This is a genomic window from Streptomyces sp. NBC_01296, from assembly GCF_035984415.1.
In the GTDB taxonomy this organism is placed as follows: Bacteria; Actinomycetota; Actinomycetes; order Streptomycetales; family Streptomycetaceae; genus Streptomyces.
This window is the reverse complement of record NZ_CP130721.1, coordinates 229,503-344,845: the sequence shown is the minus strand read 5'-3', so window position 1 is coordinate 344,845 and position 115,343 is coordinate 229,503. Positions and strand designations below refer to the sequence as shown.

65 protein-coding genes and 1 pseudogene (1 of these 66 only partly in view) are annotated in these 115,343 nt (G+C 71.8%); 25 read left to right on the top strand and 41 right to left on the bottom strand.

Features of this window, described 5'->3' with window-relative positions; all coding sequences use genetic code 11:
- Window positions 1-57: 57 nt before the first annotated feature.
- Window positions 58-324: a hypothetical protein gene (locus OG299_RS41575; protein ID WP_266636479.1), complete on the top strand. Its 267-nt coding sequence runs from the start codon at window positions 58-60 to the stop codon at window positions 322-324.
- 59 nt (window positions 325-383) lie between these two features.
- On the opposite strand, the gene OG299_RS41570 is transcribed toward OG299_RS41575, so the two are convergent.
- Window positions 384-1,334: a hypothetical protein gene (locus OG299_RS41570; protein WP_327364869.1), complete on the bottom strand. Its 951-nt coding sequence runs from the start codon at window positions 1,332-1,334 to the stop codon at window positions 384-386.
- Window positions 1,331-1,669 carry a PadR family transcriptional regulator gene (locus tag OG299_RS41565; protein WP_327364868.1) on the bottom strand — a complete coding sequence of 113 codons (339 nt, stop codon included), beginning with the start codon at window positions 1,667-1,669 and terminating at the stop codon, window positions 1,331-1,333. The genes OG299_RS41570 and OG299_RS41565 overlap by 4 nt, the downstream gene beginning before the upstream one ends.
- Window positions 1,670-1,871: 202 nt before the next feature.
- Between OG299_RS41565 and OG299_RS41560 the strand changes: the two genes are divergently transcribed.
- Window positions 1,872-2,960 carry an alpha/beta hydrolase gene (locus OG299_RS41560; protein ID WP_327364867.1) on the top strand — a complete coding sequence of 363 codons (1,089 nt, stop codon included), beginning with the start codon at window positions 1,872-1,874 and terminating at the stop codon, window positions 2,958-2,960.
- A gap of 444 nt (window positions 2,961-3,404) precedes the next feature.
- On the opposite strand, the gene OG299_RS41550 is transcribed toward OG299_RS41560, so the two are convergent.
- The 4 genes from OG299_RS41550 to OG299_RS41535 all read right to left on the bottom strand — a co-directional run bounded on the left by OG299_RS41550 (window position 3,405) and on the right by OG299_RS41535 (window position 10,883).
- Window positions 3,405-4,049, bottom strand: a complete 645-nt coding sequence (locus tag OG299_RS41550) for a dihydrofolate reductase family protein (RefSeq protein ID WP_266636500.1) — start codon at window positions 4,047-4,049, stop codon at window positions 3,405-3,407.
- Between the two features lie 126 nt (window positions 4,050-4,175).
- Window positions 4,176-4,592, bottom strand: a complete 417-nt coding sequence (locus tag OG299_RS41545) for an XRE family transcriptional regulator (RefSeq protein ID WP_327364866.1) — start codon at window positions 4,590-4,592, stop codon at window positions 4,176-4,178.
- A 698-nt stretch (window positions 4,593-5,290) separates the two neighbouring features.
- Window positions 5,291-6,118: an RES domain-containing protein gene (locus OG299_RS41540; RefSeq protein ID WP_327364865.1), complete on the bottom strand. Its 828-nt coding sequence runs from the start codon at window positions 6,116-6,118 to the stop codon at window positions 5,291-5,293.
- A gap of 157 nt (window positions 6,119-6,275) precedes the next feature.
- Complete coding sequence (locus OG299_RS41535) at window positions 6,276-10,883, bottom strand: WD40 repeat domain-containing protein (RefSeq protein WP_327364864.1); 4,608 nt, start codon at window positions 10,881-10,883, stop codon at window positions 6,276-6,278.
- A gap of 20 nt (window positions 10,884-10,903) precedes the next feature.
- On the opposite strand from OG299_RS41535, the gene OG299_RS41530 reads away from it, so the two are divergent.
- Window positions 10,904-12,382, top strand: coding sequence for an esterase/lipase family protein (locus OG299_RS41530; RefSeq protein WP_327364863.1), 1,479 nt, complete (start codon window positions 10,904-10,906; stop codon window positions 12,380-12,382).
- A gap of 114 nt (window positions 12,383-12,496) precedes the next feature.
- Here OG299_RS41530 and OG299_RS41525 read toward each other — a convergent pair whose 3' ends face one another.
- Window positions 12,497-12,961, bottom strand: a complete 465-nt coding sequence (locus OG299_RS41525) for a hypothetical protein (protein ID WP_266636510.1) — start codon at window positions 12,959-12,961, stop codon at window positions 12,497-12,499.
- A gap of 60 nt (window positions 12,962-13,021) precedes the next feature.
- On the opposite strand from OG299_RS41525, the gene OG299_RS41520 reads away from it, so the two are divergent.
- The 3 genes from OG299_RS41520 to OG299_RS41510 all read left to right on the top strand — a co-directional run bounded on the left by OG299_RS41520 (window position 13,022) and on the right by OG299_RS41510 (window position 14,830).
- Window positions 13,022-13,216 carry a hypothetical protein gene (locus OG299_RS41520; RefSeq protein WP_327364862.1) on the top strand — a complete coding sequence of 65 codons (195 nt, stop codon included), beginning with the start codon at window positions 13,022-13,024 and terminating at the stop codon, window positions 13,214-13,216.
- Entirely contained in the window at window positions 13,216-13,680 is a 465-nt protein-coding gene (locus OG299_RS41515; RefSeq protein ID WP_327364861.1) for a hypothetical protein, read from the top strand. The genes OG299_RS41520 and OG299_RS41515 overlap by 1 nt, the downstream gene beginning before the upstream one ends.
- Window positions 13,681-13,918: 238 nt before the next feature.
- A complete protein-coding gene (locus OG299_RS41510) occupies window positions 13,919-14,830 on the top strand; it encodes a C40 family peptidase (RefSeq protein ID WP_327364860.1) in 912 nt (303 codons plus the stop codon).
- Between the two features lie 101 nt (window positions 14,831-14,931).
- Here the strand turns inward: OG299_RS41510 and OG299_RS41505 are convergent, their stop codons facing one another.
- Together OG299_RS41505 and gntD are read right to left on the bottom strand one after the other, a co-directional pair.
- Window positions 14,932-16,206, bottom strand: a complete 1,275-nt coding sequence (locus tag OG299_RS41505; protein WP_327364859.1) for an MFS transporter — start codon at window positions 16,204-16,206, stop codon at window positions 14,932-14,934.
- Window positions 16,207-16,273: 67 nt separating this feature from the next.
- Window positions 16,274-17,365 carry a guanitoxin biosynthesis L-enduracididine beta-hydroxylase GntD gene (gene gntD, locus OG299_RS41500; protein ID WP_266636520.1) on the bottom strand — a complete coding sequence of 364 codons (1,092 nt, stop codon included), beginning with the start codon at window positions 17,363-17,365 and terminating at the stop codon, window positions 16,274-16,276.
- Window positions 17,366-17,646: 281 nt separating this feature from the next.
- On the opposite strand from gntD, the gene OG299_RS41495 reads away from it, so the two are divergent.
- A complete protein-coding gene (locus OG299_RS41495; RefSeq protein WP_266636522.1) occupies window positions 17,647-17,769 on the top strand; it encodes a hypothetical protein in 123 nt (40 codons plus the stop codon).
- Window positions 17,770-17,839: 70 nt separating this feature from the next.
- The gene (locus tag OG299_RS41490) at window positions 17,840-18,922 is read left to right on the top strand and encodes a CgnE/CgnB domain-containing protein (RefSeq protein ID WP_266636524.1); all 1,083 of its coding nucleotides are present in this window, start codon (window positions 17,840-17,842) and stop codon (window positions 18,920-18,922) included.
- Between the two features lies 1 nt (window position 18,923).
- Here the strand turns inward: OG299_RS41490 and OG299_RS41485 are convergent, their stop codons facing one another.
- A complete protein-coding gene (locus tag OG299_RS41485; RefSeq protein WP_266636526.1) occupies window positions 18,924-19,325 on the bottom strand; it encodes an ACT domain-containing protein in 402 nt (133 codons plus the stop codon).
- On the opposite strand from OG299_RS41485, the gene OG299_RS41480 reads away from it, so the two are divergent.
- From OG299_RS41480 to OG299_RS41470, 3 genes are all read left to right on the top strand, one after another.
- A complete protein-coding gene (locus OG299_RS41480) occupies window positions 19,290-26,417 on the top strand; it encodes a non-ribosomal peptide synthetase (protein WP_327364858.1) in 7,128 nt (2,375 codons plus the stop codon). The genes OG299_RS41485 and OG299_RS41480 overlap by 36 nt on opposite strands.
- Window positions 26,414-29,710, top strand: a complete 3,297-nt coding sequence (locus OG299_RS41475; protein ID WP_327364857.1) for a non-ribosomal peptide synthetase — start codon at window positions 26,414-26,416, stop codon at window positions 29,708-29,710. Before OG299_RS41480 ends, OG299_RS41475 begins: the two co-directional genes overlap by 4 nt.
- Before the next feature lie 109 nt (window positions 29,711-29,819).
- Complete coding sequence (locus tag OG299_RS41470) at window positions 29,820-29,984, top strand: hypothetical protein (protein ID WP_327364856.1); 165 nt, start codon at window positions 29,820-29,822, stop codon at window positions 29,982-29,984.
- A 130-nt stretch (window positions 29,985-30,114) separates the two neighbouring features.
- On the opposite strand, the gene OG299_RS41465 is transcribed toward OG299_RS41470, so the two are convergent.
- A complete protein-coding gene (locus OG299_RS41465; protein ID WP_327364855.1) occupies window positions 30,115-32,529 on the bottom strand; it encodes a D-alanyl-D-alanine carboxypeptidase in 2,415 nt (804 codons plus the stop codon).
- Window positions 32,530-32,874: 345 nt separating this feature from the next.
- Between OG299_RS41465 and OG299_RS41460 the strand changes: the two genes are divergently transcribed.
- The gene (locus tag OG299_RS41460; protein WP_266636536.1) at window positions 32,875-33,939 is read left to right on the top strand and encodes a vWA domain-containing protein; all 1,065 of its coding nucleotides are present in this window, start codon (window positions 32,875-32,877) and stop codon (window positions 33,937-33,939) included.
- Between the two features lie 72 nt (window positions 33,940-34,011).
- Here OG299_RS41460 and OG299_RS41455 read toward each other — a convergent pair.
- Window positions 34,012-35,173, bottom strand: a pseudogene (locus OG299_RS41455) (RNA-guided endonuclease InsQ/TnpB family protein).
- Window positions 35,174-35,207: 34 nt separating this feature from the next.
- On the opposite strand from OG299_RS41455, the gene tnpA reads away from it, so the two are divergent.
- Complete coding sequence (gene tnpA, locus OG299_RS41450) at window positions 35,208-35,636, top strand: IS200/IS605 family transposase (protein WP_266636539.1); 429 nt, start codon at window positions 35,208-35,210, stop codon at window positions 35,634-35,636.
- Window positions 35,637-35,733: 97 nt separating this feature from the next.
- Here tnpA and OG299_RS41445 read toward each other — a convergent pair whose 3' ends face one another.
- The gene (locus OG299_RS41445; protein WP_327364854.1) at window positions 35,734-36,846 is read right to left on the bottom strand and encodes an ABC transporter substrate-binding protein; all 1,113 of its coding nucleotides are present in this window, start codon (window positions 36,844-36,846) and stop codon (window positions 35,734-35,736) included.
- A 111-nt stretch (window positions 36,847-36,957) separates the two neighbouring features.
- Window positions 36,958-38,532, bottom strand: a complete 1,575-nt coding sequence (locus tag OG299_RS41440; RefSeq protein ID WP_327364853.1) for a serine/threonine-protein kinase — start codon at window positions 38,530-38,532, stop codon at window positions 36,958-36,960.
- Between the two features lie 315 nt (window positions 38,533-38,847).
- On the opposite strand from OG299_RS41440, the gene OG299_RS41435 reads away from it, so the two are divergent.
- From OG299_RS41435 to OG299_RS41410, 6 genes are all read left to right on the top strand, one after another.
- Window positions 38,848-39,516 (top strand): DUF4097 family beta strand repeat-containing protein, encoded by a 669-nt coding sequence (locus tag OG299_RS41435; RefSeq protein ID WP_327364852.1) that lies wholly within the window; start codon window positions 38,848-38,850, stop codon window positions 39,514-39,516.
- Between the two features lie 27 nt (window positions 39,517-39,543).
- Window positions 39,544-40,524 (top strand): ATP-binding cassette domain-containing protein, encoded by a 981-nt coding sequence (locus OG299_RS41430; RefSeq protein ID WP_327364851.1) that lies wholly within the window; start codon window positions 39,544-39,546, stop codon window positions 40,522-40,524.
- Window positions 40,521-41,309, top strand: a complete 789-nt coding sequence (locus OG299_RS41425) for an ABC transporter permease (protein ID WP_327364850.1) — start codon at window positions 40,521-40,523, stop codon at window positions 41,307-41,309. The genes OG299_RS41430 and OG299_RS41425 overlap by 4 nt, the downstream gene beginning before the upstream one ends.
- Before the next feature lie 229 nt (window positions 41,310-41,538).
- Window positions 41,539-42,300 (top strand): thioesterase II family protein, encoded by a 762-nt coding sequence (locus OG299_RS41420; RefSeq protein ID WP_327364849.1) that lies wholly within the window; start codon window positions 41,539-41,541, stop codon window positions 42,298-42,300.
- 167 nt (window positions 42,301-42,467) lie between these two features.
- Window positions 42,468-43,268, top strand: coding sequence for an alpha/beta fold hydrolase (locus OG299_RS41415; protein WP_327364848.1), 801 nt, complete (start codon window positions 42,468-42,470; stop codon window positions 43,266-43,268).
- A gap of 4 nt (window positions 43,269-43,272) precedes the next feature.
- Entirely contained in the window at window positions 43,273-44,049 is a 777-nt protein-coding gene (locus OG299_RS41410; RefSeq protein ID WP_327364847.1) for a MerR family transcriptional regulator, read from the top strand.
- A gap of 156 nt (window positions 44,050-44,205) precedes the next feature.
- Here OG299_RS41410 and OG299_RS41405 read toward each other — a convergent pair whose 3' ends face one another.
- From OG299_RS41405 to OG299_RS41365, 9 genes are all read right to left on the bottom strand, one after another.
- A complete protein-coding gene (locus tag OG299_RS41405) occupies window positions 44,206-46,476 on the bottom strand; it encodes an MMPL family transporter (RefSeq protein WP_327364846.1) in 2,271 nt (756 codons plus the stop codon).
- Window positions 46,477-46,770: 294 nt separating this feature from the next.
- Window positions 46,771-49,992 (bottom strand): non-ribosomal peptide synthetase, encoded by a 3,222-nt coding sequence (locus OG299_RS41400; protein ID WP_327364845.1) that lies wholly within the window; start codon window positions 49,990-49,992, stop codon window positions 46,771-46,773.
- Between the two features lie 154 nt (window positions 49,993-50,146).
- Entirely contained in the window at window positions 50,147-53,254 is a 3,108-nt protein-coding gene (locus OG299_RS41395; RefSeq protein ID WP_327364844.1) for a type I polyketide synthase, read from the bottom strand.
- Between the two features lie 5 nt (window positions 53,255-53,259).
- On the bottom strand, window positions 53,260-59,820 hold the full coding sequence (locus tag OG299_RS41390; RefSeq protein ID WP_327364843.1) for a type I polyketide synthase: 6,561 nt from the start codon (window positions 59,818-59,820) through the stop codon (window positions 53,260-53,262).
- A 9-nt stretch (window positions 59,821-59,829) separates the two neighbouring features.
- Entirely contained in the window at window positions 59,830-65,430 is a 5,601-nt protein-coding gene (locus OG299_RS41385; RefSeq protein WP_442817624.1) for an SDR family NAD(P)-dependent oxidoreductase, read from the bottom strand.
- Window positions 65,421-68,555 (bottom strand): type I polyketide synthase, encoded by a 3,135-nt coding sequence (locus tag OG299_RS41380; protein WP_327364841.1) that lies wholly within the window; start codon window positions 68,553-68,555, stop codon window positions 65,421-65,423. Before OG299_RS41380 ends, OG299_RS41385 begins: the two co-directional genes overlap by 10 nt.
- 52 nt (window positions 68,556-68,607) lie before the next feature.
- Window positions 68,608-69,345: a thioesterase II family protein gene (locus OG299_RS41375; RefSeq protein WP_327364840.1), complete on the bottom strand. Its 738-nt coding sequence runs from the start codon at window positions 69,343-69,345 to the stop codon at window positions 68,608-68,610.
- Entirely contained in the window at window positions 69,342-70,592 is a 1,251-nt protein-coding gene (locus OG299_RS41370; RefSeq protein WP_327364839.1) for a cytochrome P450, read from the bottom strand. The genes OG299_RS41375 and OG299_RS41370 overlap by 4 nt, the downstream gene beginning before the upstream one ends.
- Complete coding sequence (locus OG299_RS41365) at window positions 70,589-70,825, bottom strand: phosphopantetheine-binding protein (RefSeq protein ID WP_327364838.1); 237 nt, start codon at window positions 70,823-70,825, stop codon at window positions 70,589-70,591. Before OG299_RS41365 ends, OG299_RS41370 begins: the two co-directional genes overlap by 4 nt.
- A gap of 452 nt (window positions 70,826-71,277) precedes the next feature.
- On the opposite strand from OG299_RS41365, the gene OG299_RS41360 reads away from it, so the two are divergent.
- On the top strand, window positions 71,278-72,732 hold the full coding sequence (locus tag OG299_RS41360) for an FAD-dependent monooxygenase (RefSeq protein WP_327365004.1): 1,455 nt from the start codon (window positions 71,278-71,280) through the stop codon (window positions 72,730-72,732).
- Window positions 72,733-72,789: 57 nt separating this feature from the next.
- Here the strand turns inward: OG299_RS41360 and OG299_RS41355 are convergent, their stop codons facing one another.
- The 12 genes from OG299_RS41355 to OG299_RS41300 form a co-directional block, all read right to left on the bottom strand.
- The gene (locus OG299_RS41355) at window positions 72,790-76,608 is read right to left on the bottom strand and encodes a non-ribosomal peptide synthetase (RefSeq protein WP_327364837.1); all 3,819 of its coding nucleotides are present in this window, start codon (window positions 76,606-76,608) and stop codon (window positions 72,790-72,792) included.
- A gap of 260 nt (window positions 76,609-76,868) precedes the next feature.
- Window positions 76,869-77,630, bottom strand: coding sequence for an ABC transporter permease (locus OG299_RS41350; protein WP_266636579.1), 762 nt, complete (start codon window positions 77,628-77,630; stop codon window positions 76,869-76,871).
- Window positions 77,627-78,586: an ATP-binding cassette domain-containing protein gene (locus OG299_RS41345; protein WP_266636581.1), complete on the bottom strand. Its 960-nt coding sequence runs from the start codon at window positions 78,584-78,586 to the stop codon at window positions 77,627-77,629. Before OG299_RS41345 ends, OG299_RS41350 begins: the two co-directional genes overlap by 4 nt.
- A gap of 113 nt (window positions 78,587-78,699) precedes the next feature.
- Complete coding sequence (locus OG299_RS41340) at window positions 78,700-79,419, bottom strand: thioesterase II family protein (RefSeq protein WP_327364836.1); 720 nt, start codon at window positions 79,417-79,419, stop codon at window positions 78,700-78,702.
- Window positions 79,420-79,500: 81 nt separating this feature from the next.
- Entirely contained in the window at window positions 79,501-83,397 is a 3,897-nt protein-coding gene (locus tag OG299_RS41335) for a non-ribosomal peptide synthetase (protein ID WP_327364835.1), read from the bottom strand.
- Window positions 83,397-91,166, bottom strand: coding sequence for a non-ribosomal peptide synthetase (locus OG299_RS41330; RefSeq protein WP_327364834.1), 7,770 nt, complete (start codon window positions 91,164-91,166; stop codon window positions 83,397-83,399). The genes OG299_RS41335 and OG299_RS41330 overlap by 1 nt, the downstream gene beginning before the upstream one ends.
- Before the next feature lie 10 nt (window positions 91,167-91,176).
- Entirely contained in the window at window positions 91,177-98,934 is a 7,758-nt protein-coding gene (locus tag OG299_RS41325) for a non-ribosomal peptide synthetase (protein WP_327364833.1), read from the bottom strand.
- 40 nt (window positions 98,935-98,974) lie between these two features.
- A complete protein-coding gene (locus OG299_RS41320) occupies window positions 98,975-100,162 on the bottom strand; it encodes an NAD(P)/FAD-dependent oxidoreductase (RefSeq protein WP_327364832.1) in 1,188 nt (395 codons plus the stop codon).
- Between the two features lie 233 nt (window positions 100,163-100,395).
- Window positions 100,396-100,626 (bottom strand): acyl carrier protein, encoded by a 231-nt coding sequence (locus OG299_RS41315; RefSeq protein ID WP_327364831.1) that lies wholly within the window; start codon window positions 100,624-100,626, stop codon window positions 100,396-100,398.
- Between the two features lie 34 nt (window positions 100,627-100,660).
- Window positions 100,661-102,244 (bottom strand): amino acid adenylation domain-containing protein, encoded by a 1,584-nt coding sequence (locus OG299_RS41310; protein WP_327364830.1) that lies wholly within the window; start codon window positions 102,242-102,244, stop codon window positions 100,661-100,663.
- A gap of 92 nt (window positions 102,245-102,336) precedes the next feature.
- Window positions 102,337-103,014, bottom strand: a complete 678-nt coding sequence (locus OG299_RS41305) for an LmbU family transcriptional regulator (protein WP_442817617.1) — start codon at window positions 103,012-103,014, stop codon at window positions 102,337-102,339.
- A 163-nt stretch (window positions 103,015-103,177) separates the two neighbouring features.
- On the bottom strand, window positions 103,178-103,393 hold the full coding sequence (locus tag OG299_RS41300) for an MbtH family protein (protein ID WP_327364829.1): 216 nt from the start codon (window positions 103,391-103,393) through the stop codon (window positions 103,178-103,180).
- Window positions 103,394-104,130: 737 nt separating this feature from the next.
- Between OG299_RS41300 and OG299_RS41295 the strand changes: the two genes are divergently transcribed.
- Window positions 104,131-104,859, top strand: coding sequence for a thioesterase II family protein (locus OG299_RS41295; protein WP_327364828.1), 729 nt, complete (start codon window positions 104,131-104,133; stop codon window positions 104,857-104,859).
- A 78-nt stretch (window positions 104,860-104,937) separates the two neighbouring features.
- Window positions 104,938-105,963, top strand: a complete 1,026-nt coding sequence (locus OG299_RS41290) for an AfsR/SARP family transcriptional regulator (protein ID WP_327364827.1) — start codon at window positions 104,938-104,940, stop codon at window positions 105,961-105,963.
- A gap of 19 nt (window positions 105,964-105,982) precedes the next feature.
- Here the strand turns inward: OG299_RS41290 and OG299_RS41285 are convergent, their stop codons facing one another.
- The 4 genes from OG299_RS41285 to OG299_RS41270 form a co-directional block, all read right to left on the bottom strand.
- Entirely contained in the window at window positions 105,983-107,212 is a 1,230-nt protein-coding gene (locus OG299_RS41285) for an acetylornithine transaminase (RefSeq protein ID WP_327364826.1), read from the bottom strand.
- Between the two features lie 70 nt (window positions 107,213-107,282).
- Window positions 107,283-108,434 (bottom strand): bifunctional glutamate N-acetyltransferase/amino-acid acetyltransferase ArgJ, encoded by a 1,152-nt coding sequence (argJ, locus tag OG299_RS41280; protein ID WP_327364825.1) that lies wholly within the window; start codon window positions 108,432-108,434, stop codon window positions 107,283-107,285.
- Window positions 108,435-108,456: 22 nt separating this feature from the next.
- Window positions 108,457-109,485, bottom strand: coding sequence for an N-acetyl-gamma-glutamyl-phosphate reductase (gene argC, locus OG299_RS41275; RefSeq protein WP_327364824.1), 1,029 nt, complete (start codon window positions 109,483-109,485; stop codon window positions 108,457-108,459).
- Window positions 109,486-109,732: 247 nt separating this feature from the next.
- Window positions 109,733-110,905: a serine hydrolase domain-containing protein gene (locus OG299_RS41270; RefSeq protein ID WP_327364823.1), complete on the bottom strand. Its 1,173-nt coding sequence runs from the start codon at window positions 110,903-110,905 to the stop codon at window positions 109,733-109,735.
- A gap of 432 nt (window positions 110,906-111,337) precedes the next feature.
- Here OG299_RS41270 and OG299_RS41265 point away from each other — a divergent pair, with 432 nt between their 5' ends.
- Complete coding sequence (locus OG299_RS41265) at window positions 111,338-111,949, top strand: LmbU family transcriptional regulator (RefSeq protein ID WP_327364822.1); 612 nt, start codon at window positions 111,338-111,340, stop codon at window positions 111,947-111,949.
- A 27-nt stretch (window positions 111,950-111,976) separates the two neighbouring features.
- Here the strand turns inward: OG299_RS41265 and OG299_RS41260 are convergent, their stop codons facing one another.
- A complete protein-coding gene (locus OG299_RS41260) occupies window positions 111,977-112,621 on the bottom strand; it encodes an FMN-binding negative transcriptional regulator (protein ID WP_327364821.1) in 645 nt (214 codons plus the stop codon).
- 316 nt (window positions 112,622-112,937) lie between these two features.
- Here OG299_RS41260 and OG299_RS41255 point away from each other — a divergent pair, with 316 nt between their 5' ends.
- Entirely contained in the window at window positions 112,938-114,293 is a 1,356-nt protein-coding gene (locus OG299_RS41255) for a lysine N(6)-hydroxylase/L-ornithine N(5)-oxygenase family protein (RefSeq protein ID WP_327364820.1), read from the top strand.
- Between the two features lie 42 nt (window positions 114,294-114,335).
- Here the strand turns inward: OG299_RS41255 and OG299_RS41250 are convergent, their stop codons facing one another.
- The gene (locus OG299_RS41250) at window positions 114,336-114,557 is read right to left on the bottom strand and encodes an MbtH family protein (RefSeq protein WP_327364819.1); all 222 of its coding nucleotides are present in this window, start codon (window positions 114,555-114,557) and stop codon (window positions 114,336-114,338) included.
- A 430-nt stretch (window positions 114,558-114,987) separates the two neighbouring features.
- On the opposite strand from OG299_RS41250, the gene argB reads away from it, so the two are divergent.
- A protein-coding gene (gene argB / locus OG299_RS41245; RefSeq protein WP_327364818.1) for an acetylglutamate kinase crosses the window boundary here: on the top strand, window positions 114,988-115,343 show its beginning. Its footprint extends 559 nt past the window's final position; the window shows 356 of its 915 coding nt (coding positions 1-356); it begins with the start codon at window positions 114,988-114,990; its stop codon lies off the right edge, out of view.

The window sequence follows — 115,343 nt, the reverse complement described above, 5'->3', positions numbered from 1 at the left end:
GCGCGATCATCCTCCGTGCGGACGAAGGCCGCGCCACCGGTCCCTAGCATGGCCCGTATGACCAGTGATACGGGGGACCACACCGGCGGACGCCGATGGCTGCGGGTTGCCATGGGTGTCGTGGCGGGAGTGCTCGCTGCGGCAGGCGTGTGCGCGATCTTTTGGTGGCTGGGCCTGAACCTGGGCGTCGGCGCGGCCTGGCTGTCCGGCAAGGCCGCGGTGAAGGTGGGCTTCTTCGTGGCCGCCGGTGGGCTCACCGCCGTGACCGTGTGGTGGCAGGGGCGCCGTGCATCGCGTTCCACGGCGCCCGAGGAGACGGGCTGAGGCCCGTGCCCGGCCCCGTGGGGCCGTGACACCCCGTCACGATGAGCCGGACCGGCGGCTCAGGTGGTGCGGCTCTGGCGGCGTTGTGCGGTGACGGCCAGGAGGGGGATCGGCATGATCAGGCAGAGCAGTACGACGTGGCTCGGCAGGGATCCCACGAGGTACGGCTGGGTGACGATCGCTTCGGCCCGGACGATCGTGAACGCGGCGACGGGAATGAGCCACCGGTAGTCGCCGGTGGCGGCCGTCACCACCCACGCGGCGGTCAACGCGGCGACTTCCAGGGCGAACAGGCCCCGCTGGAAATAGGGATCACCCGAGGTGATGTGCAGGGAGCCGGCCATGAACAGGGCACCCGCCACCGGGACGAGCCAGCCGTACGAGCGGCGGCGCAGGCTGCTCGGACGGTAGGCCGCCAGTCCTGCGCAGGTGAGGAACAGGATCCCCGAAAGCACCAGGTCATGGGCCCGTAGCGGAGCGCCCAGTCCGTAGTAGCCGACGCCCACCACGCCTTCGTCACCGAAGAGCGTCGAGCCCGCGAGCCCGGTTCCGGCCAAGAGCATCGCCGCCGAGGCCGGCAGCGCGATCCACCGTTTGCCGCGCAGCAGTGCGACCAGGCAGATCAGCGGGAGCACGCCGTAGGGAAGGAGCCGCGTCCGGGTTCCGGAGCCCTGTGTCCAGGGGAACCAGCCCACGTCGTGGAAGCCGATGGTGTAGCCGCCGGGCTCGATGCCCAGGGCCCAGTGCCACACGTCCTGCAGGTACGGCACCAGCGCCAGGGCGGCGAGGACGAGGGCGGTCAGGTGGAAGCCGTCCAGCCACCACGGCCGGGACTTGTCCTCGCAGGCGGCGCGGGCACGGGCCTGGACCCCTCCGCGAAGCAGTGCGACGACCTCGCGGGGCGGCGGCCAGGAGCGGCCCGGGTACGCCTCGGCCAGGCAGCCCAGCACCTCCTCCCCCTGCCGGGTGCGGTAGTCCTTGGGGTAGGCGGCGAGCAGCATACGGTTCATGCCTGGGCCACCCTGAAGGAAGGACGGCCGATGACGACGGCCGCCGCCTGCTGCATGCGCAGGGCCTCCTGCCGGAGCACGCCGTCGCCGTCCTCGGTGAGGCGGTAGTAGCGCCGTGCCCGGCCGTCCACGACCTCCTCGCGATCGGCTGCGACCCACCCCGACCGTTCCATCCGCTCCAGCGCCCCGTAGAGGGTGCCGACGGCGAGCTTGACCCGTCCGTCCGTGGCCTGCTCGGCGGCCTTGATCATGCCGTAGCCGTGCAAGGGGCCCTCCTGAAGGGCCGCAAGGATGAAGTACTGCGATTCCGTCAGAGACGGTGATCGTTTCGTCATGTCCGCGAGCATATATCGGCCTCCGATATATGTGGGACGGGGGCCGATCCGAGCCCGAACCGTGCGTACGGCACACCCATTTGAAACCTAAACGACATTTATTGCCTGTTTTTGCAACCTCGGGGTCGAGAAACGCATCCAAAGAGGAAGACCCACCCGTTCTGCCCGCTCGAGGGCAGCCGCACTGTTCGGAGCGAAGTTCGTGCACGTGTACCCGCAGCCGCAACCGCCCAGGCGATCCCGCAAGAAGGTGTGGATCGGCTCCGCGGTGGCCGTGGCCGTGCTCGCCGGCGCGGGCGCCGGGCTGATCCACTGGAAGACGGACTGGTTCGACGGGAACGGAGAGTCCGTCAGCTACGCGAAGCCCTCCACCGGAGCGGACAAGGACAAGCAGACCGGCGGCGGGAAGCAGGCCTCCGCGCCGAGCGCGGACCCGGACGTGTCCCTCCCCACCGGCCCGCTCACCGAGTTCAAGCAGACGGTCAAGCTGGACGACGGCACCCGCATATCCAAGGCCCGGGTGAAGGGCGCCAAGTCCGGCTTCGAGGGCAGCGTCTGGGTGTGGACGCCCAAGGAGTACGACCGCCCGGAGTACGCGAAGAGCGCCTTCCCGGTCATGATCGCGCTGCCCGGAGGCAACGGGAACGCCGACAACTACTGGGCGACCATGCCGCAGCTGGGCCTCCAGAAGGCCGTCGCCGAGGGCGCCGCCGCCGGCAAGAGCCTCCCGTTCATCCTGGTCATGCCGATCCTCAACCCGGACAACAAGTACTACTACGACGGCTCCGACATCCCCGGCCAGGCCAAGATGGGCACCTGGATCGGCGAGGACGTACCCGACCTCGCCCGGGCCAACTTCCGTACCTACAAGTCCCGCGACGGCTGGGCCTTCATGGGCAACTCCTCCGGCGCCTTCGTCGGCCTCAAGCAGCTCCTGCAGAAGCCGGACCGCTTCCGGGCCGTCATAGCCAACGGCGGCGAGATCGTCCCCGACTCCCCGCTCTGGAAGGGCCACCAGGCGGAAATGGACGCGAACAACCCCGAGAAGCTCGCCCCGAAGCTGATCAACGACAAGGGCCCCGAGGTGAACGTCCTCTTCCAGTACGGCACCAAGGAAGGCGGCCGCGACCGGATGGAGAAGTTCCAGCAGCAGTTCGGCAAGGGCCCGATCAAGGTCACGATCCACGAGATCCAGGGCGGCGACCACAACGGCTGGGACTACGTCCGGGGCATGAAGGAAGGCCCCCTGGAACAGCTCAGCAAGCTGATGAAGGGCCCGAAGCCGCAATAGGGGCAGGCGCGGAAGGCACCGGCGGGCCACTGTACGGAGACGTCACGTTGCCGAGAACACACGGGTCAGTCCGTCCGGTGGGGGGTCCGGGCCTCGGGGTGGCCTTCAGGCCGTTCAGCCATCCTTCGAGTCCCTGGCGGAGGATGGCGGTCGCGGTGGGGACGTCCGCGTCGACCGCTCGACGTCGGTCTGCAGCTTCCAGACCGTGCGCAGCGGCGCGTTGACGAGGATCTCGGCCCGGTGGCGGACGCGGGCGGCGGGGTCGACGCCGGCCCCGCGGCAGGTGAGGGACTCGGCGGTACGGGGCCGGGCAAGGCGGCTGCGCCGGCGGGTAACGCGGCGGCGCCGAGGAGCCCGAGGCAATGGGTTGCGTGACACCTTCTCACCGCCCTCGGGCGCATCGTCGGCTGCCCGGCCTTCGCCGTGGCCGCCGCGCGCCATGCCTCAGTCGGCGCTTGCGACACCGCGGTCGGGGGCGCTCATGTCCCCCGTCGCGGGCGTGCCGTCGGCGAGCCCGTAGCGCAGGTACACGGTGCCCTTCGGGCCGGCTGCCGGGGGTGCGAGGAGCGTGACGTTGGTGGGCACCGCACCATCGGCGAACACCTTCTTCCCGACGCCGAGCACGATCGGGTGCAGCCAGAGGTCGAGACGGTCGAAGAGCTTCTCGCGCAGGAGGCTCTGCACGAGGTTCAGGCTCCCGACGACCTTCACGTGCTCGTGGCGGTCACGGATCTCACGCACCGCGCCGGCGAGGTCCGGGCCGAGCTGCGTGGACCCGGCCCACGAGAGGTCGGGCCGGCCGCGCGAGGCCACGTACTTCGGGACGCGGTTGAAGAGCGTGGCGATCTCGTTGTCCTCGCCGCCCTCCTGGTGAGGCCAGTAGGCGGCGAAGATGTCGTAGGTCCGCCGGCCGAGCAGCAGGGCGTCCGTGTCTTCGTACGCGGCACCGACCTGTGCCCCGGCGACCTCGTCCAGCAGGGGCGCCTGCCAGCCGCCGAACGGGAACTCCACCGGGTCCTCGTCGGGGCCGCCGGGCGCCTGCCCGACGAGGTCGAGGGTCGCGAACATCTCGATGTGGATGAGGCCCATGGCGCACTCCCGATGAGTCGGTTGTCTCCGTCAAGAGATAGACCTGCGGATGCCCGCAGACTCATCGCCGCGCCGGAACCGGCTTCACCCGGCCCCGCGGTATGACCCGAGCCGGTACGCGTGGGGTCAGCCGCCATCCACGTAGGCTCGGGCCGCCACCATCACGTCGCGCATCCTGCCGTCGGCGATGCACTGCGCCGGCGCCTCGTCCTCGAGCTGCGGGTTCATGCCGATCATCCAGGCGCGGGCCGTGTAGAGGCTTTCGGCGTCTTGGATGAGCTGGAAGACCTGCAGGGCCGCGCGCAGTCGCTGCTCCGACTCGGGTCGGGGCGTGGTGTCGCCCGAGGCCCACTTGCCGACCTGCTTGGGATCGCTGATGTTGGCGATCCGCGCGGTCAGGCGCTGCCCCAGGTTCTCCTGGAGGAAGCGGGCGATCTCGCTGATGTGCATGCGCACGGTGGCGACATGGGCTCTTTCGGCGCTGGCAACGCTCTTGGCGACGGCAACGGCGACGGGGGGCGTGGTGGTGTCAGCAGAAGGCATGGTCAGGTCTCCCTCGTTGCCCTGACTGCGCGCCCGTCCGGTGGCGGGTCGCGTGTTCAGGCGACGGGTGTCGGGGTGTGCCCGCAGGACCTGGCTGTCGCGTACTGCCACGGGGACAGACGGAAGGGACGCTCGGTCTCGGCGAGCCGCGAACGCTTCGTGGTGTGTTCCCGACCCGCGGGGAAGCGTGTACCAGCGCGGGTGGGGTGGGGCGTGCCGACCAGCGGTCAGCGGTCGGCGCTCAGCATCGATGTATTCCGGTCCGCGGGGATCCGGCGCATGGATGACTGGGGTGACCTGAGGGTGCGGAGCCCGTGGCGGGCGGTGGTGCCGCGACGCATGGCGCGAGCCCGACGGGTAAGAACGCACTGACGGTGCAACGGATGTTGTTCATGAGATCCCCCACATGCTCCAAGTTGGGCTATGTACTGGTTAGGTTACCCATTATCACCTTCCAACTCCACCTCTTAGGCAGAATCCAGCGCGATCTCGACGGTGCGTCAACTGGCGGGTTTGAGACCGGACTTCCATCCTGACCTGCCGAATTGGGAGGGCGGCGGGCGCTGTGGGGGTGACAGGGAACGAGTTGTTTCGCTCTTTTGGACGACAGCGGCGTAGAGGCTTTCAGGTTGGTTTCAGTCCTCTTTTCAGGGGGGCAATGCGAGGGGATTGAGGGGGGTGGCGGGTTGCTCCTCCGCTCACAGCATCGTCAGGTCGTACTCCTCGGCCACCCGCCGCAGCGCCTCCGACTCGGGGAAGATCAGGCTGGTCTCCTCCTGCTTGAGCTCCACGTCGTTGAAGACGGCCCAGCACTGGCGCATCCCGAAGCGGGAGCGGTAGGCGATGCCGTGGATGAGGCGCTCCTGCTCCGAGGGGCCGGTGCGCTGGGTGATGGCCCACGCCGAGATCTGCCGGGTGATCCGGCGGTTGAAGCCCTGGATGTGCTCCGTGGTGAGCCTGTCCACGCCCTGTTCCGCCAGCTCGTCCTTGAGTTCGCGGGAGAGCGTCTCCAGGGTCCGCTCGTCGTCCACGTCGAGGAAGCGGGCCTCCTTGGGAAGCTGCAGGCGGACCAGGATGTGGCGCGTGGTCCAGTCGCGGGGGATCTTGCCGGGGGTCATGAAGGACGGCTTCGTCCACTCGTCCCCGATGACCTCCCGCATCTTGGGGTCCACACGGAAGGGTGCTAAGGCCTCTGCGAAGCACCCGTCGTGCCGGGAGGCGCAGTAGAGGATGTCGTAGCTGACCAGGCTCCAGCGGTTCCCGCCCGTCCGGAACCAGTCCTCCTGGCTGATCCTTTCGTACTTGACCGGGTTCTTGGCCTTCCCCAGGCGCCATACGCCGTGGTCGGGTGCGGGGACGAGGACGACGTCCGGCTGTACGGTGTCCCGGCTCATGCGGCCGCTCTCCTTGCTCCGGCCGCCCTCCGCGAGGCGCGGGCCGGTGTTGCTCGTGGCTCGTGCAGCGGCCGGGCCGACGGGGCGGTCCGGCCGCCGGGAGAGCCGGTCTCGTGACGGTGTGGTGCTCATGAGGGGCGCTCATGAGCGGATGGCACGCGCCCCACGGCGTATTGATCCGTGGCACATGCCGAACGATCATTTTCATGCTCGGCTGGGACCTGCGCGACCGGGTTGCGTGGGGCCATTGGGGGCGCACGAGGGAACGCAGGGGGCGCATGCGGGTTGATCAGGCTCCGCCCGCCCGGCACCGGGTGAGGTCGATCTCCACCGCGGCGGCTCCGGCGTCCCCGGCGAAGGAGAGCACGACGCGCCCGCCGGCCGCCGACGGGTGCGCGGCGAGGCTGCGTACGGGGCTCCCCACCGCGAGCAGCAGCCGGCACTGCCCGGTGGCGGCGTCCCAGAGGCGGATGGTCCCGTCGGCCGCGCCGGAGGCGACGAAGCTGCCGTGTCCCTCCGCGCTCCACAGGGCCAGGGCGTGCACGGCCGCGGTGTGGCCGGTCAGCGGCTCCCCCAGGGGGCGGCGCTCGCGCAGGTCCCACAGCCGCACCGTGCCCGTGTCTCCGCCGCTGGCCAGATGCGGCGGAAGGCCGTCCAGCGGGCCGGGGTTGACGGCGACGGCGTGCAGGAGCCCCTGGTCGCAGCGCAGGGGCCGGCCCAGCGCACCACCGCGCTCCGCGTCCCACAGCCGTACGGTGCCGTCGGAGCTGGCCGAGGCGAACCAGTCCCCGCCGCCCTCGCACGAGGCCGCCGCCACCGCCATCACCCGCAGGCCGTGACCGGTCCACTCCCGCAGCGGGGCCGGGCGGTCCAGATCCCACAGCCGGACCGTCTCGTCGTCCCCGCCGCTCAGCAGCAGGTGCCGGCCGTCGGCGGTGGTGCACGCGGCCAGGGCGCGGACCGGGAGGAAATGGCCTTCCAGGACGTCCGGCAGGGCCTGCCGGGTACCCGCGTCCCACAGACGGATGCCGTGGTCCTCGCATCCGGCCGACACCAGTACGCGACCCTCGCGGCGGTGGGCCCAGGCCAGCGCGGACGGCGGCCGGCCGGTGTCGATCCGGGCGACCTCGTCCCCCGTGACGATGTCCCGGACCTCGATGTCGGGGCGGTCGCCGGTGAGCGCGAACCAGGTCGGAAGACGGGGGTCCCCCGGCTCCGGCAGCAGCAGCGCCCCGCCCGTCGGCGCCGGCTCGGCCGGCGTACGGGAGGCGGTCAGCGCCCGCTCCAGGACCTCCCGGTTCCACAGGCGCAGCGTGCCGTCGCAGGAGGCCGACGCGAGGATCCCGGAATCCGGCGAGGCGACGGGGCTGAGCGCGGTCACCGCGGCGGTGTGCCCGCTGAGCAGCCCCGGCGGCTCCTCGGCGGCGGTGTCCCACCGGGAGACGTCCCATACGGCGATGCGGCTGCCCGTCCCGGCCGCGAGGAGGTGGCGTTCGCCCAGGACGAGGCCGGCCAGGCTGCCCACCGGCCCACCGGCGCCGGTGAGAGTCGCGAGCGGTCCGCCGGGGCCCCAGACGGTGACGCTCCCGTCCGCGTGGCCGGCCGCGACCGTCCCCGGCCGCGTGGTCGGAGCGAGGACGCGTACGTCGGCCGGGAACTCGAACCGCGCCACCTCCGTCTCGGCCGCCGTGTCCCGGAACACCAGGAACGCACCGTCGGCGATCGCCAGCAACGGCCGGCCGGGCGTCTCCTCCACCGCCGCCAGCGCGGTGGTCGCCGTACGCGGGGTGTCCCCCGGCAGGGTCAGCAGGGCCAGCGGGCCCATCCGCTCGTTCCACCGGACCACCACCCCGTCCCCGTTGACGCAGAGCACCGCGAGCTCGTGCCCGCTGTCGCGGTACGCGCACACATCGGCGATCCACATCCCGCCGGGCCGGTGGATCTGGTCGACGAGGTGGCCGGTCGCCGGGTCCCAGAGGCGGACGGTGCCGTCCGTACTGCCGGACACGAGCAGCGGCGACTGCGCGGGGCGCGGCGCGAGGAGCAGGTGCCGTACGGATCCCACGTGGGCGCCGATCCGTCCGCGGACCGCCGTTCCCTCGACCGCGTCGATCAGTTCGATGCCGCCGTCGTCGTCGCCCGCCGCGAGGGCGGGGCGGCCGTCGGGTGCCGGCAGCGCCGTCAGGGAGCGCACGGTGGCGTCGAAGGTGGCCAGGACGTTCACGGGCGGCGTCCACCGGGACCACAGCACCGCCAGCGGACCCGCCGCCTCTTCGGGGGTGCGCGGGCGCGGCAGGCCGGGATGGCGCAGCGCCGTGTACGCCAGGTGCAGGCTGGCCAGGCGCGAGGGGTGGTCCTCCCGGTCCGCCCGGTGCAGGTACGGCTCGACCGCGGCCCACGCCTCCAGCCAGAGCCGGCCTTCCTGCCCCCGGCCCGGGCCCAGCAGCCCGCGGATCGGGCTGCCGGTCAGCCAGGGCAGCACGTCGGCCGGCACGTGCGCGTCGTCCAGGACCCCGCCCAGGCGGGCGTGGCGCGCGAGGTACCGCCGTACGTACGGGTGCGGGGCGGTGCCGGCGGCGCGGCCGCCGGTGTGCGGCGCGGCCAGATCGGCGAGCGCCCGCGCGATGGAGGCGTGCACGGCGGCATCGTCGTCCCTGTATTTGTCCTCGTCGTACTCGTCCTCGTCGTACTCGTCCTCGTACGCGTGCCCCGTCGCGCCGGTCCCCGTCACCTCATCAGCCCCGCCGACACCGCCGGCCTCATCAGGCTCATCGGCAGGCTCATCCTGACCATCCGTCATTCCCATCCCCCCACGAGATGCCGCGCCGCCCGCAGGCCAGGCGCGCAGGACAGCGGCCAGCCGTTCGTGCGCCGGCCGGTACACCCGCTGGTCCTCTTCCACGTCACGGGTGAGATACCCAGCCAGGCGGCCTTCCAGCAGCACCCGGATCTCGGCATCGGCATCCGGGAGTGCCTCCCCGCGGACGGCGGACGCAACAGCGGGCCACACCTCACCCCAGGCGATGCCGCGCCCCTGCGCGAACGCCGTCGCGCGCAGCAGCGCCAGCGCCTCGTCCGCCCCCAGGCCGTCCTCCGCCGACCTCGCCAGATCGTCCTTCAGCAGTCCCGTCGTGCCCTCGCCCAGCCGCGCGAGCCAGTCGGGGTCGGCCGACAGCAGCGGCCCCTCGGTGCGCAGTTGGTGCGCCGCCACGCGGGCGTCGAGGAAGGACCGCCCCACCGCCTCGGCCACCGTCCGCGAGACCCCGGTCAGGTCGTGTCCCGCCCAGTTGGGCTCCCCGTCCAAGAGGGCCCGTATGTACCCCTCGACGTCCTTGCCCATGTCCTCGTCGTCGGTGCGCAGCACGGCCGCCCCGGGGAACGCGTCCCGCAGCCGGCCCAGCAGTTCCCGGCCCCCGCCGTCCGGGACGAGGCGGTCGGCGCCGTCGCTGCTGCGGACGGCGACGACCAGCCGTACCCCGCGCCGTACGGGCGGCGACGGCGCGGCGCCGGACAGGTGTCCGGCCAGCGGTACCAGGACCTGGTGCACCACCGCCGCCGGGTCGGTCGCCTCGTCCAGGGCGTCGACGACGACCGTCACCATGGGGCCGGGCGAGGCGAGGAACTTCCGCAGTCCCGACTGCCAGCGGCTCAGCGGGTCCCTGCCCGAGGGGTCCGCCGCGGCCCCGAGCTTCTTCGCGATGACCGCCAACAGCCCCAGTGGCTCCCGGTTGTGCGCGGTGACCGCGATGGTCACGGAGCCCTCGGCAGGGACGGTGTCCTGCGGGCAGTGGCCGACGGCGGCCGCGAACAGGGTCGACGTCCTGAACGTCGCGTCGCTCAAGGTCACCGCGCGGCCCAGGATCGCCGATTTCCCGCTCGCGGTGATGCCCGTGACGACGAGGACGCCCGGCCCGCCGCCCAGGAAGGAGACCACCGCGACGTTCAGGCGCTTGCGGCCCGAGAAGTACCAGCCGGTGTCGTCGGCGCCGGTGCGGCCGCTGGCCTTCTCCAGCCAGTAGCCCAGGTCCTCCAGGGTCGCCGCCACCTCTTGCCGGCTCTCCTCCACCGCGGCCTGCTCCGGCCGGTGGCCCGGGTTCGGCAGCGCGGCGGTCGCCACGTGCAGCTTGCCGCCCATCAGCGGGCGGCAGTCGAGGGACAGGCTCCGGCCGAGCTCCGCGCCGACCGCCTGCGCCGCCTGGTACAGGGCCCGGCTGAACTCGTCCATCGTCAGGTACGGGCGGGTGATCCCGCCGGCCGTGCGCAGCCACTCGTGGGCCCGGCGCAGGACGAGCGCGAACTCCCCGCCCATCACCTGCATCTTGGGCGCCGCGGTGGTCAGGACGTTCAGCGTGGCGCGCGTGGTGCGCGCGGTGTCCAGGCTCCGTGAGAGCTCCAGCAGCTCCCCTGCCATGTCGGCGGACTCGCACATGTTCACGATCACCAGGACGTCGCGGGCGTGCGAGTCGAGTGCGGCGATCGCGATCTCCGTCGTACGCAGCCCCGTCGCCAGGAGCCGATGGGTGTCGGTGTCCCGCAGGACCGCGAAGTGCTTGGCCGCGCCCGAGGTGAGGCCGTGGCCCGACACGTACAGCACCACGGGGACGTCCGGCTCCGCCTCCCGGATCCTCGACGTCTCCAGGAAGCGCTCCACGTCATGACGGCTGGTCACCGGCTCGCCGGGAGCCACCTTCACGAAGCCGGGCCCGGCGGGCGGCGGCCGCTCCCACCAGAGGGACACCGCGTCGAGCTGGGCGCCGAGGGCCTGCCGCAGGGCCTCGCTCCCGTCCTCCATGGGCAGGACGTACAGGGTGCCGGCGGGCGGCGCTGCCGCCGTCTGCGGCAGCTCGGTTCCCTCCACGGCCTCGGCTAAGCCGATCTCGCCCCGCTCCCCGTCCACGGTCCCTATTCTTCACTGCCATGAACGAGCACACGCACCAGCGCCGGGACCGCACCGCCGAGTTACCCGACCACGTCACCCAGGACGCAGTGGTCGTCGTACCGGGGATCATGGGCAGCGCCCTGCGCGACACGACCACAGGCAAGGACGTCTGGGGCCTCGGCGGCGTCTCTTGGCTGCTGAAGGCCTGGACCACGCCCTCCGGCCTGAAGTCCCTGGCCATGACCGAGGACGAGCTGGCGGGCAAGACCGGCCGCATCAAGGCGACCGGCCTGCTGAAGCACTCGGCCTGGACCCCGTACCTCGCCGGCAGCGAGCCGTACACCGACCTGGTCGACACGATCCGCACCAGCGTCGCCGACGCCGCCGCGATCCTGGAGTTCGCCTACGACTGGCGCCTGCCCGTCGCCACCAACGGCCGTCTCCTGGCCGACGCCGCGCGCCTGCACCTGACCGACTGGCGCCGCCACCCCGCCCACACCCAGGCCCGCCGGCACCGCGCCGACCAGCGGGAGGGACGGCTCGTCTTCGTCGCCCACTCCATGGGCGGGCTCGTGACCCGCGCGGCCCTCGACCCCGGCTACGACGGCGACCTCCAGGCCGACACCCGGGGCGTCATCACCCTCGGCACGCCCTTCCAGGGCTCGGTCAAGGCGGCCGTCATCCTCGCCACCGGCCGGGGGACGCCCGTACGGCTGCCGCACCGCAAACTCCGGGCCATCTGCGCCACGATGCCGGGCCTGCACGACCTGCTGCCGCAGTACCGGAGCCTGCGCGCGGGGGACGGCGTACGCCACCTCACGCCGAGCGACGTCGCGGCCCTCGGCGGCGACGCGGAACTGACGCGCAACGCGGCCCGCTTCCACCACGGCCAGAAGGACATCACCCTGCCCGGCCACCGGTCCGTCGTCGGCGTCAACCAGCCCACCTGGCAGAACCTGACGATCACCAACGGCACGGTCGAGGCACATCTCGACGGCGCCCGGCAGAACTCCGACGGCACCTTCATCCTCGACCGGCACGACCGCGTCCGGTACTTCCAGGTGTACGGCGACGGCACCGTCTACAAGGAATCGGCGATCCTCACCGACATCGTCACCCACCTGCCGCTCCAGCACGGCGACGTCGCCAAGGCGCAGACCGCCCTCGAGGCCGTCACCGAGATCGTCCGCGACGACATCAACCCGGGCCCGCCCCAGGGCGAGGCCGGCTGCGGCCTGAGCGCCCCCGACCTGGTCGAGGCGGGCCGGCCCTGGAAGCTCCACCTCAGCGACGTCGACACCCTTTCGGGCCTGACCTGCCACCTCACGGACCTCGAGAACCCCACCCGCCCGACACCACTTGTCCTGACCTGGGAGGACGGCGTGGCCACCGCGACGGCAACCGCCCCGGCCCCGGGCCTGTACCGCATCGACGTCCGCACCCCGGACGGCTGCGACATCACCCAGCTGGCCATGGCCGCCGACCCGGACGAGCCCCTGGCGGAGGCGGAGGACTGACAAGTCGTCGACTTGCATGCCGGCAGACCCTGAGGCCCGGTCTGGTGGAGTCCGTGTTCCGGGGCGGCAGCCACAGTGACGGGCGCTGTGGAGCAGGCCGCGCGCCGACTCCTCTCACGGCAGGTCGGTACGTCCCAGCCACGCCGGTTTCACCGGCACGCCATCCTCGTCGCGCTCCACCGCCGCCGCCGCTGACGGCGGCGGCGGGGACTCCGGCGTCGGTATCGGCGTCGGTGTCGGTGTCGTGGCCGACCGCGCCTCAGCCGCGACCGGCTCATCGCTGACCCGTTGCGCTGGTGCAGGGCGGTCGGTGTCGTCCAAGAGTTCGGCAGCGGAGAAGCGGGTGGCGTGGGACTGCCACGCGCCGTCGACAACCAGCAGAAATCCATCACCGTCGCGAAAGAGGCGGCGGCGCTTGGGGCTCCTGGGGTGCTCCGGCGTGTAGGCACGCGCCCGCCGCTCCAGCTCTGCCAGAGCCGTCTCACGCCCACCCTCCACGTGCGCCATCACGTAGGCCTCGGTGTGTTTGTGCTCACCCAAGCCGACCGTTGTCTCCAGGATCAGTCCCCATGTCGCCATGGCCGACTCCCTTCCCTGTCCATCGAGCAGTAAGCAAAGCGGCAGATGTGATGTGATGCGTTGCTGCCGGCCTTCCAGGCTGAGGTCTACCAGGCCTCCGTGGTCACCTCGGTGGCCCCGGACAGCGACATCAAATCGAGCCGGCACACCAGCTCGCTCCAGAACGTCAGTCCGGAGAGCCGCGAACACGTCGCCACCACGAACCACGGCGAGCAGCCCATCCGCACCGTCCGACCGCATCCGAATTGGTACTGATGGAAAACTCCCCCTCCTCCGCCGCGTCTCACGACACCATGCAGGAGCGCCCGGTAAGGCCCGGCACGGTAATCGCGTCACTGCTCGTCCCGATCACGGCCGCATTCGGCGTGCTCAGTTCCTACTACGTCCAGGTGATCCACGAGGATTGGGTCGATCGGCAGCAGGCAGCATGCCGGCACATGCCCTTTCCGAAGATGGAACACGTCGCCGCGTGGTCGGGGCCGATCCTCGGCATATCGGCCGTGGTCGTATGTGTACTGCTCGCCAGGCGAGTCCGCCGGCGCTACGGCATCCGGCTCTGGGAGACGTGGCCGGGGCTCGTGGCCTTCATCTGTGTGTGGATCAACGTGCTGGCCATTCTGCTGGAGCTGTTCATGTTGTGGGCCGCCTACACCCCCGACGGGTCGGGGTCGGTCCTGGGCGACTGCGAACCACCCACAGGGCTGGTGTCTTCGGACTGACGGGGTGCTTCGGTACTGCTCACGAGCATTGCCGTCGGCGGTGGGCGCCGAGACGGTACTGCCCCCGCGTCCTGCCGCCTGCGGTCCGGGCCCCGTGGGGCTCGTGCCGCGGCGGGGAAACCGCTTGCAGCAATTTTCGCTCGCGGGCTATCTGCACCGGCATCGCACTGCTTGAATGGCCGCCGCCAACTGCCCCTGATATCAAGCTACTTGTGGCACACGAGCCCAGGACACCGCCATGCCTACGCGCGTCAGCCTCCCACCGCGGCGATCCCTCCCCGCCCTGCGCTTCGCCGCGCTCCTCGCCATGCTGGCCTCCGTCGTCGTCTTCTCCTCCGGCGCCCCGCAGGCCCGCGCGGCCCCGGCCTGCGCCGTCCTGTCCGCCGGGGCCGCCCCGCAGGCCAACTCGGCGGTGAACGCCGCCTGCGGCCTGATCGGGACCCCGTACTCCTGGGGCGGCGGCCACGGTGGGCAGCCGGGCCCCACGTACGGGATCTGCGACCCGTCCAACGGCGCCCCGAACGACTGCCACGTCCGCGGGCTGGACTGCTCCGGAATGGTCCGCCACGCCTACTACCTCGCGGTGGGCAGCGACGTCATCAACGGAGTGACCAGAACCCAGTGGACCTCCTCCAGGGCGGTCGCCAGGTTCTACCGCAGCGACGGCACCGCACCCCTGCTCCCCGGCGATCTGGTCTTCTTCGGGAACACGCCCTCGACCATCCATCACGTGGCGATCTACCTGGGCCAGGGCCAGATTGCCGAGGCGCCGTACTCCGGCGGCCGCGTCCAGGTCTCCGCGCTCTCCTCGCACGGTGACTACTACGGGGCCATCCGCCTCTACGGCCCGGGAGGGGGATCCCCCGCGCCCGGCGGCGGCCGGTACTGGGTGGACACCTTCGCGAACGCCTCGGTCTACGGTTCGCCGACCGGCACGTCGAGCACGGGCACGCTCTACAAGGGGACGAACTACGTGTTCTGCAAGGCCTGGGGGCGCGAGGTGCGCAGCGGGAGCAGCTTCAACCACTGGTGGCTGAAGACCGACCCGGACGTCGGTCCGGCCGGGCAGTGGGTGTCCGCGTACTACCTGTCCCGGTGGGGCAACGACGTAGCCAAGGACAACAACGGCGCCGTCATCCGCGACTGCTGAACGACCGTGATGCGCGGCCGGCCCGACGGATGGTCATCCGTCGGGCCGGCCGCACCAACCTGCAGTGCCTGAAGGAGCGCCGCAGGTTCAGCGCTGTGGTGTCATGCCACGGCTCCGGGCTGCCCGACGGGCTGCGCAACGGGTTCGGCGGCCTTCTCCGTTGCGTCGGCCGGGGCCGCCGTGAGCGTTGCGCGGGCGGAGAGGAGCGCGGGGCCGCACAGTGCGAGCGCCAGGAAGATGCCGCCGCCGGCGATCACGAAGACAAGCCGGGCGTGGCTGTCGGGGCTGAGCAGGCTGCCGGCCAGGTAACCGGCCGTGCTGCCGAAGAAGGCGGCGGAGGACAGCGTGCCGCCCACCCGGCCCAGCACCTCGGCGGGCACGGCCTTCTGCAGCAGCGTCTCCTCGCCGACGTTGGCCACGCCGTTGCCCAGGCCCGCGATCAACTGCATGGCGATCGCGGCGAGCAGCACCGGCGCGGCGGCCGTCAGCAGCAGGCCCAGGCCGGTGAAGAACCAGCCCGCCAGCAGCACCCACACCGGCGAGCGGCTCTCGGCGGTGCGGACCAGCCACAGCGAGGCGGCGACCATGGCCACGCCGAACGACGCGGACAGGATGCCGAATCCGGCCTCGCCCGCATCCAGGGTGTGCTCGGCGAGGAAGACCAGCGCCAGGTTGTCGAGCGAGCCGAAGAACAGGCCGAGCAGGAGCAGCAGCACGATGGCCCGGGACACCCGGTGGTGCCGTACGAACTTCAGCCCCTCGACGGTGTCGCCCAGCAGGGTCCGCCGCTGGCCGGTGCGCAGCGGCTCCAGCGCCGGGATGCGGGTCAGCAGCAGGGCGGAGAGCACGAAGCTGCCCGCGTTGACGGCCAGCGCGCCGTACTCGCCGCCCCATGCGGAGAACACGCCGCCGAGGACCGGGCCGAGCGCGGCCTGGAGGTTGAAGGCGGTGCCCATCCACGCGTTGGCGGGCATCAGGTCCTTCTCGTCGACCAGGCGCGGCACCACCGTGCGTCCCGCAGCGGAGAAGACGGTGGACGCCGCGGCGGCCACCGCGACCAGCGGCACCAGGACGGCGAGCCCGGGCCGTGCCAGTACGACGACCCCGAAAACCAAGGCCTGGACCAGCTCGGCGGCGATCAGCAGGCGCCGCACGCCCATCCGGTCCGCGAGCGCCCCGGCGAGCGGTCCGAAGAACCGCGGCACGGACTCGGCCAGGAGGATCAGCGACACACCGGTTCCGGCGTGGTCACCGCGGCTGACCAGCAGGACGAGCGCCACCATGGCTGCGCCGTCGCCGACGAGCGAGACCGCGCGCGCCAGCCAGAACCGGCGGAACAGCCGGTGGCGTCGGATCAGATTGGGTTCTGCGGCCAAGGCCTTGAATCCTTTCAAGGGGAAAACGGTCGGTCCGCGCGCGGCGTGAAGCGCCTGCGGCAGTGGGTCAGACCACGGCCCGGCCGTGGTCGCCGAGCCGGGACCCGGCGCTGCGCCGCAGATCGGCCGTGAGGTTGATGCGCTTGAGCCAGCGGTCGGTGCCGTCGTAGCGGGGGGTGAACGGCCGGCGGCCGTGCACCGCACGCTTGTTGTCGATGACGAACAGGTCGCCGCGGCCGATCACCACGTCGGTCAGCTTCGCCTCGATCGCGGCGAGCAGTGCGTCCTGCGCCTCCGCGGCCTGCGGGTCGAGCGGGTTGGTGTGCATGAACGGCGGGTCCACGCGCAGCCACGGGGCCGCGGGGTCGCCCTCCAGCAGGGCGATCGGCTCGGGCCGGTTCGCCATGGTGTCGATGCGTCGGAACGGCTCGGCTCCGGCGGCCTCCGCCGCGTCGGCGGCGCCGGTGGCCACGTTGAAGGTCTTGGAGTGCGACTCGTCCGGAAGGATCGCGAAGCGCTTCTCGAAGAGGAGGGCGCGGTGCTCATCGCTGAGCTCGATGTCCGCCATGGCCGCGAAGGTCGTGGGCACCGCGTCGTGGTTGCGCAGGCCCATCAGGATCATCCAGTCCGCGCGGTGCGGGTGGAAGGCGTCCTCGGTGTGCCAGTCGAGCATGGCGGTCGATCCCGAGCCGAGCTGGCTCAGCTCGTGCCCGGGCACCGGGTACAGGTCGAGGAGCAGTCGGCCGCGCTGCTGGCTGCTGAACGAGAAGGGCTCCCCGAGCAGGGAGCCGACCAGGCTCAGCACCGCGTCCGCGTGCCGCAGTTCGGGGCGGTCGGGGCGCTCCTGGTAGCTCTTCGGGGTGGGGCCCAGCGCGTTCTCGTCTATGAGCAGCCCGCTGATCAGGAAGCCCGCGTGCGGGCCCCCGGCCAGGCGGAACTCGGTCATCAGCCGCCGCAGCGAACGCGGCAGCTCGTGGGCCATCAGGGCGGCGAGCTGGAGGGATCGCCGGGCGTCCAGCGAGGCCGAGGCCCGTGCGTACTCGTGGGCGAGTGCGGCCACACTGTGGCGCTCGTCGGGCAAGAGTTCGATGCGCGGGACCCCCTGTCCCGGCTGTGACGTCGCGGTCGGTGCGTTGGCGGCCGGTGCGATGGTCTGCATGGTGGCTCCCTTCCTCAGGAGACGTGAGGTTCCCGCAACCTCTCAGGATCCACTCGAATGACGCTCAAGGACCTCGCCCCGCCACTTCGCCCCGACCACCCTTCCATCCCGGCGACGGGATCTGCACGCCGTCTCCATCGACTCTCAAGCGGTTCTGTAGCCAAGCGGGTTGTTCTGTTGTCGGGAAAGGCCGAGGCCCCGAGCGGCACCGGCCCCGACCACGCCGGACCCCCGCAACCCCGCGGATCCGGAGCTCCACCGGAACACGACGAGGAGTCGAAGTGACCCAGAACAAGATGGACCAGCAGTCCGTTCAGGCCAACAACAAGCCGGTGGCCGAGAAGAAGCCGTCGATCAGCTCCCGCATCAGCAAGTACGGGAAGTACGACCGCCTCGAGGGCTGAGTTTGAGTCGTGGTCCGGGGTGTGAGTGAACGGCACTCACACCCCGGCACGCCTTTACTGGGAGGTTTCCGTGAGCACCGCACAGCCCGTACCGATCAGCCCGGAGCAGTTCCGCAAGGTGTTCGGGGGTGACCTCGCGGACGTCTTCCTCCTGGTCACGTCGCCGGGCGTGCGCAGCGCGCTCACCGTCGAGACCAGCACCGTCCCGGTACAGGAGTTCACCTGGACCGGCCCCGACTCCCGCGCGGGCCTCATCGCCGAGATGGCCGCCATCCGCGCCTCCGGCCGCCGCGCGTCCGTCCTGTGGATCGCCGACGACGAGTTCGTCCACTTCGACGACGAAGACCTCGTGGGCATGGCCATGGGCGCCTTCTCCAGCTTCTCGGTGCCCTTCTCCGAGGAGAGCCTGCGCAACAACATCCGCGTCGTCACCGACGTCGACTACGAGCGCGAGCTCGGCATCGAGGAGGAGTTCCTGACCCTCCTCGACCAGGCCGACGACATGCTCTTCCTCGGCCGCGAGTTCGGCACCGAGGCCGTCTTCCAGCACCAGCTCTCCGAGCACTGGTTCTCGCTGCACGGCCCGCTCCTGCCCGGCCAGCAGGTCGTCCTGCCCACCGGTGAGCTCAGCTCGCTGGTCAACGCCTCGGGCGAGTTCGAGCTCCACACCCACTTCACGCTGGACGGCGAGGTCACCCTCCAGGGCGCGCCCATCGTCCACCGCGGCGGTCACGAGACCAGCCTCGCCGAGACCGAGCAGGTCTACCGCGACCTCGCCTCCATGGCGGACCAGCCGGCGATCATCACGCTGGCCGCGGGCCGCATCACCGCGGTCCGCCCGGCCGTCGCCGGACGCACCGAGTTCGCCACCAACCTCGAGAAGCTGCTGGCCAAGGACGACCGCTACGCCAAGCTGCACGAGATCGGCTTCGGCACCAACACCAGCTGCTCCCCGCTGCTCCCCAGCAACTACTTCGCCAACGAGCGGCACCCCGGTGTGCACCTGGGCCTGGGCCTGGGCACGTTCACGCAGTTCCACATCGACCTGATGAGCACCGCCATCGACGTGCTGATGCGCGGCGTGGACGGCCGCGACGTGGAGCTGTTCCCCGCCCTCGGCGTGGCGCCGGCGCGGATTCTCACCGGCGTCTGAGTCAGTCCGACGACAGCGTGTGCCCGGCCGCTTCCAGTGCGGTCCGGGCCCGCTCGTACTCCCCGGCCGGTACGAGTACGAGGTCCGCGTCGAACGTCGACGCGGCGAACACGCCTATCCCGGCCCCGGCCAGCGGCACCAGCACGCTCGCCAGCATGCCGGGCAGGTCCAGGGAGTGTGCGCCGGTGCCGTACAGCCCGCGATAAGGACCGCTCGCGCCCGAGGCGCCCGCCAGCCGTTCGGCGCACACCACGGTGAGCCCGTCCCGCGCCCGGGTGACCGAGGACCACGGGCGGTCGGGCAGCGGGGGAACGGGGACGTCCGCCGGAAGGCGGTGCACCCACAACTGATCAGGGAGGACGTAGAAGTGCTGCGCAACGATGGTGACGGAGAGCTCGGCCATGGGGACGACCCTAAGGCGTCGGCCGCGGAGGCCGAGTTCTGGCTCCCCCGCCTGAACGGCGCCTGCCGCGCATCCCTGCTGGAGCCCGCGGGCGCGACCGTCGCCGCACCGCCCGGCCGGGTGGCCCCCGAAGCCGCCGCCGCGCTGCACGCGATGACCGGCGGCGCCCCCGAAGGCCTGCTGCTGCTCACCGTCGCCGCCGCCCGGATCGCCCTGGCCCGGCTCACCGGGTCCACCGGGTCCGGTGCGCCGGGACGGGTGCCGGTCCTCGTACCGGCCCTCGGCACACCGTCCGACGGGGCCGGGTTCGCGCTGCTGGCCCCGCTGGACCCCGCCGCGCCCGCCACCGACTTCCTCGAGGCCCTGCACGCCGAGCTGGAGCAGGCCTCCGCCCACCCCTGGCGGGACCGGGACGCGCTCAGCGCCCGGCTGGACGCCGTCACCCCCGGCACCGGCTCCGCCCTGGCGCAGCTCGCCGTCGTCTGCCCGGCCCTGTACGGGGAGCGCACGCCGGCCCCCCGGGCCGCCCTGGTCCTGCGCGCCGAACCGGCCCCGGACGGCGCGCTGTCGGTCACCGCCCACGGCACCGCCGCCCTCACCGCGGCCCTGCCCCGCTGTGTGGCCGCCGTACTCGAGGCCCTCGCCGCCGACCCGCGCCGGACCCCGGCGGAGGCGGACGTGCTCGGCGCCGCCCAGCGCGCCGAACTCCTCGCCCTGTGCGAGCTGCCCGTCCCCGCCGCCTTCGAGGCCGTCACCCTCACCGCCCTGTTCGAGGAGTCCGCCCGGCGCACCCCCGACTCCGTCGCCGTCACCGGCGAGGGCCGCACCCTGACCTACCGGCAGCTCGCCGCCGAGGCCGCTCATGGCGCCGCCGCGCTCACCGCACGGCACGGCATCGGCCCCGGCGACGCCGTCTGCGTCATGGCTCCGCGCGGCGCCGACCTCGTCACCGCCTTCCTCGCCGTCCTGCGCACCGGCGCGGCCGTCGTCCCCCTCGAACACCGCCACCCCGCCGCCCGCGTGGCCCTGCTGGCCCGGTTGAGCGGCGCCCGCCTGGTGCTGCGCGCCGAGGGGTACGGCCCCGCCGACGAGGAGCTGCCCGTCCCGGTGGCGGGCCTGACCTCCCTGCTCGCCGCGGCGCCGGCCGACGCGGCCGCCCTCGACGCCGCCGAGCCCGGGGCCCCGGCCATGGTCCTGTTCACCTCCGGATCCACCGGCACCCCCCGCCCGGTCGCCGTTTACCACGACCAGCTGTCCCACAAGATGCTGACCGGGAGCCGCGCGCTCGGCATCGACGCCGCGACCCGTACCGCCCTGCTCTCCTCGATCACCTCCGACGCCACCGCCTTCCAGGTCTTCGCCACGCTGCTCGCGGGCGGCACCCTCGTCGCCGTCGGCGACCCCGACCGGCTCGACCCGCACGCGCTGTGGCAGCGGGTGCGCGACGGCGAGGTCAACCTCGTCAACTGCGTGCCCGGACTGCTCTCCGTCCTGCTGCGCGCCCTGCCCGAGGACGGCGAACTCCCTCTGCGCCACCTGCTGCTGGGCGGCGACACCATCGCCCGCGGGCTGCTGCCGCGTACCGCCGGGCGGCTGCGCATCGCCACCTTCGCCAATCTGTACGGGCCCAGCGAGGCCACCGTCGAAGCCACCATGTTCATCCGGGACGGCGCGCTCGCCCAGCGGCTGGACCGGGTGCCGGTCGGCCGCCCCTCGCCCGGCTACGGCGTGTTCGTGGTCACCCCCTCCGGTGAACTCGCCCCGCCCGGCGTGCCGGGCGAGATCCACGTGGCCGGACCCGGCGTCGCCCCCGGCTACCGCGGGGATGCCGAGGCCACCGCCGCCCGCTTCGTGCGCTCCCCGCACGCCGGGGACGCCCGTGTCTTCCGTACGGGTGACCAGGGCAGCTGGAACGCCGACGGCGAACTGGAGTTCCTCGGCCGCGCGGACGGCCAGGTTCAGGTCTTCGGCACCCGGGTGGAGACCGGCGAGGTCGAACAGGCCGTGGTCCGGCACCCGGAGGTGGTCGAGGCCGTGGTCGTGCCCCGCACCGCCGCCGACGACACCGTGACCCTGCACGCCTGGTACGTGGCCCGCCCGCAGGTGCCGGGGGACGCCCCGCTCGCCCCCGACGCCCTCGGTGCATGGCTGCGCGCGCAGCTGCCCTCCCCGATGGTCCCGGCCGGCCTGCACCGGCTCGAGACGCTGCCGCTCACCGTCCACGGCAAGGTGGACCGGGCCGCGCTGCTCGCGCTCCCCACCGCTGCGCAGGGCCCCGGATGGCAGCCCGCCGACGCCCTGGAGCAGCTCGTCCACGACGCCTGGGCCGAGGTGCTGGGCCACCCGCCGCACTCCGCCGACGAGGACTTCTTCAAGGCCGAGGGCCACAGCCTGGCCGCCGTCCAGCTCGTCGCCGCGCTCTGCGAGGGCACCGGACGCTCCGACGCGGCCCGCGTCCACGACGTGCTCGACCTGCGCACCCCGGGCGCGCTGGCCGCCGTACTGCGCGAACGCGGGGCCGTGCCCCGGGACCCCGCTGCGCACGCCGCGGCCGAGGCCGCCGCGCGCGAACCCCGGTCCGGGAACACCTTCCCCGCCTCCAACGCCCAGCGCCGGATGTGGCTGCTGGACCGGCTGGACGAGTCGCCCGTCCCCCCGTACACGATGGTCGAGGCCTACCGGCTCGACGGCCCCGTGGACGAGGACCGGCTCGCCGCCGGCGTCGACGCACTGGTGGCCCGGCACGAATCCCTGCGGACCGTCCTGCGCCAGACGCCCGGGGGCCTGACCCAGGTGATCCTCGACCCGCCCACCGCAGTCCTCGTCACCGAGCGGGACACCACCGTCGACGAGGCCTTCGCACGGGCCTGCCACCACCGCTTCGACCTCGCCGAGGGCCCGCTGGCCAAGGTCTCCTGGCTGCCCGACCCCCGGACCGGGAACGGGCCGGAAACGGGCGGCGTGCTGCTGTTCACCGTGCACCACGCGATCTGCGACGGCTGGTCCTTCGGCCTGCTGATGCGCGAGCTCGTGCGCCATCTGGGCGGCCTGGCCGCCCCGCAGGAGCCGGCGCCCACGTACACCGAGCACACCGACCGGCTCGCCACCCGGCTCGCGGGACCGGCGGGCGCGGAGCACCGCGCGTACTGGCAGCAGCGCCTCGCCGCCCTGCCCGAACCGCTGGAACTGCCCGCCGACCGGCGCCGCCCCGCCGCCCGCAGCGCCGTCGGCGGCACCGTACGCCTCACCCTCGACCCGGAACTCACCCGCGCCCTGGCGGAGCTGTGCCGCGCGAACGCGGCCACCCCCTTCATGGGCTTCACCGCGGCGCTGCGCGTCCTGCTGTGGCGGCTGTGCGCGCAGCCGGACGTACTGCTGGGCACCGTGGTCGCGGGCCGGCCCGACCGGCGGTCCGCCGAGACGGTCGGGCTGTTCGCCAACACCGTGGTCCTGCGCACCCCGGTGGACCCCGCCGGCTCCTTCCGCGAGCTGCTGGCCGCCGTACGCACCACCGCGCAGGAGGCCATGACCCACCAGGAGTACCCGTTCGAGCAGCTCGTCGAGGACCTCGCGCTGCCGCGCGACCCCAGCCGCAACCCCGTCTTCGACGTCCTCGTCGAGACCGTCCTCGACGACGGCGCCGCCCCCGGCGGCACCGGCCCGGCCGTGCGCCACCTCGACCTCGAACAGCCGGTCAGCGACTTCGACCTGGCGTTCAGCTTCCTCGACGCCCGGGCCGGGGCCCCGGGCGAGCTGTGGGTCGGCTACACCGACGACCTCTTCGACCGGGACAGCGCACGCCGCATGGGCGAGCGGCTGGTCCACCTGCTCGCCGGACTGCTGGCCGGCCCCGACGCCCCGCTGCCCGGGATCCCGGTCCTGCCCGCCGCCGAACGGCGCTTCCTGCTCGACGAGGCCAACGACACCGCCGCCCCCTTCCCCGAGCACCGGACCCTCCTGGACCTGGTCGAGGAGCAGACGGCCGCCGGCCCCGACCGGCCCGCCGTGGTGCACGGCACCACCGTCCTCAGCTTCGCCGAGCTCGACGCCCGCGCCGAGGCCGTCGCCGCCCGGCTGCGGGCGGCCTGCGCCGCGGGCCCCGGAACGCTGGTGGCCGTGGTCACCGAGCGGACCGAGTGGATGGTCGTGAGCGCGCTCGCCGTCCTGAAGACCGGCGCCGCCTTCGTCCCGCTGGACCCCGAACAGCCCGGCGACCGGCTCGCGTTCGCCCTCGCCGACAGCGGGGCGCTCGCCGTGCTCGCCGACGGCCCGTACCACGCCAAGACCACCGCCCTGACCGGTCTGCCCGTCCTCGACCCGCGCGCTCCCGCGGAGCCCGGCGCCGCCCTTGCCCCGCTGCCGCCCGCGCACCGGGCGGGGCCGCACGACCTCGCGTACGTCATCTACACCTCGGGCTCCACCGGCCGCCCCAAGGGCGTCATGATCGAGCACCGCGGCATCGTCAACACCGTCCACTACCGGGCCGGCTACTACGGGTTCGGAGCGGACGCGGCCGTGCTCCAAGTGCCGCCGCTGCACTTCGACAGCGGGGTCAACGACATCTTCTCCGCCCTGATCGCCGGCACCCGGGTGGTGGTCCTCGGCAAGGACCGCCTCCTCGACGTCGAGCACGTGGCCGAGGAGATCGGCCGCAACGCGGTCACCCACATCATGCTGGTCCCCAGCCTCTACCAGCTGATGCTGGAACGCTGCGCACCCCGGCTCACCTCCGTCCGCCAGATCGTCCTGGTCGGCGAGAGGCTCCCCGAGGCCCTCGCCGCCCGGCACGCCGAACTGCTCCCCGACACCGTCCTCTACAACGAGTACGGGCCCACCGAGGACAGCGTGTGGACCACCGTCCACCGGATCACCGACCCGGGCGCGGACGTCCTGATCGGCCACCCCATCGCCAACAAGACGGTCGACGTCGTCGACGCCCACGGCGACCTCGCCCCCATCGGCGTCCCCGGCGAGCTGTGCATATCCGGCGCGGGCCTGGCCCGCGGCTACCTCGGCAACCCGGAACTGACCGCCGACCGGTTCGTCCCGCACCCGCTGCGCCCCGACCGGCTCATGTACCGCACCGGCGACCGCGCCGCCCGCCGGCCCGACGGCAACCTGCTCTACCTCGGCCGCATCGACGACCAGGTCAAGATCCGCGGCCAGCGGGTCGAGCCCGGCGAGGTGGCGGCCGTCCTCGCCGAGCACCCGGAGGTACGGCGCTGCGCCGTCATCGCCGTGCCCGACGAGCGCGGCGAACTCGGCCTCGTCGCCTACGTGGTGGGCGCCGCCGCCCCGCACACCCTGCGGGCCCACCTCACCGAGCTGCTCCCGGCGGCGATGGTCCCCCGTACGTACGTCGCGATCGACGAGCTGCCGCTGAACCCCAACGGCAAGCTCGACCGCCGCGCGCTGCCCGCCCCGCCCCGCGAGGAGCCGCTCCCGTGCGCGGAGCTGAACCCCACCGAGGAGCGCGTGGCCAAGATCTGGGCGGACGTGCTCGGGTCCCCGGTCACCGACCCCGAGGCCGATCTGTTCTCCCTCGGCGGCCACAGCCTGACCGCCGCCCGCCTCGCCGCGGCCCTGCAGGAGGAGTTCGGCGTCCGGGTACCGCTCGTCACCGTCTTCCAGCAGCAGACCGTACGGGCCCTCGCGGCCGTGCTCGAGCAGCCGGACGGCATCCCGCTCGGCGCCCCGGCCGCCCCGGCCGCCGTGCCCCTGCTCGCGCCCGCCCCCGACGGCGCCGTCCTGCCGCTCTCCCGCGCCCAGCGCCGGATCTGGATGGCCGCCCGGACCAGCCGCAACCCCGTCGCCCTCAACATCAGCGACGCGGTACGGGCCGGCCGGACGCTCGACCCCGGCGTGCTGCGGGCGGCCGTGACCGCCCTCGCCGACCGGCACGAGGCGCTGCGCACCCGGGTGGCCGCCGTCGACGGCACCGTCCGGCAGATCGTCATGGACCGCCTCCCCGACGGGCCGCCGCTGTCCGTCGTGCACATCGAGGGCACCGACGAGGCGCTCACCGAGGCGGTGGACGCCGCCCACGGCACCCCGTTCGCCCTGGCCGACGGCCCGCTGTTCGCCGTGCGGCTGGTGACCGGCCACCCCGGCGGCGACATCCTGGTGATCACCGCCCACCACATCGTGTACGACGGCGACAGCGCCGCCGTGGTGGCCCGCGACCTGCTGGCCGCGTACGACGCCCTCGCCGCGGGACGCGAACCGTGGGACGGCCGCCCCGCCCACCCGTACCGCGCCTGGGTGGCCGAGGAGGCCGCCTGGCTGGAGGGCCCCGATGCCGCCCGCCAGCGCGCGTACTGGACCCGTACCCTCGCCGGGCCGCTCCCCCGCCTCGACCTGCCGGACGCCGGCCCCCGCGAGGACGCCGGACGCCAGGGCGCGGGACTCGTCCGCCGTGCCCTGCCCTCCGCCGTGCTGCACGCTGCTGCCGGCTCCGGGGGCGCCACCCCGTTCACCGCCCTGCTCACCGCCTGGGCGCAGGTGCTGCACCGCCGTTCCGGCAGCGCCGAGGTGGTCATCGGCTGCCCGGCCGGCACCCGCGACCGTGCGGAGACCGCCGAGACCGTCGGCTGCTTCGTCAACGCCCTGCCGGTGCGACTCGCCCCCGGTGAGGCCGACAGCCCGGCCGAGCTGCTGATCCAGGTGCGCGACCGGCTGGCCGAGGCGTACGACAACGCCCGCTTCCCCTTCGACACCATGGCCGTGGAGATCGCGGAGCGGCCCGCGCGCGGCCGCCGGCTCGTCTTCGACGCCGGACTGAGCTGGGAGACGCCCGAACGCTTCGAGGGCGGGCCCGAGTTCCTGCCCGCGGCGCCCTCGCAGATCCCGCTCACCGACGACCTGCGGATCTACGCGAACGAGCGCGACGACCAGGTCCTGCTCGAACTCGCCTACGACCGGGCACTGTTCCCCGAGGCCACCGCCGAGGGACTGCTCGACGAGGTGGTGGACCTCCTGCGCTGCCACCCGTCCTGGTCCACCGCCGCCGCGGACCGGCCGGCGCAGCCCCACCCGGCCGCCTGCCCTGCCGAAACCGACCGACCGCACACCGCAGGGAGCGCACGGCCATGACCACAGCACCTTTGTCCCGCCCCGACGAGGCGGGAGCAGCGGTGACCACCGTGGCCAGCTGGCAGCAGACCCTGGCCGCGCTCAACGACACGGCCGCGCCCGTCCCGCGGGGCCCGGTGGCGCAGCTGCTCGCCGAGCGCGCCCGCCCGGTCGCGGACCGGCCCGCCGTGCTGGCCCGCGACCGGAACCTCACCCACGGGGAACTGCACGGCCTCGCCGAGGCGCTCGCGGTACGGCTGCGCGAGCGCGGGGCGGGGCCGGGCGTCCTGGTCCGGGTCTGCCTGCCCCGCTCCGCCGAGCTGGTCGTCGCCGTGCTCGCGGTGCTGCGCGCCGGAGCCGCGTACGTACCGCTGGACCCGGACCATCCGGCCGAGCGGCTCGCCCAGCTCGTCGACAGCGCCCCCGCGCCGATCACCCTGACCAGTGCCCGGCTCGCCCACCTGTTCCCCGCACCGGGTGTGCTGGAGGTCGACCTGGACGCGCCGGGCGCCGTCGGCCCGGCCGTACCGGAGCCGGGCGGGCCGCAGCCGGGCCCGGCCGACCTCGCGTACGTCATCCACACCTCGGGCTCCACCGGCCGCCCCAAGGGGGTGGCCATCGAACAGCACTCCCTGGCCAATCTGCTGGAGGCCGCCGCCGTCCCCTTCGGCCTCGCCCCGGGCCGGCGCGTGCTCCAGTTCGCCAGCCCCGCGTTCGACGTCTCGGTGTGGGAGATCCTCGCGACCCTGTGGGCCGGGGCGGCCGTCGTCGTCTTCGACGAGCCCGTCGCCTCCGCCGAGATCCTGGCCGCACTGGTCCGCGAACGGCGCGCCGACACCGTGTTCCTGCTCGCCGCGCTGCTGGCCCAGCTGGACCCGGCCGCCTTCCCGGGCGTACGGACGGTCGTCACCGGCGGCGAGTCCTTCAGCCAGGCGCTGGTGGACCGCTGGGCCCCGGGCCGCGACCTCATCTACGTCTACGGGCCCACCGAGGCCACCGTGTTCCAGTCCTGGCACCGGTGCCTGCCCGGCGCCCCCGGGGAGCCGGCGACCATCGGCCGCCCCATGGCCAACCTGCGCTACTCGGTGCGCGACGGCTCCGGCGTGCCGGTCGGCCCCGGCGTCGACGGCGAGCTGTGGATCGGCGGCGCCGGCGTGGGCCGGGGCTACCTGGGCCTGCCCGACGCGGGCGCCCCACGCTTCGTACGCGACCCCGACGACCCCCGCCCCGGGGCCCGGCTCTACCGCACCGGCGACCTGGCCCGCCACCGCGCGGACGGCACCCTGGACTTCCGCGGGCGCGCCGACCGGCAGCTGAAGATCCGCGGCTTCCGCATCGAGCCCGGCGAGGTGGAGGTGGCGCTCACCGCTCTGCCGGGCGTCGCGGCCGCCGCCGTGGTCGTGCCCGAGGGGACGGCGCAGCCGCTGCTCGCCGGGTACGTGGTCACCGACGGGCCGCTGCCCGCCGACTGGCGGGCCAGGCTGGCCGAGCGGCTGCCGTACTACATGGTCCCGGCAGCGGTGATCCCGCTGGACCGTATGCCGAGCACTCCCAACGGGAAGATAGACCGCCGCAACCTCTCCGCCCGCCCCCTCCCCACGGCGGCTCCGGCGCTCCCGGCCGATCCGGCCCCCGAAGACTCCGCCGGGCTCGTGCCCTGCGCGGATGCCGGTGGGGCGGCCGACTCCGTCCGTGCCGTGGTGCGGGATCTGTTCTCCGAGGCGTTCGGCCGACCGGTCCCGGACCAGGGCGACTTCTTCCTGCTCGGGGGCAACAGCCTCAAGGCCGCCGCGCTGGCTGTGGAGGCGGCGCAACGGCTGTCCGTACCGGTCCGCGTCCGCGACGTGTTCGAATGCCCCTGCGTCACCGACCTCGCCGACCGGCTGGCGACACGCGTCGCCTCCGCGACGGCCGAGGCGGAAGCGGAAGCGGAGACCGGGGCCGAGGGCGAGGCCGAGGCCGGGGCCCCGGCCGGGGACACCGACGGGTCGCGGGGCGTCAGCGGGGCCCAGCGGTGGCTGTGGCTGGAGAACCGGACCCGGGGTGCCGGGGCGCGCGAGAGCGCCGCGTACCACGTGCCGATGCTGCTGGAGTGCCACGGCGACGCCGATCCCGAGGCACTGGGCGCCGCGTTCGCCCGCCTCCAGGAGCTCCATCCGCAGCTGCGCACCGTCTTCCACGAGGAGTGGGGGGAGCCGGTGCCCGGCCCCGCGCCCGAGCGCGCCCGCCTGGCGGTCCTGGACCTGCCCGACGAGGCCGCCCGCGCGGCCGCCGTACAGGAGTGGGCCCATGCACCGTTCGACCTCGCCCAGGGGCCGCTGGTACGGGCCGCGCTGCTGCGCCGCCCCGGCGGCCGGGACCGGCTGCTGGTCGTCCTGCACCACATCGTCGGCGACCAGACCTCCCTCGAGATCATCGCCCGGGCCCTGGCCGGGACCGGCCCGGACCCGGCTCCGGGGCTGCCCGGCCGTGCTGCGCACGAGCCGCCCTCCGGGGACGAACTCCCGTACTGGCGCAGCCGGTTGAGCCCACCGCCGGCTCCGCTCCCGCTGCCCGTCGACCATCCGCGCACCGGCCCGGCGGGCCGGGCCACCGCGGTCGCGACCGCGCACCTCGGCGCCGCCGAACTCGAGGCGCTGGAGGAGCTCGCACGCAGCCGCCGTACGGGGCTGTTCCCCGTGCTGGCCGCCGCCGTCACCGCCACGCTGCACGACGCGACCGGCGCCGGCGACATCAGCCTCGGCACGGCCGTCAGCCGCCGCCCCGCCCTCGGGCCCGGCTCGGCGGACGCGGTGGGCTGCATGGTCAACACCGTGGTCCTGCGGACCGCCGTACGGGGCGGATCGCCCTGCGTCGCACTGGTCGACGACCTCGCGGACCAGGCGGTCGGCGCGATGGACCACGGCGGGCTGCCCTTCAGCGAGCTGGTGCGCACCCTGGAACCGCCGCGGAACCCGGGCCGCAACCCGTTCTTCGACGTGTGGGTGACCCTGTGGGACGAGATCGACACCGGGCCGGGCCCGCTCCGGCTCGTCGGCGGCCCCATCCCGCTGGTCGAGGGCCTGTTCGACCTCTCGTTCCAGTTCTCGCGTGGCTCGAGCGGCTTGAAACTGCTTCTCCAGTACGACTGCACACTCTACGAACCGGGCACGGCACAGGGACTGGCCGAAAGGGCCGCCCACGCCGCGCGCCGGCTGTCGACGGCCGGCCCGCAGACGCTGGTCGGCTCGCTCACGCCCCGGGCGCAGGCCCCGCAGGCCCCCACCGGCCGTCCGGCGTTCGAGGGGTTCTCCTGGGGGGCCACCCGGCCCTGAACGCTGCGCTCCACCGGCCACGCCGACGCCCGGCGCGGCCGCCGTTTCCGCCCGCATCGCCTTCGCGCGGGGCCGTATCGGCTCCGCACCGACCGGAAAGCAGGACCACATGGCCGAGTACACCCTCCCGAACGACACCGCTTCCGCCGCCGACTCCGCCGCTCCCGCGGCCACCCCGGCGCCGCGCCGCCGCTTCACCGTCCAGCGCGGCGGCTGCGGCTGCGAGGGCAAGCCGTCCCCCACCGCCCAGCAGAAGCCCACGGAGAACAGCTGAGTTTTGAACAAGGGCCCGCACCGCCGTCGGTTCGAAGGCTGCGGTCGTTGTGCCGCCGCAGCCTCCTGAACCACGCCGAGGGTGCACCGGACGATGGCCGGCCGCCGTCACCCGCGCCGGAGCGACCGTTCTAGAGCCGGCGGGTGACCCGGGCGGCGAAGGAGGGTTCGGCCAGGTCGGTCCCGACGGCCACGGGCACGCTCTTCGCGCCCTCCCCGTCGCCGGCCGTCAGGACGCCGACCTCGGTTCCCGCCTTCGCGGCGTGCGGGACCTTGGACGCCCCCGGCCGCAGGGTGAGCTTCAGCTGCTGGCCCGGTACGCCGATCACGTTCAGGTCCTTCGTGGCCACCAGTGGGGTACGGCCGCCGAGACCGTCGTCCACGTGGCCGACCGCCTGGCCCTTGCGGACCACCGGAGCCGAGTTGAGCGCCTGCCGTACCGCCTCGATGATCTTCTTGCTGTTGGCCAGGACGAGCTTCAGGCTGTTCGCCCCGTCGGGGTCCGGGCCGTCCACGTGCTGGTCCATGAGCGTGCCGAGGATCAGCGGGGTCTCGTCGCCGACCGACTTGTACGCCGCCCACATCAGGGTGCCGCCCGCGGGGGTGCTGGAGCCGGTCTTGATGCCGCGGATGCTGAGGCCGTTGACCGAGAGCAGGGTGTTGTTGTTGGTGAGCGTCGTGGACAGCCCCTTGATCTCGGCGCTCGGCAGCGCGACCACCGCGCGGAACGCCTCGTCCTTCATCACGGCCTCCGCCAGCTTCAGCTGGTCGGCGGACGTGCTGACGGTTGCCGCGTCCAGACCACTGGGGTCCGTGTACGTGGTGTTCTCCATGCCGAGTTCCTTGGCGGCGGCGTTCATCTTCGCTACGAACGCCGCCTCGGAGTCGCTGCCGGAGTCCCAGCGCGCCAGCAGCCGGGCCACGTTGTTGCCCGACGGGATCATGAGCATCTTCAGCATGTCCTGCTGGCTGAACTTCGTACCGGCGACGAGGCCCTCGATCCGGGACTCGTGATCCGAGGTGCCGTCCGCGACGGTCTTCTCGTCGACCTCGATCTGGGCACCGGACTCGCCCTTGCGGAGCGGGTGTCCCTTGAGGACCACGTAGGCCGTCATCACCTTGGCGACGCTCGCCGTGGGGACCGGCTTCTGCTCGCCGAACGTGCCGATGTCGCCGGAACCGGGCACGCGTACGGCGCCCTGGCCCTTCGCGGGCCACGGTACGGAGAACTGCCCGTCGAGGGTGTGTGCCTGCTCGGCCGCGACGAGCTGCGGGGCGGGCAGCGGGCGCAGCAGCTGCGCGCCGGTGGCCGCGCCGGCCAGGAGCAGCAGGATCGGGGTCCAGATCTTCACGCGCCGGACGGCGGTGCGGCGCGGGGTCTCGGGCGCGGGTGCGGTGTTGGTGAGCTCGGCGAGCAGATCCAGCGGGGGCTGCGGGGGCAGCGGGACCTTGCGGGTGGGCTCGACGAAATCCACGGGGGCCGTGGCCGGGGCCGGGGCGGAGGCCGGAGCCGTGGCCGGGGTCCGGGCCGGGGCGGGGGCCGGGGTCCGGGCCGGGGCCGGGGTCCGGTTCTGCGGTACGGCTTGCGGCCAAGGGGCCTTCTCCGCCGGGGCGTCCAGGTCCTTCAGGGCCACGAACTGGCTGGTCCGCTCCGCATCGGCCTCGCCGTCCCGAGCCCAGGACGGCACCGGCCGGGACTCCCGGCCCGCCTCGTCCGCCGGACCGGCCTCTGCGGGCTCCTCGGCCGCCCCGGCCTCCTCGTCAGGCGCGCCCTCGTCCTGGCCCCCCGCACCAACACCCCCGTCGCCGGCCTCCGTCTCGGGCCCGGGTACGACCCCGTCGCCGACCTCCGCGTCGGGCTCCGCCTCCGTGTCGGGCCGTGCTTCGGCCTCGGGAGCGGTCTCGCCGGCCTCGGGCTCGTCCTCGGACCCGTCTTCGGCCTCCGCGCCGGCCTCCGGCTCAGCCCCCGCCTCGGATCCCGCGTCAGCGTCCGCCTCAGCCCCCGCCTCGGGCTCCACGTCAGCCTCGGGCTCGGCCCCCGCCTCAGGTCCCGCCTCAGCGTCCGCCTCAGCCCCCGCCTCCGCATCGGCCCCCGCCTCGGGTCCCGCGTCAGCATCCAGCTCCGCTTCCGCCTCTGGCTCCACGTCAGCCTCCGGGTCCACGTCAGCATCCAGCTCGGCTGCCGACTCCGGGTCCACGTCAGCCCCCGGCACGGCCCCCGACTCGGGTCCCGCGTCAGCCTCCGGCTCGGCCCCCGCCTCAGGCTTTGGCTCCGCGTCAGCGTCCGGCTTGGTCGGCGCCTTGGGCTTCGGGTGGGCTTCTGGCTTCGCCGCGGGGGCGGCCGGGGCGTCCTCCTCGGGCTCGGTCTCCGTGGCGCCGGCCTCGGCCTCGGCCCCGGCAGGGGTTTCGGCCTCTGCGGGCTCCGGGGTGTCCGGGCCGCCGGCGCCGGGGGGCGTGTCCTGCGTACCGGGATCCGCGACCGGGACCTCGGTCCCTTCCGCCTCCGGAGTCTCCGGGGAACCGCCCGCCACCGCTACCGCCTTCATTCCTGCCCCGCCTTGCCACTCACCCCGGGCGGCAGCCGCCCGGTTCTTGCCGATACCGTCGGGCGAGGCCCCGTGGGAGCCTCGCCGATCGGCTAGATGTACGCCGCGCCCCGTCCGTTCCCGGAGCCGGATCCTGTGACCGTCCGGTCATACTCGGGCACCGGCGCCCCGTACAGCCGCATCACCTCGGGCAGGACGAGCACCCCGCAGATCACCTGTGGCACCCCAGGCCGCCCGCCGGGCCGGGCCGGAACCTCCTCCCCTGATCGTCCGTCAGGCTCCGTTGTCAGTGCCTCCTCCTAGTGTGGAGACATCACTCGGGGAGCTCGGAGAAGGAGCAGAATCATGTCCACCAACAAGATCCAGCACAAGGTGAACCACGTCGCGCTGGTAGTGGACTGTTCCGGTTCCATGCATCAACACCAGAGTCAACTCATCCGTGTCGTGGACGAGTTCGTGGCGGGGTTGAAGGCCGAGTCGGACAGTCTCGGTCACGAGACCCGGATCAGCCTCTACTCCTTCGACCACAAGGTGGAGAACCTGGTCTGGGACATGGACGTGAAGCACCTGCCGTCCATGCGGGGTCTCTACAAGGTCAAAAACGGCGCTACCGCCCTCATCGAGGCCTCTCTGAAGTCGCTGGACGACCTGGGTCACATCTGGGAGGAGTACGGCGAGCACAGTTTCCTCCAGATCGTGGTGACGGACGGCGAGGAGAACGCCTCCGGCGGCGACAGGCGGCACGACGGCGACATGACCATCCTCGGCCCCTGGCTCGACAAGATCGCGGCGAAGATGGGTGCGCTTCCGGGGCACTGGACTTCCGCGATCCTCGTTCCGAACTCCCTGGCGAAGCGGACCGCCCAGAACTACGGCTTCCCGGCCGGAAACATCGCCATCTGGGATGCGGATTCGCAGGAGGGCGTCGAGGAGGCGATCGGTACCGTGCGCGCCGCCGCCACCAGCTTCCTCCGCGGCCGCGAGAAGGGCGTGCGCGGTACGAAGAACCTGTTCGCCGTCGGCCAGGACATCTCGGTCGACGAGGTGCGGGCGAACCTCGAACCGGTGCCGGCCGACAAGTACCGGCTCCTGAAGGTCGACACGGAGGTCGAGATCCGGTCGTTCGTCGATTCGCACCCGGGCGTGACGTACGAACGCGGGTCGTGCTACTACCAGCTGGGCACCCGGGTGCAGGTCCAGCCCGACAAGGAAGTCATCGTGGTCGAGAAGGACACCGACCGCGCATACACGGGCGACGCGGCACGCAGTCTTCTGTTCGGCACGGGCATCCAGGGGACCGTCTCCGTGAAGGCGGGGCGCAATCCCAAGCTCGAGGTATACGTGCAGAGCCGTTCGGTGAACCGGAAGCTCAAGCCGAAGACGCGTCTGCTCATCATGCTGTCAACTTGACCCGGCCGTAAACGACCGGGCTTGGAGGTAGAGGCCGACTGGCTGCCGGGTTGTCTCCTCCGTCCAGACCACCTATGAGGTGGCTGGGACGCGTGACTCACGCCCCGCGGTCCACGCAGCTTCGCCTTTGCGGTCGATGTTGTGGGACGCGTTGTCGTCCGCGTTCAGCACGATCCCGCAGGACCGGCAGGCGAACGTTGCCTGGTCGACTCGGTTTTTCCGGTCGATGTGGCCGCACTCGGAGCACTGCTGGCTGGTGTACGCCGGGTCGACGTTCACCAGCGGCACCCCGGCCCGCAGCGCCTTGTAGGCGATGAACCGGCCGAGCTGGTGGAAGCTCCACGAGTGCAGTGGTGCCCGCTGGTCCTTGCGGAGCCGTACCCGGTCGCGGATGCCCGTGAGGTCTTCCAGGGCAATACCGCGGCCGGTGCGTTCAGCGGCGGAGACGATCTTCTTCGAGATGACGTGATTGATGTTCGCCGCGTGCCGGGCCTCTTTGCGGCTGCGGTGCTTGAGCCGGCGTTTGGCAGACTTGGTGCCTTTGGCCTGGAGCTTGCGGCGTAGTTCGAGCTGCCGGTTGCGGTGCCGGTTCAGGCCGCGCCCGGCGGCCCGGTAGCCGGTGGATGTGGTGGCGATGTTGACGATGCCGAGGTCCACACCGATAAACCCGGACGGATTCTCGTTGACCTGGGCCTCGGGGACCTCGCACACGGCGATCAGGTAGAACGCGCCGTCGCGTTCGATCAGGTCCGACTCGCCATTGCGGTACTCGCGAAGCGTCTTGAGTGCGCCTGCGGAGCAGGTAAAGCGGACGCTTTTGAGCCGTCCCGCTGCGGTCCAGATACTGACGGTCCGCGCGTCGTACTGCCACGACAGACACCGGTCGTCATACGGCTGAGCCGAATCCGGACGGAACGTGACCGGCTTCGACTCCGCTTTGACCCTGCGCTTCGATCCGGGCCTGCCGAGATTCCCCGCCCGGATGTTTCGCCTTCAACGTGGTGTAAGCGTCGCGGGTCTTCTTGATCACGTGCTGGGCAGCCTGCGCCCCAAGACCGGAAGCTTTCAGCTCCGCGTAGGTGTGCTTCCGCAGTTCGTACTCACGCGGCACGCCGTGCTCGAACGCCACGGCGGACACCCAGTTGGCCCGTTCGTTGACCACGCGCAGGGTCGCACCGATGGCCGTTGCCTGTAAGGCATCCGGCATCAGCTTCACCTGCACGACGATCTTCATGCGGACATCGCGGACATCCTACTACCATTGATCTATGTCCCCACGCTGGGAGCCAAATCCCAATATTCGCAGGGGCCGTACGGTCACCTACACCCTCCACGCCCACTTGGTCTTCACACCCAAGTACCGGCGTGGACCCTTCACCGACGAGATCCTTCGACGCTGTGAAGAAGTCATGCGGTCCGTCTGCGCCGACTTCGAAACCGAGCTGGTCGAGTTCAACGGCGAACGCGACCACGTGCACCTGCTGGTGCACTACCCGCCGAAAGTCTCCATCTCCAAACTGGTCGGCTCCCTCAAGGGCGTCTCCGCCCGCAGGCTCCGCCAGGAGCACCCCGAACACATCCGCAAGTACCTGTGGGGAGCACACTTCTGGTCACCCTCATACTTCGCAGCTTCCTGCGGCGGAGCGCCCCTGTCCGTCATCAAGGAGTACATCGAGCAGCAGAAACGTCCGATGTAACCTGCACGTCAGAGCAATCCAGAGAAGCGATTCCTCCCGGGCCTGAAGGCCCGGGGTTTCCTCGTTAGATCCCGCTGAAACCGACGAGCCCGCTCTCTCAGCCGGTGTGCAGGATCCGGAAGCGATCGGGTTGCGCCGGGTCGCGATCGACGACTTGGACCGGCGTCCAAGCCCATTGCCACACGCTGATGCCCGGCGTGCGGGAGAACCGGATCTGCCCGCGGGTGCCTTCGACTGCGACGCGCGGCCAGGATTCGGCGGTGCCCGCCCGGTCCGCGCCGTTGGAACGCAGCACCTCGGCGAGGACGGTGACCGTGTCGTAGCCCTCGAAGGCGACGAAGGAGGGTGCTTCGCCCAGCCGCTCACGCAGGGCCGTCCCCACGCGTGCGCCGAGTGGGCCGAGGCGCTCGGGCAGGTAGCGCAAGAACGGGATGGCGGCGCCCTCCGCGCCCAGCAGCGTCGCCCACTCGGTGAACTCCGGCTGACCGGCCGGAGCACCGATCAGGATCTCGGCGAGGCGCGGGTCCTGGCGGACGTGCTTGACGATCGGCACGGCCGGCTCCGGGTGGCCGACCAGAAGGAGGAGGGCTGTCGCGCGGTGGTCGACGAGTTCGTCGCAGACCGCGGCGGGGGTGAGCGCGCTCATGTCGAGTTCGACGACGGTGCCGCCGCGCGGAGCGAGGTGGTCCCGCAGAATGCGGGCCCCGGATGCCCAATAGACACTCGGCTGGGCTGCGACGGCGATACGACGGTGGCCCGCGCCGAGGAGGAAGTCGGCGTAGATCTGCCAGCCGTGGGACTGCGCCGGGGCGAGGCGCGCGACCCATTGCGTCGGCCGGTCGGTGAGCGCGTCGAGGACCGCCGACGAGCAGAGGAACGGCAGGCCGAGGGCGTCGGCCCTGGCAGCAGCGGCGCGGGCGACGACGCTGTGGTACTCCCCCGCCAAGGCGGCCACGCCCAGGCGGGCCAGTTCGTCCACGGCCGCCGCGGCCCTCTGCGGATCGGCCGCGGTGTCCCGGACCACCAGCTCGAGAGGTCGCCCGAGGATCCCGCCGGCGGCATTGACTTCGCGGACGGCCAGCTCGAGTCCGGCGAGCAGGTGGTGGCCCGCCTCGACCCAGCCGGGCCGGGTCAGCGGAACGAGAGCGCCGATCCGGACGGCTGCTCCGTCGGTCCGGTCCGCTCCGGGCGGCGATGGTGGCGTCTTCATGCGTGGGTCTCCCGAGTGGTGAGATGACTACGTGGCGGCCCAAGGGCTCAGGTCGTTCCCGGCGGCGTCAGCTGACCTCGTGGCGTGTTGCCTCCTGCACGGCTGCAGCCGTCAGGCTGCCGGGTGCCAGACCGTCATGTCGGCCGACACGAAGTTGGGTACGCCCTTCACCTGCACGGTCGACTTGATCTGGATCACGAACAGCGCGATGTCCCCCGACGAGTTCCTGATGCAGATCTCGCTGCCGAGCGCCACCGCGGCCAGCGGAACGCTTCGGGAGCCGTTCGCCGTGAGGGCCCGGCACTCGTCGAGGGAGCCGCGCGGCTCGCCGTACAGCAGGGTCATCACGCTCGAGTCGCTCTCCAGCGCGCAGCCGCGCTCCGCGCAGTTGAGGCGGATGTCGCCTTCGCGGTCCTCGCGCCGGACCGGGTCTTTGAGGCTGAGGGAGTTCGTGTCGTCCAGCATCAGCGTGGTGTAGGGAACGGGCTTCGGCGGCAGAGGAGTGCTTGCGGATCCGGAGGCGGCCGGCCCTGACGGTGTCCGGTGGGCTGCCGCGGCCGAGCCCCGCGAGTCGGCCGAGTTCGCCGCCGCCCGGTCGCGCAATCTGTCCGTCGCGTCCATGACCGTCCAGGCCAGCCCTGTCAGCACGAGGGCCCCTGCTGTCACCGCCGCGGCCGCGATCAGCGCGGTACGCCGCCTGCGCGGCCGCCGTTCCTGCGGCTGCGGCTCGGTCGGCGCCGGCCGGCGGACCAGCGGCGGGGTGTGCACCTGGGTCGGGTCCGGGACCGGCGCCGGAATCAGCACCTCCGGCCCCATGACCTCCCGCCAGACGGCCGGGCCGCCGCCCCCGTCGGCGTCCCCGCCCAGCCGCTGCCGGCACCACGCGACGATCTCCGCCGGGGTGGCCCGCTCCTCCGGATCCGCAGCAAGGCACCGGGCGATCAGCGGGCGCAGCGCCTCCGGCAGCCGGGACAGATCGGGGTCGGAGTGCACGATCCGGAACAGCACGCTCACGGCGGGGCCGTCTCCGTACAGCGGCTCGCCCAGCGCCGCGAACGCCGCCGTCTGGCCCAGGGCGAAGACGTCGGTGGCGGCCGTGACCTCGCCCGCCGACGCCTGTTCGGGGGCCATGTACTGGGGCGTGCCGATGGCCGTGCCCGTGGCGGTGTGTGCGGTGGTGCCGGACGCCAGTGAAATGCCGAAGTCGATGACACGGGGCCCGTCGGCGGCCAGGAGCACGTTCGACGGCTTCAGGTCCCGGTGCACGATGCCCGCACCGTGAATGGCCTGGAGGGCTTCGGCCACCCCCGCCACCAGCCACAGCAGCGCGGGCACCGGCAGCGGTCCGCGCCGGGCGACGGCCTCCGCGAGCGAGGGCCCGGGCACGTAGAGGGTGGCGAGCCAGGGCGGCACCCCGTCCGCCTCGGCATCGATCAGCTCGGCGGTGTACGCCCCGCGGACCCGCCTGGCCGCTTCCACCTCCCGGCGGAACCGCCGCCGGAACGCCGGGTCCTCGGACAGCTCCGGCCGTACCACCTTGATCGCGACGGGGCGGCCGCCCCGGGTGTACGAGAGGTAGACCCGGCCCATGCCGCCCGCACCGAGCCGGGCCACGAGGCGGTAGCCGGCCACCGACGGCGGATCGTCCGCCTGCAGCGGCTGGAACACCTCGGTCGCATTGTTCATCGGTTCCCCCCGATCCCCTGATCAACCGATGAGTTGATCCACATCACCCTAAGCGCCGACGCCGCGTTGTCCGGCACCGTCCGCACTGGTCCGTGGTGTCTCCAAGTATCGCGTTCACGTTCAGTCCATTGCAACGAATCCCTAGCGGTCGTTGCGTTAGGCTCAAGAACATTGCAACGATTTCCAGCTCTTCACCTGCAGTAATACCAATTTCGCGCAACGAACTTGTTGCCAACTCCGTGAATGCAACGTAGCTTTTCCATCATCAGAAACAGCGGGCCGACAGAGTGCACGCTGAACCAGAAGGAGAGCACCATGCAGAAGTTCGACACCCCCGCCGGCCGCTCCACCGTCGTCGACATCCCCGCCGGACGCATCCGGTTCATCGCCGCCGACCGGGACAACACCGCCGTCGAGATCCTGCCCGCCGACGCCTCCAAGAGCCGTGACGTGAAGGCCGCCGAGGAGACCACCGTCACCTACACAGACGGCGTCCTGCGCATCGAAGCCGCACCGGCCAAGAACCGGGTAATCGGCTCTTCCGGATCCATCGAACTGACCATCCAGCTGCCTGCCGGCTCGCGTGTCGAGGCGAAGGCTGCCAGCGCCGAGTTCCGTTGCGTCGGACGCCTCGGCGACGTCTCCTTCGAGGGCGCGCAGGCCACGGTCGAAATCGACGAGGCTGCGAGCGCCCGTCTGACCCTGATGTCGGGTGATGTCTCGGTCGGCCGCCTGGGCGGGGACGCGCAGATCAGCACGCAGAAGGGCGACCTCCACATCGCCGAGGCCGTGCGCGGCACGGTCACGCTGCGCACCGAGCACGGCGAGATCACGGTCGGCGCCGCCCGCGGCGTCTCCGCTTCCCTGGACGCCGGCACCAGCTACGGCCGGATCCACAACTCGCTCCAGAACAGCGAAGGCGTCGCCGGCCTGAACATCCACGCCAGCACCAACTACGGCAACATCACCGCCCGCAGCCTCTAACCCGCAGCGTCAAAGGGAGGATCCATCATGACCGGCTTGGCCATCGCGGCGAACGGGCTGCGCAAGTCCTACGGCGACAAGAGCGTGCTGGACGGCATCGACCTGAACGTTCCGGAGGGGACGATCTTCTCCCTCCTCGGGCCGAACGGCGCCGGGAAGACCACCGCCGTCAAGATCCTCTCCACCCTCATCACCCCGGACGCCGGTGAGATCCGCGTCGGCGGCCACGACCTGGCCGCCGATCCGCAGGCCGTACGGGCCGCGATCGGTGTCACCGGGCAGTTCTCCGCCGTCGACGGCCTGATCACCGGCGAGGAGAACATGCTCCTCATGGCCGACCTCCACCACCTCTCCAAGAGCGAGGGGCGGCGGGTCTCCGCCGAACTGCTCGAGCGCTTCGACCTGGTCGAGGCCGCCAAAAAGCCCGCAGCCAGCTACTCCGGCGGCATGAAGCGGCGCCTCGACATCGCCATGACCCTGGTCGGCAACCCGCGCATCATCTTCCTCGACGAACCCACCACCGGACTCGACCCGCGCTCCCGCCACAACATGTGGCAGATCATCCGCGAACTCGTCACCGGCGGCGTCACCGTCTTCCTCACCACCCAATACCTGGAAGAGGCCGACCAGCTCGCCGACCGCATCGCCGTCCTCAACAACGGCAAGATCGCAGCCGAAGGCACCGCGGAAGAGCTCAAGCGACTCATCCCCGGCGGACACGTGAAGCTGCGGTTCTCCGACCCGGCCGCCTACCAGGCCGCCGCCGCCGTGCTGGGCGAGGTCGCCCGTGACGACGAGGCGCTGGCGCTGCAGATCCCCAGCGACGGCAGCCAGCGTCAGCTGCGGTCCATCCTGGACCGGTTGGACTCGGCCGGTATCGAGGCGGACGAGCTGACCGTGCACACCCCCGACCTGGACGATGTCTTCTTCGCCCTGACCGGCACCACCATCCCCAGCCAGCCCAGCCAGCCCAGCCAGCCCAGCCAGTCCGAGGAGACCGTCCGATGAGCTCTTTCTCCCTCGCCGTGCGCGACTCCTCCACGATGCTGCGCCGCAATCTCCTGCACGCGCGCCGCTACCCCTCGCTGACGCTGAACCTGCTGCTCACGCCGGTCATGCTCCTGCTCCTCTTCGTCTACATCTTCGGCGGCGCCATGAGCGGAGGCATCAGCGGCGGCGGAGACCGCTCCGCCTACATCGCCTACATCGTCCCCGGCATCCTGCTCATGACCATCGGCAGCACCGTCATCGGCGCCGCGGTATCCGTCTCCACCGACATGTCCGAGGGCATCATCGCCCGCTTCCGGAGCATGGCCATCCACCGCGGATCCGTCCTCATCGGGCACGTCATCGGCGGTGTCCTGCAATCCCTCGCCAGCGTCGTCCTCGTCGGCATCGTCGGCATCGCCATCGGCTTCCGCTCCCACGACGCCACGGCCCTGGAGTGGCTGGCGGCGTTCGGGCTCCTCGCGCTCTTCGCCCTCGCACTCACCTGGATCGCCATCGGCATGGGCATGGCCAGCCCGAACGCCGAGGCGGCCAGCAACAGCGCGATGCCGCTGATCCTCCTCCCCCTCATCTCCAGCGCGTTCACCCCGATCGACTCGATGCCGGGCTGGTTCCAGCCGATCGCCGAGTACCAGCCGTTCACCCCGGTCATCGAGACCCTCCGCGGCCTGCTGCTGGGCACCGAGATCGGCAACAACGGCTGGCTCGCCCTCGGCTGGTCCATCGCCCTCATCGCACTCGACTACCGCTGGTCCAGCGCATCCTTCAACCGCGACCCCAAGTAGCGGCTGTACGGGTTCTCCAGCGGACTGCGAGCGCCCTTCGAGGGCGGGGCGTGAAGCTCAGGTCAGAGCTCCGATACGGACGGGCGCGAGCCCTCGCGGGGCATCGAACCGCCCGCCGGCGCCCCATCCCCCGAGGGGACCGGCGGGCTTTCGCTCTGCCTGCTGCCGGTCCGGTCGGTGTGATCAGCGGGCGCAGTGTTGCCGGCACAGACGAAGGGACACACCGACGATGAACAGCACGTGGTTCCGGCGCTTCACCACGACCACGGCGAACGGGCCACGACTCTTCTGCTTCCCGCACGCGGGGGGCTCCGCGACGGCGTACGTGCAGCTGGCGCGCGCGCTGTCCGCGGACGTCGACGTGGTGTCTGTGCAGTACCCGGGGCGCCAGGACCGGTACCAAGAGGAGCCGTTCACGGCCGTGGCCCCGCTCGTCGAGGCAGTGGCCGAGGAGCTGGCCCAGGAACTGGCCGCGGACCCCGGACGGCCGTACGCCCTGTTCGGACACAGCATGGGCGCGCTCGTCGCGTTCGAGACGGCCCGGCTGCTCGTCGCCCGGGGCGAACTGCCCATGCCCCAGCGGCTGTTCCTCTCCGGCCGGGGCGCGCCGCGGCCCGGCACCAGTGCCCAGTACGAGTTCTACGACGACGCCGACGTGCTGGCCGAGCTGCGCAGGCTGGGCGGCACCGATCAGTCGATGCTGGAGAACCCCGAGGTCCTGGAGCACGTACTGCCGGCGCTGCGGGCCGACTACCGGGCCCTCGCCGCGTACGACTGGCACGGGGGAGAGCCCCTCCCCGCCCCGATCACCACCCTGATCGGGGACAGCGACCCGATGGTGACGGTCCAGGAGGCCGCGACGTGGCAGGAGCAGACCCGCGGTGAGTTCGACCTGAAGGTCTTCCCCGGCGGCCACTTCTACCTCGTCGACCAGATCGACCAGGTCACTGCGGCCGTCACCGAGGGGCTGCTCGCCGGCGCCGCTTCCTGACCCGTGCTTCCCGGCCGGCCGTCGCCGTGCCCGGGAATGGCGAAGACCTCCGGTGTGGTGTCCTGACACCACCACACCGGAGGTCTTCGTGTTCCCCCGCGATGCCCGGAGTGCGGCTCAATATGGCAGGTTGACCTTGACCCTGGGTCAGGGTGGACGCTGATGGCATGACCAATTCCACTTGCTCGTCCTGGACCGGCATGGTCCCTGTCGACGACACGGCCCTGGCCGTCTCCGACACGCGCGGCCCCGGCCGTCCCCTCGTCTATCTGAACGGCTCGTATGCCGACTCCCGGCCCTGGCGGCCCGTGATCGCCGAACTCGACTCCGGCTGGCGGCACATCACGTACGACGAGCGGGCCCGCGGCCGGTCAAAGCAGTCGGCGGACTACTCCTTCGAGGCGTGCGTCCGGGACCTCGATGCCGTTCTCGATGCGACCGGGGTGGAGCGGCCGCTGCTCGTCGGCTGGTCCTACGGTGCGGCCCTCGCGGCGCACTGGGCCGACCGGAATCCCGACCGCGCCCTGGGGGTCGTGGCCGTGGACGGCGGCATTCCGTACGGGCTGACCGGCGAGGAGGGCCGCGAGCGGATCCGGCGCCTGTTCCGCCGGATGCGGTGGCTGCTGCCGCTGGTGCGCCCGCTGGGCATGGCCGCGCGGATGACCGCCGACCAGCATGCCGACATCAACATCGAGGCCAACGAGGTCAACGCCGCCATCGGGCCGGTCCTCGACCGCCTGACCTGTCCGGTGCGGTACGTCCTCGCCACGGGTGGCAGCCTCGGCGGGGGCCAGGAGGAGATGGAGAAGATGCGGGCCGCGCTCGATCCGGTGCTCGCCCGGAACCCGAACGTCAAGGTGAGCGCGAAGGTCGCGAGCAACCACTCCAAGGTTCTGGCCAAGGACTTCCGGGCCATCGCCGCTGCCGTACGCGAGACCGCGGCCGCCCACGACCAGAGGGCCCGCTGAGCCGATGGTGTACGGACTCACGATCGGTCAGGCGGCCGCGTTCGCCGGAGTCACGGTCAAGACCGTGCGCCACTACCACCGGCTCGGCCTGGTGGACGAACCGGAGCGCGACAGCTCCGGATATCGCCGGTACGGATCGTCCGACATGCTGCGGCTGGTCCAGGCCCGGACGCTCGCCGACGCGGGCGTGCCGCTGGCCGAGGTCGGGGATCTGCTCGACGCCGATCCCGAGCAGTTCGCCTCCGCCCTGGACGACGTCGAGCGGCGGCTCACCGATCGGATCGAGGAGCTGATCGCGCGGCGCGCGGTGCTGCACCGGCTGGCCGCCGGCGACCGGCTCCTGCTGCCCGAGCGCGCGTGCGTGGCCCTGGACCGGTTCGCGGAGCTCGGCTTCGGTGCCGACTACGTGGCCATCCAGCAGGAGGCCCTGATTCTGGCCCGTGCCCTGGTGCCGGAGGTCTTCGACAGCTTCCTGGGCCAGCTCGAGCGCCAGCTCGGCGACCCCCAGTACGTCGAGCTGATGAAGCTCTGCCAGGACGCCGAATCGTGGGATCCGGACGATCCGCGGCTGGACGAGATCGCGGCCGCCCTGGCCGCCAAGGTGCTGGCCAGCCGCGAACTGCTGTCGATGCCGGCCGAGTTCAGGGCCAGGCCCGACGCCGCCACCCGATACGGGCTCATCAACCACCACCGGGAAGACCAGGCGCCGGCGGCTGCCCGGCTGAGCGAGCTGCTCGACGCGAACCTCCGCGCAGCGGGCGTCGACGTCCCGCATCAGTAGTGGCCTGCGGGGCGGCCGCCGGCGGCTCGGCCCGAAGACGAGGGCCGGCCCGGTGGCTGGTGCCACCGGGCCGGCGGGGGTGCGGCTCCCTGACGGTCCGGACGGGGGCCGGTCCGCCCCGGGAGTCCGCTGTACGTGTCCCCTTGCGGGGATCGGCTAGGAGACGCGGTCCGCGAGCTCGCGCTCACGGACCGGGACCGAGCGGGCCACGATGTGGTTGAGCTTCTCGCCCTCCACGTCGACGTTCGGCAGGAGTGCGTCGAGCCAGCGGGGCAGCCACCAGGCGGCCTTGCCGAGCAGGGCGAACAGGGCCGGCACGATCGCCATGCGGACGACGAAGGCGTCGAAGAGGATGGCCGTCGCCAGCCCGAAGCCGATCATCTGGATCATGTCGTTGGCGTCCAGGATGAAGCCGGAGAACACGCTGATCATGATGGCCGCCGCGGCGGTGACGACGCGGCCGCTGTAGCGGAAGCCGGTGGCCACGGCCTCGTCCGGGCCTGCGCCGTGGACGTAGGCCTCGCGCATGCGGGAGACCAGGAAGACCTCGTAGTCCATGGCCAGGCCGAAGACGATGCCGATCATGAAGATCGGCATGGTGCTCATGATCGGACCGGTCTGGTCGATGCCGAGGACGTCCTTCAGCCAGCCCCACTGGAAGACCGCGACGACGGCGCCGAGGGCCGCGCTGACCGACAGGAGGAAGCCGAGGGCCGCCTTCAGCGGGACGAGCAGCGAGCGGAAGACCAGGACCAGCAGGACGAAGGCCAGGCCGACGACCAGGCCGAGGTAGGGCACGAACGCGTCGTCCAGCGTCTTCGAGAAGTCGATGAGCATCGCGGTCTGACCGGTGATCAGCACCTCGGCGGAGGTCTGCTCCTCCAGGCCGCCCGCGAGGGCGCGGAGGTTGTGGACGAGGTCCTCGGTCTTCTTGTCGGCCGGACCGGTGGTCGGAACGACGTTGAGGATGGCGGTGTCGCCGGCCTCGTTGGCGACGGCCGGGGAGACCGAGGCCACCCCGTCCACCTTGGCGAGGGCCTTGCCGACGGTGTCGCCGGCGGCCTTGGCGTCCTTGGCGCTGACCGTGACCATCAGCGGGCCGTTGAAGCCGGCGCCGAAGGACTCGGACAGCATGTCGTACGCCTTGCGCTGGGTGGTCTCCGTCGACATGGTGCCCTCGCCCGGCAGGCCGAGCTCCAGGCTGGCGGCGGGCACCGCGAGCGCACCCAGGCTCACGACGCCGACGAGCAGGACGGCGACGGGGTTGCGGAGCACGTAGCCGGCCCAGCGGGAGCCGAGGTTCGGCTTGTTCGGGTCCTTCTTCGCGGCGCGCGCGGCGGCCTTTGCGGCTCGCTTGGCGGACACGCGCTGCTTGCGGGCCGACAGCTGCCCGCTCCAGAACAGGTGGCGCTCGCGGCGGGGCAGCACCTTGAACGGGGCGAAGCCGAGCAGCGCGGGAACCAGCGTCAGCGCGATGAGGACGGCGACGGCGACCGTGCCGGAGGCGGCCAGGCCCATCTTGGTGAGCAGCGGGACGTTCACGACGGACAGGCCGGCCAGCGCGATGATGACCGTGAGGCCGGCGAAGACGACGGCCGAGCCGGCCGTGCCGACGGCGCGTCCGGCGGCCTCCTCGCGGTCGCGGCCCTCCGCCATCTCCGAGCGGTAGCGGGAGACGATGAACAGCGCGTAGTCGATGCCGACGGCGAGGCCGAGCATCATCGCCAGGGTCGAGGTGGTGGCGGAGAGCCCGAAGGTGCTGCCGAGCGCGGTGATGCCGGAGATGCCGATGGAGACGCCGATGGTGGCGGTCAGGAGCGGCATGCCGGCCGCGATCATCGAGCCGAAGGTCAGCAGCAGGACTATGGCGGAGACCAGGATGCCGATGCCTTCGCCGGAACCGCCCATCTCGGCCTTGATCTTGACGGCGTCACCGCCGGCCTCGACGGTCAGTCCGCCGGTCCGGGCCTTCTCGGTGATCTCGTCGAAGGCGTCGTGGGCCTCGTCGCTCACCTCGGGGCCGGGGACCTTGTAGGTCACCACGGCGTAGGCGGTGGTGCCGTCCTTGCTGATGGTGTCGGCCTGGTAGGGGTCGGTCGCGCCGATGACCTCGGGGGCCTTGGACAGGTTCCCGAGCAGCTCGGTGACGCCGGCCTTGGGGCCGTTGTCGGAGATCTTGGCGCCCTGGGGGGCGCGGATGACGACCCGGGCGCTGGCGCCGGTGGCGCTGGCCGCGGGGAACTTCTCCTTGAGCAGGTCGAACGCCTTCTGCGACTCGGTGCCCGGCATGGAGAAGGTGTCGGCGGGGGGCGGGGGTGCGGAGGACGCCGCGACTCCGACGCCGCCGAAGATCAGCACCCACAGGACGACCAGCAGCCATCGGCGCCGGAAGGCCAGGCGGCCGAGTTTGTAAAGGAAGGTGGCCACGGCGAGTGGACTCCCATCGGATCGGCAGAGCAACAGTCAGGACTCAAGGACAATAACAAACCGCTCGTGCGGTTTTCTTAACGGCGATGGTTTTGCGCCACCCCACCGGCTTCAGCCACGGAACGCCGTGCGGAACCACTCACACGGTTCGATCCAGCACGAGCTGAGAACCCGTCGGAAGTTCACCGGAGGCCGGTGGCGGCCCGCTCGAGCCCCGCTCGAAGGCAGGCAGCACGAACGCCCGCGGCCCCCTGATGGTCAGGGGGCCGCGGGCGCTTCGGCGTGACGGTGCGGTCAGAGAACGGCGCCTTCCCTCGTCCTCCTGCGCAGAGTCGGCCGGCTGGACTGGGCGAGGTCCTTCCACATGTCCGACAGACCGGTGATGGTGCGCGCCGCGAACAGCCTGCGGATCGACACCTCCTGGTTCAGCTCCGCCCGGATCAGGCCGACCAGCCTGATCGCCCGCAGCGAGTTGCCACCGAGGTCGAAGAAGTCCTCGTCGATGCCCACCCGGTCCAGCTCGAGCACGTCGGCGAACGCCGCGGCCAGAACCCGCTCGGTCTCGTTGCGCGGTGCGCGGTACTTCGCGTCGAACTCGGGCTCCGGCAGCGACGCCCGGTCCACCGTCCCGTTGACCGTCACCGGCAGGCGTTCCAGCACCGTGAACACCGACGGCACCATGGACTCCGGCAGCCACCCCGCGGCGAACCGGCGCAGCTCCTCGCCCGAAACGGCCTGGCCGCGGACCGGGACCACGTAGGCCACCAGCCGCTGCTGCCCGGAACCGTCCTCCTTGACGACCACGACCGACTGTGCAAGGCCGCTGTGCTCGGACAGCACCTCTTCGACCTCGGCCAACTCGACTCGAACGCCACGTACATCGACCTGGGCGTCGGCCCGGGCCACGTACTCGAGCCGGCCGCCGGTGCCCCAGCGCACCCGGTCCCCGGTCCGGTACATGAGCCCGCCGGCCGGACCGAACGGGCAGGGAACGAACCGCTCCGCGGTCGGCCCGGGCTGCCCGGCGTACCCACGGGCCACGCCGGGGCCCGCCACGTACAGCTCTCCGGTCACGCCGACGGGGACCGGCGCCAGCCCCGGACCCAGCACGTAGAGGGCGGTGTTGTCCATCGGGCGGCCGACCGCGGACGCGAGGCGCACCGGTTCGTCGGCAGCCAGGCGCTGGCACGCGGCGAAGACGGTCGTTTCCGTCAGCCCGTGGCCGGTGACGATCGTCAGCTCGGGGCAGGCCTCGCGGACCCGGCGCAGCGCGGCCGTGGACACGCGGTCGCCACCGGTCCACACCTCGCGCAGCCCGGCGAAGCTCTCGGGGCGTTCTGCCGCGATCGCCGAGAACAGGCTCGCGGGCAGCCACACCGTGGAGATCTCGTGCGCCGCCCGCACAGCGGTCAGCGCGTCGATGTCGAGCTCTCCCGCGGGAGCCACGACCACGCGGCCGCCGTTCAGCAGGGGCACCCACAGTTCGAGGGCGAGCGCGTCGGCGGTGTGCGGCGCGTGCCACAGCACGGTGCCGTGGCCGGCCTCCTTGCAGTGGCGGTCCTTGACGAACCGCTCCATGTTCCGGTGCGTCACGGCGACTGCGGTGGCCGCGCCGGTCGTTGCGGAGCCGTGCATCACGGCCAGCAGGCCGTCCTGGTGCGAGGGGGCCGCAGCCTCCGGCGCACCGTCGTTCTCGTCGGCGGCGCTGTCCGGGGGGATGTCGTCGAAGACGACCGCCGGAACGTCCAGGCCGGACGAGACTGCTCCGGCGGTCGCCGCATCGGTCAGCAGGGCGCGCGCCGAAGAGCCGGCGACCTGCGACGTGATCTGCTCCGCCGGGAGCGCCGGGTCGATCGGCAGGTAGGCTCCGCCCGCCTTCACCACGCCCAGCAGGGCGACGGCGAGGTCCACCGATCGGGGCATCGCCACGGCGACGACCGTCTCAGGGCCGACGTCGCGGCGTCGCAGCGCCTCGGCCAGACGGCTCGAGCGCTCGTCCAGCTCCCGGTACGAGACCTCCGAGTCGCCGGACAGCATCGCGACGGCGTACGGGTCCCGCTCCACCTGCCGGGCGAACAGCTCCGGAACCGTCAGCCCCGGCAGCGGCGCGTCCGTGTCGTTCGGTGCGGTCAGGACGCCGTCGCGCTCGACACCGCTGACCACGTCCAGCGCGCCGATCGGCTGCGTACCGGCGGCCACCACGGCACGGATGTGCGCGATCAGCTCCTCGCCGAGGAAGCGCAGCTCGGCGCGGTGGTACAGGCTCGCGGGGGCGTCGAGCCGGATGTAGAGGTCGCTGTCGGCGCTGCCGTCGGTGTAGACGCCGATCGACAGTTCCTCGAAGGTGCCGGTCGTCGCGCCGGAGTAGCGCGCCGGGCTGTCGCCGAAGTGGAGCTGCTCCACGAACTCGACGACGTTCATGACGGCGCCGAAACTGCCGCGGCCGCTCAGGACGGTTCCGCTCGCGCGCTGGATGTCCGAGTAGTGGCAGGCGGTGTGGCCGAAGAGCTCGTACGTCTCGTCGACCATCGCGTCGGCGATCTCGGCGAAGGTCGCGCCGAGCGGAACGGCCACGCGCACCGGCACCACGTTCACGGCCAGGCCGGGCGTCCTGCTCGCCACGCCGACGCGGTTGCCCACGGCCAGCGAGAGGAGGAACTCCGGACGGTCGCAGCGGTGCCGGAAGAACACCGCCGCGGCCGCGGTGAGCATCTGCGACATCCACACGCCCATGGACGTCGCGGTCTCGGTCCACACGTCGGCCTCGGCGCGCGGAACGGTCAGCGTCCGGCTCACCATGCCGATGGTTTCGGCCACCTCCGACCAGCGGTCGGCGCTGCTCATCGGCTGGGAGAGCGCGGCCCGCAGCGAGTCGGACAGGGCGACCCGCGGAACCTGCGCGGGCGCCGGCGCATCCTTCAGGTAGTCGCGCCAGAACTCCGTGTCCTCGGTGAACTTCTGGGAGGCGAGGTACTCCGTCGCCTCGGCCGCGAAGGACTCGGCGTCCCACGGGTGCGCCAGCTCCGGTACGTCCTCGCCCCGCAGCAACGCCGTGTAGACCTCGGCGAGGCGCTTCGAGAGCAGGCCGCCCGCGCCGAACCCGTCCGAGATGAGGTGGTGGTAGGCGATCACCAGGAGGGAGCGGGCCTCGGCGAGCTTGACCACGCCCAGTCGGAACAGCAGGTCCTTCGACAGGTCGAAGGGCTGGCGCACCATGTCCGCCAGCGCTTCGCGCGCCGCCTGCTCGGGATCGGCCGCGGCACTGAGGTCCAGGAAGAACGGCCGCCAGTCCCCCAGTTCCCGGGGTACGAGGCGCAGTCCGCTGCCGTCGTCGACGAAGTTGACGCGCAGCACCTCCGCCTCGCCCATCACGTGCAGGAATGCGGATTCGATGACGGCCGTGTCCAGCTCACCGTCCACATCCCACATGGTCAGCGCATGGTTCGGCGTGTCGGGAGCCATTTCCTGCGCCCGCCACATGCCTTTATGCGCAGACGACGCACCGAACGAACGCACACAGATCAACCCCTCAGCAAAAACAGGCCCGGGAATCGGAGACCTTCACAGATCACCCCCACCTTCAGGGAAGTGGGTCAGCCGTTCAAGACAACTTGGTGCCGGCCGGGACGAACCGCTGTGGAGCTTGCGGTGTCCCGCCGGCGGGACATTCCTACGCGGCCATCGAGGACGTGACGTGCTCGGCGATCCGCCTCGGTGACGGGAACTTCAGGACCAGGTTCGCCCTCAGCTTGAGTCCGGTCGATGCGGTCAGGCGCTTGCTCAGCTCCACCGACAGCAGCGAGTCGAACCCGATCTCCTTGAACTCCTGGTCGGGGTCGAGCGACGCGCTGGAGGGGTGTCCGAGCACGACGGCGACCTTCTCGAGGACGTGCTCGAGCACGAGTGCCTTCGCGTCGTCGTCGGAGAGGGCGGCGAGCCGGTCCGGCAGGGGCACGAGCTGGTCGTCGCCTGCCGGAGCATCGGTCGAGGGCACCTCCGCCGCCACCGCCGTCTGCGAGGAGTTCAGCCAGTACCGCTGCCGCTGGAACGCGTACGTCGGGAGGTCCACCCGCTCGCGCGTCCCGAACAGGGCGTCCCAGTCCACCGATCCGCCCCGGACGTGGAGCTGGGCCAGCGAGCCGACCACGGCCTCCACCTCGTCCCGGTCCCGCCGCGAGGAGGACAGGACCAGCGCATCGTCCACGTCCTCGACGATCTCCTGCACCGGGACGGTCAGGACGGGGTGCGGGCTCATCTCGACGAACACCCGGAAACCGTCCTCGGCCAGCCGCTGGACGGAGGTTTCGAAGAGGACCTTCTCGCGCAGGTTGTCGTACCAGTAGCCGGCGTCCAGCCGTGCGGTGTCGATGACCTCGCCGTGGAGGGTCGAGTAGAAGGGCAGCGTCGACGTCTTCGGGCTCACGTCGGACAGCGGGCCGATCACCTGCTCGCGGACCCGGGTCACGTGGTGGGAGTGCGAGGCGTAGTCGACCGAGATCCTCCGGGCCTGGGCGCCGTCGGCCTTCATCTTCTCGACGAACTCGTCGAGCGCGTCCGGCTCCCCGGACACCACGACCGAGCGGGGTCCGTTGACGACGGCGATGCTCAGCTGGTCGCCCCACGGAGCGAGACGTTCCGCCACGACCTCCGCGGACTCCGCGACCGATGCCATCCCGCCGTGACCGATCAGGTCCAGCAGGGCCAGGCTGCGGAGCGCCACGATCTTGGTGGCGTCCCTCAGCGACAGCGCACCGCAGACGTAGGCGGCGGCGATCTCGCCCTGGCTGTGTCCGACCACCGCGGCCGGTTCCACACCCCAGGAGCGCCACAGGCCGGCCAGGGACACCATCACCGAGAACAGCGCCGGCTGGACCACGTCCACCCGGTCCAGCGACGGCGCCCCCTCCACCCCGCGCACCACGTCGAGCAGCGACCAGTCCACCCACTCGGACAGTGCGGCCGCGCAGGCGTCGAGGCTCTGTGCGAACACCGGGAAGGTGTCGTACAGCCGGCGGCCCATGCCGACCCACTGCGACCCCTGCCCGGGGAACATGAAGGCGACACCGCCGAGTTTCCCGGCCGCGCCGCGCACCACCGCGGGGGACTCCGCGCCCTCGCCCAGCGCCGTCAGCGCGCTCAGGAGCTCGTCGCGACCGCCGCCCAGCACGACCGCACGGTGGTCGAACCGCGACCGGCTCGACAGCAGCGACGCGCCGATGCCGGCGACGTCCGCCTGCGGATCCGCAGCGAGGAAGTCGCGCAGCCTGCCCGCCTGGCCCTGCACGGCGGCCGCGCTCTTGGCCGACACCACCCAGGGCACCAGCCCGCCGACGACGCCCGGGACCGGAGCCCGCTCGTCCGCCTGCTCCTGCTGCGGAGCCTCTTCCAGGATCACGTGCGCGTTGGTGCCGCTGACGCCGAACGAGGACACCCCGGCCCGGCGCGGACCGTCCGCCCGGGTCCACTCACGGCCCTCGGCCAGCAGTTCGACCCCGCCGGAGGACCAGTCGACGTGCCGCGAGGGCGCGTCCACGTGCAGGGTCTTCGGCAGGTACCCGTGGCGCATGGCCATCACGGCCTTGATGACCCCGCCGACCCCGGCGGCGGCCTGGGCGTGACCCATGTTCGACTTCAGGGATCCCAGGAAGAGCGGCCTGCCCTCGGCCCGGTCCTTCCCGTAGGTCGCCAGCAGGGCGTCCGCCTCGATGGGATCGCCCAGCTTGGTTCCGGTGCCGTGGGCTTCGACGAGGTCCACCTCGGAGGACTTGACCCCCGCGTTCGCCAGTGCCCGCCGGATCACCTTCTCCTGGGCGCGGCCGTTGGGAGCGGTCAGCCCGTTGCTGGCCCCGTCCTGGTTCACCGCGGAACCGCGGACGACGGCGAGCACCGGGTGGCCGTTGCGGCGGGCGTCGGACAGCCGCTCCAGGAGCAGCACGCCCACGCCCTCGGCCCAGCCGGTCCCGTCGGCCCCGTCCGCGAAGGCCTTGCACCGGCCGTCGGCCGACAGTGCGCCCTGGCGGGCGAACTCCACGAAGGCCGCGGGCGTCGACATCACCAGCGCCCCGCCGGCCAGCGCGAGCGAGCACTCCCCCGCACGCAGTGACTGCACCGCCATGTGCAGGGCCACCAGCGAGGACGAGCACGCCGTGTCCAGGGACACGGCCGGCCCGGTCAGCCCCAGCTCGTACGCCACCCGGCCGGACGCGACGCTCAGCGAGCTGCCGTACAGCAGGTAGCCCTCCAGCTCGCTCTGGCCCGCCTCCAGGAAACGCCACCCGTACTCGGTGGAGCTCACCCCGGAGAAGACGCCGACCTCCGCCCCGCGCACGTCGGCGGGGACGATGCCGGCGCGCTCGAAGGCCTCCCACGACGTCTCCAGCAGCAGGCGCTGCTGCGGATCGGTCGCCAGCACCTCGCGCGGGCTGATGCCGAAGAAGTCCGCGTCGAAGCCGGCGACGTCCGCCAGGAACCCTCCCTGGCGTACGTATGCGCTGCCGACGGTGTCGGGGTCCGGGTCGTACACGTCCCGCCACCCGCGGTCCGTCGGGAACGCGTCCACGACGTCCCGGCCGCTGCGGATCACGTCCCACAGCTCCTCGGGCGACGAGACGCCTCCCGGGTAGCGGCAGGCCATGGACACCACGGCGATCGGCTCGCCACGGCCGGCCTTCAGGGAGTCGTTCTCCTGGCGCAGGCGGTCGCGCTCCTCCAGCAGCGCGCGGAGCGCCCGCTGGACCCGGTCCCCGCCCTCCGCCGTCTGATCCGCGGAGTTGGTCATGTCACTTACCTCTTCTCATCCAGAGCCAGGTCGAGCAGCGCGTCCAGGTCCAATTCCGACAGTTCGTCCGCAGCGGTGTCCGCGGCCGCCGCGGCTGCGTCGCCGTTCGCCCCGGGCGGGTTGGCGCACGCCAGGACCAGCTCCAGGAGGCCTGCACTGCGCAGGCTGTCGATCGAGACGTTCCGCAGCACTTCGCGGATCGCAGCGTCCTCGTCCGCGCTCGCGTCCGCCTCGGGCCGCAGCAGGCCGAGCAGGTGAAGGCCCAGCTCGCGCGGGGTGGGGTAGCTGAAGACGAGGGTGGACGCCAGGCGCAGTCCGGTCGCGGCGGCCAGGCGGTTGCACAGCTCGACCGCGGTCAGCGAGTCGAATCCGAGCTGGGTGAACGCCTGGTCGGCGTCGACGGCCGCGCCGGACGGGTGTCCGAGCACGACGGCGACCTGCTCGCGGATCCAGTCCAGGGCCGCTGCCTCCGCCTCGTCCGCCGGCAGGGTGACCAGCCTGGCGGACAGGTCCGCAGAGCCGCCGTCCTTGGGCGTGCCCGCCCTGGCCCGGCGCGGACGGCCGCCGTCGACGAGGCCGCGCAGCAGCGGCGGCAGCTCGTCGGAGGCCTTGTTCCGCAGCCCGGCGACGTCCACCCGGGCCGGGACGAGGACCGGCTTGCCGCTCGCACACGCCGAGTCGAACAGGGCCAGTGCCTCGGGCGTCGGCATCGGGGCGATGCCCATCCGCCGGAGCCGGGAGAGATCGGCCTGGTCCAGGTCCTCGGTCATGCCGCTGCTCTGCTCCCACCAGCCCCAGCACAGCGAGGTGCCGACCAGTCCGGAGGCGCTGCGCTGCGCCGCCAGACCGTCCAGGAAGCCGTTCGCCGCGGCGTAGTTCGCCTGTCCTGCGGTGCCGAGCGTGCCGGCGAGGGCCGAGAACTGGACGAACGCCGACAGGTTGTGCCCCCGGGTCAGCTCGTGCAGGTTGGCCGCACCGCCGACCTTGGCGCGCAGCACGTGGTCGATGCTCTGCGCGGTCAGCGATTCGACGGTGCCGTCCGCCAGCACGCCCGCCGCGTGCACGACCGCCGTCAGCGGGTACCGGGGGGGCATGTCCGCGAGCAGGTCCGCCAGGGCAGCCCGGTCCGCGATGTCGCATGCCACGACCCGGACGGCGGCGCCCGCCTCCTCGAGGTCCGAGACCAGCTCGGGAACCCCGTCGGCGGCCGTTCCCCGACGGCTCGCCAGCACCAGGCTCCGTACGCCGTGTTCGGCGACGAGGTGCCGCGCCACCAGCGAGCCGACGCCGCCGGTGCCGCCGGTGACGAGCACGGTGCCGCCGCCGAAGCCGCCGCTCAGGTCGAAGACCAGCTTGCCGACGTGGCGCCCCTGGCTCATCTCGCGGAACGTCTTGCGGGCGTCGCGGATGCTGCGGACGGAGATCGGGCTGAGCTGCACCCGTCCGTCGGCGAACAGCTCCATGACGTCGCGGAACATCTCGTGGATGGTGTCCGGGCCCGCCGTGCCGTAGAGGTCGAAGGCCCGGTAGTCGACTCCGGGGTGGTCGGCCGCGACCTGCCGGGCGTCGCGGATGTCCGTCTTGCCCATCTCGATGAAGTTGCCGCCGCCCGGCAGCAGCTTCAGCGAGGCGTCGACGAAGGTGTGCGCGAGGGAGTTGAGTACGACGTCGACACCGCGGCCGTCCGTGGCCTCGAGGAACTTCTCCACGAACTCCAGGTCGCGCGAGGACGCCAGGTGCGCGTCGTCGAGGCCCATGGCGCGCAGCGCGGCCCACTTGGCCGGGCCGGCGGTGGCGTAGACCTCGGCGCCCACGTGCCGGGCCAGCTGGACGGCGGCCGTTCCGACGCCGCCGGCCGCGGCGTGGATCAGGATGCGCTGCCCCTTTTGCAGCTTCATCACGTGGAAGAGCGCGTAGTAGGCGGTGAGGAAGGTGCTCGGCACGGAGGCCGCCTCGGCGTGGCTCCAGCCGTCGGGGACGGGGGCCAGCAGGCGGTGGTCGGCCACGGCCACGCGGCCGAAGGAACCGTTGAAGATGCCGGTCACCCGGTCGCCCGGGGCAAGGCCGGCCACGTCGTCCGCGACCTCCAGCACGATGCCCGCGCCCTCGCTGCCGAGCCCGGAGTCGAAGTCCGTCCGTTCGATGAGGCCCAGGGCGATCGTGACGTCGCGGAAGTTGAGGCCGGCGGCCTGGACGGCGATGCGGACCTGCCCGGCCTCCAGGGGCGCCGCCACTTCGGGGCACGCGACCCACGTCAGGTTCTCCAGCGTGCCCGCCTTCGCGATGCCCAGCCGGTACGCGCCGTCCGCCGGGGCGTCGAGCTGGTGGTCGTCGGCCGGGGCCTGCACCATCCGCGGCACGAGGAACGTACCGCCGCGCAGCGCCAGCTGGTCCTCGCCGAGGGCGAGGGCGTCCGCGAAGGCCGCCCACGAGGTCTCCTCGTCGTCGATGTCGACGAGCCGGAACCGGCCGGGGTGCTCGGTCTGGGCGGAGCGGATCAGGCCCCACACGGACGCGCCGGGCAGGCTCTCGACGCCGTCCCCCGCGCCGGCGGCCTGCGCCAGGCGGGTGAGCACGACCAGCGTGGACGCGGCGAGCCGGTCCTCGGCCAGGAACTTCTGGACGGTCTCCAGCACGTGCTTGCCGGCGTCGCCGACCGTGGTGAGCAGGTCGTCGCCCGGGGCGACGGCGTCGTCGGGGCACAGGACGAGGTGGCGGGGGGCGTCGGCGGCGAGGACCTCGCCGAGGGAGGCGTACAGCGAGACGCTGCCGTCGCCCGCGGCGACGAGCCGGGCGGCCCGGCCGGTCTCCGCGCCGATGACGCCCCACGGCGCGCGGCCGGCGTCCGGCGCGGCCGGCGCGGCCGGACGCCAGTCCAGTGCGTACAGGGACTGCTCGCGGCCGCCGCGCGCCGAGCGGACCTGCTCGGCACTGGCCGGGCGGAACGTCAGCGCGTCGACGTGGGCGATCTCGCGGCCGTGCTCGTCGGCGATGACGAGGGACACGACGCCTTCGGCGGCCGGGGTGAGCTTGACGCGCACGGTCGGGCCGCACTCCCCGGCGAGGTGCACGCCGGACCAGGCGAAGGGCATCCAGCCCTGGTCGCCCGTCACGGTGATGACGCCGCCGACGACGACGGCGTGCAGCACGGTGTCGATCAGCGCCGGGTGCAGGGCGAACCCGCCGTCGGCGCCTTCCGGCAGGGTGGCGAGGGCGAACAGGTCGTCGCCCTTGCGCCAGACCTCGCGCAGGCCGCGGAACAGCGGGCCGTAGTCGAAGCCGCCGTCCGCAAGGGAGTCGTAGAGGCCGTCGAAGCCGATCTGCTCGGCCCCGGCCGGCGGCCACGCGGCGAGCGCGCGGGCGTCGTCGGCCCGGTCGGCGTCCTGCGGGGCGCCGGGCGCCAGGCTGCCCATGGCGTGCCGGGTCCAGCCGCCGCCGGCGGCGTCCTCGGCGGGACGCGAGTACACGTCCAGGGAGCGGCGGCCGCCCTCGTCCGCGGCGCCGACGGCGACGCGCACCTGTACGTCGCCCGTGTCGGGGAGGATCAGCGGGACTTCGAGGGAGAGCTCCTCGACCGCGGCGCAGCCGACGTGCTCGCCCACCGAGAGGGCCAGGTCCATGTAGGCGGTCGCCGGGACGACGACCGAGTCGAACACGGTGTGGTCGGCGATCCACTCGTGGGTCCGCAGGGACCACAGGTCGGTGAACACCAGCTCGTCGGTGCCGGGGTGCTCCACCACGGCGCCCAGCAGCGGGTGCTCCGCGGCGGACAGGCCGGCGGAGGTCACGTCCGCGGACGCGAGGTCCGACAGGAAGTCCATCCAGTAGCGCTGGTGTTGGAACGCGTACGTCGGGAGGTCGACGCGCTCCTGCGTGCCGAACAGGGCGGCCCAGTCCGCGGCAGCGCCCAGGACGTGCAGGTCGGCGAGCGCGCCGACCAGGCCCTGTGCCACACCGCGGTCGCGGCGCGCCGAGGCCACCACGGCGGCGTCGTGCACGCCCTCCGCGGCGAACGCGTCCTTGGTGAGGCCGGCGAGCGTGGAGCCCGGGCCGACCTCGACGAAGACGTTCGCGCCGGCCGCGCGGGCGCGTTCCACGGCGTCGTGGAAGCGCACGGGCTCGCGGACGTGGTCGACCCAGTGGGCGACGGACGTCAGCTCCCGGAGGGTGGCCTCGCGGCCCAGCAGCGTCGAGACGACGGGGACCGACAGCTCGCCGCCCATGGGGAGCTCGCGCAGCGCCCGTTCGAACTCCTCCAGGACCGGGCCCATCAGCGGGGAGTGGAACGCGTGGTCGACGGGGAGCAGCTTGGCCGACCGGCCGTCGGCGACGAGCCGGTCGCGCAGGTCGTGGACCTCGTCGCGCAGGCCCGAGACCACCACCGACTCCGGGCCGTTGACGGCGGCGATGCCGGTACGGGTGTACGGGGCCAGCAGCGCGGCGACTTCGGCTTCCGAGGCGCGGACCGCCAGCATGGCGCCGGGCTCGGTGACGGCCTGCATGGTGCGGCCGCGGGCGGCCACGATGCGGGTCGCGGTGTCCAGGTCGAAGGCTCCGGACACGTGGGCGGCGGCGATCTCGCCGACGGAGTGGCCGATCAGGTGGGTCGGCTGCGGGCCGTACCGGCTGAGGAACCGGTGGAGGGCGACCTGCAGGGCGAACAGCGCGGGCTGCATGACGTCCGTGCGCTCGCGGCCCTCGGGCTCGTCGGCGAGGAGCAGGGGCTTCAGCTCGAAGGGGAGGTGCGCGTCGAAGCGCGCGCAGACCTCGTCGAGGGCCTCGGCGAAGACGGGGAAGGTGTCGTACAGCTCGCGGGCCACGCCGGTCCACTTCGAGCCCTGGCCCGGGAACATGAAGGCCAAGCCGCCCGGTTCGCCGGCCGCGCCGCGCACCACGGCGGGGGACTCGGCGCCCTCGGCCAGCTTCGCGAGGGCGTCCAGCAGGTCGCCGCGGCCGCTGCCCAGCACCACGGCGCGGTGCTCGAACAGCGCCCGGTCGCGGACCAGCGAGGCGCCGATGGCGGCGAGGTCCGCCGCCGGGTCGGCGGCGACGAACGCGCGCAGCTTCTCGGCCTGCGCCTGCAGCGCCTGCCCGGACCGCGCCGAGAGCGCCCACGGCACGAGGCCCGAGGTGCCGGCCGGCACCCGGTCGGCGGCGTCGGGGGCCGGCTGCGGCTCGGGGGCCTGCTCGAGGATCAGGTGGGCGTTGGTGCCGCTGGCGCCGAAGCTGGACACGCCGGCCCGGCGGGGCCGGCCCGGGGCGGTGGTCCACTCGCGGGCCTCGGTCAGCAGCTCGACCGCGCCGGCCGTCCAGTCGACGTGCGTCGAGGGCTGGTCCACGTGCAGGGTCTTGGGCATGACGCCGCGCTGCATCGCCATGATCATCTTGATGATGCCGCCGACGCCGCCCGCCGCCTGGGTGTGGCCGATGTTCGACTTCAGGGAGCCCAGCCACAGCGGGTTGCCCGGCTCGCGCTCCTGCCCGTAGGTGGCCAGCAGCGCCTGCGCCTCGATGGGGTCGCCGAGCGTGGTCCCGGTGCCGTGCGCCTCGACCACGTCGACCTCGCCCGCCTGCACCCGGGCGTTGGCCAGCGCGGCGCGGATGACGCGCTGCTGCGCCGGGCCGCTCGGTGCGGTCAGGCCGTTGGAGGCGCCGTCCTGGTTGATGGCGGAGCCGCGGATGACCGCCCAGATCTTGCGGCCGCTGCGCTGCGCGTCGGAGAGCCGCTCCAGGACCAGCATGCCGACGCCCTCGGAGAAGCCGGTGCCGTCCGCCGCGTCGGCGAACGCCTTGCACCGGCCGTCCGCCGACAGGCCGCCCTGGCGCGCGAACTCGCGGAGCACCTGCGGCATCGCCATGACGGTGACGCCGCCGGCCAGCGCCAGGCCGCACTCGCCCTGACGCAGCGACTGCACCGCCTGGTGCACCGTCACCAGCGAGGACGAGCACGCGGTGTCGGTCGACACCGCCGGGCCCTCCAGGCCCAGCGCGTACGACACGCGGCCGGACGCGACGCTCAGCAGGGAGCCGATCTGTGCGTAGCCCGAGATGTTCTCGGGGGTGAAGTAGTGGTTGCCGTACCCGAAGTAGGCGATGCCGGCGAAGACGCCGGTGCTGGTGCCGCGCAGGGAGTGCGGGTCGATGCCGGCCCTCTCCAGGGACTCCCACGAGGTCTCCAGCAGGAGCCGCTGCTGCGGGTCGCTGGCCAGTGCCTCGCGCGGGTTGATCTCGAAGAAGTCGGCGTCGAAGTCGCCCGCGTCATGGAGGAAGCCGCCTTCCCGCGTGTAGCAGGTGCCCGGCCGCTCGCGCTGCGGGTCGTAGAGGTCCTCCAGGTCCCAGTAGCGGTCCTCGGGGAACTCGGACACGACGTCCGCGCCCGCCTGCACCAGGTCCCACAAGGCCTCCGGGGACTTTGCCCCACCCGGGAAACGGCAGGCGACGCCCACCACGGCGATGGGCTCGGCAGCGGCCTCGGTCAGCTCCTTCAGGCGCTTGCGGGTCTCGATCAGCTCGATCGACGTCCGCTTGAGGTACTCGAGAACTTCGGCGTTGTTGTCGTTTGTCATCGCTCTCCCCTAGCCGAGCTCTTTGTCCAGTAGCGCGAGAAGGTCTCCCGCCGAGGCCGAACTGATCTGGTCGACGAGGCCGACCGGTGCTCCGGCGCTCACCAGCGAACGGACCCGGCCCTGCAGCTCGCCGAGCAGAGTGGAAATCGTGTTCTTGTCCTCGTCCGCGAGCTCGAGGAACGCCTCCTCCAGCCGGGCGCCCAGTCCGTTGATCTCCTTGGCCAGGTGATCGGCCGGAGATTGCGGGGCAGCACCGGAGTCAGGGGTGATGCGCGCGTTCAGGAACTGCGCGAGGGCGGTGGGGTTCGGGTGGTCGAACACCAGCGTGGAGGGCAGTTTCAGGCCGGTCACCGCCGACAGCTTGTTCCGCAGCTCCAGGGCGGTGAGCGAGTCGATCCCCAGTTTCCTGAACGTCGCGGCGGGAGTGATCCGCCGGGTGTCCGGGTGGCCGAGGACGAGCGCGGTCTGCGCCCGGACGGCATCGAGCAGCACCGCCTCCGCCTCGGCCGGCGCCAGCGATGCCAACTGCTGCGCGAGGGCGCCGTCGGCGGACTCCCGGCTCCCCGGGCCGCCGGATCCGGCAGGCGTCCCGGTCAGGGCGCGCAGGAGCGGTGAAGCCGCGCCCGGCGCCGCGAGGTTCAGCCGCGCCGGCACCAGGACCGGCTCGTCCAGCGAGAGTGCCGCGTCGAAGAGCGCGAGGCCCTCCTGCGAGGCCATCGGCAGCACGCCCTGGCGCTGGAGGCGTACGACGTCCGTGTCGCCGATGTCGGCGACCATCTCGCTGCGTTCGGCCCAGAAGCCCCAGCACAGCGAGGTGGCGGGCAGGCCCTCGGCCCGACGGGCCTGCGCGAGGCCGTTGAGGAACGCGTTGGCCGCCGCGTAGTTGGCCTGCCCCGCCGTCCCGAGCACGCTCGCGATCGAGGAGAACAGCACGAACGCGGAAAGGTCCAGATGGCGGGTCAGCTCGTGCAGGTGCCAGGCACCGTTGGCCTTGGCCGCGAGGACCGTGTTCACGCGGTCCTCGGTCAGCGCCTCGACGACTCCGTCGGCCAGCACGCCCGCGCAGTGGATCACCGCGGTCAGCGGGTGCTCGGACGGCACCGCGGCGATGAGCCCGGCGACGGCCTCACGGCTCGCGACATCGCAGGCCACGATCTCGACCTGCGCTCCCGCCCCGGTCAGCTCCTCCTGCAGCCCTGCCGCCGCCGGGGCCGCCGGGCCCCGCCGGCTGGTCAGCACCAGCCGGCGCACGCCGTGGCGCTCCACGAGGTGCCGGGCCAGCATCGCGCCCAGGCCGCTGGTGCCACCCGTGATCAGCACCGTCCCGGAGCCGAGAGCGGGAACGCCTGCCGCCCCGCCGGTGGCTCCGGAGCCGGCGGACGCACCGTGGGCGCGGGCCAGTTCCGGCGTGGTCACCTCGCCGGCTCGGATCTTGAGCTGGAGTTCCCCGGTTTCGGCCGCCGCGGGGACGCAGGCCCACGAGGCGGGACTGCCGTCCGTGTCCACGAGCGTGAACCGGCCCGGGTTCTCGGTCTGCGCGGTGCGTACGAATCCCCAGACGGCGGTCGCCGCGGGGTCGGGGCGGGGCACCTGGTCGTCCTGGACCGCGTCCTGCGTCACGAAGACGAGGCGGGAGTCGGCGAACCGGTCGTCGGCGAGCCAGTCCTGCGTCCAGCGCAGCACACGGTGGAGGTTGCGCTCGACGGCTGCGGGTGTGTCGGCGCCGTCCGTGCCCGTCCGGTCGATGCCGGCGAGGACGACCGGGGGTATCCCGCTGCCGGAGGCGGCGAGTTCCCCGAGGTCGGCGAAGACCTCTGCGCCCTGTCCCGGGGATGCGGCAACCGCGGCGGGTGCGCCCAGCACCGCGTACCGGCCCGCGGCGTGAGCGGAGGGGACCGCGAGGGGGGCCCAGTCCACCTGGAACAGCGCGTCCTGGTGGTCGAAGCTCAGCGCGGTCAGCTTCTGGACGTCCGCGGGCCGCAGGGCCAGCGACGCGACGCCGCCGACGGGGGCTCCGTCCTGGTCCGCGAGGGTCACGGACAGGGCGTTCTCCCCCGCGGGTGCGAGACGGACGCGCAGCACGGCCGGCCCGGCGGCGTTCACGCGGATTCCGGTGCAGCGCAGCGGCAGCCAGCCCTCGGGACGGGAGTTGTCGACGAACTGCCCCAGGCCGAGGGGGAGCAGCGCGGCGTGGAGCAGCGCCGGGTGGATCCGGTAGCGGCTGCGGTCCGCGCCGTCGGCGGCGGGCAGCTCCACCTCCGCGAAGAGGGCTTCGCCCTGGCGCCAGACCTTCTGCAGGCCGCGGAACAGGGGCCCGTAGCCGAACCCGAGGGCGGACAGCCGGGCGTACTCGTCCTCGAAGGGCACGGCGACCGCGCCGGCGGGGGGCCAGGCGACGAGGCTTTCCTGCGCGGGGGCGGGTCCGGTGTCGGACCCGACGACGCCGACGGCGTTGCGCGTCCACCCGGTGTCGCCCTCGGCCCGGGAGTACACGCTGATCACGTTCTTGCCGTCGACCACGACGCGGATCTCGCGCTCGGCCGTCCGGGAGAGCACCAGCGGTGTTTCCAGGGTGAGTTCGTCGACGAGGTCGCCCCCGGCCTTGTGCGCGGCCCAGACCGCCATCTCCAGCAGCGCGGTCGCCGGCACCAGGACGGCGCCGTGGACCACGTGGTCGGCGAGCCAGGGGTGGCGCTCCAGGGACAGGCGACCGCTGCCCACCACGCCGCCGTTCTCCCCGTCATCGGGCAGATCGATCACGGCGTCGAGCAGCGGGTGGTCCGAGGTGCTCCCGGGGGTGGTGGTCTCGCCGGGTGCGTTCAGCCAGTAGCGCTGCCGCTGGAAGGCGTACGTGGGCAGCTCGACCCACGGGTCGTCCCAGTCCTGGAACGCCTTCTCCCACGACACCTCGGCGCCCGCCACGAAGGCCTCGGCCGCCGACCGGTGGAAGCGTGCGAGGCTGCCCTCGCCGCGGCGCAGCGTGCCCACGACGGTGGCCTCGACCCCCGCGCCGTCCAGGGTCTGTTCCACACCGATCGTCAGGACGGGGTGGGCGGACGCCTCGACGAAGAGGCGGAAGCCCTGCTCGGCCAGGGCCCGGGTCGCTTCCTCGAAGCGGACGGTCTGGCGCAGGTTGGTGTACCAGTACGCGGCGTCCATGCAGGTCGTGTCGAGCCAGTCGGCCGTCACAGTCGAGAAGAACGGCACCTCGGCGGTACGCGGCCGCAGCCCCGCCAGCACCCGGCGCAGTTCGCCGTCGATGGCCTCCACGTGCCGGGAGTGGGAGGCGTAGTCCACCGGAACCCGGCGGGCCCGCACCTCGTCGGCCTCGCAGGCGGCCAGCAGTGCGTCGAGCTCGGCCACGTCGCCCGACACGACGACGGACGACGGCCCGTTGACCGCCGCGACCGACAGCCCGTCCGTCAGACGGGCGCGCACGTCCTGCACCGGGAGCGCGACCGACACCATGCCGCCGCGCCCGGACAGGGCCAGGATCGCCTTCGAGCGCAGCGCCACCACCTTCGCGGCGTCCTCGATCGACAGGGCGCCGGCGACGCACGCGGCGGCGATCTCGCCCTGGGAGTGGCCCACGACGGCCGCGGGCTGCACGCCGTACGAGCGCCACACCTTGGCCAGCGACACCATCACGGCCCACAGCACGGGCTGTACGACGTCCACGCGTTCCAGCGCGTCGGCGTCGCCGAGCACGTCGTGGAGGGACCAGTCGACGTGCGGCGACAGTGCGTCCGCGCACTCCTGCATGCGGCGCGCGAACACCGGGGAGGACTCCCACAGCTCGCGCCCCATCTCGACCCACTGAGACCCCTGGCCGGGGAACACGAACACCGTCTTGCCCGCCGGCTTCGCGACTCCGGACACCGCACCGGCGGCGCCGCTCTCGTCACCCGCGGCAGCGGCGGTCAGGGCGGCGAGCAGCTCGTCGCGGTCGGAGCCGATGACCACCTGGCGGTACTCGAACAGGGATCGCGTCGTCACCAGCGAACGTCCCACGCCGGCCAGCGGGAGGGCCGCGTCCGCGGCCACGCGCTCGCGCAGCCGCAGCGCCTGCTCGCGCAGCGCCTCCGCCGACCGCGCCGACAGCACCCACGGCACCGCGGCGGGGGCCGGGCGGGCCGTGGCCTCCTCCTCGGGTGCCTGCTCGAGGGTCTCGGGGGCCTGCTCGAGGATCAGGTGCGCGTTGGTGCCGCTGATGCCGAAGGCGGAGATGCCGGCCCGCCGGGGGCGTCCCGGTGCGCTGGTCCACTCCCGGGCCTCGGTCAGCAGCTCGACCGCGCCGGACGTCCAGTCCACGTGCGTCGACGGACGGTCCACGTGGAGGGTCCTGGGCAGCACGCCGTGGCGCAGCGCCATGGTCATCTTGATGATGGCGCCGACGCCCGCTGCCGCCTGGGTGTGGCCGATGTTGGACTTCAGCGAGCCCAGCCACAGCGGGCTGTCCTGGTCGCGGTCCTGCCCGTAGGTGGCCAGCAGCGCTTCCGCCTCCATGGGGTCGCCCAGCCTCGTGCCGGTCCCGTGCGCCTCCACCGCGTCCACGTCGCTCGCCTGCAGCCCGGCATCGGCCAGGGCTGCCCGGATGACCCGGCGCTGGGCCAGTTCGTTCGGCGCGGTGAGGCCGTTGGAGGCGCCGTCCTGGTTGGTCGCCGAGCCGCGGATCACGGCCAGGATGCGACGCCCGCCCCGCTGCGCGTCCGAGAGGCGCTCGAGGACGAGCATGCCCGCGCCCTCGGAGAAGCCGGTGCCGTCGGCCGCTTCCGCGAACGCCTTGCACCGTGCGTCGTCCGAGAGGCCGCGCTGGCGGCCCATCTCCACGAGCAGGCCCGGGGTCGGCATGGCCGACACGCCGCCGGCCAGCGCCAGGGTGCACTCCCCGGACCGCAGGGAGCGGACGGCCTGGTGGACGGCGACGAGCGAGGACGAGCACGCGGTGTCCGTGGACAGCGCCGGGCCCTCCAGGCCCAGTACGTACGCCACGCGGCCCGAGGCGACGCTGGGGAGCGTGCCGGTGAGCTGGAAGCCCTCGACCTCGCCGGCTGCCGCGCCGCCCATCCGCGGGCCGTAGTCGGTGGTGTAGATGCCGGTGAACACGCCGGTCGCCGAGCCGCGCAGCGCGGCCGGGTCGATGCCCGCCCGTTCCAGCGCTTCCCACGACGTCTCCAGCATCAGCCGCTGCTGCGGGTCCATCGCGAGCGCCTCGCGCGGACTGATGCCGAAGAACGGCGCGTCGAACTCCGCGAGGCCGTGCAGGAACCCGCCCGAGCGCGTGTTCGTCGTCCCGGGCGCCTCGGGATCCGGGGAGTACAGCGCCTCCACGTCCCAACCGCGGTCCTGCGGGAACTCGGTGATCGCGTCCACACCCTCGGACACGACTCCCCACAGCCCTTCGGGGGACGTCACCCCACCCGGGAAGCGACACCCCACACCCACGACCGCGATGGGCTCGCGCGCGGACTCCTCCAGCTCGCGCACCCGCTCGCGCAGGTCCTGCGCATCGCCGACGGCGCGTCGCAAGTAGGACCGGAGCTTGTCGACATCCTCCACCAGGGCCTCCCCCAACCAATTGCTTCGAAGAACAGGTGTGGCTACACGTATCCGCGTTCGATCATTTCGTACAAATCATCATCACTGCGACTTTCCAGACTCGGGCCTTCCGGACCCGGGCTTTCCGGATGCGCAGCGTCCACCGTTTCCGGGGCCTCGGCCGCCTGCGGCTCGAGGAGGGAGAAGACGTGGTGGGCGAGCTTCTGCGGAGTGGGGTAGGTGAACGCGACGGTGGCCGGGAGCCGTACTCCGGCCACCGCGGCGAGCCGGTTGCGGAGCGCCACGGCCGTCGAGGAGTCGAAGCCCAGCACCTTGAAGGTCTCGGTCGCCCTCGCCTCGAGGTAGGCGAACGTGCGATCCGCGCCCTTCGCACTCAGCAGCGCCGCCGTTTCCGCGCACACGAGGGTCAGGACCGACGCTTCGGAGCCCAGGTACGCCGCCCTGGTGCTCGCGTCCGGCCCGCTCGCCTGCGCGGCGGGGCTGGTCGCGGCTTCGGCTCCGTCGGGTGCTGTCAGCCAGTACCGCTGCCGCTGGAACGCGTAGGTCGGAAGGCCGATCCGGCGCGGCCGGGCTGCGGCGAACACCGCCTTCCAGTTCACCGGCACTCCGCGTACGTGCAGTTCGGCCAGCGACGCCAGGACCTGGCCCGCGCTCCCGTCGCGCTTGTGCAGGGTGCTCACCACGACCGGCGGGGCCGCCAGTGCGTCGGCGGCCTCCTCCATCGCCACTTGGAGCACGGGGTGCGGGCTGACCTCCACGAACACGCCGCCGTGGTCCTGCATCAGGCCTTCGACGACCTCGCCGAAGCGCACCTTCGAGCGGAGGTTGTCGTACCAGTACGAGGCGTCGAGCACGCGGGTGTCGAGCAGTCCGCCGGTGACCGTGGAGTGGAACTTCACCGCCGACTCCCGCGGCGAGAGACCCGCCGTGTCCTCGAGCAGACGCTCACGGATCGCTTCGACGTGGTGGGAGTGCGAGGCGTAGTCCACCTTCACCCGGCGCACCCGGACGTCCTCGCCGGCCGCCATCGCCGCGAACTCGTCCAGGGCCGCGCCGTCTCCGGCGATCACCACCGAGGCCGGACCGTTGACGGCGGCCACGGAGAGCCTCCCCGACCACTGCTCCAGCCGGTCGTGGACCCATGCGGAGGGCGCGGCCACCGCGCTCATCCCGCCGCCCAGGCCGGCCAGGTCGATCAGCGCCCGGCTGCGCAGGGCGACGATCCGCGCCGCGTCCTCGAGCGACAGGGCGCCCGACGCGCACGCCGCGGCGATCTCGCCCTGTGAGTGGCCCACGACGGCGTCGGGGGCCACACCGAGGGAGCGCCACACCTGCGCCAGCGACACCATCATCGCGAACAGCGCCGGCTGGACCACGTCCACCCGCTCCAGCGAGGCGGCCGACTCCGCTCCGGTCAGCACCTCCACCAGGGACCAGTCCACGTACGGGGCCAGGGCCTGCGCGCACGCGTCGATCGAGCGCGCGAAGACCTCCGACTCCGCGTACAGCTGCTTGCCCATGCCCAGCCACTGCGACCCCTGGCCGGGGAACACGAAGACGACCGGGCCCGGCGACCCCGCGGCCACTGCGCGAACGGCCCGCGCCGAGTCACCGCCCGCCGCGATCAGGTCGAGACCGGCCAGCGACTCCTCGCGGTCACCGCCGAGCACCACCGCCCGGTGGTCGAACAGCTGCCGCGTGGACACCAGCGAGTGGCCGACGTCTGCTGCCGACAGCGAGTCGTCCGCGGCGACGAGGTCGCGCAGGCGGGCGGCCTGCGCGCGCAGGGCCGGCTCCGAGCGGGCCGAGAGCACCCACGGCTGCACGCCGGAGGCGTCCGCCCGGCCCGGCTCGCCGGCTGCGGCGCCGGCTTCTGCCTGCGCCTGCGCCTCGGGGGCCTGTTCCAGGATCACGTGAGCGGTGGTGCCGCCCAGGCCGAACGAGGACACGCCGGCGCGGCGCGGCCGCTCGGCCGTTCCCGGCCAGGGCCGCGCGGCCCGGACGACCTCGAAGTCCTCGTGGAAGTTCTGGATGTCGGGGTTCGGGGCGCGGAAGTTCACGCTCGGGACGAGGTGGCCGCGGTCCACGCAGAGCGCCGACTTCACGAAGCCGACGAGTCCGGCGGCCGGCTCCAAGTGCCCGACGTTCGCCTTCACCGATCCGATCGCCAGGGGACGGCTGCGGCCGCTCTCGCGGAACACCTCGCGCAGACCGGAGACTTCGGCGGGATCGCCCATCCGTGTGCCGGTGCCGTGGGCCTCGACGTAGTCGACGTCCTCGAACGCAACACCCGCGCGGGCGAGAGCGGACAGCACGGCCGAGGCCTGCCCGGTGGGGCTGGGGTCCGGCATCCGGCTGGACGCGCCACCGCTGGCGACGCCCCAGCCGCGCACCACCGCGTAGATGTGGTCGCCGTCGGCCACGGCGAGGTCGAGCCGCTTCAGCAGGACGAACGCCCCGCCCTCTCCCCGGACGAAGCCGTTGGCCCGTTCGTCGAAGGGGAAGCAGGTGCCGTCGGGCGACAGGGCGCCCAGGTTCGCCAGGCCGAGTCCCGCTTCCGGATCGACGACCAGCTCCACGCCGCCGGCGATCGCCATGTCGACCGCGCCGCTGCGGATCCGGTCACAGGTCAGCGCCAGCGACACGAGGGAGGAGGACTGGCCTGAGTCCGCGCAGAAGCTCATGCCGCGGACGTCGAAGAGGCTCGAGATCCGGTTCGCGATCAGCGCGCCGCTCGAGCCCAGGGCGGCGTAGTGGTCGTCCTGGTCGCTGCCGGACAGCTTGCGCAGCAGCTCGTACCCGGAGGGCCCGCTGCCGACCACGACGTCGATCTCGCGGCCCGCGAGCGCGGCCGCCGGGATCCGGGCGTCTTCGACCGCTTCCCAAGCGAGCTCCAGGCCCAGCCGCTGCACGGGGTCCATGGCGGCCGCTTCCGCGGCACCCGCCCCGAAGAACTCCGCGTCGAACCCGTCGATGGAGTCGAGGAACGAGCCCGCGTTCAGGGTGTCGGCGTCCGGGTGGGACATGTGGTTCGCGTCGGCCGCCCGGTGTTCGGGGAACGTTCCGACGGTCGACTCCCCGTCGAGCAGCAAGCGCCAGAACTCACCCAGGCTGTTCACACCGGGGAAGCGGCACGACATCCCGATGACGGCAATATCGGCGGCTGCGCCACTCATACGAATTCCTTCCGGTTCCCTCGGCATACGGCTCTTACGGGCTGCACTGCCTTCACCGCCAACAGGTCAACACCTTCTGCAGCTCGTCCGGCGCGTCCATGAAGTCGTAATGGCCGCCGCCGACGACCCGGAATTCGACCGAATCCGAGTACTGACGCCACCCCTGGAGCTCTTCGAGGCTGACGTCGGGGTCGTCCTGCCAGTGCAGGACGACGATGGGGCAGTCCACCTTGACCGGCTCCGGCCGCCGGTACGCGCCCGCGGCGGCGTGGTCGCGGAGCAGCACGAACATGCCCATGTCGATCATGTCCGGCCGCGGCTCGATCCCGCGGCTGCGGATGAACGACTCCAGCTCGGCGCGCAGCTCGGGCTCGGACATGGTGAGCATCCGGTCGCGCGAGGCGTCGTGCGGGGCCGGCTGGCCCGACACGACGAGGCGGTCCGGGCCGCGCAGGCCGAGTTCGGCGAGCCGCAGGACGGTCTCGTAGGCCGGTATCGCGCCCGCGCAGTGCGCGAAGAACGCGTACGGGCGGTCGAGCAGCGGCTCCAGCGGTTCGACCAGGCTCGCGGCCAGGTTCTCGTAGGTGCCGTAGTGCGGGTGGCCCAGCCGGTTCTCGCGGCCGGGGAACTGCACCGGGCAGATCTCGGCGTCGTCGATCGCGGCCGGCCAGGCGCTGAACGCCGAAGCCCCGGAGCCGGAGAAGGGGAAGCAGAAGATCCGGGCGGGGTGGTCGGCGGACGGCGGCCGGACGAACCACGGCGAGGCGGCGGTGGTGGAGCCGGTGGTCATGGCGTCTGCCGTTTCTTGCCGACGATGGGGAGGTGGGTCATGCCGGCGATGAAGTACGACCGCAGGTGCTGCGGTTCGCCGGCGAGCTCGATCGATTCGAAGCGCTGGAGCAGTTCCTCGAAGAAGATGCGCAGCGTCATGCGGGCCAGCGGCGCCCCGATGCAGAAGTGCGTCCCGAAGCCGAACGCGGCCTGGCGCTTCGCGCCTTCGCGCGTGATGTCGAACGTGTGCGGGTCGGGGAACAGGGACTCGTCCCGGTTGGCCGAGCCGATCCACGCCACGACCGCGCCGCCGGCCGGGATCACGCCCCCGCCGATCTCGACGTCGTCCACCGCGTACCGCATGAAGTTGCACGCGGCCGAGGTCCAGCGCAGCCCTTCCTCGACCAGGTTCGGGACCAGCGAGAGGTCGGCCGCCGCCTTCTCGTACTGCACGGGCCGCTCGATGAGCGCCTGCACGGTGCCCGAGACGGTGTGCGGCGTCGTCACGTTGGCGCCCAGGAGGATGCTGTAGCCGTCGAGGGCGATCTCCTCGTCGGAGAGCGGCGTGCCTCCCGGGGCGACGCTCATGAGGTGGTGGAGCAGGCTTTCGCCCTCCTCGCCGGTCGCCCGGCGGGTCTTGACCCACTCCTTGACGTAGGTGACGAGCTCGTGGTGGGAGATGGCCAGGGTCGCGGCCTCGCTGCCCAGCTGGAAGTGCGGGTCCGAGGGGGCCGTCACCATCGCGGTCAGCTGGACGAGCTCGGCCCAGTCCTTCTCCGGGATGCCCAGGAGCGGGCCCGTGACCATCGCCGGGAGGAGGAGGGCCTTCTCGGCCAGGTCGAAGGTCTCGCCGTCGAGCGCCGGCTCGAGGAAGCCCACGACCGTGCGCCGGATGGAGTCCTCCCAGGACTTCACGGCGCGCGCGGTGAGCTTGGAGCCGAGCGGGCGGCGGACCTCGGTGTGCCGCGGCGGGTCGGTGGACGTCATCAGCACGCCGGCCGCGACGTCGTCCGTCCCGAGGTGGGTGGGCACGGTGCCGCGCTCGGAGGTGAACTCCCGGTGGTCGCTGAGCACGCGGCGGACGTCCTCGTAGCGGGTCACCGACCAGAACTCGCGGCCGTCCGGCAGGACCTGGTGGTGCAGGGGCCGCTCGGCCCGCATCACGTCCCAGATCGGGTGCGGATCGCCGGACGTGTAGAGGTCCAGGTCGAACAGGTCGACGCTGGCGAGGTCGATGTCGCGCCCGGGACCGGGCGTCAACCTCACGCCGCCGCCCTCCCCTGTTCGATCAGCTCGGCGACCCGGGCCGGGGTCTGGGCCAGGTAGAAGTCGCGCACGGACAGCTGGACGCCGTAGTCCTGCGACACCTGATCGATGATCTTGATTCCGGTCAGCGAATTGCCGCCGAGCGTGAAGAAGTCGTCTTCCACCCCGACCTCGGGGCAGTCGAGGAATTCCCTCCACAGCTCGGCGATTTCCTGCGCCAGCGTCGATTCCATTGCCACTCTTTCCTTCCTCCGCCGACCGGGAGTGCCCGCCCGCGTCATTTTCGGCCCGGTCTCCGGACCGTCACCGCCATCACGACCACTGGGGCCCTTTTGCACCGTCCCGCCGGCGAGACAGATTGTTCGAATGGCCGAATCGAGTGTGGCGTGAATGCGCGACCGCTCACACCGTGTTGGTGGTCTCCGGTGCTCTTCGGCCGCTGGGGTTGAGCGTGGACCGGCGAGCCTGCACGCGACGCCCCTGTCCCGCCGGCGGGACAGGACAAGTTCGCCGGCGGCCCGTGTCGCCCCGGCACCGGCGTTCCTTGACCGGCTGATCCGCGTTCAGTGAACGTGGACGTGATTTAACGACGTTAGAGGCGCACTGGAACAGAGGGGGCAACGACGTGGGAAACACCGGCTTCGACACGGACGTGGTGATCGCGGGCGCCGGGCCGACGGGCCTGATGCTCGCCTGCGAGCTGCGGCTGGCGGGCGCCGATGTGGTGGTGGTCGAGCGGCTCGCGGAACGGACGGGCGAGTCGCGAGCCGGCGGGATCCACTCGCGCACCCTGGAGGTGCTGGACCAGCGCGGCGTCCTGGACCGCTTCCTCGCGGCCGGCGAACTGCAGCCGGTCGGCCATTTCTCCGGCCTTTATCTGGACTTCGACGAGTCGGAGTCGAGGCACCCCTACCCGCTGATGATCCTTCAGTCCGACATCGAGCGGCTGCTGGAGGAGTGGGCCGGCGAGCTCGGCGTGCAGGTCCACCGCTCGTCCGAGGTGAGCGGGATCCGCCAGGACCAGGACGGAGTGACGGTCGAACTGGTCACGGCGGACGCGGCACCGGTGACGCTGCGCGCCCGCTACCTCGTGGGCTGCGACGGCGGGCGCAGCACGGTGCGCAAGCTGGCGGGCATCGACTTCCCCGGCACCGAGGCGACGATGACCGCGCTGATCGGCGACGTCGAGCTCCCCGACCTGCCCGAGGACTACGTCTGGGTGCGGCGCTGTGCGGGCGGCGACTACTCGGCCATCGCCTTCGAGCCGGGCTGGTACCGGGTGATCACGTCCGAGTACGACCGCGTCGCGGACCGCGACGAAGCGCCGACGTTCGAGCAGCTCCGGGAGTCCCTGATCAGGGTCGCGGGCACCGACTTCGGCATGAACAGCCCGCGGTGGGTCTCCCGGTTCAACGACGCCGCGCGCCAGGCCGCCGAGTACCGGCAGGGCCGGGTGCTGCTCGCGGGCGACGCGGCGCACATCCACTTCCCGGCCGGCGGGCAGGGGCTGAACATGGGCGTGCAGGACGCGGTCAACCTTGGCTGGAAGCTCGCCTCGGTGGTCCGCGGCCGGGCGCCCGAGAGCCTGCTGGACAGCTACCACGCCGAGCGCCACCCCGTCGGGGAGCGCGTTCTGCACAACACCCGGGCGCAGTCCGCCCTGGCTCGCCCCGGCGCACAGACGGACGCGCTGCGCGAGGTGTTCGGCTCGCTCATGGTGTTCGACGACGTCAACCGGCATCTGCGTCTCATGCTCACCGCACTGGACATCCGGTACCCGGTCGACGTCGACCACCCGCTGGCGGGCCGCCGGGTGCCCGACGCCGACCTCAAGACGCCCGAAGGCACCATCGGCGTCTACGACCTGCTGCACGCCGCCCGCCCCGTACTGCTCGACCTGAGCGGCAGCGCCGCGGTGGCGGACGTCGCCAAGGGCTGGGCCGATCGCGTCGACCTCGTCGAGGCGCGGAGCGAGGACGACCAGTGGGCCGTCCCGGCCATCGACCAGGTACCGGCTCCCTCCGCGCTCCTCATCCGCCCCGACGGCCATGTCGCCTGGGCGTCCGACGGAGGCGCGCCCGACACCTCCGCGCTCCGGACCGCCCTCACCACCTGGTTCGGTCCGGCCCTGCAGGGCTGAGGGACGACAAGACGGCGGCCGCCAAGACCCGTTCGGGGTCTTGGCGGCCGCCGTCGGTCATTCGGCCAGCTTGCGGTTGATGACTTCGAACACTTCCGCCACGGCTGCGGGCATGTTCATCTCGTGGTGCGTGGCGTGCACGTCGTGCACCTCGATGGAACCGGTGACGTACGGCCGCCACAGGTGGTCGTACTGCTCGTCCTGGAGCGTCGCGCTGAAGAAGAGCACGTCACCGCCGTAGACGGGCGACTCGAACGTCATCATGAGGTTCGAGTTGTTGGCCAGCACCTTCGACATGGTGTCCAGGAAGTCCTGCCGGTTGTCGGTGCCGATGTACTGGCCGAAGAAGTCCTCGAGCTCCGACCGGTATTCCGCCAGGGTCTTGTTGGCGTGGATCTCCGTCCATCCGTGGCCGCCGGGCTGGGAGTCCAGGATGGCCACGAGGGCGATCTCGTGCCCGAGCTTGTCCAGCGCATGCGCGACGGCCTGGACGACGGTGCCGCCGTAGGACCAGCCGACCAGCTGGAAGGGTCCTTCCGGCTGGAACTTCAGCATCTCGCTGACGTAGTCGTCGACCATCTCCGCCACGGATCCCACCAGCGAGTCCACGCCGTCGGAGCCGCGGGACTGCAGGGCGTACGCCTTCCGGTCCTGCACGTGCGTCACGAAGCTGAAGTACGCCCAGCCCAGCCCGCCTCCCCCGTGGAAGAACCACATGGGCTCCTTGCCCGTGCCGGGATCGCTGTTCAGCGGCAGTACGACCGCGAACGGGTCGTCGTTGTCCATGGGAGTGCCGATGAGCACCAGCGAGGCCAGCTCGGCCACCGTGGGGAACTTGATGATCGTCCTGATGGGGATCTCGACGTCGAACTCCTTGCGGATGCGGACGCTGAGCCGGGTGGCGAGCAGCGAGTGCCCGCCGTGCGTGAAGAAGTTGTCGTGGATGCCGACCTTCTCCCGGCGGAGCAGCTCGGCGAAGAGGGCGCACAGTTTCTCTTCGTGGGCGTCGCGCGGCTCGCCGCCGACCACGGCGGGCGTGTGCTCCGCGGGCAGTGCCCGCCGGTCGAGCTTTCCGTTCGGGGTCAGCGGGATCTCCGCCAGCGGGATCAGCGCGGAAGGCACCATGTACTCCGGCAGCCGCCCGCGCAGGTGCTCGGACAGCTCGGCGAGCAGCTCACCGGCCGACCCGTCGGCCGCGGCTCCGGCCGCGGCCGACGGCACCACGTAGCCGACGATGCGCTTGTCGCCTTCGTGGTCCTCGCGTACGACGACCACCGCCTGCGCCACACCGGGGTGGCGGGCCAGCGCGTTCTCGATCTCGCCCAGCTCGATGCGGAAGCCCCGGACCTTCACCTGGTGGTCGGTGCGCGCGATGTACTCGAGCCGGCCGTCCCTGTCCCACCGCACCAGGTCCCCGGTGCGGTACATCCGCGCGCCGGCGGGTCCGAACGGACACGCCACGAACCGCTCGGCGGTCAGCTCCGGCCGGCCCTGGTACCCGCGGGCCACCCCGTCACCGGCGATGTACAGGTCGCCCTGGACCCCGCGCGGAACCGGTCGCAGCCGCGAGTCGAGCACGTACACCTGGGTGTTCCCGATCGGCGTCCCGATCGCCGGCGCGCCCGCCCCCGCCTTCACGGGCGCCATGGTGGACCACGTCGTCGTCTCGGTCGGGCCGTACCAGTTGCCCACTTCGGCGGCCTGCTCCGCCAGCGTCTCGGCCAGCCGGGCCGGCACGGCCTCCGCGCCGGTGATGATCCGCAGGCCCTGCGCGGCGTTCGGCTCGTGCGTCAGCAGCATCTGCCAGAACGCGGGCGTGGCCTGGACCACGGTGACCCCGTGGCGGCGTATGAACGCCATCATGGCCGACGGGTCGGTGACGGTGTCCTTCTTCGCCATGACCATGGTCGCGCCGGCGACGAAGGGGAGGTACAGCTCGGTGTTCGCCATGTCGAACGAGACCGTCGTGCTGAACAGCATCCGGTCGGCGGGCGACAGCGGGAACCGCCGCTGCGTCGAGGCGATGAAGTTCGCGAGCGCGCCGCGCGGGACCGCGACCCCCTTCGGGGTGCCCGTCGACCCCGACGTGTAGATGACGTACTGGGTGTTCTCGGGACGGACGAACACCTCGGGTGCCGCATCCGGATACGCCGAGCAATCCGCGCCGGCCAGCATCTCGGCATCGAGCACGAGGACCGGATCCACCTGCTCGAGGATGAAGTCGATCCGGGAGCGCGGGTGCTCCGGGTCGAGGGGAACGTAGGCTCCGCCGGCCTTCAGCACGGCCAACAGCGCCACCATCAGGTTCACGGTCCGGGGCAGGCAGACGGCGACGAGCGATTCGGCCCGCACCCCGCGGTCGGCCAGCCAGTGCGCCAGCCTGTTGGACCGCGTGTCCAGCTCCCGGTAGGTGAGCGATTCGTCCTCGCCGATGACGGCGAGTGCCTCGGGTCTCTCCTCGGCGCGTCTTCGCACGGCGTCCGCCAGGCCCTGCTCCAGGGTCGGCTCGACGGTGTCGTTGACCTCCTCCAGCAGCCGCTCCCGCTCCCCCGCGATCAGCACGTCGACGTCCCCGACGCACACGCCCGGGTCGGCGACCAACTGCTCCAGAACGCGCGCGAAGCGGGCGGCCATGGCCTCGACCGTTTCCCGGTCGAACAGCTGTGTCACGTACTGGATGTCGCCCCGCAGCGCCCCCGACTCGTCCAGGGCCATGCTGAAGAACAGGTCGACCATCGCCTTCGAGGTGAGGGCCTGTACGAACTCCACGTCGAGCCCGGGGAACTCGAGGACCGGCTTCTCGAAGTTCTGCCAGCCGCACATCACCTGGAACAGCGGGCGGTACGCCGTGGAGCGGTCGGGGTTGATCGCCTCGACCAGTACGTCGAACGGCACGTCCTGGTGCTCATAGGCCGCCAGTGCCTTGTTCCGCACCTGCGCGAGCACGTCGGCGAACGACGGGTTCCCGGCGAGGTCCACGCGCAGCACCAGGTTGTTGACGAAGCACCCGACCAGATCGGCCAGCGCCTCGTCGGTCCGCCCGGCGATCGGGGTGCCGACCGGTATGTCCTCCCCGCCGCCGAGCTTGCTCAGCAACACCGCCAGCGCGGCATGCATGACCATCGACATGGTCGTTCCGCGGTCGGCTGCCAGCTTCTCCAGCCCGGCCGCCACCTCCGGCTCCACGCTGAAGCCGACTGCGTCGCCGTGCGTGGTCGCCTCGACGGACCGGGGGCGGTCCAGCGGCAGGTCCAGCGGCTGCGGTACCCCGTCCAGTTCCTCGCGCCAGTAGGCGATCTGCGCCGCGCCGAGGCTGTCCGGGTCGGCGAGGTCGCCGAGCACCTCGCGCTGCCACATCGTGTAGTGCTGGTACTGGACGGGCAGCGGCTCCCACTGCGGTGCCCCGCCGTCCCGGCGGGCGGTGTAGGCGGCGGCCAGGTCCCGTGCCAGCGGGGCGCCCGAGCTGCCGTCCGTCGCGATGTGGTGGACGACCAGGACCAGGACGTGCTCCTCGGGCGAGCAGCGCAACAGGGTCGCCCGGAAGGGGATTTCGGCCGCCAGGTCGAACCCGTGCGCCACGGCCTGGTCGATCGCGCCGGGCACGCCCTCGGAAGCCACCTCGACCACCGACAGCCGCGTCTGCTCCCCTGCCTGCGCCATCGGCAGGATCCGCTGGTGGGGCTCGCCTTCGTCGTCGGTCACGTACGTGGTGCGCAGGATCTCGTGCCGGTCGACCACGTCGCCGATCGCCGCGGCGAGGGCGTCCTGGTCGAGGGGGCCGGTCAGCCGCAGCGCCGACGGCATGTTCCAGGTCTCCCCGCCCTCCAGTTGGTGCATGTACCAGTAGCGGCGTTGTGCGAATGACAGCGGAACCATTGCTTCACTCCTTGAGGATCGACTGGCCCAGGCCTCAGGGGACACGGAGCAGCCATTCCTCCGCCCACGCAGCCACCTGTGGCAGGTCGAAGAACGTGCGGGGCTTCCCGCTCCCCGGCTCGGCGAAGGTGCAGCCGATCAGCCGGGTGGGGAGCGGAAAGTGCCCGCATGGTGCGAAACATGGAGCCGCCCCGGCGACACGTGGTGCGCCGAGACGGCTCGGGAGGGGATGCTGACCAGCTGCTGTGAGCTGGTCGGGGTCACGCTCTCTTCTTGAACGTGGAGATCGCCCACACGTAGCCGAGGAGAGCGATGCCGACGCACCAGGCGACGGCCGCGATCGCGTCGCCGCTCGAGGGGTTGCCCGCGAGCAGCCCGCGCAGCGTCTCGATGATCGGGGTGAAGGGCTGGTACTCGGCGAACTGGCGCACACCGGCGCCCATCGTGTCCGCGGGTACGAAAGCGCTGCTCAGGAACGGCAGCATGATCAGCGGCACGGCGCCCAGGCCGGCCGACTCCGCGGTCTTCGCGGCCAGCCCCATGGCGACCGTGAGCCAGCCGGCCGCGATGCTGAGCAGGACGATGATGCCGACCACGCCGAGCCAGTCGACGGCGCTCGCCTTGGGGTCGAACCCCATGAGGAAGGCCACGCCGATGATGGCCGCGCAGCCCACCAGGGCGCGCACGGCGGTGATGACGACGTGCCCGGTCAGCATGGCGCCGCGGGAGACGTCCATGACCTTGAACCGGTTGATGATGCCCTTGGTCATGTCGGAGTTCACGGCCGTCGCGGTGGCCCCCAGGCCGTAGCTGATGGCCATGACGAGCAGACCCGGCGTCACGTAGTCGATGTAGTGGTCGCCGACGCTGAACGCGCCGCCGAACACCTTGACGAACATCAGCATGATCACGATGGGGAACAGGACCGCGTTGAACATCGTGATGGGGTTGCGCACGTTGTGCTTCAGGTTGCGGCGCAACATGATGGACGAATCGGCGAACGGCGTCGAGACAGTGCTCACTGTGCGATCGCCTCCTTGCTCAGGTGCTCGGTACGCGTGGGGTCAGGGTCGGTCAGGGCGAGGAAGACGTCGTCGAGGTCCGGCCGCTGGACGGAGAACTCCTGGGCGTCGAGCGAGTGCGCGTCGAGCTGGTCCAGCAGGACCCGCAGCGACCTCGTCTCACCGTCGCTGGCCACCCGCAGGGTCAGCTCCTCGTCGTCCCGCACGGACCCGGTCAGCAGGCGCGCCGCCGCGTCGAGTTCGTACAGGTCGGCGAAGCGGAACCGGATGTGGGTGCCGGGGATCTGGCGCTTGAGCTCCTCGGGGGTGCCCTGGGCGACCAGGCGGCCCCCGTTGAGCACCGCGATCTGGTCGGCGAGCTGGTCGGCTTCCTCGAGGTACTGGGTGGTGAGGAAGATGGTGGTGCCGTCGGCCACGAGCTCGCGGACGATCCCCCACATCGTGCGCCGGCTGCGCGGGTCGAGGCCCGTCGTCGGCTCGTCGAGGAAGATGATCTCCGGGTTGCCGACCAGCGTCATCGCCAGGTCCAGCTTGCGGCGCATACCGCCGGAGTAGGTCGAGGACAGCTTGTCGGCCGACTCCACCAGGTCGAAGCGCTCCAGCAGCCGCGCGACCACCTGGTCACCGCCCCGCACCCGCTTCAGGTCCGTCATCAGCTGCAGGTTCTCGCGGCCCGACAGCAGATCGTCCACCGCGGCGAACTGACCGGTCACGCCGATGGCCGCGCGCGCCTGCTTGGTCGCGGTGGCCACGTCGTGCCCGGCGACGCGCACCGTACCGGCGTCGGCCTTCATCAGCGTCGTGAGGACGTTGACCGTCGTCGTCTTGCCGGCCCCGTTCGGGCCGAGCAGGGAGAAGATCGATCCTGCGGCGACATCGAAATCGATGCCGTCGAGGACGACCTTGTCGCCATACGCCTTGCGCAGCCCTGAAACTGCAATCGCTGAACTTCTCATTCCTCCACTTTCCTCTCCGGGCCTGTCACGCACCTGTCACATCCCTGACACGGCGTTCGACAAGATCGCCAGGGCCAGAGGACCGCTCATTCCCTGAGCAAACCGATCCCGCCCTAACGACCGCGGGCGGACTCCGCCTCGATCACGTCCAGCACCTCACGGCCGAGATCGACCAGATACATGTGATCGCCCGGAAACTCCACATAACTGAATTCCGCCGTGGTCGACGCCTGCCACTGCCGGGCCTCTTCCGCCGTGACCAGTCCGTCGGAGGCGCCGCGCAGCGAGGTGATCGGGACCGTCACGAGTTCGTCGGTGCTCGGGACGTAGTTCTCGTGCATTTCGCAGTCGGCCTGCAGCACGGGGAGAATCAGTTCCCGCATCTCCGGGTGGTCGAGGGCCTCGTGCCGGAACCCCGCGAACTCCTCGACCCTGGCGAGGAACTCCTCGTCCTGGAGCCCGGTGGCCCGCCGTTCGCGCTGGGTCCACGGCCCGGGTGAACCGCTGACGACCAGCCGCTCGACCTGCACGCCGCGCGCGGTCAGCAGGTGCACCAGCTCGTACGCGAGCACCGCGCCCAGGCTGTGCCCGAACAGCACGACCCGGGCCCCCTCGCCGAGGTCCGCGACGACCTCGTCGATCGAGCCCTTGGCCGCCTCGACGACGTTCCGGTACGGCTCCTCCAGGATCTTCCGCTCCCGGCCCGGGAGGTCGACGGTGGTGACGCGCCACCGGCCGGCGGCCGGCTCCCGCCAAGGGTGGAAGAACGAAGGACCTGCTCCCGCGAACGGCACGCACAGCAGCGTGGCCTGGTCCCCGTGTTCCGCGGACATGCCGGGCTCTGTCACCCCGACCAACCCCAATCATCCATTCGATCGTTTGTTGAACAGCTCCGGCACATGGATGTCCGGTCGCTACGCCAGCTTGCCGCTGACGACCTCGAAGAATTCGGCCACGGGCGCGGGCATGTGCATTTCGTGGTGCGTTGCGTGCATCTCGTGCACCTCGAGGGAACCGCCGACGTACGGGCGCCACAGGTGCGCGTACGACTTCTCCTCGAACGCCGCGTTAAAATACAGCACGTCGCCGCGGTAGACCGGAGATTCGAAATCCATCATCCGGTTCGTGTTGTTGGCCATGACCTTCGACATGGTGTCGAGGAAGCCCTGCCGGTTGCCCATCCGGATGTACTGGCTGAAGTCGTCCTCGAGTTCGGCCCGGTAGTCCGAGGACTCCTTGCCGGCGTGTACCTCGGTGAACCCGTGCCCACCCGGCTGGGCGTCCAGGACGGCCACGAAGGCGACCTCGTGGCCGAGCCGGTCGAGCGCGTCCGCGACGGCCTGCACGATGGTGCCGCCGTAGGACCAGCCGATCAGGTTGAACGGCCCCTGCGACTGGATCTTCAGCATCTGGGAGACGTAGTCGTCGATCATCTCCTGCACGGAGCCCGCCAGCGTGTCCACGCCGTCGGAGCCGCGGGACTGCAGGGCGTAGGCCGGCCGGTCCTGCAGGTGCAGCACGAAGCTGTAGTACGCCCAGCCCAGCCCGCCGCCGCCGTGGAAGAACCACACCGGCGCCTTGCCCGTACCGGGATCGCTGTTCAGGGGCAGCACGACCCCGAACGAGTCGGCGTCGTCCGCGGGGACACCGCCGGCGAGCATCAGCGCGGCCAGCTCGGCCACCGTCGGGTACTTGATGACCGTCCTGATGGGGATGTCGATGTCGAACTCGTTGCGGATGCGGACGCTGAGGCGGGTGGCCAGCAGCGAGTGCCCGCCGAGTGCGAAGAAGCCGTCGTCGATGCCGACCTTCTCCAGGCCGAGCAGCTCGCTGTAAAGAGCGCACAGCTTCTGCTCGAAGGCGTTGCGCGGCTCCCGGCTGACCACGGTGTTCGTGTCCTCCGAGGGCAGGGCCCGCCGGTCGAGCTTGCCGTTCGAGGTCAGCGGGATCTCCGAAAGCGGAATCACCACGGAGGGCACCATGTAGTCCGGGAGGCGCTCGCGCATGTACGCGGACAGCTCGGCGAGCAGCTCACCGGTCGACCCGTCGCCGGACTCGGGCACCACGTAGCCCACGATGCGCTTGTCGTCCTCGTGGTTCTCGCGCACCACGATCACCGCCTGCGCCACGCGCGGATGCCCGGCCAGCACGTTCTCGATCTCGCCCAGCTCGATCCGGAAGCCCCGGATCTTCACCTGGGTGTCGGCTCGGCCCACGTACTCCAGCTGACCGTTCCGGCTCCAGCGGACCAGGTCGCCGGAGCGGTACATCCGCTCGCCCGGCACGCCGAAGGGGCACGCGACGAACCGTCCCGCGGTCAGCTCCGGCCGGCCGTGGTAGCCGCGGGCCAGGCCGTAGCCCGCCACGTACAGCTCGCCGGTCACGCCGGTGGGCGCGGGCAGCAGGTTCGAGTCCAGGACGTAGGCGCGCAGGCCCGGGATGGCGGGGCCGATCACGCTGGCGCGGAAGCGGGCGGCGGAGTTCTCGTCGAGGTCGATGCGGGTGACGTGCACCGTGGTCTCGGTGATGCCGTACATGTTCACCAGCACCGGCGCGTCGGAGGCGTGGCGCTGGTACCAGTCCGCAAGGCGGTTCAGGTCGAGGGCCTCGCCGCCGAACACCACGTACCGCAGCGCCAGGTCCTGGCCGGGAGCATCGGCGTCGGCCTGGACGAGCTGGTAGAAGGCCGAGGGCGTCTGGTTCAGGACGGTGACCCGCTCGCGGGCGAGCAGCTGGAGGAAGTCGGCCGGGGAGCGGGAGACGTCGTAGGGGACCACGACCAGGCGTCCGCCGTGCAGCAGCGGCCCCCACAGCTCCCACACCGAGAAGTCGAAGGCGTAGGAGTGGAAGAGGGTCCACACGTCGTCCGCGCCGAAGGCGAAGTCCTCTGCGGCGCTGAAGAGACCGACCACGTTGCTGTGCGGGATCAGCACGCCCTTGGGGCGGCCGGTCGACCCGGAGGTGTAGATCACGTACGCCGGGTGCTCGGGGCGCAGGGCCGTGCAGCGCTCGGCGTCGGTGAGGTCGGCGGCCGTCTCCTCGGCGAAGGCCCCGGCCCGGTCGAGGTGCACGAGCGGGAGGTCCTGGTCCAGCCCCTGCGCGGCAGCGTTCGAGCTGGTGGTGACCAGCAGGACCGGCTGGGCGTCCTGGACCATGTACGCGATGCGGTCGGCCGGCGAGTCGGGGTCGATCGGCAGGTAGGCACCGCCCGCCTTGAGCACCGCGAGCAGCGCGACGACCAGCTCGGCCGAGCGCTCCAGGCAGACTCCGACCAGGGACTCGGGGCCGACGCCCTGGGCGACGAGGTGCCGCGCGAGCCGGTTGGCCCGGGCGTTGACCTCGCCGTAGGTGAGCGTGTCACCCTCGTGGGAGACGGCGACCTCGTCCGCCCGCTGCGCCGCCTGGCGTTCGAACAGCTCGACCAGGGTGACCTGGGGGATGTCGTGGCCGGCGGGGTTCACGTCCCGCACCAGCCGCACCCGCTCCGCCGCGCTCAGCACGTCGACGTCGCCGATGCGCACGCCCGGATCGGCGGCCAGCTGCTCCAGCACCCGGACGAGCCGGGCGGCGATCACCTCGGCCGACTCGCGGTCGAACAGCTGGGTCGCGTACTGGAGGTCGCCCTGCAGCGCGCCCGACTCGTCCGCGGTCAGGCTGAAGAACAGGTCGACCATGGCGGTCGACGGGATGGCCTGCTCGAACTTCACGTCGAGCCCGGGGATCCCGAGGTCCGGCTTCTGGTAGCTCTGCCAGGCGAACATCACCTGGAACAGCGGCTGGTAGGACGCGGAGCGCTCGGGGTTGATGGCCTCGACGAGCAGGTCGAACGGGACGTCCTGGTACTCGTAGGCCGTCAGTGCCTTGTCCCGCACCTGGGCGAGCAGCTCGGTGAACGTCGGGTTGCCGGACAGATCCGCCCGCAGCACCTGGGTGTTGACGAAGAAGCCGATCAGATCGGCCAGCGCCTCGTCGGTCCGCCCGGCGATCGGCGAGCCGATCGTCAGATCGTCGCCGCCGCCGAGCTTGCGCAGCAGCACCGCCAGCGCACCCTGAAGGACCATCGACATGGACGCACCGCGCTCGTCGGCGAGCTTCTGCAGCCCGGCCGCCACCCCCGCCGGCACGGAGAGGCCGATCGTCTCGCCGTGCGAGTTCGCCTCCGCGGGGCGCGGGCGGTCCGTCGGCAGGCTCAGCGGCTGCGGCACGCCGTCCAGCTGCTTGCGCCAGTACTCGACCTGCTGCGCGGCGAGGCTTCCCGGGTCGGACACCTCGCCGAGCACCTCGCGCTGCCACTGCGCGTACTCCTTGTACTGCACGGGCAGCGGCTCCCACTGCGGCGCCTGGCCGTCCTGGCGGGCGGCGTAGGCGGCGATCAGGTCCCGCATCATCGGCGCGCTCGAGCTGCCGTCCGAGGCGATGTGGTGGACGACCATGACGAGGACGTGCTCCTGGGGGGAGCAGCGCAGCAGGTGCGCCCGGAAGGGCAGTTCGCCCTCCAGGTCGAAGCCGTGCGAGACGGCCTCGCCGATCGCGCGGGACGTGTCCTCGGGCGCCACGTCGGCCACCTGAACCCGGGGCGAGGCCTCCGCCACGGTCAGGATCCGCGAGTAGGGCTCTCCGTCGTCATTCGTCGCGTACGTGGTTCTCAGGATCTCGTGCCGGTCGACCAGGTCGCGGATCGCCGCGACGAGGGCGTCCTGGTCCAGGGATCCGGTCAGCCGGAAGGCGGCGGAGATGTTGTAGGTCGCCGCCCCTCCTTCCAGCTGGTGGAGAAGCCACATACGGCGTTGTGCGAATGACAGCGGAGTCATCACTTCACATCCTTAACGATCATCTGGCGCAAGCTGGGCCGTCGCGGAGCGGCCGACTCTTCCGACCAGGCGGCGAGCGCGGCCACCGTCGGCAGGTCGAAGATCTTCCGGATGGGGATCTCGATCCCCAACTCGGCGCGGGCGCGGCTGATCAGCCGAGTCGCGAGCAGGGAGTGCCCGCCGAGCTCGAAGAAACCGTCGTCGATGCCGACCCGGTCCACACCGAGCACCTCGGCGAACAGCTTGGCCAGGGTCTCCTCGCGGGGAGTTCGAGGCGCTCTGTAGGCGGCGCCGTTGTACTCCGGTTCGGGCAGCGCGGCGCGGTCCAGCTTGCCGTTCGGGGCGAGCGGCAGCCGGTCGAGGACCATGAAGGCGCCCGGCACCATGAAGTCCGGCAGCCGCTCGGAGACGAAGCCGTGCAGCTCCTTCCGCGACAGGGCCGAGCCGTCGGCCTTCGTGCCGTCGCCGGTGGCGACGGGTACGACGTACGCGACCAGCTGCTTGCCCGAGCTGCCGGCGCGCCCGTCGCAGGCGATGACGACGGCCTGCGCGACCCCGGGGTGCGCGGTGACCGCGGCCTCGACCTCGCCGGGCTCGACGCGGAAGCCGCGCACCTTGACCTGCGCGTCTCCGCGGCCCGCGTACTCCAGCCGGCCGTCGGCGTTCCAGCGCGCCAGGTCACCGGTGCGGTACATGCGCGAGCCGGACGGGCCGAACGGGTCGGCGACGAAGCGCTCTGCGGTCAGTTCGGGGCGGCCGTGGTAACCGCGGCCCACGCTGCCGCCGACGTACAGCTCGCCGACAGCGCCGGGCGGCAGCGGGGTCAGGCCCGGGCCGAGGACGTAGGCCCGCATGTTGCCGAGCGGGGTGCCGACGGGCGTGCTGCCCGTCCCGGCCGGCATGTCGCCGTGGACGGCGAAGGTGGTGGCGTAGAACGACTCGCTCTGCCCGTAGGCGTTGACGACCCGTACGCCCGGGAAGGCCTTGCGCGTCTTCTCCACGAGCGACGAGGGCAGGGCCTCGCCGGCGAAGACGACCGTCTCCACGCTGGTGCGGCCGGAGATCTCGTCGACGAGTTCGGCGAAGGCGGACGGCACGGTGGAGATGACGCTGCCGCTCCAGCCCTCCCGCTCGCCCAGGACCAGGACGTCCCGGACCACTTCGACGACGCCGCCGCAGGCGAGGGTCGTGAAGATCTCGAACGCCGAGACGTCGAAGTTGACCGAGGTGCCCGCGAGGAGCCGCTTGCCCGGCTCCATGCCCACGTGGGAGGCGAGCCGCAGCACGCCGTTGACCACGCCCGCGTGGGTGATGGCGACGCCCTTGGGCTTGCCCGTGGAGCCGGAGGTGTACATGACGTACGCCAGCTGGTCCGCATGGAGCGCCAGTCCAAGGCCCGTGTCGTCCCCGGACAGCTCGAGCGTGTCGAGGAAGAGGTCCGGGGCGTCGTGCTCCGGCAGCACCGCGACCGTCGTGGAGTCCGTCAGGACCAGGCGCGGCCGCGCCTCCTCGAGGATGGCCTCGAGGCGGTGGCTGGGGTACTTGGGGTCGACCGGCAGGTACGCGCCGCCCGCCTTCAGCACCGCGAGCAGGGCGACCACCAGGTCGGCCGACCGCGGCAGCGACACCGCGACCACCGACTCCGGGCCCACCCCGCGTCCGGCCAGTTCGCGCGCCAGGCGGTTGGCCCGGGCGTCCACCTCGCGGTACGTGAGCGACTCGCCCTCGGCGACCACGGCGACCTCGTCCGGGGTCCGCGCCGCCTGTGCCTCGACGAGCTCGTTGATCGCGACGTCCGGAGTGGGGACGGCCATGTCGTTGAACTCGATGAGCAGCCGGTCGCGTTCGGCCGGGTCCAGGATGTCGATCTCGGCGACCTTCAGGTCGGGGCCGGCCGCCAGCTGTCGCAGGATCCGCACGAGGCGGGCCCCGAGCACCTCCACGGCGTCCTGCTCGAAGACGCCCTGCGTGTACTGGAGGATGAAGTGGAGGTGCGGGTCGAGCGCCGCCATCAGGGTCAGCGGGTAGTTGGTGCCCGTGGCCGCGCGCAGGCCCGTGAAGGCGATCCCGTCCGCGGCGTCGGAGGCGGCGCCGATCCCTTCCTCGTCGACCGGGTACGACTCGAAGACGACCAGCGTGTCGAAGAGGGACTTCAGGCCGACGGACTGCTGGATCTCCGTGAGCCCGTGGTAGTGGTGGTCCAGGAGCCGGGCCTGCCGGCCCTGCAGCCGGGTGAGGACCTCGGCGAGGGTGTCGCCGGGCCCGTACTCGACGCGTACGGGAAGGGTGTTGATGAACATCCCGACGATCGAGTCGACGTCCGTCACCTCGGGCGGGCGCCCGGAGACGGTGGCGCCGAGCACCACGTCCTGGCGGCCGGTGAGCTGGCCGAGCAGCAGCCCCCAGGCACCCTGGACCAGGGTGTTGACGGTGACGCCCAGCTCGGTGGCGCGCCGGCCCAGGGCGCGGGCCTCGTCCTCCGGGAGCGTGATGTCGACCTGGCCGACCCCCTCGCCCCCGCCTTCGGCGCCGGGAACGAGCAGGGTCGGCTCCTCGACGCCTGCCAGCTCGGCCGCCCACACCCGGGCGGTCTCCTCCTGGTCCTGGCGGGCGCGCCAGGACAGGAAATCGCCGAAGTCGCGGGTCGCGGGCAGACCGGCCGGGTCGCCGTGGGACGCGTAGAGCAGCAGCAGGTCCCGCATGAGCAGGGGCATGGACCAGCCGTCGATGAGCACGTGGTGGGCGGTCATCACGAGCTCGGCGCGGCCGTGCTCGAGGACGGCGAGCGCCACGCGGATCAGCGGCGGGGTGGCCACGTCGAAGTGGGCGCCCCGGTCATCGGCGAGGAACGCCTCGAACCGCTCGGTCCGTTCCGCCTCGTCGAGGGCGGTCAGGTCGAGGTGCTGCCACGGCAGTGACACCGTCTCCGGCACCACCTGCACCACGTCGCCGTCCGCCCGGTTGACGAACGCCGCGCGGAGGCTGGGGTGGCGCGCCAGCAGGGCCTGCGCGGCCCGGTGCATCCGCTCCGGGTCGACCTCGCCGGACAGGTGGAAGACCAGCTGCATGTGGTAGGCGTCGAACTCGGCGCCGGACAGCATCGTGTGGAACAGCATCCCGGACTGCACCGGGGTCGTCGGCCAGATCCGGCACAGCTTGCCGAACTGCCCCTCCCAGGTGTCGATCTCCTGCTGGCCGACCTCGACCAGGGGCGCGTCGCTCGGGGTCAGGCCGCCGGCCTCGGGGGCCGCGGCGTGCCGCGCCAGGGCGGTCAGTGCCTCGACCCACAGGCCTGCGAGCTCGGTGACCTCGTCGCGGGTGAGCACGCCGGTCGGGAAGCCGAAGTAGGCGGTGAGCTCGTCACCGGCGGCCACGGCGTTGATCTCCAGCGCCGACAGCACCGGCATGTCCGCGTCGGGCGCGGCGATCAGGTCCTGGTGCGTGGTGTCCGGTGCCCAGCCGAGGCCCCGCAGCTCCTCGGGGATGTCCGCGCTGGACGCCCGGCCCAGGTAGTTGAAGCCGATCCGCGGCTCCCGCCGTCCGGCGAGCGCGGTGGCGGTCTCCGTGTTGAGGCGGCGCAGCAGGCCGTAGCCCATGCCGTTGTCCGGGACGGCGCGCAGCTGCTCCTTGACGGCCTTGACCGCCCGGCCGGCGGCGGGGCCGCCGGCGAACGCGTCCGCAAGGTCGATGCCCGCCAGGTCCAGCTTCACCGGGTACATCGCGGTGAACCAGCCGATCGTGCCGGACAGGTCGGCACCGGGCACGAGGTGGTCCTCGCGGCCGTGGCCTTCGAGCCGGACCAGGGTCGAGTCCCCGGACACGCCGCGCGTCCGGCGCCACTGCGCCAGCGCCAGCGCCAGGCCGGTCAGCAGCCCGTCGTCGACGCCGCCGCGGAACACCGCGGGCACCGTGTCGAGCAGCGTCGCGGTGACGTCGGCCGGCACCTGGATGCGTACGGTGTCCACGGTGGCCGTGACATCGCGCGCCGGGTCCACGTCCCGGGCGCCGAGCACGGGCTCCTCGCCGCTGAGCATCTCCTGCCACACGGGCAGTTCCGCCACCCGCTCCGGGGTGGCCGCCTCGTCGGCCAGGGCGTGCATCCACCGGCGCAGCGAGGTGCTCTGCGGGGCCGCTTCCGGGGCGAGGCCCTCGCGGATCCGCTTCCACGCGGCGGCCAGGTCCGGCACCAGGATGCGCCAGGAGACGCCGTCGACGACGAGGTGGTGCAGCACGATCAGGAGGCGGTCCGCCTCCGCGGGGGAGGTGAGCCACACGAACTGGGCCATGACGCCCGCGTCCGGGTCGAGCCGGTCCGCGGCCGCGTCCAGCTCGGCCTGCAAGTCGGCGTCGGCGTAGCGGACCTCGTGCACGAGCGCGCCGGCGTCCAGGCTGCCGGCGGGCTCCATGCGCAGGCCCGGCTCCGCCCGGTCGAGGCGGGAGCGCAGCACGTCGTGCCGGTCCAGCACGGCCTGGAGGGTGGCGACCAGACCCGTGCGGTCGATGCCCTCGGGCAGGGTGAGCAGCGCGGACATGCAGAACCGGCCGATGCCGCCGCCGAGGCCCAGCACGTGCGCACCCGTCGGGGGCAGCGGAGCCCAGCCCACGCCGCCGCCCGGCAGCTCGGCCAGGACGACCCGCTCCTCTTCCTCCCGGCCCTCGACCAGTTCCGCGAGCCGGGCGACCGTGCGCTGCTCGAAGATCTCCCGCGTGCTGACCACGACGCCGCGCGTCTTGGCGCGCGCCACGACCTGGATCGAGCGGATGCTGTCGCCGCCGCTGGTGAAGAAGTCGTCGTCGACGCCCACCTGCTCGGTGCCGAGCACGTCCGCGTACACCTCGGCCAGGACCCGCTCGGCCTCGCTGCGCGGCGCCCGGTACTCGGTACGGGCGAACTGCGGCTCGGGCAGCGCGGCCCGGTCCAGCTTGCCGTTCGCGTTCAGCGGCAGCCGGTCCAGCACCACGATCAGCGCGGGCACCATGTAGTCCGGGAGCCGCTCGGCCACGAACCGCTGCAGGTCCGTCGCGGAGAGCGCGCCGGCCGGGGCGGCTTCGCCGTCGGCGGCGCCCGCCGGCGCCACGTAGCCGACGAGCCGCGCGGTGCCGGTGTGGTCCTTGCCGACCGTGACCACGGCCTGGCCGACCGCGGGGTGCCGGGCGAGGGCCGTCTCGATCTCGGTCGGCTCGATCCGGATGCCGTTGACCTTCACCTGGCTGTCGGCGCGGCCCGCGTACTTCAGCCGGCCGTTCTCGTCCCACTGGGCCAGGTCACCGGTGCGGTACATGCGCGCGCCGGCAGGGCCGAAGGGGCAGGCGACGAACCGCTCCGCGGTGACGGCGCCGTTGCCGTGGTAGCCGCGGGCGATCGGACCGCCGACGTACAGCTCGCCGATCACTCCGGGCGCGACCGGGGTGAGCTCCGGCCCGAGCACGTAGGTGCGCATGTTGGCCAGGGGCGCTCCGACCGGTACCGCACCGGTCCCGTCCCACTCCTGCGGGAGCGTGTACGTGGCGGCGTAGAAGCTTTCCGTCTGTCCGTAGGCGTTGACGACACGGACGCCGGGCAGGGCGCGGCGCACCTTGCGGACCAGGTCGGCCGAGAGGGCTTCGCCCGCGAAGATGACGGTGTCCACCTCGAGTTCGAGGCTGCCCGGGGCATCGGTGATCTGGTCGAGCAGCGCGGAGAACACCGCGGGCACGGCGCTGATGGTGGTGCCGGACCAGCTGCCGCGCTCGGCGAGTTCGAGCACGTCGCGGACGACCTCGACGCTCGCGCCGGTGGTCAGCGCGGTGAAGATCTCGAACACGGAGACGTCGAAGTTCACCGAGGTCGCGGCGAGCATCCGGGAGACCGCCCCGACCTGCACGGTCCGGCGCAGGTCCTGCACACCGTTGACCACGCTGCCGTGGGTGATGGCGACGCCCTTGGGCGTCCCGGTCGACCCCGACGTGAACATCACGTAGGCCAGGTTGTCCGGTCCGATACGGACGTCCGGGGCCGGGGCGGCCCGGCCGTCGAGACTCAGGTCGTTGAGGTGTAGTACCGGCTGCCGGCACTTGGACACGGTCGGCGCCGTCTGGTAATCGGTCAGCACCAGTGCGGGGTCGGCCGTGTCGAGCAGCAGGTCGACCCGCGCGGCCGGGTAGTTGGGGTCGATCGGCAGGTAGGCGCCGCCGGCCTTGAGCACGGCGAGGAGCGCGACCACCAGGTCCGCGGACCGCGGCAGTGCGACGGCGACCAGGACGTCCGGCCCGACACCGCGATCCCGCAGGACCGCGGCGAGCCGGTTGGCGCGGGTGTCCAGGTCCCGGTACGACAGCGTGGTCGGTCCGGACACCACCGCGGTCGCGTCCGGCGTCCGCGCCGCCTGAGCGGCGACGAGCTCCGGCACCGTCGTGCCGCGCACCGGTTCCGTCGTCTCGTTCAGCTTGGTCAGCCAGGTGCGTTCGGCGTCGGTGAGTACGTCCACCCCGCCGAGCCGCGTCCCGGAGTCGGCGACCACCTGGCGCAGCACGCGCACGTAGCGGTCGACGAGGCTCTCGGCCGTGGCGTGGTCGAACAGCTCGGTCGCGTACTCGAGGCGCCCGTACGCGCCCCCGGCCGGGGCCGGGACGATGTTGAAGAACAGCTCGAACTTCGCGGTACCGGTGCCGGCCGGGACGGGGGTGATGCGCAAACCCGGGGTCTCGATCTGCGACCACTCGAACTGCCAGGCCAGCATGACCTGGAACAGCGGCTGGTAGGCGGTGGTGCGGTCCGGGCTGAGCAGCTCCACCAGGCGCTCGAACGGAACGTCCTGGTTGTCGTACGCGGCGAGGGCCCGGTCGCGGACCTGGTCGAGCAGGTCGCCGAACGAGGGGTTCTGCGAGAGGTCGACGCGCAGCACCCAGGTGTTGGCGAAGAAGCCGATCAGGTCGTCGAGCTGCTCGTCGGCGCGCCCCTCGATCGGGCTGCCGATGGTCAGGTCGTTCCCGGCGCCGAGGTGGTGCAGGAGCACCGCGAGCACGGCCTGGGCGACCATGGGCGCGGTGGCGCCGTGCGAGGCGGCGAGCTTGCCGACTCCGGCGAGGAGTTCCGGCTCCAGCTCGAAGTCGACGTGGCCGCCGCGGTGGTCGGCCGCCGTCGGCCGCGGCCGGTCCAGCGGGAGCTGGACCGGCTGCGGGATCCCGGCCAGTTCGGTGCGCCAGTAGTCCAGCTGCGCCGCGGCGACGCTGTCCGGGTCCTCCTCGTCGCCGAGGACCTCGCGCTGCCACAGCGTGTAGTCCTTGTACTGGATCGGGAGAGGAGTCCACTGCGGCGCACCGCCCTGCCGGCGGGCGTCGTACGCCGCCAGCAGGTCCCGCATGAAGGGCGCCATCGACGCCCCGTCCGCGGCGATGTGGTGGATCACGAACACCACCACGTGCTCCTGCGGGGAGATCCGCAGCACGGTCGTCCGCAGGGGGAGTTCCGTGTCGAGGTCGAAGCCTTCGCACGCGGCCTCGGCGGCCGCAGCCTCCGCCGCGTCCGCGGCCACGTCGACCACCCGGAACTGGAGGGCGGCCTCCTGCGCGGGCACGATCCGCTGCTCCGGGGTGCCGTCCGCGTTCTCGGCGATCAGGGTGCGCAGGCTCTCGTGCCGGGTGACGACGTCCGTCACCGCCGCGGCCAGGGCCGCCGTGTCCAGCGGCCCGTCCAGGCGCAGCACGAACGGGATGTTGTAGGTCGCGGACGGGCCTTCCAGACGGTGGAGGAACCACAGCCGACGCTGTGCGAAGGACAACGGGATCATCGACGTACTCCTACACGTTCATCGGGCGAAGCTGGGGGCGGTTCGACGTGCCCGTCTTCTCGAGCCGGGTCGCCAGCTCGGCGACGGTCGGACTGCGGAACACGGTGGTGACCTTCACATCGACCTTGAGCTCGTTGCGGATGCGGCCGGTCAGCCGGGTGGCGAGCAGCGAGTGCCCGCCGTGGTCGAAGAAGTCGGCGTCGATGCCGACCTCCTGCAGACCCAGCAGTTCGGCGAACAGCCGGCAGAGGACTTCCTCGTTGTGGTTGCGGGGCCCGCGTCCGGTCACGGCGGCTTCCGTGTGGTCCGGTGCGGGGAGCGCCTTGCGGTCGAGCTTCCCGCTCGGCGTGGCGGGGAAGGCCGCGAGCGGCACGATCGCCGAGGGGACCATGTACTCCGGCAGGTTCTCCCGGGCCAGGTCCGTCAGGGCCGTGAGGTCCAGCTGGGCCTCCGCCTTGCCCGTCACCACGTACGCGACGAGCCGCTGGTCACCGGGGCGGTCCTCGCGGACCAGGGCGACGGCGCCGTCGACGTCCGGGTGCTTGGCCAGCGCCGTCTCGATCTCGCCGAGCTCGATGCGGAAGCCGCGCAGCTTGACCTGGAAGTCGGACCGGCCGATGTACTCGACCTGGCCCTCCTGGTTCCACCGCACGACGTCGCCGGTGCGGTACATCCGGGTTCCCGGCTCGCCGAAGGGGCAGGCGACGAACCGGTTCGCGGTCAGCTCCGTCTGGCCCAGGTAGCCCCGGGCGAGCCCGGTGCTGGCCAGGTAGAGCTCGCCGGTGACGCCCGGCGCGACCGGACGCAGCGCCTCGTCCAGCACGTACACCTGGGTGTTCCAGACGGGGGCGCCGATCGGCACCCGGTCGGCACCCGGCACGTGCTGGTACGCCGTGACCTCGACGGACGCCTCGGTGGGCCCGTAGAGGTTGTGCACACCGCAGCCCGGCAGCACCTCGACGACCCGGTTGGCCAGCGCGGGCGGGAACGCCTCGCCGGCGACCTCGATCCAGCGCAGGCTGGTGCACTCCTTCGCCGAGGGCTCGTTGACGAACGCCTCCAGCAGGGAGGGCACGAAGTCCGCTCCGGTGACCCGCTCCCGCTGGATCAGGTCGGCGAGGTAGGCCGGGTCGCGGCGCCCGTCGGGACGCGCGATCACGACCGCGGCGCCGATCTGGAGCGGCGCGAAGATCTCCGGCACCGAGACGTCGAAGCTGGCCGTCGTGCTCAGCAGCACCCGGTCCTCGGCCGTGACGTCGAAGTGCGCCAGACCCCACTTGAGCCGGTTCAGGATCGCCCGGTGCGCCACCTGCACGCCCTTGGGGCGGCCGGTGGAGCCGGAGGTGTAGATGACGTACGCGGCGTGGTCCGGCGACAGTGCGCGCTGCGGGTTCGTCTCCGGGTATCCGGAGACGTCCGGAAGGTCGGCGTCGAGCACGAGCAGCGGCTTCGCGCTGTCCAGCACGCGCGCCACCCGGTCCTCGGGCAGCTCGGTGTCGATCGGCAGGTAGGCCGCACCGGCCTTCACCACCGCGTAGATCGCCACCATCAGGTCCACCGAGCGGGGGATCTTCACGGCGACGAGCCGCTCGGCGCCGGCGCCCTGCTCGACCAGCCAGTGCGCCAGCCGGTTCGCGCGCCGGTTGAACTCGCCGTAGGTCAGGGTCTCCTGCTCGCCGATCAGCGCCACACCGTCAGGGGTGCGCTCCACCTGAGCCTCGAACGCGCCCGGCAGAGTGTCCGCCGCCACCGGATGTGCCGTGTCATTGATCCCCTTGACCAGCCAGTCCCGCTCCTGTGCCGACAGCACCTCCAAGGCTCCGACCGGCTGCTTCGGGTCCTCGAGCACCTGCTCCAGCACCCGGACGAGCCGGGCGGCGATCTCCTCGGCCGCGTCGCGCTCGAAGAGGTTGGTCTGGTAGTCGAGGGAGAGCCGCAGGTACGGGTCGGAGGAGTTGAGGGTGAGAGGGTAGTGCGAGCCGGCGAACGGCCGGATCGCGTCGATCGTGAACCCTGCCGAGTCGTTCGCCTCGACGATGCCCTCGCGGTCGATCGGGTAGTTCTCGAACACGACGATCGTGTCGAACAGGGCGGGCAGTCCGACACCGCGCTGGATGTCGGCCAGGCCGTAGTAGTGGTGGTCGAGCAGTGAGATCTGCCGGTCCTGCAGATCGGCGATGACCTCGCCGACGGTCTGGTCCGGGCGGCAGCGCACCCTGGTCGGCAGGGTGTTGATGAACAGGCCGACCATCTCGTCCGAACCGACCAGGTCCGCCGGGCGACCGTTGACGGCCGCGCCGAACACGACGTCGTTCTGGCCGGTCAGCTTCGAGAGCAGGACCGCCCACGCGCCCTGGAGCAGCGTGTTCAGCGTGACGCCGAGTTCCGCGGCGCGCCGGGCGAGTTCCCGGCCCTTGTCGATCGACAGCGGGACCTCGACACGGCCGAGGCGGGAGGCCTCGCCCTTCTCGGGAAGGTCCGCGGCCAGCAGGGTCGGCTGGTCGAATTCGGCGAGCTCGTCCTTCCACCGGGCGGCCGAAGCGTCCCGGTCCTGCTTGGACAGCCAGCCCAGGTAGTCGCCGTAGCTGCGGACCGGGCCGAGCTCCTCGGTGCCGCCGTACAGCCGGACCAGGTCCTTGATCACCAGCGGCGACGACCACCCGTCGAACAGGGTGTGGTGCGCCGTGATGATGAGCTTCGCCTTCTGCGGCCCGCAGGTGAGCAGGGCCAGGCGGATCAGCGGCGGGCGGGTGGGGTCGAGCTGGTCGGCCCGGTCGTCGGCGAGGGCCTTGTCGACCGCCGCTTCCTGTGCGGCCCCGTCCAGACCGGTGAGGTCGATGTGCTGCCAGGGGATGGCGACGTGCTCCGCCACGACCTGGACCGGATCGCCGTCGGCTCCGGCCACGAACGCGGAGCGCAGGTTCGGGTACCGCTGGAGGAGCGCCTGGCCGGCCGCCCGCATGCGCTCCGGGTCCACGTGCCCGGTCAGGTGCAGCAGGAACTGCATGTGGTAGACGTCGAAGGTGCCGTCGGCGAGCGCGGCCTGGAACTGGATGCCGGACTGGCCCGGGCCCTGCGGCCACACCTGGACGAGCTTGCCGTAGCGCTCCTCCCACTCGTCGATCTCGTCCTGCTTGACCGAGACCAGCGGGGCGTCCGAGGGCGTGAGCCCGCCGATCTGCGGGCGGGCGGCGTGCGCGGCCATGCCGTGCAGCACCTCGACCCACAGCTCGGCCAGTTCGGCGGTGCGCTCGCGGGACAGCACCCCGGTGGGGAACATGAAGACGGCCTGGAGCCGGGCGCCGTCGGCGGTGTCCGTGACGACCGAGTTGACCTCGAGCGCGGACAGCGCGGGCAGGTCCGGGTCGGGCATCGGGATCAGCTGGGCGGACCAGTCCGCCGGCACCCATCCCTCGGCGCGCAGGTGCTCGGGCACGTCGGCGTCGGAGATCCGGCCGAGGTAGTTGAAGCCGATCTGCGGCGCCGCGTAGTCCTCGAGCTGCGGGGCGGTCTCCGGGTTCAGCCAGCGCAGGAGGCCGTAGCCCAGTCCCTTGTCCGGGACACCGCGCAGCTGCTCCTTGACCAGCTTGATCGCCTTGCCGGCGGCGGAGCCGCCCGCGAGCACGTCGGCCAAGTCCACGCCCTGCACGTCGACCCGGGCCGGGTACATGCTGGTGAACCATCCGACGGTCCGGGAGAGGTCCGCGCCGGGGACGACTTCCTCCTCGCGGCCGTGGCCCTCCATGCGGACCAGGGTCGAACGGTCGTCACCGCGCCAGCGCTTCACCGCGAGGGCGAGCGCGGCGAGCAGCACGTCGCTGCCGGTGCCCTTGAACGCGGCGGGAAGCTTGGTCAGCACCGCCTCGGTGACCTCTGCGGGCAGCTGCACGCGCACGGTGTCGAGGGTGGACATGATGTCCACGGCGGGGTTGAACGCCCGCTCGCCCAGCGGGAGGTTGGGCGACTCGAGCATGTCGCGCCAGTAGTCCAGTTCCTCTTCCCGCTCCGGGGAGAGGGCCTCGGACTCCAGCGCCGCCGCCCAGCGGCGGGCCGACGTGCCGACCTCGGGCAGCTCGGGGGCCTTGCCGGCCTTGACCTGCTGCCAGGCCTCGGCGAAGTCCGACATGAGGATGCGCCAGGAGACGCCGTCCACCACCAGGTGGTGCAGCACCACGAGCAGCCTGCCCGCACCCGAGTCCGCGGTGAACCAGACGAAGTCGGCCATGGTCCCGGCTTCCGGGTCGAGCCGGCCGGCGGCGGCGTCCACCTCCGCCTTCGCCGTCTCCAGCGCGGCGGGGTCGTCCCACCCGCCGGTGACGGGCACGCGGCGGATCAGGTCCGCCGCCCGTACGGCGCCCTGCGGACGGACGACGAGCGAGGGCTCGTCACCGCGCACCAGCTGCGCGCGCAGGAGGTCGTGCCGGTCGAGCACGGCGTCCAGCGTCGCGGCCAGTGCGCTCTCGTCGATGCCCGTGGGCAGCTCGAGCACGATCGACATGGCGAAGCGGTTGATCCCGCCGCCGTGCTCGAACACGTGCTGCGCCACCGGCTGCAGCGCCAGCTCGCCGACGCCGCCGCCCTCGAGCTCCGCGAGCACCGGCACCCGGTCCTTGCGGTCGGAGGCCACCTCGGCCAGCCGCTCCGCGGTGCGGCACTCGAAGATCTCCCGCGTGGTCAGCTCCAGGCCCCGGGCGCGGGCGCGGGCCACGACCTGGATGGAGCGCAGGCTGTCGCCGCCCACGGCGAAGAAGTCGTCGTCGATGCCGACCCGGTCCACGCCGAGCACGTCCGCGTACGCGGCGGTGATGATCTTCTCGGCCTCGGTGCGCGGCTCCCGGTAGGCCTCGCCCAGGAACTCCGGCTCGGGCAGCGCCGAGCGGTCCAGCTTTCCGGTCGGGCCGAGCGGCAGCTGGCTGACGGCCACGAAGGCCGACGGCACCATGTAGTCGGGCAGCCGTGCCGCGACGAACTTGCGCAGCTCGGCGGACGAGGCTCCGGCCTGCACGTCCACGTCGCCGATGCCGCCGGCGCCGTCGTCACCGACGGCCCCTTCGCCGGTGTGCACCACGTAGGCGACGAGCCGGCGCCCGTCCGAGCCCACCTCGCGGCTGATCACCACGGCCTCGCTGATACCGGGGTGCTGCGTGATCGCCGCTTCCACCTCGGCGGTCTCGATGCGGAAGCCGCGCACCTTCACCTGGCCGTCACCGCGGCCGACGCACTCCAGCTCGCCGCGTGCGTTCCAGCGGGCCAGGTCGCCCGTGCGGTACATCCGCTCGCCGGCGGCGAACGGGTTCGCCACGAAGCGCTCGGCGGTCAGGCCCGGGCGGTCGTGGTAGCCGCGGCCGAGGCAGGTGCCGACCACGTACAGCTCGCCGATCACGCCCTGTGCCGCCGGGGCGAGGCCCGGGCCCAGCACGTAGGCGCGCATGTTCCCCAGCGGGGTGCCGATGGGCGCGACGTCGCTCTCCGCCCACTCCTCGGCCGCCGGGAGGGAGAAGGTGGTGGCGTAGAAGCTCTCGCTCTGCCCGTAGGAGTTCACGATCTGTACGTCGGGCAGGGCCTCGCGGACCTGGCGCACCAGTCGGGCCGGGAGCACGTCGCCCGCGAAGACGACCGTGCGCACGTCGGTCGCCTTGTGCAGGTGGCCCACGAGTTCGCCGAGCACGGAGGGGACACCACTGATGACGTGGCCGTCCCAGCCGTCCCGCTCGGCGAGCGCCAGCGCGTTCGGCACGACCTCGGCGGTGCCGCCGGTGGACAGGGTGGTCAGCAGCTCGAAGACCGAGACGTCGAAGTTCACCGAGGTGCCGGCGAGCATCTTCCAGCCGGTCGGCGCGTCGATGACGCGCACCAGCTCCTGCACGCCGTTGACGACGCTGCGGTGGGTGATCGCCGCGCCCTTCGGCTTGCCCGTGGAGCCGGAGGTGTACATCACGTACGCCAGGTTGTCCGGGCCGAGCGGCGCGATGCGGCCGGTGTTGTCCAGCGGCCCCCGGGGCGCGTCCCATTCGGCGCGGAGGTCGAGGTTGATGCTCGTCATGTCGTTCTGCGGCAGGTCCTGCGCCGTCGCGGTGTCGGTGACCACGAAACGCGGGCGCGCCTCGGAGAGCACGGTCTGCGCGCGTCCGGCGAGGTACTGCGGGTCCATCGGCACGTAGCCAGCACCGGACTTGAGGATGCCGAGCAGGCCGACGACGAGGTCTTCGGTGCGCGGCAGGGCCAGGACCACCAGGTCCTCCGGCCCGGCACCGCGCCGGACCAGCTCCCACGCGACGGCGTTCGCCCGGTCGTCGAGCTCCCGATAGGTCAGCGTCCGGCCGTCGCACAGGATCGCCGGGGCGTCCGGCGTCCTGGCCGCCTGGCTCTCGAACAGCTCCGGGACCGTCAGCTCGGACGCCGCGGTGGCGTTGTCGTTGAACCGGACGAGCAGGAGGTCCCGCTCGGCCGCGTCGAGCACGTCGATGCCGCCGATGGCGCGCTCCGAGTCGGCCACGAGCTCGCCCAGCACGCGCACGAAGCGGTCCGCGAGGCGCTCGACCGTCGCCCTGTCGAACAGGTCGGTGACGTACTCCAGACGGACTCCGGCGCCGCCGGCGCCGTCCGGGATCATGTTGAAGAACAGGTCGAACTTGGCCGTTCCGGTCTCGAGCGTCTCGGACTCGACACCGAGGCCGGCGAACTCCAGGTCCCCCAGGGGCTCCTGCCAGGCGAGCATCACCTGGAAGTACGGGTGGTAGGCCGTGGACCGGTCCGGGTTGAGCAGCTCCACCAGGCGCTCGAACGGCATGTCCTGGTTGTCGTACGCGGCAAGGGCCCGGTCCCGCACCCGCTGGAGCAGCTGGAGGAAGCTCGGGTTCCCAGAGAGGTCGACGCGCAGCACCCAGGTGTTGACGAAGAACCCGACGAGGTCCCGCAGCTCCTCGTCGGTGCGGCCGGCGATCGGCGCGCCGAGGGGTACGTCGTCACCGCAGCCGAGGTGGTGCAGGAGCACCGCCAGCGCCGACTGCATGACCATCGACACCGTGGTGTCCTGTTCCGCGGCCACCTTCTCCACGGCGCGGAGCAGGTCGGCCTCGATCGGGAACTTGACCAGGTCGCCGCGGGGGCTCGTCATCTTGGGGCGCGGGCGGTCCGTCGGCAGGGCCAGCGGCTGCACCATGTCGGCCAGGGCCCCGCGCCAGTACTCCAGCTGCCGGGCCGCCAGGCTGTCCGGGTCGGACTCGTCGCCGAGCATGTCCTGCTGCCACAGCGTGTAGTCCGCGTACTGCACCGGGAGCGGCTCCCACACGGGGGCGTCGCCGTCCTTGCGGGCCGAGTACGCCGTGGTGAGGTCGCGGAGCAGCGGCCCGAGGGACTCGCCGTCCAGGGCGATGTGGTGCACCACGAGGACCAGGGTGTGGTCGAGCGTGCCGGTCCGCACCAGCGTGGCGCGGATCGGCACGTCGGTGGCCAGGTCGAAGGTCTCGACGGCAGCCGCGTCGACCGCCGCCCTCCGCTTCTCCTCCGCGACCTCGACGACCGGCAGTTCGAAGGGCTTGTGGCCGGACGCCAGCACCTCCTGGTGCGGGATGCCGTCGTCGCCCTCGACGATCACCGTGCGGAGGACTTCGTGCCGGTCGATGACATCGCGGAGCGCCGTCTGAAGCGCACCCACGTTCAGCTCACCGGTCAGCCGCAGGGCGAAAGCGCCGTTGTAGGTCGGCGAAGGGCCTTCGAACCGGTCCACGAACCACAGCCGACGCTGCGCGAACGACAACGGGATCATTGTTTCTCCAAATCGGCGGAACCAGGGAGCAAGTCGTCACTCAGCTCTGGTCGAGCAGGGTCAAAAGTTCGTCGTTGTAGAAGTCGTCGATGGAGCACGCCCCCGACAGCGTCGAGAAGTACCGGTCGATGTGCTCCTGGTGGCCGACCAGCTTCCGCAGCATGTCGATCCGGCCCTCGGGCTTGAGCTCGGCGACGTTGAGCGCGCCCTGGTAGTGGTTGAGGGCTTCGTTGCTCAGCTCGTTCTCGTAGCGCCGCAGCGCCGACTTGAGCTTGGCGTCGTCGTGCAGGCCGTCCCCGATGAAATCGGTGAGGTTCTGGGCCTGGACGAAGGCCTCGGTGATGCCGCGGGCGGTGATGGAGTCCTTGTGGTTCACCGCGTCGCCGACCAGCGCCCACCCGGGCCCGTAGGCCTTACGGAAGTAGTTGTCCTGGTGGCCCGTGCCGTAGAGCTGCTCCACGCGCTCGCCCGACTGCATGCGCTCCCACAGCTCGGGCGCCGTCGTACGGAAGGCATCGAGGTAGGCGGGTTCCACGGCCTTGCGGACCGCGCCGAAGTCGGCCTGCGGGAAGTAGGCCATGAGCAGCGTGAGGTCGTTGTTGGTCGGCAGCACGCCGATCCAGCGGCCCGGCTGCTCGTACAGCTCGAAGTCCGAGGGGACCCCGGCCCAGTAGCTGTAGTAGGTGCAGGTCAGGCGCGGGTGCTCGATGACGTTCTCCGCGCCGACCTTGCGGGCCACGAGCGAGCGCATGCCGTCCGCGCCGACGACCAGGCGGGCCCGTTCCGTCGCCTCGGCGCCGCCGGGCGTGGTGTACCGCACGCCGACGACCCGGCCGTCCTCGAACAGCAGGTCGTTGACCGCGCAGCCCTCCTGGAACTCGACGCCGGCCTCGACGGCGCCCTCCGCGAGGATCGGGTCGAGCACGAAGCGCCGCGGCGCGTACGTGGCCGTCAGGCCGTCCATCGGCAGGGAGAAGCCCTCGATGCGGACACCGGGCCCCTCGTAGACCTGCTTGGTGATCGGCCGGCAGCCCGCCTCGCGGAGCTTGTCGAGCAGTCCCCACCGGTTGAGCAGCGCGACGCCCTGCATGTGCAGGTAGTGCGAGGACAGCGTGTCCTGAGGGAATCGCGCTTTCTCCAGGAGCAGCACTCGATAACCCTGCTGCGCAAATAGCATGGCCGTCGGCGAGCCCGCACAACGGGCACCGACGACAATCACGTCGTACATGGCGCCTCCGCCTCTCTTACCAGGTAGTTTTTGACCCAACGCGGCAGCAACCGGAAATCCGTTGTGATTGAGCGCGCTATCGACACAGCGGACCGAATAACCGCTGCAGAGCATAAATTCGATGCTAGCCGATACGGACTAGCGGGATAAATAGAAACAGCGCCGGGAACACACGCCGATGCCGCGCCGTGTCTCGCCGGCGAGACACGACAAGGCATCGACCACGCCTGCAGCTACCGGGTCGGTGCACCCAGGGATTCGATGTACGCAGAGACCGACGCCACCGTCGAGTTGAGGAACATCTGGTCCATCGGGACCTCGACGCCCAACTCGTCCATAAAAGCACCCTGAATCCTGACCATGATCAGGGACTGGCCGCCCAGGGCGAAGAAATCGTCGTCGACCGATATTTCGTCGCGCTGGAGTTCCCGGCACCAAATGGCGCGCACACTGTCGGCAATCATCACAGCCCTCTCGGTTGTCATCAAAGTCCGTCGATTATGCGGCAATGCCGCTGTCGGCGAACTGCTTCCGGTATGCATCGACCAGCGCGACGCGGTCGACTTTCCCGTGCGGGCTGAGCGGAAGCAGCGGGACGTTCACGAATGCGGCCGGCACCATGTTCCGCGGCAGCGTCTCCAGGAGGCCGGTGCGCAGATCGTCCTCGGCGGGGTCGTCCCCCGCCGGAACGACGAACGCGATCAGCTCGGCCTCGCCGGCGTCGGTGTACGTGATGGCCACGGCGGCCTCGCGGACTCCGGCCAGCCGGGCGAGCGCGCGCTCGATGTCAGTGGGGTCGATGCGCATGCCGCGCACCTTCACCTGGGCGTCGATCCGGCCGAGCACGATGAGCTCGCCGGCCTCGTTCACGTGGCCGCGGTCGCCCGTGCGGTAGACCCGCAGCGGCTCCCCGTCGACCTCGATCGTCGTGAACTTGGCGTTCTCGGGACCGTTGTTGAGGTAGCCCGCACCGACGCTGGCACCGGAGATGCAGATCTCGCCCTGCTCCCCCGGCGCGACACCGCGCAGGTCCTCGTCGACGAGGTGGATGTCGGTGTTGTAGGCCGGCTTGCCGACCGGCGGGACGTCGTGCTCGCCTGGCCGGTAGTCGGCCAGGTCGTACGAGGTCGCGACGTCCGTGCACTCGGCGACGCCGTACTGGTGCAGGAGGGTGCACGTGTTGCCCTCGCGCCGCGCCCAGTCCGTGAGCCGCTGGACCTTCAGGGCCTCACCGCCGAAGAGCACGTAGTCGAGCTTGGCGAGGACGTCGCCGCCGCGCGCGGTCTCCCAGTCCACCAGCAGGTACAGCGTGCTGGAGGCGCAGTGCACCACGCGGATGTCGCGTTCGCGGAGCAGGCGGTAGGCCATCATCGCGTCGAAGTTCCGGGTCGCCATCAGGTTCTGGGTGGCGCCGACGAACAGCGGTGTCATCAGGCTGCGCTGGGAGAGGTCGAACCCGAACGCGCTGACGACCAGGTGGTTCGACCCGCTGTGCAGGCCGTACTCGAGCTTCAGCCAGTTCATCAGGTTGAACCAGCCCTCGTGCCGAACCGCGGTCAGCTTGGGGGTACCGGTCGAACCGGACGTGAAGACCGCGTAGCAGATGTCGTCGCCGCTGACGGTGACGTCGGGAGCGGTCGACGGGAGAGCCGCCAGGCCGTCGGCGAGCTGCTCGAGGTCGATGACGTCGACGTCCGCCGACTCGACCATGTCGGCCGTGGCCGGGGAGACGACGATCAGGGCGAGGTCGGGCACCTGACCCAGCAGCAGCTGGAGCCGGGCCGCAGGGTAGGCCGGGTCGAACGGCACGTAGGCCGCGCCCGCCTTCAGGGTGCCGAGGATGGCGACGAGCATGTCGATCGAGTAGTCGAGACAGACGCCGACCTTCGCGCCCCGGCCATGTCCGCGCTCGGCGAGGAAGTGGGCGAAACGATTCGCCTTCACGTCCAGCTCTGCGTACGTCAGCTCCTGGCCGGCCCAGAAGACGGCGACGGCGTCGGGCGCCGCCGCCACGTTCGCCTCGAACTGCTTGTGGACGACGGGCGCCGAGGGCAGCGCGACCCGCTTTCCCTGAAGGATCATCAACTGGCTCCGATGTGAGAGGTGTCCGGTCGGACGAGCCGCCGGCGCACCCCCGGGAACGGGGGGCGGCCGGCATGTGGGGCGATGTGCCTCTAGGCGGTCCGGCGATCGGCCGTTTCGAGCAGCTGGGCCACCCACTTGTCAACGGTCAGACCGTGCGCGGCAGCCGTCCTCGAGTAGTACTCCAGCTGGCTTGCGGACAGCTCTATGGTGAGCGTGGTGACCTTCTGCCGGCGCTTTTCGGCGGCCGCCGAGTCGGCCAGCCGGGGTACCTCTTGCTTCTCGTCGCCACTGCCCGCGGGGACCTCGGTCGTGCTGCTCTGCACGGCCAGGCTGGCACGGACCGACCTGCGGAGTTCGTTGCGCGACCACTTCTGCTGCTCGGCCTTGCGCAGCCAGTAGTCCTGCTCCGGCGGCGACAGGCGGGCCACCTCGGCGTGGTGGGCGAAGCTGAGGCTGTCCCGCCTGCGGTGGTGCTCGAACCGGCGGCCCACCCAGGCGTAGTTGCGCAAGGTCTGGTAGTCGAGCCCCGTGCGCTCGATCGCCTCCTTGTACCGCCGCCACCCGTAGGTGGCCTCCCCGTAGCTCATCCAGTCGGCGAGCCACCAGGCGGAGGAGTTCACGAGCTCGCGCAGGTTGGTCCCGATCTGCTCCCAGGAGCGCTCCGACAGGTTCTGCGGGAAGACCATCCCCGACTTCTGCACCGTTGCCTGCGAACCCACGAACGACATGACGGCATCGCGTTGCGCGGGCTCACCGCTGTTGCCCACCGGCCCCGCCTTGTATCTGCTGACGGTCCTCACAGCGCCGCTCACAACCTTCATCTCCCCACTCAGAGTGCTTGCCTGGGCGTACACCGGTCGCTCGAGCGAGCACCCGGGTGGCGGTCACTGTCGTTCCACTGCGGTCGACCTACGAGCATCCGAGCGGCGCTCAGCCCGCCGCCATGGCCTCGCGCAGGCTCTTGGGGCGCAGATCGGTCCAGCTCTGCTCGACGTACAGCAGGCACTCGGACCTGGCCGCCTCACCGAAGACCACCCGCCAGCCCGCGGGCACCTCGGCGAACGCGGGCCACAGGGAGTGCTGCTCCTCGTCGTTGACGACAACCTGGAAGCGGCCGTTCTCGTCGTCGAAGGGGTTCGTGCTCAACTGGCACCGTCCTTAACTGTCATGGGGTGACTCGGAGTTGGGGATGGCCCGGGCGCGGGTTCACCGATCGGCCCTGTCCGGTCGGCAGGACACCCGGCATCGGTGGCGACCCCGGCGTTCTGCCGCTTCACCGTAAGGACTCGGCCGTCAGCGGTACCAGGGCGGCAGGCCGGCCGACCTCCCGGTCGTCCTCTGCACCCCACTGGCTTCCTGGGAGACCGACTGCCTCACGTTCCTGGGGTGAGGTCGCACGGCAGCCGATCGGCCCGTCCGCCGTCCGCTCCGGTTCGAGCCGTGGCGCGGGAAGCGCGGCCGTCTGGGTCGGGCCGCGGTCGTCGTACGGGCTTGGCTGCCCGCGTCGCCGGTAGCCGACTTGCCGTCACTGTATCCACGGCCCTTTTGAGACCCGGTCAAGGTCCGCTCGAGCGGCCGGGCGACGGAGGCCGGCGGGTACCTTCGGGGCGGTCTTCGCCGCTCGCGGTGGCGAACCGCTCGAGATCCGCACGGACCTCGCCGCAGTCACGCGCAGGATTTCAGGCCACTCCCCGACAGGCGCACGCCTTCTCCCCGGAGTCTGCCGCCCCGCGTCCGCGCCGCGCCCCCTGAGGATCGCTCGAGAGCCGCCGCACCGGCGGCAGAGTCCGGCTGGTGCCCGAGCCCCGTCGGTCTTCCGGCGCTCTATGGTCCGAGGACGCGCGGCCGATCGGAGGAGAGAGTTGGACGGCACACGACTTGACTTGCGCCTGTTCGTCCTGCACCACGCGGGGGGCTCGCACCTGCTGTACCGCCACTGGCCCGCCGAACTGCCGGACACGTGGGACGTGACGCTGCTCGACGCCCCGGGCCACGGCCTCCTCCTCGACCAGCCGCAGATAGCGGACGCCGGCCGCCTCGCCGACCACCTGCTGCGCATCATCGAGCCAGGGCTGACGGGCAGCCCCTACGCCCTGTTCGGGCACAGCATGGGCGCCCTCCTCACGTACGAGATCACCCGGCAGGCCGTCGAGCGGGGCCTGCCGCTGCCGGTGTGGATCGGGGTCTCCGCACGGACCGCACCACAGCCGGCGGGACCGGAGAGCCGGTACCACCAGCTGCCCGACGCCGAGCTGCGGACCCGACTGAAGCTGCTCGGCGGCACACCCGACGCGGTCTTCGACGACCCCGACCTGTGGGCCCTGTTCGAACCGGTCATCCGGGCCGACCTGCGCCTGGTGGAGACCTGGCGCCCCGTTCCCGGCACCGGTCCGCTGCCCGTGGCGCTGTCCGCCTACGCGGGCGGCGAGGACCACTCCGCCTCACCTGCGCGGATGACCGGCTGGGAAGAGCACACCGAGCAGTTCCTGGGCCTGCGCGTCTTCGAAGGCGGTCACTTCTACTTCCAGGACGATCCCGGGCCGCTGCTGCGGCAGATCGAACGGGACGCGACCACTGCGCTCGCCGCGGCGGGCGCGATGCGCTCCTCCTGAACCCTTTGGTCAACCGCCGACGCGTGGCCGCCCGACTCCTGCAACTGACTGAGATGCCAGCGTGTGTGAGGGGATGAGATGGAGTTCCGCCTGCTCGGTCTCGTGGAAGTCCAGGACGAACGGACCGGTCTGCGGATCGTGCCCACAGGTGCCAAGCAGCGTGCACTGCTGGGCGCACTGGTGGTGAAGGCCGGGCACAACGTCTCCGTACAGCGGCTCATCGACGAGCTGTGGGGCGAGCACCCGCCCGCCAACGCGGCGAACGCCCTCCAGCTCCATGTGGCGCGGCTGCGCCGGCTGCTGTCCGGACCGCAGAGCCAGGGCGCCGAACCGCACGAACAGCACGCACGGCACCCGTGGATCGTGACCACCTCGCGCGGCTACACCCTGCAGCTCGCCCCCGTCGAAACGGACGCCTCGCGCTTCCAGCACCTGGCCGACGAGGCCCGGCGGATCTTGCCCGGCGACCCGGGGCGGGCCGGTGAGCTGCTGCGCCGGGCGCTGTCGCTGTGGCGCGGCCCGGCGCTGGAGGGCAGCGTGCTCGGCGACATCTGCGCGGGCAAGGCGGCCCAGCTCGAGGAACACCGGCTGACCGCTCTGGAGATGATGTACGACGCGTATCTGCGCACCGGGCGACACGGCGAGATCACCGGCGAGCTGGTGGAGCTCACCACCGATCACCCCGTGCGGGAGAGGTTCTACGACCTGCTGATGGTCGCCTTGTACCGCTGCGGCCGGCAGGCGGAAGCGCTCCGCGTGTACGAACGGGCGCGCAACCGCCTGGTGCACGAACTCGGTGTCGAGCCGGGCCCCGCTCTGCGCGGTCTGATGGAGGCGATCCTCCACCACGACCCGGCCCTCGCCGCGGCGGCGGGCGCCCGCCCGGCCGGCCCGCCTCGGGCCGAGCCGTCCCGGGCCGTGGCGGCGCCCTCGGTGACGGACGCGACGGCCGACGACGCGGTGCTCCCCCTCTGCGAGGAGATCGCCCGCCTGCACCGCCGCATCGAGCGGCTGCAACAGGAACAGAACCAACTGCTGTGCCGCTTCAACGAGCTGACGGCGAGCACCGCGCCGCGGGTGACCGCCGGCGCGGTGCTCGCTTAGGCCGGGGACCCGCGGGCGGTCAGGCCGCCGTCAGCACCGAGCCGAGGGTTTCGGACAGGGCCGCCCGGAAGCCGTCGAGGAACGTGTCCACCTCACGGTCGGACACGTTCAGCGGCGGGGCGAGCCGGATGACGTTCGGCATCACCGCGTTCACCAGGACGCCCCGGTCCTGGGCCGCCTGCTGCACCTGCGCCGCGAACTCTCCGTTGATCACGACGCCCAGCAGCAGGCCGGCGCCGCGGACCTCGCGCACCAACGGGTGGTCCAGGGTCTCCAGGCCGCGCCGCAGCCGTTCCCCCGTCCAGGTCACGTGGTCGAGGATGCCCGTCCGCTCGATGGTGTCCAGTACGGCGAGGGCGCCCGCGCACACCACGGGGTTCCCGCTGAACGTGGAGCCGTGCGCGCCGGGCGTGAGCAGGTCCGCGGCCGCGCCGAAGGCGAGCGTCGCGCCGATGGGCAGACCGCCGCCCAGGCCCTTGGCGAGGGTGACGACGTCAGCCTCGACGCCTTCGGCCTCGGCCGCGAACCAGTGGCCCGTGCGCCCGATGCCGGTCTGGATCTCGTCCAGGACGAGGAGGGTTCCGGTCGCTGCGGTGATCTCGCGGGCGGCCCGAAGGTAGCCGGGCGGAGGCACGACCACGCCGTTCTCCCCCTGCAGGGGCTCCAGCATCAGCAGCGCGGTGTGCGGGGTGACGGCGGCGCGCAAGGCCTCCACGTCCCCGAACGGCACGTGGCTGACCTCGCCCGGCAGCGGCTGGAAGGGGCGCTGCTTGGCCGGCTGGCCGGTGAGGGCCAGGGCCCCCATGGTGCGGCCGTGGAAGCCGCCGACGGCCGACACCATGTGCGTGCGGCCGGTGAGCCGGCCGATCTTGAAGGCCGCCTCGTTGGCCTCGGCGCCGGAGTTGGAGAAGTAGACCCGCCCCTGGCGACCGGCGAGCTGCAGCAGGCGCTCGGCGAGGCGCACGGTCGGTTCGGCCATGAAGAGGTTCGAGACGTGTCCGAGTGAGGCGACCTGCTCGGAGACGGCCCGTACGACCGCGGGGTGCGCGTGGCCGAGCGAGTTGACCGCGATGCCGCCGACGAAGTCGAGGTACTCGTTGCCCTCCGCGTCCCAGACCCGGGTGCCCTCGCCCCGGACCAGGGGCAGCAGGGGGGTGCCGAAGTTGTCCATCATGACGGCCTGCCAGCGGCGGGTCAGCGCCGCGTTGCCCGCCCCGGTCATGTCCGCCGTGTCCGCGCCGTTGCTCATGCCGTCGCTCCCTCGAAGCTCACGTCGTTGTTCACTGCGTACAGGGGGCCCTCATGAGACGCAGAAGCGCTCATGAGGCGTATTCGCTGTTCTCGTGGACGTACTCGGCGGTGAGGTCGTTGGCCCAGATCACGGCGGAGTCCGCGCCCGCGGCGAGGTCCACGGTGATCCCGACTTCGCGGCCGGTCATGTCCACCAGCGTGCGGTCCTCGCCCACCGATCCGTTCTTGCAGACCCACACGCCGTTGATGGCGACGTTGAGGCGGTCGGGCTCGAAGACGGCGGCGGTGGTGCCGATGGCGGACAGGACGCGGCCCCAGTTGGGGTCCTCGCCGTGGATGGCGCACTTGAGGAGGTTGTTGCGGGCGACGGAGCGGCCCACCTCGACGGCGTCGTCCTCGCTCGCGGCGCCCACGACCTCGATGCGGATCTCCTTGCTGGCGCCCTCGGCGTCCCCGATGAGCTGCCGCGCCAGGTCGGCGCAGACCGTGTGGACGGCTTCGGCGAACTCGGCGTATTCCGGGGTGGCTTCGCAGGCCCCGGAGGAGAGCAGCAGCACGGTGTCGTTGGTGGACATGCAGCCGTCGGAGTCGACCCGGTCGAAGGTGGAACGGGTGGCGTCCCGCAGCGCCCGGTCCAGGACCGCGCTGTCCAGGGCGGCGTCCGTGGTGAGCACGACGAGCATGGTGGCGAGCCCGGGGGCGAGCATCCCGGCGCCCTTGGCCATGCCGCCGACGGTCCACTCGCCGCGGGTGACGGCGGCCGTCTTGTGCACCGTGTCGGTGGTCATGACGGCGACCGCCGCGTCCTCGCCGCCGGATGCGGACAGCCGGGTGGCGGCGCTCTCGACGCCGGCCAGGATCCGGTCCATGGGCAGCGGCACGCCGATGAGCCCGGTGGAGCAGACCGCCACGTCCGCCGCGTCCAGGCCGAGCCGCTCGGCGGCCTTCTCGGCGGTGGCGTACGTGTCCTGGAAGCCCTGCGGCCCGGTGCAGGCGTTGGCGCCGCCGGAGTTGAGCACGACCGCGCGGATCTGGCCGTCGGCGAGTATCTGCCGGGACCACTGGACGGGGGCGGCCTGCACCCGGTTGGAGGTGAAGACGCCGGCCGCGGCGCAGCGCGGCCCGTTGTTGACGACGAGAGCCAGGTCTCGGTTGCCGTTCTGCTTGATTCCTGCGGCGATGCCCGCCGCCGTGAAGCCTCGTGCTGCGGTGACGCTCACTACATCTCCTTGTTCGCCCAGCTCACGGTGCGACTCCGATCGTGGAAAGCCCCAGTCCCTCGGGCAGGCCGAAGGCGGCGTTCATGCTCTGGAGGGCACCGCCCGCGGTGCCCTTGGTGAGGTTGTCGATGGCGCTGATCGCTATGATCCGGCCGACCGCCGGGTCGAGGGCCACCTGGATCTGCGCGGCGTTCGATCCGTACACGGCCCCGGTGCTGGGCCACTGTCCCTCGGGCAGCAGCCGTACGAACGGCTCGTCGGCCAGTGCCCTCTCGTACGCGGCCCGTACGTCGTCCGCGCCGACCCCGGGCCGCGCCGCGGCGGAGCAGGTGGCGAGGATGCCGCGCGGCATGGGGGCCAGGGTCGGGGTGAAGGAGACGGCGACCCGGTGACCCGCCGCGGCGCTGAGGTACTGCACCATCTCGGGCGTGTGCCGGTGGCCGCCGCCCACACCGTACGGCCGCATGGAGCCCATGACCTCGCTGCCGAGCAGGTCCGCCTTGGGCGCCTTGCCGGCGCCGGACGTGCCGGACGCCGCGACGACCACCGCCTCGGGTTCGGCCAGTCCCGCCGCGTACGCGGGGAACAGGGCCAGCAGGACGGCGGTCGGGTAGCAGCCCGGCACAGCGATGCGCTTGGTCCCTGCCAGCGCGGCGCGGGCTCCGGGCAGCTCGGGCAGGCCGTAGGGCCAGGTGCCCGCGTGCGGCGTGCCGTAGAACGTCTCCCAGTCGGCCGCGTCCGCGAGGCGGAAGTCCGCGCCGCAGTCGATGACGAGCGTTTCGTCGCCCAACTGCTCCGCGACGGCGGCGGACTGGCCGTGCGGGAGGGCGAGGAAGACGACGTCGTGCCCCTTGAGGGCGTCGGCGGTGGTGGGCTGTACCTCACGCCCGGCCAGCGGAGCCAGGTGCGGCTGCAGCGCGCCGAGGCGCTGTCCCGCGCTGGAATGCCCGGTCAGAGCACCGATCTCCACTTCAGGGTGGGCCAGGAGCAGGCGTAGGAGCTCGCCCCCCGCATATCCGCTCGCCCCCGCCACGGCTGCTCGCACTGTCATGAACCCTCCCGATGTGACACACATGTCCTTCTCACGCGATCCGGGCCCTGTCACCCATCGCGTTCGCCGTACATACGACAGCCTCGGGATTGATTGCGGCTCGAAGGCACGGATCACAGGTGCCGGGCCGCACCACGCCCACGGCTCGTCGTGCGGGCCGGCGTCCTGGTGTCGCCGGGTGTCGCCGGGTGTCGCCGGGGTGTCTCGGTCGGGGAGGGCGCCCTCGTGACCTGCCTCGGCGTGTGCGCTAGGGCGCGGCGCAGTACTCGGCGTTGAGGATGGTGAGGAGGTCGTCCGGTCGCCAGTCGCTGTTGTAGTTGAACGTGAGCTGGTGGCCGGCGTCCTCGGTGGTGGCGACCAGGGAGAGCCAGCCCACCGTGCCTCCGTCGCGGTACCAGATGGTGGTGCCGCAGCCCAGCGTCAGCCGCTCGAGGCCGAGGCCGTAGGACGAGAGCGGGAAGTCGGGGTTGACGTTGGTCGTCTTCATCTCCGCCAGCTGCTTCGACGGCAGCAGCTTCCCGCGCATCAGGGCGCTGTAGAACCGGTTCAGATCGGCTGCGCTGGAGATGATGTCGAGGTTGCCCCAGGACTGCGACCCGTTGACCTCGGTGACGTCGTCGATCTTGTCCGGCTGCGTCTGGAAGAAGAGCTTGGAGTAGGCGCGGCTGCTCGGCTGGGGCAGGTTGACGCCGTTGCCGGGGGTGGACGTCGCCGTGAGCCCCAGGGGTTCGATGATGCGCTTGCGCACCTCGTCCTCGTACCGCTTGCCGCCGACCTTCTCGACGATCATCGCGGACAGGATGTCGTTGGTGTTGGAGAACCCGTGCCGGGTGCCGGGCTGGAACACCGGCGCGTGGGAGAGGGCCACGTCCACGCGCTTCTTGTGCGGCATGGTCTCGTACCGGTGCTGGAGGTAGCCGTCGCCCAGGACGTACGTCGAGACGTAGTCGGCGTCGGCGAAGTAGTCGGACAGGCCGCTGGTGTGGTTGAGGAGCTGTCGTACGGTGATCGCACGGCCGTCGTTGCCGTTGCCCGTCACCACGCCCGGCAGATGGCGCTCCACGGTGTCGTCGAGGCTGAGCTTCTTCTCCGCCTCCATCTGGAGGAGGACCGTCGCCACGAAGGTGGCGGTGACGTGCCCAACGCGGAACCGGTCGTTCTTGCCGCGCGGGGCACCCGTCTTCATGTTGCCCACGCCGGATGCCGACTTCCAGATGCCGTTGGCATCCCGCGCTTCCACCGTGATGCCGGGGATGCCGGCAGCCACGGCCGCGTCGATCGCGCGCTGCGTCGCCTGGTGGTCGGCCGCCTTGGGGGCCGTGTCCTCCGCTGCCTGGGCGGGAGCGGTGAAGGCGGTGGCCATGATCGCGAATGCCGCCAGACCGACCACGCCGACCCCTGGTCTCTTCCGTATCGTCATCTTCATTCCCCGTCCTGAGGGTCGTCCGAATTTGGCTGATGCGGTACTTGTGCGGTCCTTCGCCGAAATCGAACCACGGCATGAAAATACCTGCCCACTGGTTCTTTTTCGATATCCAGGCGGCCGAATTACGTGAACGAGCAGACTTATTGGCGTCCCACGGCCGCCGATTCGGGCGGGAAAGAGAGCCGTGGTCGGTAATGAATTCCGGTCGGAATTGAACCTGCGATTGCGTTTCGTCCTGCCGACAGGACACCCGTGCGGCCGTTCGAACGCCGCTCCGGTACCGCTCCAGCCCGCCTCGCGAAACTTCTCGCCGGTTATGTACACCCTTCTGATGGAGGCATGATGGCACGTCAGGCCGGTCTAACCGCAGGGCCGCATGGCGGCCCGGCAGCCGCTCCCCCGCAGCCCCCGGCACGGCAGCCGCGCATGACGGGGGCCGCGCCGCGCCGGGGCCAGGTGCTGACGACCAAGGTGGGCCTGCAGATGCCGACCGGGATGGCCTACGACGAGTGGGAGCGGGCCGGGCGCCAGCTCGCCGGCGTCCTCGACTCGTCCTCCTGGTGGCTGGGCGACTGGCTGAGGTACGGCAAGGACCACTACACCGACCGGTACCAGCGCGGGATACAGGCCGTCGGCCTCTCGTACCAGACCCTGCGCAACTACGCATGGGTCGCGAGACGCTTCGACTTCACCCGGCGCCGGCCCACCCTGAGCTTCCAGCACCACGCCGAGCTGGCCTCCATGACCGTCGAGGACCAGGACCGCTGGCTCGACCGTGCCGAGCAGGGGCAGTGGACCACCAGGCAGCTGCGCGGCGCCATCCGCGCCGCGCGCCAGGGCGGGCAGCTGCCCCGCACTCCCACCGAGCCGAGCCGCCGTCTGGAGGTCCCCGGCAGCCGTGTCCAGTGGTGGCACAAGGCCGCGGAGCAGCTGGGCGTCGACTTCGAGCAGTGGGTGATGACCACGCTGGACAGCGCGGCCGCGAGCGCCCTGGACGACCTCGCCGGGCAGACCCGGCCCGTGGCCGTCAGCGCCTGAGTCCCCGGCGCCGAGGCTTTCGGTGCGTCAGGACAGCCGGCTCATCAGCCCGGCGGTCTCGCGCTTGTACGTGCACGCGCTCTGCCCGAACGACTCCCGCACCCGGTCGCGCACCTCGTCCGGCTGCTCCTGGCTGAGCTTGAACATGCCCTCGGCCCCGGTCACCGTGAACCGGAAGGCCCCCACGGCGGGCGCGATCTTGCGGAAGTAGCCGAGCGACTCGGTCATGTCCCAGCCGGTGCCGAACCGCCCCTCGAAGGCGCGCACGGTGGACTCCACCACGCTCAGCGTCTCGTCCATCGAGTCGATCTTCTCCACCACGCCCCGGACGTGCACCGCGGTGAAGTTCCAGGTGGGCGCGGCCGGCGTCTTCTCGTACACCGTGGGCGACACGTAGGAATGCGGGCCGGTGAAGGTCAGCAGCAGGACGCCGCCCGTCTCCAGCGCCGACCAGTGAGGGTTCGCCCGGTTCATGTGTCCGAGCAGGGTGGCGCCCGGGAGCTCGCCGGACCAGTCGCCGGACGTCTCGGGGTCGAAGATGACCGGGAGGTGCGTGGCGAACGGACCGTCCTCGGGGCTGCCATTGGCCACCGCGAGCGCCAGTGGATTACCACGGATCAGGTCCACCATCCACGAACTGTCCGGTTCGCGGTAAGAGCTGGGCACGAACATTCGGATACACCCTTTCGACAATTGGCTCAGGGCATGACCCTGGCTCAGGGCATGACTGATCGCATTACTCCGGACACAGGACACGTGGGCAAACTGCCACCGGCCGCGTCACGCGGAGATCTTGATAATCCGCGCCGACCATATCGCCGTCCCGTCGACAGGACAAAGCCTTCGAATAATCGAGTAACTCGAGAAGCCCTCGAAACAGTCTTCAGGCCGTCTTCAAGTTGCCTTGAGATACTCTCGGGAGCAACACTGCAGAACTGTCTCTCGGGCCACCGGCCGAGTTTTCCAGACGCAAGCGGGAGAAATTTCTATGGGCATAACTGGCAGGCGCAACCAAGAGATCTACGACGTGGTCGGCATTGGCTTCGGCCCGTCCAACATGTCGCTCGCGATCGCCTTGGAGGAGCACCGGGCGAGCGCTCCGCAGCATCCGGTCAAGTCCCATTTCTTCGAGCGACAGCCCTCGTTCGGCTGGCACCGGAACATGCTGCTGCCGTCGACGACCATGCAGATTTCATTCCTCAAGGACCTCGCGACCTTCAGGAATCCGATGTCCCGGTTCAGCTTCATCTCGTACCTGCACGCCTCCAACCGGCTGGTGCAGTTCGTGAACAACCAGGACTTCTTCCCGACCCGGCACGAATTCCACCAGTACCTGGACTGGGCTGCCGCCGGCCTCCGCGACAAGGTCACCTACGGCGCCGAGGTCACCTCGATCCGGCCCATCACCGAGGCCGGGTCACGGACGCCCAACCTCCTCGAGGTCGAGGTGCGCAGCGGCGACGGCACCACCAGCGTGGTCACCGCACGCAACGTGACCATCTCGACGGGCCTGGTGCCGCGCCTGCCGGAGGGCGTGACGTCCGACGAGCGGGTGTGGCACAGCTCGGAGTTCCTGAGCAAGTTCAACGCCCAGGCCGCGGGCGACCTCAAGAGCGTGGCGGTGGTCGGCGCCGGCCAGAGCGCGGCCGAGATCACCCGGTTCCTCTACGACTCGCTGCCGCACGCCCAGGTCTCCGCGGTCATCCCGTCGTACGGCTACTCCGTCGCCGACGACACCCCCTTCGCCAACCAGGTGTTCGACCCCGACGCGGTCGACGAATACTACTTCGGCACCGAGCGGGCACGGGACGCGTTCTGGCGCTACCACCGCAACACCAACTACTCGGTGGTCGACGCCGACGTCATCCGGGCCCTGTACCAGCGCTCGTACGAGGAGCAGGTGCGCGGCGGCGACCAGCGGCTGCACTTCCGCAACCTCACCCGGGTCGCCGAGGTCGAACGCGTCGGAAGCGGGGCTCGGGTGGAACTGCACTCGCTGCTCGACGACCGTACGGAGGAGCTGGCGGTCGACGCGATCGTGTTCGCCACCGGCTACGACGGCCTGGACCCGGCCCGCCTGCTCGGCGACTTCGACCAGCACTTCCAGCGCGACGCGGCGGGCAGGCACCGGGTGGAACGCGACTACCGCCTCGTCACCGTATCGGGACTGACCTGCGGCGTCTATCTCCAGGGCGGCACCGAGCACACCCACGGCATGTCGTCGTCCCTGCTGTCGAACATCGCGGTACGCAGCGGCGAGATCGCCGATTCGATCGTGCTGCGGCGCACCGAGCGGGAGCTGGACCTCAACCAACCCGTGGCGGAAGCGTCCTCGGCCGCCTGACGCGGCACACCCCACGGCGGTTCCGGGCCGTGCCCGGTCAGCTCACGCGGCGTCGGCGGCCATCGCGTCCCGCAGGCTCTGCGGCCGCAGGTCGGTCCACTTGTCCTCCACGTACGCGAGGCACTTGTCACGGCTCTCCTCGCCGAACACGATGCGCCAGCCGGCGGGAACCTCGGTGAACGAGGGCCACAGCGAGTGCTGCTGCTCGTCGTTCACCAGAACGTAGAACCGGCCGTCGGCGTCGTCGAACGGGTTGCTGCTCATCAGTCCACTCCAATTCAAGCCGTCCACGATTCATTTTCGAGCAGAAAATGAATCATCATCCATCGGTGGGATGGAGTTGGCGAGACCGCCAAGCCAGATGATGCACGTTTCGGGAACCCGTGGAGGTCTGCGGGACCCATTACCTCGATATCTGCCGTCCACTGTCCTGTTGACAGGACGTGTCCCGAAAGCGGGACACACTCATGTGGCAGAATCGGTCGCCTTTTCGGGCGTTCGCCTGGAATCGGCTTCCGTCGGCCCGCGTCCGCGCGCGATGATTACGGCACGAGCACAGCTCGGGCCGAAATGTGTTCACCATCCCAAAAGCCCGCAGCACAGCCAAGTGTTTTCGTGCCGTTCTCGAGCGCACGTCCACCGGCCATCGGGGCCCGGCCCGTCGCCGGTGTCTTCCACAGAAGGAGTCGTGCCAATGACCGCCACCGCCAGCATGCACCCGGCCATGGCCAAGGCCCAGTCCATCGGCGACGCCCTGCCGTGGCTGGCCCGCCACCAGGGCCGGACGGTCGTCATCAAGCTGGGCGGACACGCCATGGTCAACGAGGAGCTCAAGGCGGCCTTCGCCCGCGACATCGTCTTCCTGCGCTATGCCGGGCTGCGGCCCGTGGTGGTGCACGGAGGAGGCCCACAGATCGATGCCGAGCTCGCGCGGCGGGGCCTGGAGCGCGAGTTCAGAGCCGGGCTCCGCGTCACCTCGCCGGCCGCGATGGACGTGGTACGGATGGTCCTCGCCGGCCAAGTGCAGCGCGAACTGGTCGGACTGATCAA

Coding starts and splice junctions, on each gene's coding strand:
- OG299_RS41435 (WP_327364852.1), top strand. CDS start 38,848: ATGCAGAAGTTCGACACCCCCGCCGGCCGCTCCACCGTCGTCGACATC.
- OG299_RS41375 (WP_327364840.1), bottom strand. CDS start 69,345: ATGACCACCGGCTCCACCACCGCCGCCTCGCCGTGGTTCGTCCGGCCG.
- OG299_RS41420 (WP_327364849.1), top strand. CDS start 41,539: ATGAACAGCACGTGGTTCCGGCGCTTCACCACGACCACGGCGAACGGG.
- OG299_RS41570 (WP_327364869.1), bottom strand. CDS start 1,334: ATGAACCGTATGCTGCTCGCCGCCTACCCCAAGGACTACCGCACCCGG.
- OG299_RS41540 (WP_327364865.1), bottom strand. CDS start 6,118: ATGAGCACCACACCGTCACGAGACCGGCTCTCCCGGCGGCCGGACCGC.
- OG299_RS41390 (WP_327364843.1), bottom strand. CDS start 59,820: ATGACAAACGACAACAACGCCGAAGTTCTCGAGTACCTCAAGCGGACG.
- OG299_RS41330 (WP_327364834.1), bottom strand. CDS start 91,166: ATGATCCCGTTGTCCTTCGCACAGCGTCGGCTGTGGTTCCTCCACCGT.
- OG299_RS41510 (WP_327364860.1), top strand. CDS start 13,919: ATGCCTACGCGCGTCAGCCTCCCACCGCGGCGATCCCTCCCCGCCCTG.
- OG299_RS41575 (WP_266636479.1), top strand. CDS start 58: ATGACCAGTGATACGGGGGACCACACCGGCGGACGCCGATGGCTGCGG.
- OG299_RS41460 (WP_266636536.1), top strand. CDS start 32,875: ATGTCCACCAACAAGATCCAGCACAAGGTGAACCACGTCGCGCTGGTA.
- OG299_RS41515 (WP_327364861.1), top strand. CDS start 13,216: ATGGAAAACTCCCCCTCCTCCGCCGCGTCTCACGACACCATGCAGGAG.
- OG299_RS41355 (WP_327364837.1), bottom strand. CDS start 76,608: ATGGTTCCGCTGTCATTCGCACAACGCCGCTACTGGTACATGCACCAA.
- OG299_RS41410 (WP_327364847.1), top strand. CDS start 43,273: ATGGTGTACGGACTCACGATCGGTCAGGCGGCCGCGTTCGCCGGAGTC.
- OG299_RS41545 (WP_327364866.1), bottom strand. CDS start 4,592: ATGCCTTCTGCTGACACCACCACGCCCCCCGTCGCCGTTGCCGTCGCC.
- OG299_RS41250 (WP_327364819.1), bottom strand. CDS start 114,557: ATGAGCAGCAACCCGTTCGACGACGCCGACGGCCGGTTCTACGTTCTG.
- OG299_RS41525 (WP_266636510.1), bottom strand. CDS start 12,961: ATGGCGACATGGGGACTGATCCTGGAGACAACGGTCGGCTTGGGTGAG.
- OG299_RS41260 (WP_327364821.1), bottom strand. CDS start 112,621: ATGTTCGTGCCCAGCTCTTACCGCGAACCGGACAGTTCGTGGATGGTG.
- OG299_RS41360 (WP_327365004.1), top strand. CDS start 71,278: ATGCTCGCCTGCGAGCTGCGGCTGGCGGGCGCCGATGTGGTGGTGGTC.
- OG299_RS41440 (WP_327364853.1), bottom strand. CDS start 38,532: ATGAACAATGCGACCGAGGTGTTCCAGCCGCTGCAGGCGGACGATCCG.
- OG299_RS41550 (WP_266636500.1), bottom strand. CDS start 4,049: ATGGGCCTCATCCACATCGAGATGTTCGCGACCCTCGACCTCGTCGGG.
- OG299_RS41395 (WP_327364844.1), bottom strand. CDS start 53,254: ATGACCAACTCCGCGGATCAGACGGCGGAGGGCGGGGACCGGGTCCAG.
- OG299_RS41265 (WP_327364822.1), top strand. CDS start 111,338: ATGACGGGGGCCGCGCCGCGCCGGGGCCAGGTGCTGACGACCAAGGTG.
- OG299_RS41345 (WP_266636581.1), bottom strand. CDS start 78,586: ATGAGAAGTTCAGCGATTGCAGTTTCAGGGCTGCGCAAGGCGTATGGC.
- OG299_RS41315 (WP_327364831.1), bottom strand. CDS start 100,626: ATGATTGCCGACAGTGTGCGCGCCATTTGGTGCCGGGAACTCCAGCGC.
- OG299_RS41530 (WP_327364863.1), top strand. CDS start 10,904: ATGAACGAGCACACGCACCAGCGCCGGGACCGCACCGCCGAGTTACCC.
- OG299_RS41290 (WP_327364827.1), top strand. CDS start 104,938: ATGGAGTTCCGCCTGCTCGGTCTCGTGGAAGTCCAGGACGAACGGACC.
- gntD (WP_266636520.1), bottom strand. CDS start 17,365: ATGCAGACCATCGCACCGGCCGCCAACGCACCGACCGCGACGTCACAG.
- OG299_RS41340 (WP_327364836.1), bottom strand. CDS start 79,419: ATGTCCGCGGAACACGGGGACCAGGCCACGCTGCTGTGCGTGCCGTTC.
- OG299_RS41335 (WP_327364835.1), bottom strand. CDS start 83,397: ATGACTCCGCTGTCATTCGCACAACGCCGTATGTGGCTTCTCCACCAG.
- OG299_RS41320 (WP_327364832.1), bottom strand. CDS start 100,162: ATGTACGACGTGATTGTCGTCGGTGCCCGTTGTGCGGGCTCGCCGACG.
- OG299_RS41380 (WP_327364841.1), bottom strand. CDS start 68,555: ATGAGTGGCGCAGCCGCCGATATTGCCGTCATCGGGATGTCGTGCCGC.
- OG299_RS41465 (WP_327364855.1), bottom strand. CDS start 32,529: ATGAAGGCGGTAGCGGTGGCGGGCGGTTCCCCGGAGACTCCGGAGGCG.
- argC (WP_327364824.1), bottom strand. CDS start 109,485: ATGACAGTGCGAGCAGCCGTGGCGGGGGCGAGCGGATATGCGGGGGGC.
- OG299_RS41475 (WP_327364857.1), top strand. CDS start 26,414: ATGACCACAGCACCTTTGTCCCGCCCCGACGAGGCGGGAGCAGCGGTG.
- OG299_RS41430 (WP_327364851.1), top strand. CDS start 39,544: ATGACCGGCTTGGCCATCGCGGCGAACGGGCTGCGCAAGTCCTACGGC.
- tnpA (WP_266636539.1), top strand. CDS start 35,208: ATGTCCCCACGCTGGGAGCCAAATCCCAATATTCGCAGGGGCCGTACG.
- OG299_RS41425 (WP_327364850.1), top strand. CDS start 40,521: ATGAGCTCTTTCTCCCTCGCCGTGCGCGACTCCTCCACGATGCTGCGC.
- OG299_RS41565 (WP_327364868.1), bottom strand. CDS start 1,669: ATGACGAAACGATCACCGTCTCTGACGGAATCGCAGTACTTCATCCTT.
- OG299_RS41445 (WP_327364854.1), bottom strand. CDS start 36,846: ATGAAGACGCCACCATCGCCGCCCGGAGCGGACCGGACCGACGGAGCA.
- OG299_RS41485 (WP_266636526.1), bottom strand. CDS start 19,325: ATGGCCGAGCTCTCCGTCACCATCGTTGCGCAGCACTTCTACGTCCTC.
- OG299_RS41285 (WP_327364826.1), bottom strand. CDS start 107,212: ATGAGCAACGGCGCGGACACGGCGGACATGACCGGGGCGGGCAACGCG.
- OG299_RS41255 (WP_327364820.1), top strand. CDS start 112,938: ATGGGCATAACTGGCAGGCGCAACCAAGAGATCTACGACGTGGTCGGC.
- OG299_RS41270 (WP_327364823.1), bottom strand. CDS start 110,905: ATGACGATACGGAAGAGACCAGGGGTCGGCGTGGTCGGTCTGGCGGCA.
- OG299_RS41470 (WP_327364856.1), top strand. CDS start 29,820: ATGGCCGAGTACACCCTCCCGAACGACACCGCTTCCGCCGCCGACTCC.
- OG299_RS41310 (WP_327364830.1), bottom strand. CDS start 102,244: ATGATCCTTCAGGGAAAGCGGGTCGCGCTGCCCTCGGCGCCCGTCGTC.
- OG299_RS41365 (WP_327364838.1), bottom strand. CDS start 70,825: ATGGAATCGACGCTGGCGCAGGAAATCGCCGAGCTGTGGAGGGAATTC.
- OG299_RS41415 (WP_327364848.1), top strand. CDS start 42,468: ATGACCAATTCCACTTGCTCGTCCTGGACCGGCATGGTCCCTGTCGAC.
- OG299_RS41325 (WP_327364833.1), bottom strand. CDS start 98,934: ATGATCCCGTTGTCGTTCGCGCAGCGTCGGCTGTGGTTCGTGGACCGG.